The sequence below is a fragment of the Streptomyces sp. NBC_01334 genome (assembly GCF_035983595.1).
GTDB classification, from domain to species: Bacteria; Actinomycetota; Actinomycetes; order Streptomycetales; family Streptomycetaceae; genus Streptomyces; species Streptomyces coriariae.
The window spans coordinates 7,035,609-7,150,951 of record NZ_CP130718.1; the positions used below are offsets into that span (position 1 = coordinate 7,035,609).

The window sequence follows — 115,343 nt, forward strand, 5'->3', positions numbered from 1 at the left end:
GGCCCTCACCCTGCTGGGCCTGCCCGCCGGCCCGCTGCGCTCACCCATGGTCGAGTGCTCGCCCGAAGAGATCGAACAGCTCAAGATCGATCTTGCGGCGGGCGGGGTACAGCTCTGACAACAGACTTCACAACTGAATAGCAGGCCACCGGTGCCTGCAATCCACAACGACAACTGCTACTGCACGAACGTCATGCACGCCACGTGCCCACCGGTACGTGGCGTGTGTGGTTGAGGAGAGTCTTTTGAGTCATCCGCATCCCGAACTTGCCCCGCCCCCGCCGCTCCCGGCGGGCGGCCTCAGGGTCACCCCGCTCGGCGGCCTCGGCGAAATCGGCCGGAACATGACGGTCTTCGAATACGGCGGCCGTCTGCTGATCGTCGACTGCGGCGTGCTCTTCCCCGAGGAGGAGCAGCCCGGCATCGACCTGATCCTGCCGGACTTCACGTCCATCAGGGACCGCCTCGACGACATCGAGGGCATCGTCCTCACCCATGGTCACGAGGACCACATCGGTGCCGTCCCCTACCTCCTCCGGGAGAAGCCGGACATCCCGCTGATCGGCTCCAAGCTGACCCTCGCTTTCATCGAGGCCAAGCTCCAGGAGCACCGGATCCGTCCGTACACCCTCGAGGTGGCGGAGGGACACCGTGAGCGCATCGGCCCCTTCGACTGCGAGTTCATCGCCGTCAACCACTCGATCCCGGACGCCCTCGCCGTCGCCATCCGCACGCCGGCGGGCATGGTGGTCCACACGGGCGACTTCAAGATGGACCAGCTTCCGCTGGACGGCCGTCTCACGGATCTGCACGCGTTCGCACGTCTGAGCGAGGAAGGCATCGACCTCCTTCTCTCCGACTCCACGAACGCCGAGGTTCCCGGTTTCGTGGCGCCCGAGCGGGACATCTCCAACGTCCTGCGCACGGTCTTCGCGAACGCCCGCAAGCGGATCATCGTGGCCAGCTTCGCCAGCCACATCCACCGCATCCAGCAGATCCTGGACACCGCGCACGAGTACGGCCGCAGGGTCGCCTTCGTGGGTCGCTCGATGGTCCGCAACATGGGTATCGCCCGCGACCTGGGTTACCTGAAGGTCCCGCCGGGCCTCGTGGTGGACGTCAAGACGCTCGACGACCTGCCCGACCACGAGGTGGTCCTGGTCTGCACGGGCTCCCAGGGCGAGCCGATGGCGGCCCTGTCCCGCATGGCCAACCGCGACCACCAGATCCGCATCGTCCCCGGCGACACGGTGATCCTGGCGTCCTCGCTCATCCCCGGCAACGAGAACGCGGTCTACCGCGTGATCAACGGCCTGACCCGCTGGGGCGCGCACGTCGTCCACAAGGGAAACGCCAAGGTGCACGTCTCGGGCCACGCCTCCGCGGGCGAGCTCCTGTACTTCTACAACATCTGCCGCCCGAAGAACCTGATGCCGGTCCACGGTGAATGGCGCCATCTGCGCGCCAACGCCGAGCTGGGCGCCATGACCGGCGTCCCGCACGACCGCATCGTGATCGCCGAGGACGGCGTCGTCGTCGACCTCGTCGAGGGCAAGGCGAAGATCTCCGGCAAGGTCCAGGCGGGATACGTCTACGTCGACGGCCTCTCGGTCGGCGACGTGGGCGAGCCGGCCCTCAAGGACCGGAAGATCCTGGGCGACGAAGGCATCATCTCGGTGTTCGTCGTCGTGGACTCCTCCACCGGCAAGATCACCGGCGGCCCGCACATCCAGGCCCGCGGTTCCGGCATCGACGACTCGGCCTTCTCGGCCGTCACCCCGAAGATCGCCGAGGTCCTGGAACGCTCCGCGCAGGACGGCGTGGTCGAGCCCCACCAGCTCCAGCAGCTCATCCGCCGCACGCTGGGCAAGTGGGTCTCCGACACCTATCGCCGCAGGCCGATGATCCTCCCGGTCGTGGTCGAGGTCTGAGCGACGTACGGCTCCCCGTACGCGTGAACCTGGAGCGGGACTCCCCGATTTGCATCGAGGAGCCCCGCTCCAGTACGTTTACGGCTCCGCCTGAACGGGAACCCGGTACACCTCGTGCCCCGGATCCACTCCCGGGAGGGGCCGGGAAAACCGACTCAGAACTTCTGATAAAGTCGGAACCGCCGGAAAGGAAACCGCGAAACAAAAGCGGGAACCTGGAAAGCACCGAGGAAATCGGGTCGAGAAAAGATCTGATAGAGTCGGAAACGCAAGACCGAAGGGAAGCGCCCGGAGGAAAGCCTGAGAGAGTCTCTCGGGTGAGTACAAAGGAAGCGTCCGTTCCTTGAGAACTCAACAGCGTGCCAAAAATCAACGCCAGATATGTTGATACCCCGTCCCCGGCAGTGATAGCCGAGGATGAGGTTCCTTTGAAACAAAACACAGCGAGGACGCTGTGAACGGCCGGGCTTATTCCGCCTGGCTGTTCCGCTCTCGTGGTGTCGACCGGATTACCGGTAAACATTCACGGAGAGTTTGATCCTGGCTCAGGACGAACGCTGGCGGCGTGCTTAACACATGCAAGTCGAACGATGAACCACTTCGGTGGGGATTAGTGGCGAACGGGTGAGTAACACGTGGGCAATCTGCCCTTCACTCTGGGACAAGCCCTGGAAACGGGGTCTAATACCGGATAATACTTCCACTCGCATGGGTGGGGGTTAAAAGCTCCGGCGGTGAAGGATGAGCCCGCGGCCTATCAGCTTGTTGGTGAGGTAATGGCTCACCAAGGCGACGACGGGTAGCCGGCCTGAGAGGGCGACCGGCCACACTGGGACTGAGACACGGCCCAGACTCCTACGGGAGGCAGCAGTGGGGAATATTGCACAATGGGCGAAAGCCTGATGCAGCGACGCCGCGTGAGGGATGACGGCCTTCGGGTTGTAAACCTCTTTCAGCAGGGAAGAAGCGAAAGTGACGGTACCTGCAGAAGAAGCGCCGGCTAACTACGTGCCAGCAGCCGCGGTAATACGTAGGGCGCAAGCGTTGTCCGGAATTATTGGGCGTAAAGAGCTCGTAGGCGGTCTGTCGCGTCGGATGTGAAAGCCCGGGGCTTAACCCCGGGTCTGCATTCGATACGGGCAGACTAGAGTGTGGTAGGGGAGATCGGAATTCCTGGTGTAGCGGTGAAATGCGCAGATATCAGGAGGAACACCGGTGGCGAAGGCGGATCTCTGGGCCATTACTGACGCTGAGGAGCGAAAGCGTGGGGAGCGAACAGGATTAGATACCCTGGTAGTCCACGCCGTAAACGGTGGGAACTAGGTGTTGGCGACATTCCACGTCGTCGGTGCCGCAGCTAACGCATTAAGTTCCCCGCCTGGGGAGTACGGCCGCAAGGCTAAAACTCAAAGGAATTGACGGGGGCCCGCACAAGCAGCGGAGCATGTGGCTTAATTCGACGCAACGCGAAGAACCTTACCAAGGCTTGACATACACCGGAAACGTCTGGAGACAGGCGCCCCCTTGTGGTCGGTGTACAGGTGGTGCATGGCTGTCGTCAGCTCGTGTCGTGAGATGTTGGGTTAAGTCCCGCAACGAGCGCAACCCTTGTTCTGTGTTGCCAGCATGCCCTTCGGGGTGATGGGGACTCACAGGAGACTGCCGGGGTCAACTCGGAGGAAGGTGGGGACGACGTCAAGTCATCATGCCCCTTATGTCTTGGGCTGCACACGTGCTACAATGGCCGGTACAAAGAGCTGCGAAACCGTGAGGTGGAGCGAATCTCAAAAAGCCGGTCTCAGTTCGGATTGGGGTCTGCAACTCGACCCCATGAAGTCGGAGTTGCTAGTAATCGCAGATCAGCATTGCTGCGGTGAATACGTTCCCGGGCCTTGTACACACCGCCCGTCACGTCACGAAAGTCGGTAACACCCGAAGCCGGTGGCCCAACCCCTTGTGGGAGGGAGCTGTCGAAGGTGGGACTGGCGATTGGGACGAAGTCGTAACAAGGTAGCCGTACCGGAAGGTGCGGCTGGATCACCTCCTTTCTAAGGAGCACTTCTTACCGGGCTTGCTCGGTCAGAGGCCAGTACATCGGCGTACGTCCGATGCTGGTTGCTCATGGGTGGAACGTTGATTATTCGGCATTCTCAGTCATCTCGGGCTGCAAGTACTGTTCTTCGGAGCGTGGAAAGCTGATCATGAGTGGCGAGGGTGCCGGGCACGCTGTTGGGTGTCTGAGGGTATGGCCGTATGGCTGCCTTCAGTGCCGGCCCCAGTGCACTCGGATCCGTTAAGGGTTCGGGGTGATGGGTGGCTGGTCGTTGTTTGAGAACTGCACAGTGGACGCGAGCATCTGTGGCCAAGTTTTTAAGGGCGCACGGTGGATGCCTTGGCACCAGGAACCGATGAAGGACGTGGGAGGCCACGATAGTCCCCGGGGAGTCGTCAACCAGGCTTTGATCCGGGGGTTTCCGAATGGGGAAACCCGGCAGTCGTCATGGGCTGTCACCCGCTGCTGAACACATAGGCAGTGTGGAGGGAACGCGGGGAAGTGAAACATCTCAGTACCCGCAGGAAGAGAAAACAACCGTGATTCCGGGAGTAGTGGCGAGCGAAACCGGATGAGGCCAAACCGTATACGTGTGAGACCCGGCAGGGGTTGCGTGTACGGGGTTGTGGGATCTCTCTTTCACAGTCTGCCGGCTGTGAGACGAGTCAGAAACCGTTGATGTAGGCGAAGGACATGCGAAAGGTCCGGCGTAGAGGGTAAGACCCCCGTAGTCGAAACGTCAACGGCTCGTTTGAGAGACACCCAAGTAGCACGGGGCCCGAGAAATCCCGTGTGAATCTGGCGGGACCACCCGCTAAGCCTAAATATTCCCTGGTGACCGATAGCGGATAGTACCGTGAGGGAATGGTGAAAAGTACCGCGGGAGCGGAGTGAAATAGTACCTGAAACCGTGTGCCTACAAGCCGTGGGAGCGTCGCGCATCGAGTTTACTCGGTGCGTCGTGACTGCGTGCCTTTTGAAGAATGAGCCTGCGAGTTTGCGGTGTGTTGCGAGGTTAACCCGAGTGGGGAAGCCGTAGCGAAAGCGAGTCCGAATAGGGCGTTTCAGTAGCACGCTCAAGACCCGAAGCGGAGTGATCTAGCCATGGGCAGGTTGAAGCGGAGGTAAGACTTCGTGGAGGACCGAACCCACCAGGGTTGAAAACCTGGGGGATGACCTGTGGTTAGGGGTGAAAGGCCAATCAAACTCCGTGATAGCTGGTTCTCCCCGAAATGCATTTAGGTGCAGCGTCGTGTGTTTCTTGCCGGAGGTAGAGCACTGGATAGGCGATGGGCCCTACCGGGTTACTGACCTTAGCCAAACTCCGAATGCCGGTAAGTGAGAGCGCGGCAGTGAGACTGTGGGGGATAAGCTCCATGGTCGAGAGGGAAACAGCCCAGAGCATCGACTAAGGCCCCTAAGCGTACGCTAAGTGGGAAAGGATGTGGAGTCGCACAGACAACCAGGAGGTTGGCTTAGAAGCAGCCACCCTTGAAAGAGTGCGTAATAGCTCACTGGTCTAGTGATTCCGCGCCGACAATGTAGCGGGGCTCAAGCGTACCGCCGAAGTCGTGTCATTCATACAACAGGGCCAACGCCCGTATGGATGGGTAGGGGAGCGTCGTGTGCCGGGTGAAGCAGCACCGGAAGGTAGTTGTGGACGGTTCACGAGTGAGAATGCAGGCATGAGTAGCGATACACACGTGAGAAACGTGTGCGCCGATTGACTAAGGGTTCCTGGGTCAAGCTGATCTGCCCAGGGTAAGTCGGGACCTAAGGCGAGGCCGACAGGCGTAGTCGATGGATAACCGGTTGATATTCCGGTACCCGCTGTGAAGCGTCAAACATCGAACCAGGCGATGCTAAGTCCGTGAAGCCGTTCCGGACCCTTCGGGGAAAGGAAAGTGGTGGAGCCGACGAACCAGACTTGCAGTAGGTGAGTGATGGGGTGACGCAGGAAGGTAGTCCATCCCGGGCGGTGGTTGTCCCGGGGTAAGGGTGTAGGACGAACGGTAGGCAAATCCGCCGTTCACATAGTCTGAGACCTGATGCCGAGCCGATTGTGGCGAAGTGGATGATCCTATGCTGTCGAGAAAAGCCTCTAGCGAGTTTCATGGCGGCCCGTACCCTAAACCGACTCAGGTGGTCAGGTAGAGAATACCGAGGCGTTCGGGTGAACTATGGTTAAGGAACTCGGCAAAATGCCCCCGTAACTTCGGGAGAAGGGGGGCCACGTCTGGTGAGAGCACTTGCTGCTCGAGCTGGGGGTGGCCGCAGAGACCAGCGAGAAGCGACTGTTTACTAAAAACACAGGTCCGTGCGAAGCCGTAAGGCGATGTATACGGACTGACGCCTGCCCGGTGCTGGAACGTTAAGGGGACCGGTTAGTCAAGATTCGTCTTGGCGAAGCTGAGAACTTAAGCGCCAGTAAACGGCGGTGGTAACTATAACCATCCTAAGGTAGCGAAATTCCTTGTCGGGTAAGTTCCGACCTGCACGAATGGCGTAACGACTTCTCGACTGTCTCAACCATAGGCCCGGTGAAATTGCACTACGAGTAAAGATGCTCGTTTCGCGCAGCAGGACGGAAAGACCCCGGGACCTTTACTACAGTTTGATATTGGTGTTCGGTTCGGCTTGTGTAGGATAGGTGGGAGACTTTGAAGCAGCCACGCCAGTGGTTGTGGAGTCGCCGTTGAAATACCACTCTGGTCGTGCTGGATGTCTAACCTGGGTCCGTGATCCGGATCAGGGACAGTGTCTGATGGGTAGTTTAACTGGGGCGGTTGCCTCCTAAAGAGTAACGGAGGCGCCCAAAGGTTCCCTCAGCCTGGTTGGCAATCAGGTGTTGAGTGTAAGTGCACAAGGGAGCTTGACTGTGAGACCGACGGGTCGAGCAGGGACGAAAGTCGGGACTAGTGATCCGGCGGTGGCTTGTGGAAGCGCCGTCGCTCAACGGATAAAAGGTACCCCGGGGATAACAGGCTGATCTTCCCCAAGAGTCCATATCGACGGGATGGTTTGGCACCTCGATGTCGGCTCGTCGCATCCTGGGGCTGGAGTCGGTCCCAAGGGTTGGGCTGTTCGCCCATTAAAGCGGTACGCGAGCTGGGTTTAGAACGTCGTGAGACAGTTCGGTCCCTATCCGCTGCGCGCGCAGGAATATTGAGAAGGGCTGTCCCTAGTACGAGAGGACCGGGACGGACGAACCTCTGGTGTGCCAGTTGTTCTGCCAAGGGCATGGCTGGTTGGCTACGTTCGGGAGGGATAACCGCTGAAAGCATCTAAGCGGGAAGCCTGCTTCGAGATGAGTATTCCCACCCCCTTGAGGGGTTAAGGCTCCCAGTAGACGACTGGGTTGATAGGCCGGATGTGGAAGCCCAGTAATGGGTGAAGCTGACTGGTACTAATAGGCCGAGGGCTTGTCCTCAGTTGCTCGCGTCCACTGTGTTGGTTCTGAAACCACGAACGGCCCCATGTCATGGTCACGGCATGGTGCGGCTGCATGTGTTTCATAGTGTTTCGGTGGTCATAGCGTGAGGGAAACGCCCGGTTACATTCCGAACCCGGAAGCTAAGCCTTACAGCGCCGATGGTACTGCAGGGGGGACCCTGTGGGAGAGTAGGACACCGCCGAACAATCATTCAAAGGGTTGGTCCCTGAACTTTGGTTCAGGGACCAACCCTTTTTTGTTTTCGGCCACTTGAAGTTCATGTTCCGCCCTCAGCATCCACGGCATGGGTACTGCTGCAATGCTCAGGGCCGCAGGCGTCGGAGTCGGTGACGAGGTCATCGTGCCGGCCTTCGGGAATGTGGAGGTCGCCGGAGCGGTCGCCCTGGCAGGCGCGCTTCCGGTGTTCGCCGATGTCGATCCGGTGACGTACTGCCTGGACGCGGCCGCCGTCGAAGCGGTCGTGACTCCGCGCACCGCGGCGGTCGTTGTCGTGCACCGCTTCGGCCGGCCGGCGGATGTTGGGCGGTTGCACGGGGTGGGGCAGCGGCACGGGCTGCTGGTGTTGGAACAGGGGGATTCCGAGGCGCCGTACGACGAGATCGCGCAGCGTCGGGAGCGGGCGGCCTACCTCGACGGGCGGTTGCGCGGGGTGCGGATGCCGGACGGCGGGGACGGACACACTTATCAGCAGTACGTCGTGCGGGTGCCGGGGAACGGTCGGCCCGACCGGGATGCCTTCGCGCGGGCCTTGCGGGGAAAGGGAGTCGAGTGCCGGGTGCCGGTGAAGACTCCGTTGCACCGATTGCCCGAGTTCCGGCGGTGTGTGTCGCTGCCGGAGACCGAACGCGCGGCGGACGAGACCCTCGCGTTGCCGGTGGACGCTTCGTTGACGAAGCGGGACATGCAGCGGGTCGTGTCCGCCTGCAACGCGCTCGGCGGACTGCTTCAACCCGCCTTCTGAACGAGTTTGGGAACACCGGCCAGTTCGGGGTACGATCTGTTCTGTCGCCGCGAGGGAAACCTCGAAAAGCGACCGGCCCTCTTAGCTCAGTCGGTAGAGCGTCTCCATGGTAAGGAGAAGGTCAACGGTTCGATTCCGTTAGAGGGCTCCACAAAGAAGCCCCCGCCCTTTTGGGCGGGGGCTTCTTCATGCCCTGAGTACTCTTTTCTCACGCCACCCGCATCGCCAGGATCGCCATGTCGTCGGAAGGGGCGTCGGACGCGAAGCGTTCCACCGCGCGCATGATGCGGGCCGCGACCGCGCCGGCGGTGAGACCGGTACAGGTGGTGAGAACGTCGGCGAGGCCGTCGTCGCCCAGCATGCGGGTGCCCTCACGGCGCTCGGTGACGCCGTCCGTGACGCAGAGGAGGACGTCGCCCGGGTCGAGGGTGACCGTCTGCTCGTAGAGCTCCAGGTCCTCCATGACGCCCAGCAGCGGCTGCGGTTCGGCGGCCGCCTCGACGGTGCCGTCCTGGCGCAGGCGCAGGGGGAGCGGGTGGCCGGCGCAGACCACCTTCAGCTCGGCGCTGCCGTCCTCCTGCGGACGCATCTCGCCGTAGAGGAGGGTCAGGAAGCGGCTGCGGGCGCCCTCGTCGAGGATGGCCGAGTTGAGGCGCTCCAGGACGGCCGGGCCGCTGAGGCCCTCGCGTGCCAGCAGGCGCAGGGCGTGGCGGGCCAGGCCGGTCACGGCCGCCGCGTTCGGGCCCGTGCCGCAGACGTCGCCGATGGCGAAGCCGTACGCGCCGTCGCTGATGGGGAAGACGTCGTAGAAGTCACCGCCGACCTCGTTGCCCTCGCCGGCCGCGCGGTAGATGACCTCGACCTCGACGCCGTCGATCTCGGGGAGCTCCGGCGGCAGCAGGCTGCGCTGGAGGGCCTGGCTGATTGCCGTGCGCTCGGAGTAGAGGCGGGCGTTGTCGAGGGCGAGGGCCGCTCGGCGGCTCAAGTCCTCGGCCAGTTCCAGGATTTCCTGGCGGAAGTGTTCGTCGGTGGGCTTGCCGAGGGTCAGCATGCCGATGACGCGGTTGCGGGCGACCAGAGGGAGCACGACCGTCTCGCCGCCCACTGCCGAGGCTGTGGCGAGCGTGGGGCCGATGCCGGACGCCATCTGATGGTTCGGGCCGCCGGTCAGGCCCAGGCTGCGCATGGAGCTGCGCAGGGCCGCGTCGTGCGCAGCGGCGGCCGGGGCCGCCCAGACCCGGGCGCCGGGGGTGGGGACCGGGTCGGGCGGTGCGATCTTCGAGAGCAACGACTTGATGCCGTCGATGAATTCCTCGTCCTCGTGCAGGACGTACGACAGGTAGGGATCGGAGGCCTGGTCGGCGATCGTGTAGACCGCGCACCAGGTCGCCAGGGTCGGAACCGTCATCTGGGCCATCAGGGCCAGGGTCTGGTCGCGGTCCAGGGTGCCCGCGAGGAGGTCGGAGGCCTCGACGAGGAAGCTGAGGGAGCCTCGGCGCAGACGTTCCAGCTCGCCGAGGCGGGCCGACTCCACGGCCAGGGCGATGCGGTCGGCAGCGAACTGCAGGCGCAGCGCCTCCTCGTTGGAGTAGCGGCCGGAAGCCTCCGCCGCGACGCCGAGGGAGCCCGTGAGCCGGCCTTCGACCTTCAGCGGGACCGTGACGACCGAGCGCATGCCCGTGCCGTTCAGCAGGGGTACGGCGCCGGGGACGGCCAGGAGATCCTCGTGGACGGCCGGCATGCGGGCCGAGCCGTAGCGGCCGGGGCCCGCCTCGACGGGCACGCGCGCGAAGCGCTGGCGGGCGGAGGGCAGGCCCGTGGAGGCGCGGACCTCCAGCTCCGTCTCGTCGTCGGTCGCCAGCAGGAGGAAGGCGGAGTCGCCGTCGAGCATGTCGCGGGCGCGCTCCACCGTGCGCTGGAGGAGACCGTCGAGGTCGTCCGGGGCCGGGGAGCCGATGAACACCTCGAAGGGATCGGTGTTCTGGCCGTCCGAGGTGGTGGCCGGGTCGGAGGCCGGGCCGCGCGACGGCGTCTGGAGGACCGCGCGCTCGTGGTCGCGGACGAGCAGGCAGACCGTGGACGGCTCGCCGTCGGTGTCGCGGACGCGGAGGTGGGAGGCGTACACGGGCGTGACACGGCCGTTGGCGCCGCGGATGCCGTAGCTGCCCTCCCAGCGGGAGAGCTGGAGGGCCTCGACGATGCCGGTGCTGGTACCGGGCGTGTGCGGCCAGGCGGCGAGGTCGGTGAGGGGTTTGCCGGTGACCTGGTCGGCCGAGTAGCCGAAGAGCTCCTCGGCGTCTTCGTTCCAGGCCGAGATGGCGCCCGTGCGGTCGATCTGGACGACCGCCACCCGCACCCGGCTGTCGGCGAGCGGGAGGAGGTCGGCCGGAAGGGACGGGCCGGCCGTGCGGGTGCCGACCGGGCGGTCGGGGAGGTCGAGCTGGAACCAGACCTGCTTGTGGGTGGGGGTGTACTCGACGCCCCAGCGGCCGGCGATGGCCGCGCACAGCTGGAGGCCGCGGCCGCCTTCGCGGTCCGGGCTGCCCATGGTGGCGAGGGAGCCCTGGAGGGGAATCTCACGTTCGGGGTACCGGTCGGACACCTCGATGCGTACGCCGTCGGCGCTGCGCAGGCAGAGGACGTCGGCGTGGGTGCCCGCGTGGACGACCGCGTTGGTCACCAGTTCGCTGGTGAGGACGACGGCGTCGTCGATGATGTCGGCGAAGCCCCAGCCCTGAAGGGTGTCGCGGACGAAGGAGCGGGCGGTCGCCACGGATCTCCCGACGGGCTCGAAGCTGGCAGCCGCGCGCGCGGTGATCACTGAACTCCTCGGCCGGTCGTCGACGTGCAGGGCTCCCTGGCCGGTCAGGTCGCCTCGCTGGTGGGGCGGGCGCGTGCTGGAAGGCCGGGGGTCCGGGGTCTGTCCCCCCGGGATCAGTCCGGTGGTCATGTGTGCGGCCGCCCCTCCGATGCCCGCTCGTGCTCGTGCCACCGCCCAGGCCGGTCGGACCGGCGTGGCTGGACAGCCGCATGCAAGGTTACTTACCTTCCCGGCCCCTACGGATGCCGGTCGCCAGTGTTTCCGCCCGAGGGTGTGCGGACGATGTGCGAAGCTGCCGAACTGTTATGGCCTGGTTCGGCAAGGGTGAAACACTGGGCAAGCTTCTTGTGAAGGTCCGGGCAGACTGGGTGTCTTCTGAGTACAGGGGGCAGCAGCCCCCCGGGTCCGCCTGGTTTCATCGGGCGGAATACCGAGTGGCAACAGGTATGGCGAGCAGTAGCACCCAGGCACAGCGGTAACGGTCGATCCCTGTGGGAGGGACAAGTGGAGTCTGGCGCAGCGACGCGGGGCACTAAGACGCGCGCGAAAGGCGGACAGTCTCTGAGCAGGCCGCGTACACCACGCGGCGGGACGACCGTCGTGGACACGGCGGCCTTGCACCGGCTGCTGGGAGCCCTCGGCTCCATGCGGGACGGCAACTTCCGCAAGCGGCTCACGGTGTCCGGCGACGGCGTGATGTCGGAGATCGCGGCCGTGTTCAACGAGGTCGCGGACCGGAATCTGCATCTCACGGGTGAGCTGTCGCGGGTCCGGCGCATGGTGGGACGTGAGGGAAAGCTCACCGAGCGGCTGGAGACGGGCGCCTGTGAGGGGTCCTGGGCGACGGCCGTCGACAACTCGAACGCGCTGGTCGACGACCTCGTACGGCCTGTCTCCGAGGTCGGGCGGGTGCTGTCGGCGGTCGCCGAGGGTGATCTCTCGCCGCGGATGGAGCTCAGGACGCACACGCCGGAGGGGACCGGGCATCCGCTGCGCGGTGAGTTCCTGAAGGTCGGGCGGACGGTCAACAACCTCGTGGACCAGCTCTCCACGTTCACCGACGAGGTCACGCGTGTGGCCAGTGAGGTGGGGACCGAGGGCAAGCTGGGCGGGCAGGCCCAGGTGCGCGGTATGTCCGGTTCGTGGAAGGACCTCACAGAGTCCGTCAACACGATGGCGTACCGGCTGACGGCGCAGGTGCGGGACATCGCGCTGGTGACGACGGCCGTGGCCAAGGGTGATCTGTCCCGGAAGGTGACGGTTCACGTCGAGGGCGAGATGCTCGAGCTGAAGAACACCGTCAACACGATGGTGGATCAGCTCTCCGCGTTCTCGTCCGAGGTGACGCGGGTGGCCCGTGAGGTGGGCACCGAGGGCATCCTGGGCGGTCAGGCGCAGGTGTCCGGTGTGGACGGGGTGTGGAAAGAGCTCACCGACTCGGTGAACACCATGGCCGGGAACCTGACGGCCCAGGTGCGCGGCATCGCTGAGGTGACCACGGCGGTCGCCAACGGCGATCTGTCGCAGAAGGTGACGGTGTCGGCGCGCGGCGAGGTCGCGCAGCTGGCCGACACGATGAACCAGATGACCGAGACGCTGCGGACCTTCGCGGACGAGGTCACGCGCGTGGCCAACGAGGTGGGGGCCGCGGGGCAGCTGGGCGGCCAGGCGAACGTGCCGGGCGCGGCGGGTACCTGGAAGGACCTGACGGACTCCGTCAACACCGTCTTCAGGAACCTCACCACGCAGGTGCGGGACATCGCGGCCGTGACGACGGCCGTGGCCAGCGGAGATCTGTCGCAGAAGGTCACGGTGGACGTGGCCGGCGAGATGCTGGAGCTGAAGAACACCGTCAACGGGATGGTCGACCAGCTGTCGGCCTTCGGCGCCGAGGTGACGCGCGTGGCGCGGGAGATCGGGGTCGAGGGTGAGCTGGGCGGTCAGGCGCAGGTGTCGGGCGCGGCAGGTACGTGGAAGGACCTGACGGACTCCGTCAACACGGCGTTCCGAAATCTCACCGGACAGGTGAGGAACATCGCGCAGGTCACCACGGCCGTGGCCAACGGTGACCTGTCGCAGAAGGTCACGGTGGACGTCTCCGGCGAGATGGCCCAGCTGAAGAACACCGTGAACACGATGGTGGACCAGCTGTCGTCGTTCGCCGACCAGGTGACCCGGATGGCCCGGGACGTGGGTACCGAGGGCCGGCTGGGCGGGCAGGCCCGGGTGGACGGTGTGTCGGGCACCTGGAAGGAGTTGACGGACTCCGTCAACTCGATGGCCGGGAACCTGACCTCCCAGGTGCGCAACATCGCGCAGGTGACGACGGCCGTGGCCCGTGGTGACCTGTCGCAGAAGATCGACGTGGACGCGCGCGGGGAGATCCTCGAGCTGAAGAACACCATCAACACGATGGTCGACCAGCTCTCGGCCTTCGCCGACCAGGTGACCCGGGTGGCGCGGGACGTGGGTACCGAGGGCCGGCTCGGCGGGCAGGCGCAGGTGCCCGGCGTGGCCGGTGTGTGGCGGGACCTGACGGACTCGGTGAACGGCATGGCCGGCAACCTCACCGCCCAGGTGCGCAACATCGCCCAGGTCGCCACCGCCGTGGCCCGTGGTGACCTGTCGCAGAAGATCACCGTGGACGCGCGCGGGGAGATCCTCGAGCTGAAGAACACGCTGAACACGATGGTCGACCAGCTGTCGTCGTTCGCCCAGGAGGTCACGCGGGTCGCCCGTGAGGTGGGTACGGAGGGGCAGCTCGGCGGACAGGCCGAGGTGCAGGGTGTCTCCGGCACCTGGAAGGACCTCACCCAGTCGGTGAACTTCATGGCGAACAACCTGACGATCCAGGTGCGTCAGATCGCCGAGGTCACGACCGCGGTCGCCAAGGGCGACCTGTCGAAGAAGATCACGGTCGACGCCAAGGGCGAGATCCTGGAGCTCGTCACCACCGTCAACACGATGGTGGACCAGCTGTCGTCGTTCGCCGAGCAGGTGACCCGGGTGGCCCGCGAGGTGGGCACCGAGGGCATCCTGGGGGGCCAGGCGCACGTGCCCGGTGTCACGGGCATCTGGAAGGACCTCAGCGGCAACGTCAACCTGATGGCCAAGAACCTGACCATGCAGGTGCGCAACATCTCCCAGGTCGCGGCGGCCGTCGCCAACGGCGACCTGACGCGGCAGGTGACGATCGAGGCGCGCGGTGAGGTCCAGCAGCTCGCCGACACGTTCAACACCATGGTGAAGACGCTGAGCTCGTTCGCCGAGCAGGTCACCAAGGTGGCCCGTGAGGTGGGCACGGACGGCATCCTGGGCGGGCAGGCGCATGTGCCGGGCGTGGCGGGCACGTGGAAGGACCTCACCGACTCGGTGAACGGCATGGCGTCCAACCTGACCGGTCAGGTGCGCAACATCGCCATGGTCACGACGGCCATCGCCAAGGGTGACCTGACGAAGAAGATCGACATCGACGCGCGCGGGGAGATCCTCGAGCTGAAGACGACCATCAACACGATGGTCGACCAGCTGTCGTCGTTCGCCGAGGAGGTCACCCGGGTCGCCCGCGAGGTGGGCACCGAGGGGCAGCTGGGCGGTCAGGCACGCGTGCGTGACGTCGACGGCACCTGGCGCGACCTGACCGAGTCCGTGAACGAGATGGCCGGGAACCTGACCCGGCAGGTGCGTGCCATCGCGCGCGTGGCGACCGCGGTGACCCGCGGTGATCTGAACCTGAAGATCGACGTGGACGCGTCCGGGGAGATCCAGGAACTCCAGGACTACATCAACAAGATGATCGCCAACCTGCGCGACACCACGATCGCCAACAAGGAGCAGGACTGGCTCAAGGGCAACCTCGCCCGCGTGTCCGCCCTGATGCAGGGCCGACGAGACCTTCAGGACGTGGCCTCGCTGATCATGAGCGAGCTGCCGCCCCTGGTGGCCGCGCAGCACGGCGCGTTCTTCCTGGCGATGCCGCCGGCCGAAGGCGGCACGGACCTGTACGAGCTGCGGATGCTGGGCTCGTACGGCTACTCGATGGGCTCCATGCCGACGTCGTTCCGGCCCGGTGAGGCGCTGGTCGGGACGGCGGCGGAGGAGAAGCGGACGATTCTCGTCGCGAACGCCCCGACCGGCTATCTGAAGATCTCCTCGGGGCTCGGCGAGGCGCCGCCCGCGCAGGTGATCGTGTTGCCGGTGCTGTTCGAGGGCCAGGTGCTCGGGGTGATCGAGCTGGCGTCGTTCACGCCGTTCACGCAGATCCAGAAGGACTTCCTGAACCAGCTGGCCGAGATGATCGCGACCAGCGTCAACACGATCTCCGTCAACACCAAGACGGAGCAGCTGCTGAAGCAGTCGCAGGAGCTGACCGAGCAACTGCGGGAGCGGTCGGCCGAGTTGGAGCAGCGGCAGAAGGCCCTTCAGGCGTCCAACGCCGAACTGGAGGAGAAGGCCGAGCTGCTGGCCCAGCAGAACCGCGACATCGAGGTGAAGAACACCGAGATCGAGGAGGCGCGGCAGGTCCTGGAGGAGCGTGCCGAGCAGCTCGCGGTGTCGATGCGGTACAAGAGCGAGTTCCTCGCCAACATGTCGCACGAGCTGCGCACACCGCTCAACTCGCTGCTGATCCTGGCCAAGCTGCTCGCCGACAACGCGGACACCAACCTGACGCCGAAGCAGGTCGAGTTCGCGGAGACGATCCACGGCGCGGGGTCCGACCTGCTCCAGCTGATCAACGACATCCTCGACCTGTCGAAGGTCGAGGCGGGCAAGATGGACGTCTCGCCGACGCGTATCGCGCTGGTCCAGCTGGTCGACTACGTGGAGGCCACCTTCCGTCCGCTGACCGCGGAGAAGGGCCTCGACCTGTCCGTGCGGGTGTCGCCGGAGCTGCCGGCCACGCTGCACACCGACGAGCAGCGGCTGCTCCAGGTGCTGCGCAACCTGCTGTCCAACGCGGTGAAGTTCACCGACTCCGGGTCGGTCGAGCTGGTCATCCGGCCGGCCGGGGCCGAGGTGCCGGTGGCGATCCGGGAGCAGTTGCTCGAGGCCGGTTCGCTGACCGACGCGGACGCGCCGCTGATCGCGTTCTCGGTGACCGACACCGGCATCGGGATCGCCGCGAGCAAGATGCGGGTGATCTTCGAGGCGTTCAAGCAGGCCGACGGCACGACCAGCCGTAAGTACGGCGGCACCGGCCTCGGGTTGTCGATCTCGCGGGAGATCGCGCAGTTGCTGGGCGGTGAGATCCACGCGCAGAGCGAGACGGGCCGTGGCTCGACGTTCACGCTCTACCTGCCGCTGCACCCCAGCGAGCTGCCTCCGCAGGGCTACCAGCAGGTCGTGCCCGCTCTGGAGGCCGGTGACCTGGTGGCCTCGGAGAACGGGGCGCGCGAGCTGTCGGAGCTGTCCGACGCGGAGATCGAGATGCCGGCCGAGGTGCGGTCGTACCAGGACGCGCAGAACGGTCCGGCGGCTCTCTTCCGGCGCCGGCGCCGGCTGGTGAGCGGCGGCGAGCAGGTGGGACGGCCGGAGCAGTGGCCGGCCCGCGCGCAGGAGACGGCGCCCCACGCGCGCGTGGGGATCCGGTTCGGCGGTGAGAAGGTGCTGATCGTCGACGACGACATCCGCAACGTGTTCGCGCTGACCAGTGTCCTGGAGCAGCACGGCCTGTCGGTGCTGTACGCGGAGAACGGCCGTGAGGGCATCGAGGTCCTCGAGCAGCACGACGACGTGGCGGTCGTCCTGATGGACATCATGATGCCCGAGATGGACGGCTACGCGACGACCACGGCCATCCGCAGGATGCCGCAGTTCTCCGGGCTGCCGATCATCGCGCTGACCGCGAAGGCGATGAAGGGCGACCGGGAGAAGGCGATCGAGTCGGGTGCCTCCGACTACGTGACGAAGCCGGTCGACCCCGACCACCTGCTGTCGGTGATGCGGCAGTGGATGCGGGACGAGTGAGGGGGCCTGCGGAGTGACGGGAACCTTCGGGAGGCGCCCGGAGTTGCTGACTCAGGGTGTCCGCTGTCGTGTAGCGGGGCGGAATTCGGGGAACCTTCTGGTCTCCTGCTGCGTTCCTGCTACGTGCACAGTGACATCACGGTGACAGGGTGTGGCGACGGTCGGGGTGCGGCTACCATGACCGGCACAAGGAAGGGCGGCGCAAAGGAGTCGTCCCCAGGGGCGGCGCCCGGTGCACTGCCGGGGCGAGGAGGGCGGGCCATGGTGCAGAAGGCCAAGATCCTCCTGGTCGATGACCGGCCGGAGAATCTGCTGGCGCTGGAGGCGATCCTCTCTGCGCTCGATCAGACGCTGGTGCGGGCATCGTCCGGGGAAGAGGCGCTGAAAGCACTGCTGACGGACGACTTCGCGGTCATTCTGCTGGATGTTCAGATGCCGGGAATGGACGGCTTCGAGACGGCCGCGCACATCAAGCGGCGGGAGCGGACCAGGGACATCCCGATCATCTTCCTCACCGCGATCAACCACGGGCCGCACCACACCTTCCGCGGGTACGCGGCCGGTGCGGTGGACTACATCTCCAAGCCGTTCGACCCGTGGGTGCTGCGCGCGAAGGTCTCGGTGTTCGTCGAGCTGTACATGAAGAACTGCCAGCTGCGCGAACAGGCGGCGCTGCTGCGGTTGCAGTTGGAGGGCGGTGGCGGCAAGGCCGCCGCGGGCGGTGGCGTCAAGGAGTCCGCGGGGCTGCTCGCCGAGCTCTCCGCGCGGCTCGCGGCCGTCGAGGAGCAGGCCGAGGCCCTGTCCAAGCAGTTGGACGACGAGTCCGCGGACGCGGCGGCGGTGGCCACGGCGGCGCACCTGGAGCGCAAACTCACCGGTCTGCGCCGGGCGCTGGACGCCCTGGAGCCGGGCACCGGCAGCGGCACGGCCGCGTTGCCGTCACCGAACTGAACGGAACTGACGCGTGCGACGCATCGAGTTGTGCATGAGGGCGCGTCAGTTCCACCTCCACCGAAGGCGGACGTGTCAGTTCCGCGCCTTCGGGAGGGCGACACGAACGGGTGAAGCAGTGGGCACACGTGTCCGCAGTGGTCTCCACCGGTAACCTCACACCCATGGCCTCACGTCCGTCCGCAGCCAAGAAGCAGCCCGCCAAGAAGGCGGCCGCTCCCGCGAAGGCTCCGGCGAAGAGGGCCGCCGCCAAAAAGGCCCCGGTGAAGAAGGCGCCCGCCAGGAAAGCCGCGGCCAAGAAACCCGTGCCCGCGCCGGCGCCCAGTCCCACCGGGGGCGTCTACCGGCTGGTGCGCGCCATCTGGCTCGGACTGGCGCACGCCGTCGGCGCCGTGTTCCGCGGCATAGGGAACGGCGCGAAGAACCTCGACCCGGCGCACCGCAAGGACGGCGTCGCGCTGCTGCTGTTCGGCCTCGCGCTGATCGTCGCCGCGGGGACCTGGGCCGACCTGCGCGGCCCTGTCGGCGACCTCGTCGAGATCCTGGTGACCGGCTCCTTCGGGCGGCTCGACCTGCTGGTGCCGATCCTGCTGGCGGTCATCGCCGTGCGCTTCGTCCGGCACCCCGAGAAGCCCGAGGCCAACGGCCGTATCGTGATCGGCCTCTCCGCGCTCGTCATCGGCGTGCTCGGCCAGGTCCACATCGCCTGCGGCGCGCCCGCCCGCAGCCACGGCATGCAGGCGATAAGGGACGCGGGCGGACTCATCGGCTGGGGTGCGGCGACCCCGCTGACGTACACCATGGGCGAGGTCCTCGCCGTACCGCTGCTGGTGCTGCTCACCGTCTTCGGGCTGCTGGTCGTCACGGCGACCCCGGTCAACGCCATCCCGCAGCGGCTTCGGCAGCTCGGGGTGCGGCTGGGGGTGCTGCACGACCCGGCGGCGGACGAGTACGACGACCTCGACGACGACGAGCGCTACGACGAGCAGTGGCGCGAGGCGCTGCCCGGGCGCCCTCGGCGACGCTCGGGCGCCGCCGAGGCGTACGACTCCGAGGACGCCGAGCAGGAGGCGCTCTCCCGGCGGCGCGGCCGCCCCAGGCGCTCCGCGGTGCCGCAGCCTGCCATGGACCGGCGGCTGGACGCGGTGGACATCGCCGCGGCCGCCGCGGCCGACCTCGACGGCGCAGTCCTGCACGGCATGCCGCCCTCGCGGATCGTCGCCGACCTCACCCAGGGGGTGAGTGTCGGCGACGGGGAGCCGACCACGCCGACGCCCGTTCCGGCCCCGGCCTCCCGGCCCAAGCAGCAGAAGCTCAAGACGGGTGGGGGAGCGGTCCCCGACCTGACCAAGTCGGCCCCCCAGGAGGCGCGCGAGCTCCCGCCGCGCGCGGAGCAGCTCCAGCTGTCCGGCGACATCACCTACTCGCTGCCCTCGCTCGACCTCCTGGAGCGCGGCGGGCCCGGCAAGGCGCGCAGCGCGGCCAACGACGCCGTCGTCGCCTCGCTGACGAACGTCTTCACCGAGTTCAAGGTCGACGCGGCCGTCACGGGCTTCACGCGCGGGCCGACGGTCACCCGCTACGAGATCGAGCTCGGCCCGGCCGTGAAGGTCGAGCGGATCACCGCGCTGGCGAAGAACATCGCGTACGCCGTCGCCAGCCCCGACGTGCGGATCATCAGCCCGATCCCCGGCAAGTCCGCGGTCGGCATCGAGATCCCGAACACCGACCGGGAGATGGTCAACCTCGGCGACGTGCTGCGGCTCGCGGACGCGGCCGAGGACGACCACCCGATGCTGGTGGCGCTCGGCAAGGACGTCGAGGGCGGCTACGTGATGGCCAACATGGCGAAGATGCCGCACGTCCTGGTGGCCGGAGCCACCGGTTCCGGCAAGTCGTCCTGCATCAACTGCCTGATCACGTCGATCATGGTCCGCGCGACCCCGGAGGACGTGCGGCTGGTCCTGATCGACCCCAAGCGCGTCGAACTGACCGCCTACGAGGGCATCCCCCACCTGATCACGCCGATCATCACCAACCCGAAGCGGGCCGCCGAGGCGCTGCAGTGGGTCGTACGCGAGATGGACCTGCGCTACGACGACCTGGCGGCGTACGGCTTCCGGCACATCGACGACTTCAACGCGGCCATAAGGAACGGCAAGGTCAAGCCGCCCGAGGGCAGCGAGCGCGAGCTTCAGCCCTACCCCTACCTGCTGGTGATCGTCGACGAGCTCGCCGACCTGATGATGGTCGCGCCGCGTGACGTCGAGGACTCGATCGTGCGCATCACGCAGCTCGCGCGCGCGGCCGGCATCCACCTGGTGCTCGCCACCCAGCGCCCGTCCGTCGACGTCGTCACCGGCCTGATCAAGGCGAACGTGCCCTCGCGGCTCGCCTTCGCCACCTCCTCGCTCGCCGACTCGCGCGTCATCCTCGACCAGCCCGGCGCCGAGAAACTGATCGGCAAGGGCGACGGACTGTTCCTGCCGATGGGCGCGAACAAGCCGACCCGTATGCAGGGCGCCTTCGTGACCGAGGCCGAGGTCGCGGCCGTCGTACAGCACTGCAAGGACCAGATGGCGCCGGTCTTCCGGGACGACGTCACGGTGGGCACCAAGCAGAAGAAGGAGATCGACGAGGACATCGGCGACGACCTCGACCTGCTGTGCCAGGCGGCCGAGCTGGTCGTCTCCACCCAGTTCGGATCGACGTCCATGCTCCAGCGCAAGCTGCGCGTCGGCTTCGCCAAGGCCGGCCGGCTGATGGACCTCATGGAGTCGCGGAACATCGTCGGGCCCAGCGAGGGTTCCAAGGCGCGTGACGTTCTCGTGAAGCCGGACGAGTTGGACGGCGTGCTCGCCGTGATCCGGGGGGATTCTGGGGGGTAGACGTCCGTCAGGGAAGGGGTGGCCGGCCGTGACTCACCCGTTAGAGAGCAGTGGGCAACCGTTTCCCTTTGGCATACGTCCAGTTGAGCGAGAGGACAGGTGCGGCTCCCCGCCGGGGCCGTAACCGGCCCGTCATCGGTGTGACCGGCCATACCGATGGCGTACAAAGTCGTACCGCCCGGTTGCCCCTCCCTTTGGCACCCCCCCTAGACTGAACCTCCAGCACAGGTGGCTACACGCTCGAAAGGCGCCCCCGTGTCCATCGGCAACTCCCCTGAAGACGAGCGTCCGTTCGAAGACCCGTCCGAGGAAGCCCCCTTCTCCATCGGCCGCGCCCTGAAGCAGGCCCGCATCACGGCGGGGCTGACCGTCGATGACGTCAGTTCCGCCACCCGGGTCCGCATCGCCATCGTCCGCGCCATCGAGTCCGACGACTTCGCCGTCTGTGGCGGGGACGTCTATGCCCGCGGGCACATCCGGACCCTGGCCAGGGTCGTCCACCTCGACCCCGCCCCGCTGATCGAGCGGTACGACGACACCCACGGCGGCCGTCCGGCACCGACCCCGGCCGCGCCTCTCTTCGAGGCGGAACGAATCCGCCCCGAGCGGCGCGGGCCGAACTGGACCGCGGCCATGGTCGCCGCGATCGTCGCCGTGGTCGGCTTCGTCGGCTTCACCGCCTTCACGGGCGGCGACGACGACGGGTCGAAGGAACAGGTCGCCGAGGGCACCACCCCCGTGACCGGCAAGACCGCCTCACCCACGACGAAGACCGACAAGCCCGTCGGCGAGAAGCCGGAACCCTCCGACAGCGCCATCGCCGCGGCCCCGCAGGACAAGGTGACCGTCCAGGTCAGCGCCGCGGACGGCCGCAGCTGGGTCGCCGCCAAGGACCACAACGGCCGGCTGCTCTTCGACGGCCTGCTCAAGCAGGGCCAGTCCAAGACCTTCCAGGACAGCGAGAAGATCAACCTCGTCCTCGGTGACGCAGGCGCGATCGATCTCTACGTCAACGGCAAGAAGCTCGACGACGACTTCCGGCCCGGCGCCGTGGAGCGGCTGACGTACACGAAGGGCGACCCCAAGGTCGGATAGGCCAGGCGTGCCTTCGGGTGTACGGGGTTGGCGAAGATCGCCAACCCCGTCGACGTTCGGTGTCGGTGGGACAAAGTAGTCTTGAGCCCATGCCTGAACGCCGTACCGTCGCACTCGTCACCCTTGGCTGCGCCCGTAACGAGGTGGACTCGGAGGAGCTCGCAGGCCGTTTGGAGGCGGACGGCTGGCAGCTCGTGGAGGACGCCGAGGACGCGGACGTGGCCGTCGTCAACACCTGCGGCTTCGTCGACGCCGCCAAGAAGGACTCCGTCGACGCCCTGCTGGAGGCCAATGACCTCAAGGGGCATGGCAGAACCCAGGCCGTCGTGGCGGTGGGCTGCATGGCCGAGCGGTACGGCAAGGAACTCGCCGACGCCCTGCCCGAGGCCGACGGTGTGCTCGGCTTCGACGACTACTCCGACATCTCCGACCGCCTCCAGACCATCCTGAACGGCGGCATCCACGCCTCCCACACCCCGCGCGACCGGCGCAAGCTGCTGCCGATCAGCCCGGCGGAGCGGCAGGAGTCGGCCGCCTCGGTGGCCCTGCCCGGCCACGGGCCGAACGATCTTCCCGAGGGTGTCGCCCCGGCCTCCGGCCCCCGCGCGCCCCTGCGCCGCAGGCTCGACGGCGCCCCGGTCGCCTCGGTCAAGCTCGCCTCCGGCTGCGACCGGCGCTGCTCCTTCTGCGCCATCCCGTCCTTCCGCGGCTCCTTCATCTCGCGGCGGCCGAGCGACGTGCTGAACGAGACGCGGTGGCTGGCCGAGCAGGGGGTCAAGGAGATCATGCTGGTCTCCGAGAACAACACCTCCTACGGCAAGGACCTCGGCGACATCCGGCTGCTGGAGTCGCTGCTGCCCGAGCTGGCGGAGGTCGACGGCCTCGAGCGGGTTCGGGTCAGCTACCTCCAGCCGGCCGAGATGCGGCCCGGTCTGATCGACGTGCTGACCTCGACGCCGAAGATCGCGCCCTACTTCGACCTGTCCTTCCAGCACTCGGCGCCCGGCGTGCTGCGCGCGATGCGCCGCTTCGGCGACACCGACCGCTTCCTGGAACTGCTCGACACCATCCGGAGCAAGGCGCCCCAGGCGGGTGTGCGCTCCAACTTCATCGTGGGCTTCCCCGGTGAGTCCGAGGCCGACCTGGCCGAGCTGGAGCGCTTCCTGAACGGCGCCCGCCTCGACGCGATCGGTGTCTTCGGCTACTCCGACGAGGACGGCACCGAGGCCGCGACGTACGACGACAAGCTCGACGTGGACGTCGTGGCCGAGCGGCTCGCCCGGGTCTCCCGGCTCGCCGAGGAACTCGTCTCGCAGCGGGCCGAGGAGCGGGTCGGCGAGACCGTGCACGTACTGGTCGAGTCGGTGGACGAGGAGGGCGTGCACGGCCGTGGGGAGCACCAGGCTCCGGAGACGGACGGACAGGTGCTGCTCACATCGGGCGGAAACCTGAGCGTCGGTCGTATGGTCGAGGCGAAGGTGGTCGGTACGGAAGGTGTCGACCTGGTGGCCGAGCCCCTGCCGGGCTCGTTCGGGTGTAGCGAGGAGGCGGGCAGATGACGGGTGTTCCGGCATCGGCTGCGGGCGGCTCCTCGCAGGCTTCACCGGCTTCGCAGACCTCACCGGGTCCCCAGGCTTCGCAGGCCGCACAGGTGGCGGGTGCCGTGGTGGTTCCCTCCGAAGTGACTGCCGATGCGGCCGCGATCGCCGATCCGGAGGATGCCGGCAGGCCGCCGAGGGGCGCGAAGCTGGCGGCCGCCGCCGTCAACCAGGCGAGCGTCTGGAACATCGCCAATCTGCTGACGATGCTTCGGCTGATCCTGGTGCCCGGTTTCGTCGCGCTGATGCTGGCCGACGGCGGCTACGACCCGGCATGGCGTGCGTTCGCCTGGGCGGCCTTCGCGATCGCCATGATCACCGACCTGTTCGACGGGCACATCGCGCGGACGTACAACCTCGTCACCGACTTCGGGAAGATCGCCGACCCCATCGCCGACAAGGCGATCATGGGAGCGGCGCTGATCTGCCTCTCCTCGCTCGGCGACCTGCCGTGGTGGGTGACGATCGTGATCCTCGGCCGGGAACTCGGGATCACGCTCCTGCGTTTCCTGGTCATCCGGTACGGGGTCATCCCGGCGAGCCGGGGCGGCAAGCTGAAGACGCTCACGCAGGGCGTGGCGGTCGGGATGTACGTCCTGGCGCTGACGGGCTGGCTGGCCACCCTGCGGTGGTGGGTGATGGCCGCGGCGGTCGTCCTGACCGTGGTGACCGGGCTCGACTACGTAAGGCAGGCCGTTGTGCTGCGCAGGCAGGGAATCGCCGAGCGCAAGGCCGCGTCGGAGGAGACGCAAGCGTGAATTCTCCGGCCACCGACGTGGTGCGACTACTCACGGTGAACGAAGCGACCCTCGCCGTGGCCGAGTCGCTGACCGGTGGCCTGGTCGCGGCGGAGATCACCTCGGTCCCCGGCGCGTCCAGGGTCTTCCGTGGTTCCGTCACCGCCTACGCCACCGACCTCAAGCACGCACTGCTCGCGGTCGACGCGGACCTGCTGGCCGCGCGCGGGGCCGTGGACGCGCAGGTCGCGGCCCAGATGGCCGCCGGAGTGCGGAAGGCGCTGGGAGCCGACTGGGGCATCGCGACCACGGGTGTCGCCGGCCCCGACCCACAGGACGGACAGCCGGTCGGGACGGTTTTCGTGGCGGTGGACGGCCCGTTCCGGGCGGATTCCGGTTCCGCCGGCGGCGGAAAAGTGGAGGCCCTGCGGTTGAACGGCGACCGGGCGGAAATTCGTAGAGAGAGTGTACGGAGCGTACTCGCACTGCTCCTGACAGAGCTTGCGGGCGAGCACACCGGGAATGAGCGGGCACAGGATACGGAACAGAACGGGGGGTTTTGATGTTTGCAGCCCTGAGTGAACACGACATCGCTCCCCGCACGGCCGCAGCGCAAGGCGGTACGGTGGGGCGTGAAGGATGCGGCTACGCGGTCCGAGGAGGGAGCCACCGATGATTCTGCTCCGTCGCCTGCTGGGTGACGTGCTGCGTCGGCAGCGCCAGCGCCAGGGCCGTACTCTGCGCGAAGTCTCCTCGTCCGCCCGAGTCTCACTCGGCTATCTCTCCGAGGTGGAGCGGGGGCAGAAGGAGGCTTCCTCCGAGCTGCTCTCCGCCATCTGCGACGCGCTGGACGTACGGATGTCCGAGCTCATGCGGGAAGTGAGCGACGAGCTCGCTCTCGCCGAGCTGGCTCAGTCTGCTGCCGCCACCCCCCGCGAGCCTGTACCGGCGTCGGTTCGTCCGATGCTGGGTTCCGTGTCGGTGACCGGTGTGCCACCGGAGCGGGTGACCATCAAGGCCCCCGCCGAGGCGGTGGACGTGGTCGCCGCGTGACATTCACGCGCACGGGCGTGTGACGCGTGGGTGTGTGACGCGACACAGGCACGTAGGAAAGCATGTGTGAGGCCCCGGCCGGGGCTTCTCCGGGGAGACCCGGAGAAGGTGCGGTCGGGGTTCTTCGCGTCTGTCGTCCGTTTGCCGGTGCGGGGTGCCGAGGTCATCGTGGAGGGGCATCTCGGGGGCCAAACACCGGAGGTACCGATGAACGTCGTCAAGAGTCCCCTGTCCGACGCCGATCTGAAGACCGTCGCGGAGGCGTTGCAGGGCGCGCTCGTGGACCTGGTCGACCTGTCGCTCGTCGCCAAGCAGGTCCACTGGAACGTCGTCGGGCCCCGTTTCCGGTCCGTCCACCTCCAACTCGACGAGGTCGTGGACGTTGCCCGCGCCCACTCCGACACCGTGGCGGAGCGTGCGTCGGCCCTTGGCGTCTCACCGGACGGACGTGCGGCGACGGTGGCGGCCGGCAGCGGGATCAGTGCGGTGGCGGCGGGCTGGATCAAGGACGCCGACGCGGTGAGCACGCTCGTCGCCGCTCTGGGCGCGGTGATCACCCGGATGCGGGATCGGGTGGCGGCCACGGGTGACGCGGATCCGGTGAGCCAGGACATCTTCATCGGGATCACCGCCGATCTCGAGAAGCACCACTGGATGTTCCAGGCGGAGAGCGTGTGAGGCGGCAGGGGCGCGGGCGGCGACCTGGCTCGCCTGATGCGCCGATGTGCCGCCCGTGCGCCCTGCCGGGGGTCGGGACGGACCTCTAGCGTCGGCCTCTGCGGAGGCACCGGGGGGTTACTGGGTGTCGTGGTGAGGCTCGGGCTGGAGGTGACGGCCGTGGTGGGGCGAATAGCGGAGCGCGGCGCCGTGCTGGGGCTCGGCCTCGGGTTGGGCACGGTGTGGTGGTGGGCCGTGCTGAGGCTCGCCTTGGCGCCGGACGCCGGCGTGCTGGAGGGGGCGGTCGCCGCCGGAGGGTGGGGGCTGAGCCTGCTGCCCGTGCACTGCGTGGCCAAGGCCCGCGCGGTGGGGGCGGTCGGGGAGGGGCGATGGAGGGCTGCTTGGCGGGGGGTCGCGGGCGGCGGGGAAGCCGGGGGTGGCGGGAGAGTCGGGGGTGGCGCGGGGGGCGGGGGCGGCGCGGCGGGGGAGGCACGGGGGTAGATGCCTCGGGGTGGGGGTGGGATGCCTTCGGGCGGGTGGCTGGGCTGTTTGGGCTGTGCTGCCCTCGCGCGCTTGGCGCGGGGCTGTGGGAGGGGCTGAGGTGATGCTCGGCCCGGTGACTTTTCGCCTACGGCTGGAACGAGGCCGTGGGGCCGGGCGGGCTGATGGCGTCACCGACGGCGGGGAGCGTCGGCTGAGGGCTGAGGGCTGAGGGCTGAGCGCTGAGGAGAGGGCTGGGTGCCGGGGAGCTCGTTGTGGGAGGGACTGCAGAGGAGGCCGATGTTGCCCTCCGGAGGGTGCTGGCCGTGCGGGCGGCGATTCGGATCAGGGTGGGGCCCCTTGGTGGCGCGGTGCGGCCGGGATGCGGCTGCGAGGCCGGGGGTGGGCCGAGGCGGGGCGGAGTGCGGGCGTGGTGGGCCTGGGAGGCAGGTTCGGGGCGCGAGTGGGCGCGGGCGCGGTGGGGGTCGGCAGGGGGGTGGGAGCGGAGCCTGCCGGGGTGGTTCGTCGAGGGGCCGTGGTGTGGTGTTACCAGGGCATTGCTACGCCGCCGTTCGGGCGGAGGATCTGGCCCGTGGTGAATGCCGACGCGTCCGAGGCCAGGTGGAGAACGGCGTGGGCGATGTCCTCCGGTTCGCCGACCCGGCCCAGGGGCGACATGCGGGCCATGAGCGCCTCGGTGTGCGCCTGTGCGCCGGGGTCGTGGCGGTCGGTCATGGGGGTGCGGATCCAGCCCGGGGCGACGGCGTTGACGCGGATGCCGTGCCGGCCGACCTCCGTCGCCAGGGTCTTCGTCAGCTGGACCACGGCCGCCTTGGCGACGCCGTAGCAGAGCAGACCGGGGCCGCCGGTGTCCACCGCGCCCGAGGCCATGGTGACGATGCTGCCGCCGGTGTCGCGCGCCAGCATCAGGCGGGCCGCCTCCTGGCAGGCGTACAGCACGCCCTTGAAGTTGACGGCCAGGACCCGGTCGAGGTCCTCGTCCCGGGTGTCCAGGACCGGACTGCTGTGCATGATCCCGGCGACGGCGGCCATGACGTCGAGTCGCTCGCAGGACTCGACGGCCTGCCGGACCTGGACGCGGTCGGTGACGTCGAGATGGTGGATGCGGGCCGTGCCGCCCCGGTCCTTGATCAGCGTCGCCGTTTCGTGCAGGCCCTGTTCGTCGCGGTCCGCGCCGTGCACGGTGGCGCCCGCCTCGGCGAGAAGTACGGCGCAGGCGCGGCCGATTCCGCTCGCGGCGCCGGTGACGAATGCGGTGCGTCCGGTGAGGTCGTACGCCTTGACGGCCATGAAGGGACGGTACGAGGATTTCTGACGGTCCGTCAATTGTGGCGGGCTTGCTCGCTCGAGTGCTTGGCTCCGGCCCGTCCGGCCCGTCCGGCCCGTCCGGCTGGTCGACGAGGATCCGGGGCGCGGTCGTCGAGGGTCGTCACCGGTTGGTGCGTGGGCGGAGGCGGCGCGTCGGCGGGAAGCCGGGTGCCGGGGCGGGACCGGTCTGGCAGGCGGGGCACCAGTAGGTCGGGCGCTCGCGGGAGCCGTCGCCCTGGTCGGCGACCCGGACCTGTGTTCCACAGCGCAGGCAGGGGCGGGGTGCGCGGCCGTAGACGAAGAGGTTCTGGCCGCGGCGGCCCGTCGTGTTGCGGACCGGTTGGTCGCGGTTGGCCTCCAGGAGCTTCTTCGCGAGGGCGGGCAGCTTCGCGGCGCGGTCGGCGGGGAGCGCGCCGACGGGGAGCCATGGGGTGACGCCGAGGAGGAAGCTGAGCTCGCTCTTGTACACGTTGCCGATGCCGGCGAGGTTGCGCTGGTCGAGGAGGGCCTCGCCGAGGGAGCGGGCGGGGTCCGCGAGGAGGTTGGTGAGGGCCTGCTCGGGGTTCCAGTCGGGGCCCAGCAGGTCGGGGCCGAGGTGCCCGACGGCTCGTGGCTCGTCGGCGGTGCGCAACAGGTCCAGGACGGGGAGGCGGTAACCGACGGCGGTGCGGTCGTGGGTGCCGAGGATCGCCCGGATCTGGTGCGCCGGGCCGCCGGTCCAGCGCTGGCCGTTCGTGAAGACCTTCCACGAGCCGTCCATCCGCAGGTGCGAGTGGAGCGTCAGGTCGCCTTCGATGCGGGTGAGGAGGTGCTTGCCGCGCGGAGTGACGTCCAGGACGGTGCGGCCGGTGAGGTCGGCGGTGGCGTACTTGGGCACCCGGAGATCCGAGCGGGTCAGCACCTTGCCCGCGAGGGCGTCGTGCAGGCGCCTCGCGGCCTGCCAGACCGTGTCACCTTCGGGCATGGGTCAAGGGTGACATGCGAGTCGCTCCGGACGGGGTGCGGCGGTCATGCGCGCAGTCGCAGGCCGCGAGGGGTCGCGATGAAGCCCGCTCCTTCCAGGAGGGTGCCGATGGGGGAGGTGAGAGCCGAGGCGCCGTTGACGCGCTCGACCGTGACCGTGCCGAGGGAGCCCGCGCGCGCGGCCTCCGCGAGGGCCTCCGCGGCGGTGTGCAGGCGTGGGTCGTCGGTGGGGGTGTCCTCGGCGCCCGGGGTGGACGGCCAGGCCAGCAGGGTCTTGCCGCCGCGCTCCATGTAGAGCGTCAGCTCGCCGTCCACGAGCACCACCAGGGAGCCGGCCTTGCGGCCCGGCTTGTGCCCGGCGCCGCTGGGTGGCTCGGGCCACCCTAGGGCGGCGCCGTACGCGTTCGCCGGGTCGGCGGCGGCGAGGACGACGGCACGGGAGACGCCGGATGTGGTGCCGTGGCGATTGCGGTTCTGGGCGCGCCGGGGGTCTCGGTGGTCGGGGAAGCCCGAGCCGGTCGAGTAGTCCGAGCCGTTCTGCCTGCCTGCGCCGTACGGGCCGCCTGAGCCGTTCGGGAAGCCGCTGCCCCCGCGCGGGCCACCGGCGCCCGGGGAGGCGAGGTCGCGGGGGGAGACGTACTCGTCCGGCGAAGCGGGGGCTGCCGGGGCGTCGAAGGGGGAGCGCGGACGGCTGTCGAGGCCGGGGACGTCCCAGGTGTCTGCCGGGAAGGCGTCGGGGAAGGCGAAGTCGTCCGAGGGGCTCGTCGCCGGGTTCGGGGCGGGCAGCGGCTCGCCGCGGTCGCGGGCGTTGGCCACCGCGCGCAGTCGGTCCACGGCGCCGTCCATGGCGAACTGTGCCGCGCCGAGGCCTTCGACCACATACCCACGACGGGCCTGACCGCTCTCCTCGAAGACGGACAGGATGCGGTACGTCGCGGAGAAACCGCCTTCGACGCCCTCGGCCGCGACCGCGCCCCGCGTCACCACGCCGTGCCGGTCGAGGAGGGTACGGGCCAGGGCGTGGGCGCGGACCGTCGGGTCGGACTCGGGGGCCGGAAGGAGGGACCAGCGGCCGCCGACGGTCGGAGGGCCGCCGCGGGAGGCGGGGCGGGCCGCGGCCGTCAGCGAGCCGTAGCGACCGCGCGGGACGCTGCGCTTGGCGCGGTGGGCCGTGGAGCCGGCCGTGCGCCCCGAGCCCAGCAGGGCGCGCAGGGGGGTGAGCGTGTCGTTGGTGAGCCGACCGGACCAGGCCAGGTCCCAGACGGTGTCGGCGAGCTGCGGGTCGGTGGCCTCGGGGTGCGTGGTGGCGCGGACCTGGTCGGCGATCTGGCGGAAGAACAGGCCGTAGCCCCCGGAGAGGGTGTCCAGGACCGACTGGTGCAGTGCCGTCAGCTCCAGCGGGTGGGGCTGCGGCAGGAGCAGGGGCGCCGCGTCCGCCACGTACAGGGACATCCAGCCGTCCTTGCCGGGGAGGGCGCCCGCTCCGGCCCAGACCACCTCTCCGGCCGCGGTGAGTTCGTCGAGCATCGCGGGGGTGTAGTCCCGCACGCGGGACGGCAGGACGAGCCTCTCCAGGGCCGAGGCGGGCACCGAAGCGCCCTGGAGCTGCTCGACGGCGCGCACCAGTCCGTCGGTGCCGCGCAGGGAGTGGCCCTTGCCGATGTGCTGCCACTGGGGCAGGAACTGGGCGAGCGCGGGCGGCGGGACCGGCTCCAGCTCGTGCCGCAGGGCGGCCAGGGAGCGGCGGCGCAGCCTGCGCAGGACCGTCGCGTCGCACCACTCCTGGCCGATGCCCGCCGGGTGGAACTCGCCCTGGACGACGCGCCCGCCGGCCGAGAGCCGCTGGAGGGCGCCCTCGGTCACCGCCACGCCGAGGCCGAAGCGGCCGGCCGCGCCTGCCGAGGTGAACGGTCCGTGGGTGCGGGCGTACCGCGCGAGAAGGTCGCCGAGCGGGTCCTTGACCGGCTCCGTGAAGGCTTCCGGCACACCTACCGGGAGCGCCGTGCCGAGCGCGTCGCGAAGCCGCCCCGCGTCCTCGATCGCGGCCCAGTGGTCGGCGCCCGCGACACGGACCCGGATGGCGCGGCGGGCGGCGGCCAGCTCCTGTGCCCAGTGCGGTTCGGCGCCGCGCTCGGCCAGTTCGGCGTCGGTGAGCGGGCCGAGGAGGCGCAGGAGGTCCGCGATGCCTTCGGTGTCCTTCACCCGGCGGTCCTCGGTGAGCCACTGGAGCTCCCGCTCCAGTTCGGTGAGGACCTCGGCGTCGAGCAGCTCGCGCAGCTCCGCCTGGCCGAGCAGCTCGGCCAGCAGACGCGAGTCCAGGGAGAGGGCGGCCGCACGGCGCTCGGCGAGCGGGGAGTCCCCCTCGTAGAGGAACTGGGCGACGTAACCGAAGAGGAGGGAGCGGGCGAAGGGTGACGGCTCCGCAGTGGTGACCTCGACCAGGCGCACCTTGCGGGCCTCCAGGTCACCCATCAGCTCCACGAGTCCGGGAACGTCGAAGACGTCCTGGAGGCACTCGCGGACCGCTTCCAGGACGATCGGGAACGAGCCGAACTCGCTCGCCACCTGGAGCAGTTGGGCGGCGCGCTGGCGCTGCTGCCACAGCGGGGTGCGCTTGCCGGGGTTGCGGCGCGGCAACAGCAGCGCGCGGGCGGCGCACTCGCGGAAGCGGGCCGCGAACAGGGCCGAGCCGCCGACCTGATCGGTGACGATCTGATCGACCTCGCCCTTGTCGAAGACGACGTCGGCCGCGCCGACCGGTGCCTGCTCGGCGTCGTATTCCGTCCCCGCCTTCGACGGCTCCCGGTCGAGCAGGTCCAGGCTCATGAGGTCGGCGTCCGGCAGCCGCAGGACGATGCCGTCGTCGGCGTGCATGACCTGGGCGTCCATGCCGTAGCGCTCGGAGAGTTTGGCACCCAGCGCGAGAGCCCATGGGGCGTGCACCTGGGCCCCGAAGGGGGAGTGGACGACGACCCGCCAGTCACCCAGTTCGTCCCGGAAGCGCTCCACGACGATCGTGCGGTCGTCCGGGACGTGTCCGCAGGCCTGGCGCTGCTCGTCCAGGTAGGAGATCACGTTGTCGGCCGCCCAGGCGTCCAGGCCCGCGGTGAGCAGCCGGAGCCGGGCGTCCTCCTTGGGCAGCGAGCCGACCTCCCGCAGGAACGCGCCCACCGCGCGGCCGAGCTCCAGCGGGCGGCCCAGCTGGTCGCCCTTCCAGAACGGCAGACGGCCCGGGACGCCGGGGGCGGGGGAGACCAGAACGCGGTCGCGGGTGATGTCCTCGATGCGCCAGGAGCTGGTGCCGAGCGTGAAGACGTCGCCCACGCGCGACTCGTACACCATCTCCTCGTCGAGCTCGCCGACCCGGCCGCCGCCCTTCTTGGGGTCGGCGCCCGCCAGGAAGACGCCGAACAGGCCGCGGTCGGGGATCGTGCCCCCGGAGGTGACGGCGAGACGCTGGGCACCGGGACGGCCGGTGATCGTGCCGGCGACGCGGTCCCACACCACGCGCGGGCGCAGCTCGGCGAACGCGTCGGACGGGTAGCGCCCGGCCAGCATGTCCAGGACCGCGGTGAACGCGGACTCCGGGAGCGAGGCGAACGGGGCGGCACGGCGGACCGTGGTCAGCAGGTCGTCGACCTGCCAGGTGTCGAGCGCGGTCATGGCGACGAGCTGCTGCGCCAGGACGTCCAAAGGGTTGGCGGGGACCTTCAGGGACTCGATCGAGCCGGTGCGCATCCGCTCGGTGACCACCGCCGCCTGGACGAGGTCACCGCGGTACTTCGGGAAGACCACACCGGTGGACACCGCGCCCACCTGGTGCCCCGCGCGGCCGACGCGCTGGAGGCCCGAGGCCACCGAAGGCGGGGACTCGACCTGGACGACGAGATCCACCGCGCCCATGTCGATGCCGAGCTCGAGGCTTGAGGTCGCCACGACGGCGGGCAGCCGGCCCGCCTTGAGGTCCTCCTCCACGAGCGCGCGCTGTTCCTTCGAGACCGAGCCGTGGTGGGCGCGCGCGATGACGGGCGGGGCGCCCTGGGCCGCACCCGAGCCGCCCATGAGCTCTGCGGGCGAGTGGTGCTCGCCCAGCGGCTCGCCGGTGGCCCGCTCGTAGGCGATCTCGTTGAGCCGGTTGCACAGGCGTTCGGCGAGACGGCGGGAGTTGGCGAACACGATGGTGGAGCGGTGGGCCTGGACGAGGTCGGTGATCCGCTCCTCGACATGTGGCCAGATCGACGGGCGCTCCGCCCCTTCCGAGCCTTCGGCGACCGGGGAGCCGCCCAGCTCGCCCAGGTCCTCCACCGGGACGACGACCGAGAGGTCGAACTCCTTGCCGGACTTCGGCTGGACGATCTCCACCTTGCGCTGCGGGGAGAGGTACCGCGCCACCTCGTCGACCGGCCGGACCGTGGCCGAGAGGCCGATGCGGCGGGCCGGCTTCGGCAGCAGTTGGTCCAGCCGCTCCAGGGAGAGCGCCAGGTGCGCTCCGCGCTTGGTGCCCGCCACCGCGTGCACCTCGTCCAGGATCACCGTCTCGATGCCCGTCAGCGCGTCGCGCGTGGCCGACGTGAGCATCAGGAACAGCGACTCGGGGGTCGTGATCAGGATGTCCGGGGGGCGGGTGGACAGCGCGCGGCGCTCGGCGGGCGGGGTGTCGCCGGAGCGGATGCCGACCTTGACCTCCGGCTCGGGCAGGCCGAGCCGCACGGACTCCTGACGGATGCCGGTCAGGGGGCTGCGCAGATTGCGCTCCACGTCGACCGCGAGGGCTTTGAGAGGGGAGACGTAGAGGACCCGGCAGCGCTTCTTCGGGTCGGCGGGAGGGGGTGTCGAGGCGAGCTGGTCCAGGGCGGCGAGAAAGGCGGCCAGGGTTTTCCCGGAGCCGGTCGGGGCCACCACCAGCACGTCCGCGCCCTCGCCGATGGCCTGCCACGCGCCCGCCTGGGCCGCGGTGGGCGCGGAGAACGCCCCCGTGAACCAGCCGCGGGTCGCGGGGGAGAAGCCGTCGAGGGCTCGGTGTGCGGAGCTGACCATGCGTCCATCCTGCACCCGACCACTGACAATCGCTCTGACCTGCGCGGATACGGCGTCCCCGGGCCGAGGTCGTCGGCCCCCTCCGTGCCCGGGCTGTCGGCGTTCGCGGTGCGCCGGGGCCTGGTGGGGCGGTGGGGGTGCGGTGGCCAGGGGTGTCGTAAGTCGGTGGCGCTGCGATCCGGCGGCGCCGGTGTGCGGTGGGTCGGGGGTGTGGAGGGGCGGAGGGCCAAAGGGGCTGACGTCCCGGTGGGTCGGGGGCGCAGGGACGCGGGGATGCGTGGGCTGGTGGTGCGTGGTCCGGTGGCGTGTCGCGGAGAATGGTTGGGTGGTGCATTCGGGTTCTGGTTCGGATGAGAGGGCGCGGCACTGGCGGTATGCGGAGCTGCCCGGTGTCGATCTGCTGCGGGCCCGGTATGTCCACAAGACCTTCGTGCGGCACACCCACGAGCACTTCGTGATCGCCGCCATCGCCGAGGGCGTGGAGGTCTTTCACCACCGTGGGGGCGATCAGTACGCGGGGGCGGGGGCGCTCGCACTGGTCAACCCGGACACGCCGCACACCGGGCGCGCCGGGGTGCCGGAGGGCTGGCGGTACGGGGCCGTCTATCCGTCGCCCGACGTGGTGGCCGAGATCGCGGCCGAGACCACGACCCTTCGTGGCACCCCGGGATTCGTCAGCCCCGTGCTGGACGACGTGTACGCCGTCGGGCTGGTGCATCAGGTGCTCCGAGCCGCTGAGGAGGGCAACGCGCTGGCCGCCGACACGCTGCTGCGGGTGGCTGTGACGCGGCTGCTGCGGCTCAACGGCGGACCGCTGCCGCAGCGGGAGGTGAAGTCGGCCGGGGCACGGATCGCCGCACGCGCGCGTGGCGTGCTGGAGGAGCGGCTGGCCGATCCGCCGACGCTGGAGGAGCTGGCCGCGGACCTGGGGACCAGCTCGTTCGCGCTGCTGCGGGCCTTCCGGGACGCGTACGGCCTGCCGCCCCATGCCTGGCTGACCGATGCCCGTGTGCGGCGGGCGCGGCGGTTGCTGGACGCGGGCACCGCCCCCGCGGAGGCGGCCGTCGAGGTGGGGTTCACCGACCAGCCGCACCTCAACCGCCATTTCGCCCGGATCGTCGGAGTTCCTCCAGGGGCGTACCAGCGTGAGCGCAAGAACGTACAAGACCAGCCCGGAGGGCTGCTCCTACCCTCGTGGTCGTGGCAGAACAGACAGCTCTCACGGACATATGCTCCGGCGGCGGGGGACGGCCGGACGCCGCCGTCGTACGGGACGCCCTCGGGGTCGGGGTCGCCGTAGGACTCTCCGGGTTCGCCTTCGGGGTGACCTCGGCGGGCAGCGGACTCTCGGTGTGGCAGACCTGCGCGCTCAGTCTCCTCGTCTTCACGGGGGCGTCCCAGTTCGCGCTCGTCGGGGCGCTGGCGGCGGGTGGCAATCCCCTGACGGCGGCCGCGGGCGCCTTCTTCCTGGGCGTGCGCAACGCCTTTTACGGCTTGCGTCTGTCGCAGTCGCTGGCGCTCGCGCGCGTGGTGCGCCCGTTCGCCGCCCAATGGGTGATCGACGAGACGGCGGCGGTCTCGCTCGCCCAGACCGGGCGGCGTGCCGCGCGGATCGGCTTCGGCGTCACCGGGCTGACGCTGTACGTGCTGTGGAACCTCACCACGCTGCTGGGCGCCCTGGGCGCCGAGGCCATCGGGGACACGGACGCGTGGGGACTCGACGCGGCCGGTCCTGCCGTCTTCCTCGCGCTGCTCGCGCCCATGCTGCAGACCACCGCCGAGCGGGCCGTCGCCGGGCTCGCGGCGCTCCTGGGGCTGGGCCTGCTCCCCGTACTGCCCGCCGGAGTGCCGGTGCTGATGGCCGCGCTCGCCGCGCCGGTCGTCCTGTACCTCGAGGGCCGGTGCCGAGCCGGTCGGACGGCCCCCCGGGTAGACCCGGGGGAGGAGGAGCGTTGAACACCTGGATCGCGATCGGCGCGACCGCTCTCGGCTGCTATGCCGTCAAGCTGGCCGGACTGCTCGTCCCCGCGGGCCTTCTCGAACGGCCTCTCGTCAGGCGGTTCGCCGCCCTGCTCCCCGTCGCCCTGCTCGCCGCCCTCACCGCACAACAGACCTTCGCGGACGGGCACGCGCTCGTGCTGGACGCGAGGGCCGCGGGGCTCGCCGCGGCCGTCGTCGCCCTCATACTGCGGGCTCCTTTCCTGCTGGTCGTCGCGGCCGCCGTGGTGGTGACGGCGGGGGTGCGGGCCCTGGGCGGGTGAGGGACAGGGAGGGCCGGTCCGGGGGACGGGCGGGCGCCGCCGGGACGGGCGGGGGTCAGCCGGGACGGGCGGGGTCAGCCGATGGCGCGGCCGTAGGCCCTGAGGGTGCGCAGGGCCTCGATCGTCAACATGGGGCGGGCCTCCAGGGCGGTGCCGGGTGCCCAGCGGCGCCACCGGATGGGCCAGCCGCCGTCCTGCTGCTGATCGTCGGCGAGGTGGTCCAGCGAGCGTGCCATCTCCTCGTCGGTGAACCACGCCCGCGCGAGGGACTGCGGTGTCCGCGCGAAGTCGTACGGGAAGTGGTGCTCGCCGGGGGCGTAGCCGGGTGCGACCGGATACGCGTCCAGGTGGTCCGGATCCAGCGCGGCGAGCCGGTGCGCGCGCACCAGGCGGCCCAGCCGGTCGGCGGCCGCCTCCGCGCGCGGGCGGTCGGTGGCGGAGTCCAGGAAGGCCACGGCGGCCTGGATCTCGTAGGGATGGGACCGCTCCAGAGAGTCGATCGCCTGCCAGCAGAAGTCCGTGGCCCTGAACAGCCAGGCGTGCCACACGTCGTTGCGGTGCAACAGGCCCACCACCGGTCCGGTGGACAGAAGTTCGCTGGGCGGGTCGTCCACGATCGGAATGAAGGGTGCCGCCGGGTACCCGCGCTGGCTGGGATGGATCGCCGGCAGTGCGCCGTCGCCGGTGGAGACCGAGGTCAGATAGCGGCACACCCGTTCCACGCGCCGGCCACCGAGGCGACCGACGGAGTCCAGGACGCGCAGTGCCCGCACGGTGTGCAGGGGCTGGCTGACGGGGCCGCGCAGATCGGGCTCCAGCGCGTGGCCGTATCCGCCGTCCTCGTTGCGGTAGGCGTCGAGGGCGGTCTCGACGGGGTCGGCGGCGCCGTGCAGGAAGTCGTGCGCGAAGAGGCGCTGCTCCAGCACGCGCGCGGTGAGCCAGACGAAGTGCTCGGCGCGGAAGAGCGGGGAGCGCGCCGAGGGCGTCGGGGGGAGTGGGGATGCTCCGGATTCGGCCATGCGTCAGACCGTAGGGCGGAAAGCGGTCTCGGCAGGCGGTCCCGGCGAGGGGCACCCCCGCGCGCGGGATACTGGTGTCATGCGGTTGACGGTCTTCTGGCAGCGAATGGACGAGCACTTCGGTACGGGGTACGCGGAGACGTTCGCGCGCGATCACGTGATGGCGGAACTCGGCGGACGCACGGTGGACGAGGCGCTGGCCCACGGCTGGGAGGCCAAGGACGTGTGGCGCGTGGTGTGCACGGTGATGAACGTTCCACAGGAGATGCGCTGATCCCACAAGAAGATCGGAGGCGGTTCTCCGATTGTCGGTGCCGTAGGCGAGACTTGGTCCGTGGCACCCACTGACGAGACCGGGCAGGTCGCCCGGCACACATCCCCGCTCGGCGCGACGCCGCCCACCGGGCCGCCCCCGGCCGACGGCGGCGCCGAGCAGGGAGCGCGCATGCCGCGCTGGCTTCCGCGCGCCATGGTGCTCGCGCTCGCTCTCTTCGGTGCGTTCCAGCTGGGTCTCTGGGCCTTCCACCAGCTCATCGGTCTGCTGCTCAACATCCTGATCGCGTTCTTCCTGGCCCTCGCGATAGAGCCGGCGGTCAGCCGGATGGCGGCACGCGGGATGCGCAGGGGACTGGCCACCTTCCTGGTCTTCTTCGGCCTGCTGATCGTGGCCGCCGGCTTCTTCACGCTGCTCGGCTCGATGCTCGCGGGCCAGATCATCAAGATGATCGAGGGCTTCCCGGAGTACCTCGACTCGGTGATCAACTGGATCAACACCACGTTCCACACCGAGCTCAGGCGGGTGGACATCCAGGAGGGCCTGCTCCACTCCGACTGGCTGAGGAAGTACGCGCAGAACAGTGCCGCCGGGGTGCTGGACGTCTCCACGCAGGTCCTCGGTGGTCTCTTCCGGCTGCTGACCATCGCCCTGTTCTCGTTCTACTTCGCCGCCGACGGACCGCGCCTGCGTCGCGGACTGTGCTCCGTCCTGCCGCCCGCCCGGCAGGCCGAGGTGCTGCGTGCGTGGGAGATCGCCGTCGACAAGACCGGTGGCTATCTGTACTCGCGTGGACTGATGGCGTTGATCTCCGGCGTCGCACACTACGTACTGCTCGAGGCGCTCGGCATCCCGTACGCGCCCGTGCTCGCCGTCTGGGTGGGTGTGGTCTCGCAGTTCATCCCCACCATCGGCACCTATCTCGCGGGCGCCCTGCCCATGCTGATCGCGTTCACGGTCTCGCCGCTGTACGCGCTGTGGGTGCTCATCTTCGTCGTGGTCTACCAGCAGTTCGAGAACTACGTGCTTCAGCCCAAGCTGACCTCGAAGACCGTCGACATCCACCCCGCCGTCGCCTTCGGCTCCGTCATCGCGGGCACCGCCCTTCTCGGCGCCGTCGGCGCGCTGGTCGCCATCCCGGCCGTCGCGACGCTCCAGGCGTTCCTGGGCGCCTATGTGAAGCGCTACGACGTCACGGACGACCCCCGCGTCCACGGACACCGGGGACGCGGGGAGGGGGCGGGCCCGCTCACGCGCGCGCGGCGCCTGTGGGGTCGGGCGCGGTACCGGCAGGACGGGTCGCGGGACGCGTCCGGCTGAGGAAGAGCGGCGGTCAGTACCTGAGGACCGCCCACACTCCGGCCGCGGCGACCGCGGCCGTGTAGCAACCCACCGCCACGGCCACGATCCGCCGGCGTACGGCCTCGCTCCATGGCGTGCGGGACAGCAGCCGGGCCAGGGCGGGCAGCACCAGGACGGCGTGCAGGCTCACCCCGTGCAGGGGCTTGAGCGAGGCCGTCGAGTGGTACGCCGCCTCCTGGTGTCCGGTGCGGGTGAGCACGACACCGCGCGCGATCATCGCCGCCCCCGAGGCGAGCGCGACGAGCAGGATCGCGAAACCGGAGCGCACCGCGAGGGCCATCCCGGCCGGGCCCGTCGGCCGGTGCCGGAAGGACGCCACGGCGAACCCGGCGAGCAGCACCACGAGAACCCCGCCGCCGACCGCCAACATCATGGACACGGCCGTGTCGAAGGGCGTCTCCATGTCCAGGTGCGAGGGCACTCCGCGCCACGCCTGGAGGGTGATGCCCGCGACCTCCACGACGCAGTCGGCGGCGAACACCCCGAGCAGTGCGGCGCGCAGCCGTGGTCCGACCCGCACGTACGAGGTGACCCGGACGACCGCGAGGAGCGTCACCCCGAAGGAGAGCCCGAAGGTCACCGGCTTGCGCCAGGAGACGGGCCCGCTCCAGGGGCCGCCGTCGACGGCGAACACCACGAGGTGGACGAGCCCGGAGAGGATCAGCAGGAGCGCCGTCGCCTCGTAGAGGTGGTATCGGCGGTGTCGGGGGTACCGGACGTACGGGTGGTCCTGGCCGTCCGCGGGGCGCGGGCGCGGGGTCGAGTGCCCGGGTTCCGCTTCGCCGCGGGCGTGCCCGGTCTTCTGCTGGTCCATGCACCGAGGGTCCCGGTCATGTCGTACGCCGTCGTCGTCCTGCCGAAGACACCCGCCGTACGCCCGGGGAAGCAGCCGGGAGCGTGCGGGACGGAGGCCCACGTGAGAAGGACCGGGGGTGGTGTCGGCGTGTGAACGTAGCCTCGGAAGTGCCGCGTGGTGCGCTTGACACGGAAATCGAACATCTATTCTTATTAAGGCTCCGATGAGACTCTGGTCGGGTGTTCCGTCCAGGTTTGGACGGATAAGCACCCGAGTTATCCACAGGCCGGACCGGCGTCGGGGCGCATTGTCAGTGGCAGGCGTTAGCGTCTTTGACGTGAAGCGATCGACTCAAGCAAACCGGGTGGAACCCATGGCAGGAACCGACCGCGAGAAGGCACTGGATGCCGCACTCGCACAGATTGAACGGCAGTTCGGCAAGGGCGCCGTGATGCGTCTCGGCGAGCGACCGAACGAGCCCATCGAGGTCATCCCCACCGGGTCGACCGCACTCGACGTCGCCCTCGGGGTCGGCGGGCTGCCGCGAGGCCGCGTGGTGGAGGTGTACGGCCCGGAGTCCTCCGGTAAGACGACGCTGACGCTGCACGCCGTGGCGAACGCGCAGAAGGCCGGCGGACAGGTCGCCTTCGTGGACGCGGAGCACGCCCTCGACCCCGAGTACGCGAAGAAGCTCGGCGTCGACATCGACAACCTGATCCTCTCGCAGCCGGACAACGGCGAGCAGGCCCTCGAGATCGTGGACATGCTGGTCCGTTCCGGCGCCCTCGACCTCATCGTCATCGACTCCGTCGCCGCACTCGTCCCGCGCGCCGAGATCGAGGGCGAGATGGGTGACAGTCACGTCGGTCTCCAGGCCCGTCTGATGAGCCAGGCACTGCGGAAGATCACCAGCGCGCTCAACCAGTCCAAGACCACCGCGATCTTCATCAACCAGCTCCGCGAGAAGATCGGCGTGATGTTCGGCTCCCCGGAGACCACGACCGGTGGCCGGGCGCTGAAGTTCTACGCCTCGGTGCGCCTCGACATCCGACGCATCGAGACCCTGAAGGACGGTACGGACGCGGTCGGCAACCGCACCCGCGTCAAGGTCGTCAAGAACAAGGTCGCGCCCCCCTTCAAGCAGGCCGAGTTCGACATCCTCTACGGGCAGGGCATCAGCCGCGAGGGCGGTCTGATCGACATGGGCGTGGAGAACGGCTTCGTCCGCAAGGCCGGCGCCTGGTACACGTACGAGGGCGACCAGCTGGGACAGGGCAAGGAGAACGCCCGTAACTTCCTGAAGGACAACCCCGACCTCGCCAACGAGATCGAGAGGAAGATCAAGGAGAAGCTGGGCGTCGGCGTGCGTCCCGAGGAGCCCGTCGCAGAGCCGGCCGCAGTCGCCTCGGCTGCCGCGGGCACACCCGCGGACGACGCCGCCAAGGCCGTGCCGGCTGCCGCGGCCAAGACGGCCAAGACCAAGGCCGCGGCTGCCAAGAGCTGATCCGTGACGCGACGAACGGACTGGGCCGAGTACGTCCACCCCGACACCCCCCGGGGGGCGGGGGGCGGGGCCGACGACGGCCCCGCCCAGGCCGGCGACGACCGGCCGGAGGGCGGCTCGCACCGCGGTGAGGGGGCGGACGGCGACGGCCGGCCCCGTAGCGGTCGGGCGCGGCGCGGCGGCGACGGAGGTCCACGCGGTGGGCGCCGTCGGCGCGGCTTCGGAGAACCGTCCGCCGAGGACGAAGGCACCTCCTCCTCGTCGAGGGCCGAGCAGGAGGCGTCTTCAGGGGACCCGGCTGAGCGGGCACGGGCGATCTGCCTGCGCCTGCTCACCGGGACCCCGCGCACCCGGAAGCAACTCGCCGACGCCCTGCGCAAACGAGAGATCCCGGACGACGTGGCGGAGGAGGTGCTCTCGCGGTTCGAGGAGGTCGGGCTGATCAACGACGGCGCTTTCGCGGACGCCTGGGTGGAGTCCCGGCACCACGGCCGGGGGCTGGCCCGGCGGGCGCTCGCCCGGGAGTTGCGGACCAAGGGAGTCGACTCGGAGCTGATCGAGGAGGCCGTCGGCCGGCTCGACTCCGAGCAGGAAGAGGAGACGGCACGCGAGCTCGTCGCCCGCAAGCTGCGCTCGACCCGCGGCCTCGACCGCGACAAGAGGCTGCGCCGCCTCGCCGGCATGCTCGCGCGCAAGGGCTATCCCGAGGGCATGGCCCTGCGGGTGGTCCGACAGGCGCTGGAGGAGGAGGGCCGGGACACGGAGTTCCTGGACGGCGAGGGGTTCTGAACGCGGGTTCTGAACAAGGGGTCCCCGGCAGCAGGGTGGGGACAACCCCCCACTGAGGACGCCGGACCACCGCAGTGCACAGGCATCTGTGCACAGGCGAGTGTGTACGCATGCCCCAGGAACCCGGTGCCGACAAACCCCCGGAAGCGGAACACGCCTCGGCGGCCCCCGTAGAACTCGGCGACCTCGCCGCGCTCAGGGCGCTCGCCCAGCCACGCCGTCAGCGCATGCTCGAACACCTGACCCTGCACGGCCCGGCCACCTCGGCGACCCTCGCCCGCGCCCTCGGCCTGAACACCGGATCCACCAGCTACCACCTGCGTGAGCTGGCCAGGTACGGCTTCGTCGAGGAGACCGGCGCAGAGAAGCCCGCGCACCGGGGCGAGCACCCGGCCGAAGCGGGGCGCGCGGATCCGTCCACGCATCGAGAGCGCTGGTGGCGAGCGACCCCCGGGGACCGCCGGTTCCCGCCGCGCAGCCGTCGGAGTCCCGAGATGCGGCTCGTCATGGACGAGCTGAACCACCATGCCTACGCAGCCGATCTGGACCTCTTCGAGCGGCTCCAGAGGGACGCGGGGGACGACGACCCTTGGGCGGACGCGTTCCCCTGCTCACGCGGCGCCATCCGGCTCACACTGCCCGAACTCCGGGACTTCTTCGAGGAGTACATCGCTCTCCTCAACCGCTACAAGCGACCCGAATCGGCGACACCCCCCGGCGCGCGCACCCTGCTCACCCGCTTTCTCGCCTTCCCCGCCGGCCCCGCCTCCTCTCCCGGTCCCACCCCATCCGTGACCCTCTCCGTCGGTGAGGGAAGAGAGGCCGATCCCTCATGATGCTGCGCTATGCCCTGAAGACCGTTCGGGCCCGCAAAGCGGGCTTCCTGGGCGCCTTCCTCGCGCTGCTGTGCGCGGCCGCCCTGATCAGCGCGTGCGGCACCCTCCTGGAGACGGGACTGCGGGGCACCATCCGCACCGAGCGCTATGCCGCGGCGCCGGTCGTGGTCTCCGCCGACCAGAACGTCCACCGGACCACCGTCAAGCACAAGAAGGGCAAGACCAAGGTCAAGCACAAGGCGAAACCCGTCGCCGAACGCGCCTGGCTCCCGGCCGACCTCGAGCGCAGACTCGCCACCGCGCCCGGTGTCGCTCGCGTGATCCCCGAACTCACCTTCCTCGCGGAGCCGTTGCTCCCCGCCGGTGCATCGGGCGCCGACGGCAGGCCCGCCTACGGCCACGCCTGGGACTCCGCCGCGCTGACGCCTTACCGGCTCACCGCGGGCACCGCTCCAGCAGCCGCCACCGACGTGGTCGTCGACAGTGACCTCGCCGCACGAGCCCGCCTCGCCCCCGGCGACAGGCTCACCGTCCAGTCGACCCAGGCCCCGCGCACCTATCGCGTCTCCGGCATCGCCGCCCCCGCCCTGGCCGTACGCCATCAGAGCGCCCTCTTCTTCTCCACCGGCGAGGCCCGCCGTCTCGCCGCACACCCCGGGCAGGTCACCGCGTTCGGCGTGCTGCCGAGGCCGGGCACCGACCCGGGCCGGCTCCGCGAGGCCGTGGCGACGGCGCTGCACGGCACCGGAGCTCAGGTCAGCACCGGTGACGACCGAGGGCCGGTCGAGTTCCTGGACGCCGCCGCGGCCCGCATCAAGCTGGTCAGCATGGGCGGAGCGATGGGCGGCACCTCGCTGCTCGTGGCGGTCCTGGTGGTCGTCGGGACCTTCACGCTCTCCGTCCAGCAGCGCCACCGCGAACTCGCCCTGCTGCGGGCCATCGCCGCCACCTCCGGGCAGATCCGCCGCCTCCTCGGGCGCGAGGCCCTGATCGTCGCGCTCGCCGCGGGCACGGCCGGCGCGCTCCTGGGGCTTCCCCTCGGGGCCTGGCTGCACGGCAGGTTCGTCGCCCTGGGCGCGGTACCCGCCACGCTTCAGCACACCGTGAGCGCGCTCCCGCCGCTCGCCGCGGTCGCCGCCACCCTGTTCGGCGCCTGGGCCTCCGCGCGGATCGCCTCCCGTCGAGTGGCCCGGATCCGCCCGGCCGAGGCGCTGGCCGAGGCCCGGACCGAGCGCACCCGGCCCGGCTGGGGGCGCCTCCTCGCCGGCCTGCTGCTGCTCGCGGCCGGGGCGGTCCTCGTCACCCTGCTCGGCTTCCTGCGCACCGAGCCCGCCTCGACGCCCGTGACATTCCTCGCCGTCGTCGTACTGTCCAGCTCCGTCGCACTGCTCGGGCCGCTCCTGGTCAAGGCGGCCGTGTTTCTCCTCGCCGGTCCGCTGCGTCTGACCGGTCCCGGCGGCAGGCTCGCCACCGCCAACCTCCACGGAAACGCCGTCCGCATGGCCTCCGTCGTCACCCCGCTCACCCTGCTCATCGGCATGACCTGCACGGTGCTGTTCGTCCAGCCCACCCTCGGCGACGCGGCCCGCGCCCAGGTCCGCGAGGGCGTACGCGCCGACTGGGTCGTCACCGCCCAGGGGCCCGGTGTGCCCGGCGAAGCGGCTCGACTCTTGCGTACGCACCACGATGTCGTCACCGAAGTGGTCCGTACGACCGTCCGGGTCGGCCTCGACAAGTACGCGGCCCAGGGCGTCACTCCGGCCGCCGTCAGCCGCACCTGGGACCCGGACGTCACCGCCGGCTCCCTCGACAGGCTCACCGAGCACACCGTCGCCGTCAGTGAACTGGCCGCGGACCAGCTTGACCTGGCGCCGGGGAGCACCCTGAAGCTCACGCTCGGCGACGGCACCCCCGCCACACTCACCGTCGCCGCCGTCTATGCCAGGGGTCTCGGCTTCGGAGACCTCACCTTCGCGCACGACCTGGTCGCCCACCATGTCGACAACCCGCTCGCCTCCTCCCTGCTCGTCAGCACGGCCCGTACACAGACACAACTCGCGACCACGTTGCGTGAGTTCCCGGGACTCAAGGTGATGTCGCCGGCCGCGGCCGACTCGCTGCGGGCCGAGCGGGAGCAGGCGAACGCCGAGGTCAACTTCCTGGCCATGGGACTCGTGCTGGCGTTCACGGCGATCGCCGTGGTCAACACGCTCGCCATGTCGGTCGCCGAGCGGGTCAGGGAGTTCGCGCTGTTGCGCCTCGCGGGAGCGACCCGTCGCCAGGTGCTGCGCATGCTGCGTACCGAGGCCCTGTCGGTCCTGCTTCTCGCCGTCGCCCTCGGCAGTGCCATCGCCCTGGCGGTCCTGACCGCCTTCAGTATCGGTATGACCGGGCGGGCTGCGCCGGCCGTCGTACCGCTCGTGTACGCCACGGTGGTCGCCGGGGCCGGGCTTCTCGCGCTGGTCGCCACCGCTGTGCCGGGACGCGTGGCGTTGAGGGTGCGCGCGGTGACGGTGGCGACGGCGCAGGAGTGAGCGATCCCCCGGTCCCCCTGCCGGGAGGCGTGATCTCCGAGACCCCCGGGGAGCGCAGGATTACCTTGCGCTCCCGGAGGGGTGAGCTCGCCCGGCCTGCCGGTACCGTCTGCTGCCGCCTGTGAACCCCCGTCTCTCGTCCGGGGGTTGTCTCCCGCACCTCCCGAAAGGCGGCCCCGCCATGCCCTTGCCCACCCGCTCCCGAAGACCGCTCGTCGTGTCGGTCCTCGGCGCCGGTCTGCTGCTCACCGGCTGTGGAGTGTGGCCCTCACAGGCCACGGCACCCGCGGGCGCGGTCAAGGGGAGGATCACGCTGGGCTTCGTCAACGGCGGTACCACCGAGTTCCATACGTGCCTCCAGGAGTCCGTCGAGCGGACGGCCCGCAACAACGGCGTCCATCTCTTCACGGCCAACTCGCGCCAGGACGGCGACACGGAGGTCTCCAACATCGAGGCCATGATCGCCCGCAAGGTGGACGCGTTGATAGTGCAGACCGTCGACGTCGACGCCCTCGAGGGGGACATCGCCGAGGCGAAGGCAGCCGGCGTGCCGATCTTCCTCACCTCGGTCGCCCCCGACGACACGTCCGACCTGCTGGGGGCCGTCGTGGTCGATCTGAAGGAGGTGGGGGAGCTGGACGCCGAGTGGATCGAGCGGGACGCCGCCGGCCGCGCGGTGAGCGTCGCGGTGATCGCGGGAGCCCCCGGTGCCGCCTCCGACCTGCTCACCGAGGCCTTCACCCAGAGGCTGCCGGACAATGCCGAGGTGGTCGCCAGCCGGCCCGGCATGTACGACCCCGTCAAGGCGCGGACGGTCGCCGCGACCATGATCAAAGGCAATCCCGGCCTGGACTACGCCTTCGTCGCCAACGAGGAGATGGCGTTCGCCGCCCGCAAGGCCTTCGACGCGGCCGGGGCCGAGGACGTCAGGATCGTGACGGTGAACGGCACCGACGAGGCACTGGCCGCACTCAAGGCCGGCAGCCTCGCCGCCACCGTCTCCAACTCGGCCGCGGACACCGGCGAACGGGCGGTGCAGAACGTCGTCTCCCTGCTCCGCAAGGACCAGAGGGCCGACAGGATCGACAAGACGCCCGTCCGCCTGGTCACCCGGGACAACGCGGACACGGCCCCGCTGTACTGCCCGCCGCGGGACTGAGCCCGGCGCGCCGCAGCCCCGCTACGACGTCACGGGGAGCCCCGCCGCCCGCCACGCCTGGAAACCACCGACGAGGTCGGTGGCCCGGTGCAGCCCCAGTTGGTGCAGGGAAGCGGCGGCCAGGCTCGACGCGTAGCCCTCGTTGCAGATCACGACCGCCCGCACTTCATGGCTCGTGGCCTCGGGGAGGCGGTGACTGCCCTGGGGGTCGAGGCGCCACTCCAGTTCGTTGCGCTCGACGACCAGGGCACCGGGGATCAGACCGTCCCGCTCGCGCAGGGCCGCGTACCGGATGTCGATCAGCAGCGCCTCACCCGCGCGGGCGGCCTCGTAGGCCTCTCGCGCCTCCACGCGCGCGTACCCCGCGCGTACCCGCTCGAGCAGTTCGTCCACGCCCGTCGGCCGTTCGCCGTCCGGTCGCCGCTCCTGAGGTATGACCGGGCCGCTCACTGCCAGTCCTCCGGGCGCTCGACCTGCTCCAGCCGCAGCACGTGTCCCGTACGGCTGTAGCGGCGGATGCGCGGCAGCGGGGGGTAGTAGGCGTGGACGGAGACGGCGTGTTCCTCGGTGGACCGGTTGAGGACCTCGTGGACGTGGTGCCGTCCGAAGGAGCGGCCCCGGCCGGCCGGCAGTGTGCGCTCCCGGTCCACGTCGTCCGTCAGCTCCAGGGTCTTCCAGCCGTCGGTGGGCAGCCGCGCGGCGAGCGAGTACTCCTTCAGCTCGCCCTGCGCGGTCAGGAAGGCGCCGACCGAGTCTGCGTGGTCGTGCCACCCGGTGCCGGTGCCGGGCGGCCAGCCGATCAGCCAGGCCTCGCTGCCGCCGGGTCCCTCCAGGCGCACCCAGGTGCGGCCCTCCGGGTCGAGCGGGAGCGAGGCGATCAGCTCGGTGTCGGCGGCCGTGCGCCGGACGAAGTCGAGGAGGTCCGCCTGCGTGGGTGCGGCGACGGCGGTGCTGGGCACGGGGGAAGAGACAGACATGGAGACCGTCCTGAGAACGTTCGCGGGGAGCGCGCGGCCGCGCACGGGGTGAAGTGCGCATCGGCGGCACACGCCGGTGGGACAGGGGGTGCGAATTCAGCAGGACGGGCGACACACGCAGCCCGCATAGCGGACGAGGTCCATATGGACCCTCCGCCACAGGCGCACATCGGTGTCGGTCACGATCCGGAGTACACCACGCCGGTGCACCCCGGTCAACTCACTGTCACCATGTGGACCGCACAGTCACAGCCGGTGCGATCGTGCGTTCGTCGTACGGCTCCTTTCGGGTCTCGTCGGGTTCTCGTCTTCGGGTTCACGTCCGGTGGGCGGCCGGTCGTCTCCGGTTCTCGTACGGGCGGGCGCCGGGTGGGGCCACCCCGGCACTCGGCCGGGGCCGTACCCCGTCCGTCACTTGGCCGCGGAGCCCGCCGTGGCCCCCGCGTCGGACGTCTCCCGTGACCCCGTGGGCCCGCCCACCGTCGCCTCCGCCGCCGCGTACAGGTCGGCCGCGCGTACTCCGTCGAGCGCGGTGACCAGATGGCCGTCGGGCCGGATCAGCAGGACGGTGTGCGCGGCCGCGCCCGGATAGCTCTCGGCCACCAACAGCTCGGCCGGGCTCGGCAGGGCCGTCACCGCGGCGGCGAGCCGGGGCATGATCCCTGCGCCCACCCAGTGCCTGCGCTCCCACACGCCGGTGCCCGGCGCGATCAGCAGGACGAGCAGGGCGCCGCGCCCCAGCCGGTCCCGCAGTCGTACGAACGAGCCGTCCTCCGCGGTCACGCGCACGTCCTCGACCGGCGCGCCGGGAAGCGTGTCCACCGGCACCTCCGCCTCCAGATGCCGGGGCGCGAGCGGTGAGCCGTCGTAGGCGCCCGGCGCGCCCAGCGGACCGCGGCCCAGGTGACCGTCCGTGAGCAGCACGTCGTGACCGCGGGCCGTGCCGGGGACGTACGCCCTTATCCCCGCGCCGCCGCGCAGCACCGGCAGCGCCTGGTCGGCGGCGCGCAGCCGGGCGGCGACAGCCGCGCGCCGCTCCGCCTGGTAGCTGTCGAGCAGCGTCTCGTGCGACCCGTGGTGCCAGGCCAGGGCCAGCTTCCAGGCCAGGTTGTCGGCGTCCCGCAGGCCCTCGTCGAGGCCCTGGGTGCCGAACGCGCCGAGCAGATGCGCGGCGTCCCCGGCGACGAAGACCCGCCCCACGCGCCAGCGGCGGGCCAGCCGGTGGTGCACGGTGTGGACACCGGTGTCGAGCAGTTCGTAGGCGGGTGTGGAACCGCCGCTCCAGCCCGCCAGGGTCTCGCGGACGCGAGCCACCAGCAGCTCGGGCGTGACGAGGTCCTTGCCGGGCGGCAACAGCCAGTCCAGGCGCCAGACGCCGTCCGGCAGCGGGCGTCCGGTGACTTCCCCGGCTGAGGGGCCGGACACCCGCCACGGCGGTGTCCGATGGAGCAACGCCTCGTCGGGCCACGGAAGTTCCGTGCGCAACGCGGCCACGGCGTGTCGTTCCACCGCGGTACGGCCGGGAAAGCGGATGTCGAGGAGTTTGCGGACGGTGGAGCGCGGGCCGTCGCAGCCGACCAGGTGGCTGCCGCGCCACCAGGTGCCCCGGGGACCGCGCGTGTGGGCCGTGACACCGGAAGGTTCCTGCTCGATGCCGTCCAGGCGGCTGTCCACGGCGATCTTCACCAGCCGCTGGCTCACGAGGGCGGCGCGCAGGACGCCCGTCAGCACATGCTGGGCGATGTGCAGGGGAGCGGGATCCGTCGCGTCGTCGAACCTGACCTCGCGTGTCACCTGCTTGCGCCGCATCGACCGCCATCCGGCCCAGTGGACCCCGGCCCCGGCGAGGGACGTTCCGGTGAGCCGCTCGATCAGGGCGGCGGTGTCCTCGCGCAGGACGACGGTGCGCGCGAGCCGTGGTTCGTCCTTGCCCGGGCCCTCGTCGAGGACCACGGACGGCACCTGCTGGCGCGCCAGCGCCAGGGCGAGCGTGAGCCCCACCGGCCCCGCTCCGACGATGATCACCGGGTCCACGGCGTGCCGCCCCCTGCCCGCGACGGTGTCCTCAGGGACGTAAGGGAACAAGAGGTAGGAGCAGGGTGCACGATCACAGAACGTATGCAACCCATTGCCGCTGCTTGCGTCAAGTGACGGAGGCAGTGGCTTACTGGAGGCCCTTCGTGCTGTTCACCATTGCGCCGGCCGAGGCTTGTAGCCATCGACACGCCCTCTAGTGCAGCCCCGCCCCGTCCAGCGCTTCGGCATCGCGGTGACCCCTCTGGCTCCAGGGGCGCGGACAGTGATGTCCAGGTCGATGCCGAGGGCGGGGGCATGCTCGGTGAAGTGCCTGAGCCAATCGCCCTCGGCCCACACCTAACCGATGGCCGGACGGGTGAGGGCCACCTGGCCGAGCAGGCGGGCGCTGGGCGCGGGTTGCAGTGACCAGCACGGGGCATCAAGCCGAGCGTGTCCGCTTCATGCCCACGTGGAGGTCTTGCTCGGGCGCTGCCCGAAATCCGGGGCAAGGCCGCGGCGCTCGAGACGCCGGGCTGCCGGGACCGGCTCGATCAGCTTCCAGCGGACATGGGACAGATCACTCGGATACCGGCGTCACCCACCCGCGAGCCGGGTGTACTGCCCAGACGTGGATGCGCCCCGGATTGTGCCTTCGGCCTTGTAGTTGCTCAGCCACGGAACGGGGCGTTCTCGAATAAGTCATTGAGTCCCGACTGCCACCTTATTTGGCCATCGAGATTCGGCCGCATAACCGCTGCGGCCCGATGTGGCGCAAATCGGCAACGAATTTACGTCAATGGCTGAATGTCGCCACATGGGGACGGGAACCTCAAATGCTCCTCAAATTCCTCAAATCAATTGACATGCTTTTCAGGTGACTCATAGGTTGAGCATGTCAACCCGACACGGGGAACCGAATCCAAAAGAACGGGGATCTCAGTGCGTAAGACATCAAGAATCATCCTTGCGGGATCTGCAACGCTCGGCCTTATGCTCGCAGTGTCGGCCGAGGCGTCAGCAAGTGCTACGGCAAGGCCGACGGGATGCACCTCCCAGGTGAACGACAACAAATTGACTGTGGCGAAGTGCAGCAACGCGCACGGTGGCCACTATCGCGCCATCGCGGTGTGCAAGGACGCGGACACGGGCGAAATCAAGTTCTTCGATGGTGATTGGCGGAATAATGGGTCGTGGTCCAAGGCTTATTGTCAGGGCTCGACCAGGGTTCAAAGTGCCGGCATTGAAACCAAGGTGACCTGAGTACGAGGTATCGACCTCCCGCCACGGCATATCTCTCAAATGACCGCGCAGTGAAAGGGTCTACGGCAATGAAGAAATGGTCGATTCTCGTCACGGGTGGAGTGGTAGCCGCCTTGTCCCTCGGCGTCCAGGGGGCAGCCTCGGCAGCACCCGCGGCGGCAACCGCCTGGCCGACAGGCTGCACATATCAGACCAACTTCGACAACGGTGCGATGGCTCGCTGCTCCCACAGCAACGGGGGCCACTACAAGGCCAGCGTCCTGTGTACCCGCCTGGACGGCGGCGGAAAGATCGACATCGAGGCTGTCGCCTGGCGTACCAGCGGCTGGTCGAAGGTCTACTGCCCGGCGCTGACGACGTTCTACTCGGCCGGAATCGTAACCAAGGCCTCTTAATGGCCGCTGTCCAAAGGCGCGTGGGCCGTTCCTCTACGGAATTCTTTCCTGAGGCTTTTCAGGGGAAACGCGCAGGCTCGGGCGGGTGTCGGGTCATATCCGCAGCCTAGGTCCTGCCACGGCATATCGGGAGGTGAAGGGTAGGTTCGTACCGCGCGCCTGCCCGCCTCGCTGAGAAGTCATCCCGGTGCAGCAGCCGGACATGCCCCACGCCAGGAACCGCCTTTACGTAAAGGTGAAGGCGGTTCCTGGCCCGTGTCCTCGGTGCTGGGGTGGCGCCATCCTTTGCGCCACCTCCAACGATCGGTCAAACCTATTCTTTGATGCCGTCCCTTGGCTCGGGTGGGGCGTGGCCCACGGTCTCAAGGTCCTCGATCGCTTCCACTCCGACCACCGCGCCCGTGCTCTTCTTGCTGCGGCGCAGCCTCCGCTCCAGCCAACTCGCGAAGGTCGTGAGGGTGAAGTTGATCGCAACGAAGATGACGGCCACGACGGTGAAGCTGGCGATGGTGTTGGCGCCGTAGTACGAGCTCATCGGGCTCACGGCGGCGATCAGGTCGGGGAACGTGAGCACCGCGCCGCCGAGGGCGGTGTCCTTCACGATCACGACGAGCTGGCTGACGATAGCCGGCAGCATTGCCGTGACTGCTTGAGGGAGCAGGATCGACGTCATGGTCTGGGTCTTGCGGAGGCCGATTGCCTGCGCCGCCTCCGTCTGACCCTTGGGGAGGGAAAGGATGCCCGCGCGGACGATCTCCGCGAGCACTGAGGCGTTGTAGAGCACCAGGCCGGTGACAACCGCGTACAGCGGGCGGTCGTCGGAACTGACGTTCGTGTACTCGGAGTACAGGGCCACGCCGAAGATCATCAGGATCAGTACCGGGATGGCGCGGAAGAACTCGACGATCGCGCCGGCCGGAACCCGGATCCAGACATGGTCCGAGAGACGCGCGATGCCGAACACGGCGCCCAACGGCAGCGCGAGGAGCATGGACAGGGCCGCCGCGATCAGAGTGTTCTTCAGGCCGGGCAGGATGTACGTGGTCCACGCCTCAGAGCCGGAGAAAAAGGGCTCCCACTTTACCCACTCGAGCTGGCCCTTTTCGTCCAGACTTTTATACACCCACCACAGCACTGCGGCGAGTACGGCCAGGAACAGGATCGTGAGGAGCGCATTGCGCCGCTTGGCCCGGGGTCCCGGGGCGTCATACAGGAGGGAGCTCATCGCTTCACCGCTACCTTCTTGCCCACCCAGCCGAGAATCAAGCCGGTCGGCAGCGTCAGACACAAGAAGCCGAACGCGAATACCGCGGAGATTAGCAGGAGTTGTGCCTCGTTCTCAATCATTTCCTTCATGAGCAGAGCGGCCTCAGCGACACCGATTGCAGCGGCGACTGTGGTGTTCTTGGTCAAGGCGATCAGTACGTTGGTCAGCGGGCCGACCACCGAGCGGAAGGCCTGGGGCAGCACGATCAGTGTCAGGATCTGGGTGAAGTTCAGCCCCACCGCGCGGGCCGCCTCCGCTTGGCCGACTGGCACGGTGTTGATGCCCGAGCGGATTGCCTCGCAGACGAACGCCGAGGTGTAGGCGATCAGGCCGAGCACGGCGAGTCGGAAGTTGATGCTGTCGAAGTCGTGGGCGCCGAGGCTGATGCCCAGGGTCTGGTTGAGCCCCAGCGAGGTGAACAGAATGATCACCGTCAGCGGGATGTTCCGCACGATGTTCACGTAGGCGGAGCCGAAGCCGCGCATCAGGGGTACTGGGCCGACGCGCATGGCCGCCAGCAGGGTTCCCCAGAGCAGGGAGCCAGCGGCTGAGAGCAGCGTAAGCTGCACAGTTACCCAGAAGGCGCCCAACAGGTCGTAACCTTCAAGAAAGTCGAACACGATCTCCCGCGCTTCCGCGTGTGGGTTGGCCCGAGTGCGCCGCCCTCAGCGGGCGACGCACTGGTTGGGCGCTTCATCAGCTCTTGATGTCGCCGATCTTCGGCGCTGCCTCCGCCTTGTAGTTGGCCGGACCGAAGTTCTTCTCCACGGCCTTCTGCCAGGAACCGTCAGCGACCATCTCCTCAAGAGCCTTGTTGATCTTGGCCTTGAGGTCGCTGCCCTCCTTGACTCCGATGCCGTAGTTCTCGTTGGTCATCTTCAAACCGCCGAGCTTGAACTTGCCCTTGAACTGGTCCTGGGCCGCGTAGCCGGCGAGGATCGAGTCGTCCGTGGTCAGTGCGTCGATGGCCTTGTTCTGCAGACCGGTCAGGCAGGCCGAGTACGTCGGGTACTTCTGGAGGTCGGCGTCGGGGGCCAGCTTGTCCTTGATGTTCTGTGCCGAGGTCGAGCCGGTCACGGAACACAGCTTCTTTTTGTTCAGGTCCGCCGCCGACTTGATGCTGTCGTCGTCTGCGCGGACCAGAACGTCTTGGTGGGCGAGCAGGTACGGGCCCGCGAAGTCGACCTTCTTCTCGCGCTCCGGGTTGATCGAGTACGACGCAGCGATGAAGTCGACGTCACCCCGCTGAAGCATGGTCTCGCGGTCGGCGCTCTTCGACTCCTTCCACTCGATCTGGTCGGCGTTGTAGCCGAGCTTCTTCGCGACGTAGGTGGCGACGTCGACGTCGAAGCCGGAGTAGCCCTGCGGAGTCTTCTGGCCGATGCCGGGCTGGTCGAACTTGATACCAACAGCGATCTTCTTGTCACCGCCGGAGGAACCGCTGTCGTCCTTGCTGTCGTCGCCACCGCAGGCGGTGGCGGTCAGGGCGAGGACGAGGGCTGCGGCGGAGGCTGCGGTGACCTTGCGAAGCTTCATGAGGAACTTCCTTAGAAGAGTGGTGAAGTACTGCGTGCGGTGCGGGTTCCGTCAGATGCAGGTCAGTGGTGCAGGATCTTCGACAGGAAGTCCTTGGCACGGTCGCTGCGCGGATTGCTGAAGAACTGGTCGGGCGCAGCCTCTTCGACGATGCGTCCGTCCGCCATGAACACCACGCGGTTTGCAGCCGATCGTGCGAAACCCATCTCGTGGGTGACGACGATCATCGTCATGCCGTCCCGGGCCAGCTGCTGCATGACTTCGAGGACCTCGTTGATCATCTCGGGGTCCAGAGCCGACGTCGGCTCGTCGAAGAGCATGACCTTCGGGTCCATCGCCAGCGCCCGCGCGATGGCGACGCGCTGCTGCTGACCGCCGGAGAGCTGTGCGGGGTACTTGTCGGCCTGGGTGGCCACACCGACCCGGTCGAGGAGGGCGCGTGCCTTCTCCTCGGCCTTCTTCTTGTCGGCCTTGCGGACCTTGATCTGGCCGAGCATCACGTTCTCGAGCACGGTCTTGTGCGCGAACAGGTTGAACGACTGGAACACCATGCCGACGTCGGCGCGCAGCCGGGCCAGTGCCTTGCCCTCCTGGGGCAGCGGCTTCCCGTCGATGGTGATCGCGCCCTCGTCGATCGTCTCCAGGCGGTTGATGGTGCGGCACAGGGTCGACTTGCCGGACCCGGAGGGTCCGATGACCACGACGACCTCGCCGCGGTTGATCGTGAGGTCGATGTCCTGGAGAACGTGCAACGCGCCGAAGTGCTTGTTGACGCTCCTCAGGACGACCAGTTCACCGCTCGCGACCGCGTCTTCCTTGGTCACCGATACTTCGGTCATCGCTCTGGTGCTCCGTCCTCCTCGGTTTCGGAGGACAGTAGTGACCTGCCGCGACCAGCGTCATTACATCTGAGGGGAATCTGAGCATCACGATCCGATAGCAATCGGACACGTGTCGTAGCACTTGTGACCTGCGGGCGTATCGGGCGGATAACGGTGGCCCGGTGCAACCGGAACCCTCTTGACGGCGTCCTCGTCCATCAGCGTGACTGCCATGATGCACACACGCGTGTGCCCGCGTTTTCCCGACCGGAGAACCGAACGCCTGTTTTAGTGAGTCAGACCGTATGCCCGATGAACCGGAGGAGGCCGGCATGAGACTGCTGCTCGTCGAGGACGACAACCACGTCGCCGCCGCGCTGTCCGCGGTCCTGAAGCGGCACGGCTTCGACGTCACCCACGCGCGCAGTGGCGAGGAGGCCCTCCAGGCGCTCGTCCCGGAGGGTCCCGGCTTCGGGGTCGTGCTGCTCGACCTGGGCCTTCCCGATCAGGACGGGTACGAGGTCTGCGGCAAGATCCGCAAGCGCACCGCCACGCCGGTGATCATGGTGACCGCCCGCTCCGACGTGCGCTCGCGCATCCACGGCCTCAACCTGGGCGCCGACGACTACGTGGTGAAGCCGTACGACACCGGGGAACTGCTCGCCCGTATCCACGCCGTCAGCCGCCGCACCGTCCACGAGGACGCGGAGGCCGGCGGGGAGGACGCGCTGCTCCTGGGCCCCGTGCACATCGAACTGCCCACCCGGCGCGTCACGGTGGACGGCGCGGTCGTCCAGCTGACCCGCAAGGAGTTCGACCTTCTGGCGCTGCTCGCCCAGCGCCCCGGTGTGGTCTTCCGCCGGGAACAGATCATCAGTGAGGTGTGGCGCACCAGCTGGGAGGGGACCGGGCGCACCCTGGAGGTGCACGTGGCCTCGCTGCGCGCCAAGCTGCGCATGCCCGCGCTGATCGAGACCGTGCGCGGCGTCGGCTACCGGCTCGTCGCCCCGGGCGCGTAGCGGGGACCGCGGTTGCGTACACGTCTCCTGCCGCTGCTCATCGTGCTGATGGCGGCCGTACTGCTGGCCCTCGGGGTGCCGCTGGCCGTCAGCGTGGCGGGCGCCCAGCAGCAGAACGTCGTCGTCGACCGCATCGACGACACCGCGCGGTTCGCGGCGCTCGCCCAGTTCGTCACCGCATCGTCGGGCGTCAACGACTCGGCGTCGGCCACGAACGAGCGACGCGCGACGCTCAGCCGGGAGCTCGACAGCTACTACGACGTCTACGGCATTCGTGCCGGTGTCTTCTACGGCACCGACACCCCCATGGCTCATGCCCCGAGGGACTGGTACCTCCCCGAAACGGGGGAGGTGCGGGAAGCCTTCGAGGAGGCGCTGCTCAGCCGTCGCAGCCACGACCCCCGGCAGGTGTGGCCATGGCAGCGCAACCGGCTCGTCGTGGCATCGCCGGTCATCCGGGACGGTGACGTCGTCGCCGTCGTCGTCACCGACTCGCCCACCGGGCCGATGCGGTCGCGGATCCTGCACGGCTGGCTGGTGGTCGGCGCGGGCGAGATCGCCGCGATGCTGCTGGCCATCGGCGCCGCCCTGCGGCTGACCGGCTGGGTGCTGCGACCGGTGCGGGTCCTGGACGCCACCACCCACGAGATCGCGAGCGGCCGCCTGAAGTCCCGGGTCGCGGTGGCCGGCGGGCCCCCGGAACTCAGGCGGCTGGCCGGGGCGTTCAACGAGATGGCGGACAACGTCGAGGACGTGCTGGAGCAGCAGCGCGCCTTCGTCGCCGACGCCTCGCACCAGCTGCGCAACCCGCTCGCCGCACTGCTGCTGCGCATCGAACTGCTGGGGTACGAGCTCCCGGAGGGCAACGAGGAGATCGCCTCCGTCCAGAACGAGGGCAAGCGCCTGGCCCAGGTCCTGGACGACCTCCTCGACCTGGCCCTGGCAGAGCACGCGGAGGCCGACCTGCGGGTCACCGACATCGGCGCGCTGGCCGCCGAGCGCGTGGCCGCGTGGGCGCCCACCGCCGCGGCCAAGGGCGTCCGGCTGGTCGGCGACTGCCCTCCCACCACGGCATGGGCCGACCCGGTGACGCTGTCCAGCGCGCTGGACGCCGTGATCGACAACGCGGTGAAGTTCACCCCGGACGGAGAGAGCGTCACGGTCACCGTCACGGCCGACGGCGAGACCTCGACCGTCGTCGTCACCGACAACGGTCCCGGGCTGACCGACGAGGAACTCACCCGCGTGGGCGACCGTTTCTGGCGCAGCGGCCGTCACCAGAACATCAAGGGCTCGGGTCTGGGCCTGTCCATCTCCCGGGCCCTGCTCGCGGCGGGCGGCGGCTCGCTCTCGTACGACCATCACGAGCCCAGTGGACTGACGGCGACCGTGTCGGTGCCGAGGTCGCCGACGTCGTAGCCAGGAGACCTACGGCTTGACGGAGCGGTAGTAGCGCCGGGCGCCCTCGTGCAGCTTCAGCGGGTCGGTGTAGATGGCCGTACGCAGGTCGACCAGCTGCGCGGAGTGCACATGCGCGCCGATGCCGTCCCGGCTCTTGATCACGGTCCGGGTCAGCCACTCGGTGAGGCGGGGCGCCATGTCCGTCCGGGTCATCAGCAGGTTGGACACCGCGATCGTCGCCACGGTCGAGCCGTTCTGGATGGTGGGGTACGCCGACTCCGGCATGTTCGTGGCCCGGTAGAACCCGGTGGAGTCGTCCTGGTCGTGCATCTTGGCGACCAGGTCGGGGCCGATCGGCACGAACCGGAAGGTGAAGGTGTCGGCCAGCTTCTCCAGCCCGGCCGTCGGCACCCCGCCGGACCAGAAGAAGGCGTCGATCTTGCCCTTCTTCAGCTCCTCGGGGCCGGTGTCGATGCCCTGCGACGCGGCCGTGATGTCCTGCGCCGGGTCCAGGCCCGCCGCCTTGAGCACCCGCTCGGCGATCAGCCGCACGCCCGACCGGGGCAGCCCGGTCGCCACGGTCCTGCCCCGCAGGTCGGCGACGGACCGGATGTCGGAGTCACGCGGCACCACGAGCTGGACGTAGTCGTCGTACAGGCGGGCCACCCCACGCAGCCGGGCGGCCGAGCCGGGGTGCTGCCGTTCGTACGTCTCCACCGCGTCGGCCGCGGCGATCGTGAAGTCGGCCTCGCCGGTCGCCACGCGCGCGACGTTCTCCTGCGATCCGTTGCTGGTCGACAGCTTCACGTCCAGGTCGGGCATGTCACGGGCGAGCTCCGCGCGCAGGCGGCTGCCGTACTCGTAGTAGACGCCGCTCGTCGTGCCCGTGCTGAAGGTGATCGACCCGCTCGGCGGGTCCTCGCCCAGCGGCAGCAGCCACCACAGCAGCAGCCCGAGGGCGACGGCACCGGCTGCTGTGCCCTGGAGGGCACGGCGCCTGCCGATACGGGAGAACAACGGGGACATGGGCGCGATCCTGCCAGCCGGAACGCGATGCTGACCAGGGCGGGGCTCACAGGGCCGGTTCCGGACCGGAGTGTCAGTGGCCGTCGTTACAGTCGGTGCATGAGTTCCTCGCCCGCCGAACTGGTCCGTGAGTTCCACCGCGCCTTCGGGCTCGACGCCCGCAGCACGCCGACGGAGGTGTCGCCCCGCCTCGCCGCGCACCGTGGCGAGCTCCTCGCCGAGGAGGCGGCGGAGGTCGCCGAGGTGTCGGTGAGCGGCCCGCTGGACCGGCTCGCGCACGAGCTGGCCGACGTCGTCTACGTCGCCTACGGCACGGCCCTGGTGCACGGGATCGACCTCGACGCGGTGCTCGCCGAGATCCACCGGTCCAACATGACCAAGCTGGGACCCGACGGCCAGGTGGCCCGTCGTGCCGACGGCAAGGTCCTCAAGGGGGAGCACTACGAGATACCGGACGTGTCCGCGGTGCTGCGCCGCCAGGGGTGGACCCCCGGCGGCGCGGCCTGAAGCCGGTGGACCGGTCAGGAGGGTGACCCGCCGCCCGCCAGCTTCCACTCCCGGTGCAGCGCGCCCAGCGGGATGTCCCGCTGGAACACCGGCGTGCCGAAGATCGTCAGCTGGAGCCGCAGGGTGCCGCTCAGGTCGACACCGCCGTACACGGCCCAGGAACCGTCGGCGTCGAACACCGAGTCGGTGCCGGTGACCGTTCCGGTGCCCTCGCCGCGGACGTAGGGCGCCAGATCGGCGACGACGCCGACGCTGCCGTACAGGCCGACCGTGGCCTGGGCGCCGAGGGCCGCCTGGACGCTGCCGGCGGTGGTGACGGAGGTGCGCACCGGCGTGCTCTTCATGTCCGAGGAGCTGACGGGGGTCCAGCCCTGGCCGAGGCCGAAGGTGCCGCCCGCCTCGAAGTCGCCCTGGAGGCTCTGCTCGACGTCGACGGTGATCTTTCCGTCGCCGCTCACCTGGATGTAGCAGGTCAGGTCCAGGTTGACCACGACGGGCACGGGACCGACCTGGAGGACCGGATCGGCGTGCAGGGTGGCGAAGGGGATCCGCACCGGAGCGGCCGAGGCGCCCGCGCGGCCCTTGAGTGACCAGCCCGAGGTCCAGTCGCCGGACACTCCCAGGTACGCGGAGGCGGGCGCGGCGTCGGCGCCCTCGCCGCCGTAGCGGAAGTCGACCTGCGGGGCGACCTGCACGAAGCCGGCGACGGAGGCGGCCGCCGACGCGGACGTGTTCCCGACGGTCGGAAGGTCGGCCCGGACGTCGAGCCGCAGGCTGCCGAGCGGAACCGTCGCTCCCTGCGGGCCCACGTGCACGTCGGCCGTCTTCGACCAGGAGACGTCGACGTCGGGCAGCAGCTCGTCGATGTCGAACGCGGCCGGGGCGACCGGCACGCTGCCCTTGGCGGTGTCGTTCCCGAGCAGTGCGTTGAGCCGGGCCGGCGCGGTCTGCACCTCCGTGCCCTCGTCGGTCTCGCCGATCACCTTCGTGACTTCGGCGAGGAGCCCGTTCGGCGCGCCGGGCGCGGGGGCGCTGGCGATGACGTCGCCGACGGCGGTGCGGTGCGGTGCCGCCGACGCGCTCGGCGGGTTCGAGGGGGAAGAGGGGCCCGAGGACGAGGAGGAACTCGTGGCGGAGGGTGAGGGCGAGGGTGAGGACGCGGCGCCGGAGGAGATGACGGCACGTCGGGTCCTGCCGTCGTAGGAGCTGACGCTGAGTTTCGTCCGGTGGGCCCGTCCGTCGGAGTCACCGGGGCGCGCCGTGGCGGTCGCGGTGCTGCCCGTCGGCGCGGCGGCCACCGCCAGCGAGCGGTCGGCGGCGGAGGCGGCGGTCTCCGCGCCGGACTGACGGGAGGCCGCCGAGGAGGAGGGCCCGGCCTGTGAGGAGGGGGAGGAGCAGCCCGCGGCGAGGAGGAGGGCGGATGCGGCTAAGGCGGGCATGAGGGCACGGGAGTGCCTCGTGCGTCTGCGCAAGGTCGGTCCTGGAGGTGGGGGTGAGGGAAGGGGGACCGGCCGGGCAACTGCTTGCTACTGGCCGGTAACGAGCCATGAGCATGCCATGGCCGTCTCCTCGCCGCTCCGCGATCCGGACACGCTGTGGTGTGACGTGTGCCACGGGGGTGGGGTGGGCGCCAGGAGTGCGGTCCGGGCGCACCCCGTGCCCCCGTGGCGCACCTCAGTCGCGCACCTCAGTCGCACACCTCAGTCGCGCACCGCCGTCTGCGTCCTCGCCTCGGGAAGCCGCTCGGTGGGGCCGTGGTCGGGGGGCGTCCGGCGCCGCGCCCACCAAGCCGCCAGTGGCTCCGTGTAGCGGGCGGTCAGTGGGCCCAGCACGACCAGGATCAGGACGTACGCCGTGGCCAGCGGTCCGAGAGAAGGCTCGATCCCCGCGGTCACCGCCAGCCCCGCGATGACGATCGAGAACTCCCCGCGCGCCACCAGCGCGCCGCCCGCACGCCAGCGTCCCTTGACCGAGATCCCGGACCGCCGGGCGGCCCAGTAGCCGGTGGCGATCTTGGTCGCGGCGGTGACGACGGCCAGCGCGAGGGCGGGCAGCAGGACGGGAGGGATGCTCGCCGGGTCGGTGTGCAGCCCGAAGAAGACGAAGAAGACGGCGGCGAACAGGTCGCGCAGCGGGCTCAGCAGCGTGTGCGCGCCCTCGGCGACCTCTCCGGACAGGGCGATGCCCACCAGGAAGGCCCCCACGGCCGCCGACACCTGGAGCTGCTGCGCCACGCCGGCGACCAGGATGGTGAGCCCCAGTACGACGAGGAGCAGCTTCTCCGGGTCGTCGCTCGACACGAACCGGGAGATGACCCGGCCGTAACGCACCGCCGCGAACAGCACGAGCCCCGCGACGCCCAGCGCGATCGCCAGGGTGACGCTGCCGGCCGCCAGCCCGACCCCGGCCACCAGGGCGGTGACGATGGGCAGGTAGACCGCCATGGCCAGGTCCTCGAGGACCAGCACGCTGAGGATCACCGGGGTCTCCCGGTTGCCGACCCGGCCCAGGTCGCCCAGCACCTTGGCGATCACCCCGGACGAGGAGATCCAGGTGACGCCCGCCAGCACCACGGCCGCCACCGGCCCCCAGCCCAGCAGCAGCGCGGCGGCCGCGCCCGGCAGGGCGTTGAGGGCGCAGTCGACGAGACCGGCCGGATAGTGGGCCTTGAGGTTGGAGACCAGATCGCTGGCCGTGTACTCCAGGCCGAGCATCAGCAGCAACAGGATGACGCCGATCTCGGCACCGGTGGCGACGAACTCCTCGCTCGCACCGAGCGGCAGCAGCCCGCCCTCGCCGAAGGCCAGACCGGACAGCAGGTACAGCGGGATCGGCGAGAACCGGAAACGGGCGGCGAACCGGCCGAGCAGGCCGAGGCCGAGGATGATGGAACCGAACTCGATCAGCAGGACCGCGGAGTGCACTCGATCACTCCCGACCGAGTATGGCTGCGGCCGCGTCCACACCTTCGCGGGTGCCGATGACGATGAGGGTGTCGCCGCCCGCGAGACGGAAGTCCGGCGTCGGGGACGGGATCGCCTCGGCCCGCCGCAGCACCGCGACGATGGAGGTGCCGGTCTCCGTGCGCATCCGGGTGTCGCCCAGCAGCCGCCCGTTCCAGCGTGAGGTGGCCGTGACCTCGACGCGCTCGGCGACCAGCCCCAGGTCCGTCGTGTACAGCAGGCTCGCGCTGTGGTGGGACGGCATCAGCGCGTCGATCAGCGAGCCCGCCTCGGCACCGGTCAGCCGCAGGGAATGGGCGCAGGAGTCGGGGTCGTCCGCCTGGTAGAGACCGACCGTCCGCGTGCCGTCGCGGTGGGCCACCACGGACAGGTGGCGCTGCTCCCGCGTCACGAGGTCGTACTGGACTCCGATGCCTGGCAGCGGTGTCGTCCGGAGGCGTGGAGCAGACACGTTTCTTCCCCTTGCTGGTCGTTGCTGGTCGTTTCCTGTGACGTCTGGGACGAGTGCCCAAAACCGCCATGCTGCCATCCCCCCGTACGGTGACGACATGGGTGTCGTGACGGATGGACAGGGCCGACGGTGGGCGGAGAGGCTGGTCACGGCGGTGCCATGGAGAAGCAGAGGAGCCGCACGAGCCGAGGGAGACGGACGAGAGCAGTCGGACGCAAACGCAGGGCGAGACGGACGAGACCAGCCGGCGCAACACGACAAGCGGGACGCACACGACGAGCGAGTCGGACGAGACAGACGAGCAGAGCGAGCAGGGCGAGCAGGGCAAGGAGGAGCCGCGCACATGTCACTGTTCTGGCGGATCTTCGTACTCGACGCCGTCGGCCTGATCGTCGCGGCCGCGCTGCTGCTGGGCCCGGTCACCGTCTCCACGCCCATACTGCCGGGCGAGGTGCTCGTTGTGGTCGCGGGTCTGGCCGCGCTGCTGACCGTCAACGCGGTCGTGCTGCGCGTCGGACTGGCACCGCTGGGGCGGCTGGGACGCGCGATGGCCGACGCCGACCTGCTGCATCCCGGGGCCCGTGCCGTGGTCTCGGGACCGGTCGAGACGGCCGAGCTGATCACGACGTACAACGCCATGCTGGACCGGCTGGAGGCCGAGCGCGCCGCCAGCGCTGCCGGGGCGCTGTCCGCCCAGGAACGCGAGCGCCACCGCATCGCCCGTGAACTCCACGACGAGGTCGGCCAGACCCTGACCGCCGTGCTGCTCCAGCTCAAGCGTGTCGCCGACCGGGCCCCGCGGGACCTGCGCGAGGAACTGGGCCAGGCGCAGGAGGCCACCCGGGCCGGCCTCGACGAGATCCGCCGCATCGCCCGTCGGCTGCGCCCGGGCGTCCTCGACGAACTCGGACTGCTCAGCGCCCTGCGCTCGCTCTCGGGCGAGTTCACCACCCATGGACTGACGGTGCGCCACGACCTTCGCACCGGCCTGCCCCCGCTGACCGAGGAGACGGAACTCGTGCTCTACCGCGTGGCCCAGGAGGCCCTCACCAACACCGCCCGGCACTCCGGCGCCGACCGCGCCGAGCTGAGCCTGCGCCCGGTCACCGACGGCGTCGAGCTCCTCGTACAGGACAACGGGCGGGGGCTGGGCGCGGCGGCCGGGGAGGGCGCCGGGATCCGGGGGATGCGGGAGCGGGCGCTGTTGATCGGCGCGACGCTCACGGTGTCGTCGAGCGCCGAAGGCGGCGGGACGGACATACGGCTGCGGGCGGCCGCGAGGGCCGGCCGGGCGGACGCGGCGGCCCCGGCAGGAGGCCGCTGATGACGGACGGCACAGCACCGGCCGCACCCGGTTCGGCGCCCTCTCCGACCCGCGTCCTGCTCGCCGACGACCACACCCTCGTACGCCGGGGGGTACGGCTCATCCTGGACGGCGAGCCCGACCTGACGGTGGTCGCCGAGGCCGGGGACGGCGCCGAGGCGGTCGAGCGCGCCCGGGCCGGGGACATCGACCTGGCCGTCCTCGACGTGGCCATGCCCCGGATGACCGGGCTGCAGGCGGCCCGTGAACTCTCCCGCCGCCTTCCGGCCCTGCGCATCCTCATCCTGACCATGTACGACAACGAGCAGTACTTCTTCGAGGCGCTCAAGGCCGGAGCCGGCGGGTACGTCCTGAAGTCGGTCGCCGACCGGGACCTGGTCGAGGCGTGCCGGGCGGTGGTGCGGGACGAGCCGTTCATCTATCCGGGCGCCGAACGGGCCCTGGTCCGCTCGTACCTGGGCCGGCTGCACCGCGGCGACGGTGTCGACGGGCTGCCCGAGCGGCCCATCACCGAGCGCGAGGAGGAGATCCTCAAGCTCGTCGCGGAGGGCCACACCTCCAGGGAGATCGGCGCGCTGCTGTTCATCAGCGCCAAGACGGTGGAACGGCACCGCGCCAACCTTCTGCAAAAACTCGGCATGCGCGACCGCCTGGAACTCACCCGCTACGCGATCCGCGCGGGCCTCATCGACCCCTGACACCCTGACGCCCCGAGAGCCCGGCGGTGGAGGGCGCAGAGGAGGCCGGACGGGCGGGCGTTCTTCGGGGAGCGCCTACCCTTGAGCCATGACCAGCAGCAGCGACCGGAGCCTCGCAGTGGACGTTCACACACCCAAGAGCTACGAGATCCGCACCTATGGGTGCCAGATGAACGTCCATGACTCCGAGCGATTGTCCGGGCTGCTCGAAGAAGCCGGGTACGTGCGCGCCCCCGAGGGGTCCGACGGTGACGCGGACGTCGTCGTCTTCAACACCTGCGCGGTGCGCGAGAACGCCGACAACCGCCTCTACGGCAACCTCGGCCGGCTCGCGCCGAGGAAGGCGAGCCGGCCCGGGATGCAGATCGCGGTGGGCGGCTGTCTCGCCCAGAAGGACCGCGACACCATCGTGAAGAAGGCGCCCTGGGTGGACGTCGTCTTCGGCACGCACAACATCGGCAAGCTCCCGGTCCTGCTGGAACGCGCGCGCGTGCAGGAAGAGGCCCAGGTCGAGATCGCCGAGTCGCTCGAGGCCTTCCCGTCCACCCTGCCGACGCGGCGCGAGAGCGCGTACGCGGCATGGGTGTCGATCTCCGTCGGCTGCAACAACACCTGCACCTTCTGCATCGTCCCGGCCCTGCGGGGCAAGGAGAAGGACCGCCGCACCGGCGACATCCTCGCCGAGATCGAGGCGCTGGTCGGCGAGGGCGTCTCCGAGATCACCCTGCTCGGCCAGAACGTCAACGCCTACGGCTCCGACATCGGCGACCGCGAGGCCTTCAGCAAGCTGCTCCGCGCGTGCGGCGCGATCGAGGGCCTGGAGCGCGTCCGCTTCACCTCCCCGCACCCGCGCGACTTCACCGACGACGTCATCGCGGCCATGGCCGAGACGCCCAACGTGATGCCGCAGCTGCACATGCCCCTCCAGTCCGGTTCGGACACGGTCCTGAAGGCGATGCGCCGGTCGTACCGGCAGGAGCGCTACCTGGGGATCATCGAGAAGGTGCGGGCCGCCATCCCGCACGCGGCGATCACCACCGACATCATCGTGGGCTTCCCCGGCGAGACCGAGGAGGACTTCGAGCAGACCCTGCACGCGGTCCGCGAGGCCCGTTTCGCGCAGGCGTTCACCTTCCAGTACTCCAAGCGCCCCGGCACCCCGGCCGCGACCATGGAGAACCAGATCCCCAAGGAGGTCGTGCAGGCGCGCTACGAGCGTCTTGTCGCCCTTCAGGAGGAGATCTCCTGGGAGGAGAACAAGAAGCAGGTCGGCCGCACCCTGGAGCTGATGGTGGCCGAGGGCGAGGGCCGCAAGGACGGCGCCACCCACCGCCTCTCCGGCCGCGCCGCCGACAACCGCCTGGTCCACTTCACCAAGCCGGAGCAGGAGGTGCGCCCCGGTGACGTCGTGACCGTCGAGGTGACGTACGCCGCCCCGCACCACCTCCTGGCCGAGGGCCCCGTCCTCGAAGTGCGCCGCACGCGCGCGGGGGACGCCTGGGAGAAGCGCACCGCCGAGAAGGCGGCGAAGCCGGCCGGCGTTCTGCTCGGCCTGCCCAAGATCGGCGTGCCCGCGCCGCTGCCGGTGGCCACGGGCAGCGGCTGCGGCTGCGACTGACAGCCGACGCCACGCCTGGTCGGTGGCCCCGTGGGTCCGGTACGGGGCTACCCTGCCGATCATGCTTGTCGCCGCCGCAGTCTGTCCCTGTCCGCCCCTGTTGGTACCCGAGGTCGCCGCGGGTGCCGCTGCCGAGCTGGACACCGCGCGAGCCGCCTGCTCGGACGCGCTGGCCGTGTTGGCCGCAGCCCGGCCGGACCGGCTCGTGGTCGTCGGGCCGGCCGAGCAGTCCGGGCGTGGCCCGCACCCGGAGGGCGGCCGGGGTTCGTTCGCCGGCTTCGGGGTGGATCTCGTCGTACGGCTGGGCCGGGGCGGCGGGGACCCGCCGCCGGCACGCGAACTGCCGCCGTCCCTCGCCGTCGCCGCGTGGCTGCTCGACCGGGCGGGGTGGTCGGCCGCCCCCGTCGAGGGACTCGGCGTCGGAGAACCGCTCGCGGCCGACCGGTGCGTCGAAGTCGGCCGGGGCATCGGCGCGGCGGCGGATCGGGTCGCGCTGCTGGTCATGGGCGACGCCAGCGCGTGCCGGACGCTGAAGGCGCCGGGCTACCTCGACGAGCGTGCGGCACCGTTCGACGCCGAGGTCGCACGGGCGCTCGGCACGGCGGATCTCGCGGCCCTCAAGGCGCTGGACGCCGAGTTGGCGTACGAGCTGAAGGCCTCGGGCCGGGCGCCCTGGCAGGTGCTGGCGGGTGCGGCCGAGGACGCCGGGCTGGCGGGCGCGCTGCTCTACGAGGACGCGCCCTACGGGGTGGGATACGTGGTCGCGACCTGGTCGTAGGCGGCCTGACGGCGGGCGTCGTACGGCGCCCGCCGAGCGGCGCCGACCGGTGGAACGGCGGACGGCCGCGAGCGTTTCCGCCGTGCGGCCGTCCGCCGATCGATGGGCCGGCGTGAGGTGTTGCTCAGGGGGCCGGCGGGGGAGTGTTCGGCGGAGTGAAGGTGTCGCCGCCCCCGGCGGGTCCGTCCTTGTGCGCGAGCCGGTCCATGGCGCCCTTGGCCTTGCCGGTCCCCGACTGGATCCGGTCGCTGTACTTGCCCTTGGTCTTCTCGTCGACGACCTTCGCGGCCTTGTCGAGACCGTGCTGGACCTTGTCCCCGTGCTGTTGCGCGAGGCCGGAGACCTTGCCCTTGGCCGGGGAGAGTCTGGCCTTCAAATTGTCCAAAAGACCCATGGGGCACCTTCCTCGCGGGTTCCGCTACGCGCGGGCGCCTTCGCCCGCTTCGCTGTCGGCCGCCTTTTCGGCGGACTGCTGCCGGGGGATCTCGACCCCGTCGGTACCGGCGACGGCAACCGGTTCCGTCGTCTTTTCCGCCTCCGGCTCGGCGGCGGTACCGGCCTCCTCGGCCTCGGCCGAGGCCTGCGCCGACGTCGGCTCGCCCGTCTGCTGCTCCACCTCGACGCCGTCCACCGGAGTTCCGGTCGACGCGTCGGCGGCGCTCGCCGTCTCCGCCGGCGCCTCCTCCGTCGCCTTCGACCTCCGGAAAATTCGCGCCAATACGCCCATATCCACTCCATACGGTACTCGTGCGGGCGAAATCCCGCGTCGGCCGGTGCGTCCGTCTGCGTCACCGGGGTCACCGCCTCCGCGAAGGGCGACGGGAATCTCGCAACGGGCAACGACCTCGGAGCGACGTCGTCACGTAACTCGTTCGAGGGCGGTGGCCGGGGTTTGCGAGACTGGTGCCGTGAGCAGCGCACCCCCCGCCCCCCACGTCATCGCCGTCGTCGGACCGACCGCGGCCGGAAAGTCCGATCTGGGCGTTTTCCTGGCCCAGCGGCTCGGAGGCGAGGTCGTCAACGCCGACTCCATGCAGCTCTACCGAGGGATGGACATCGGTACCGCCAAGCTGACGCCCGAGGAGCGCGGCGGCGTCCCGCACCACCTCCTGGACGTCTGGGACGTGACGGAGACCGCCTCCGTCGCCGAGTACCAGCGGCTGGCCCGGGAAAGGATCGACTCCCTGCTCGCCGAGGGCCGTTGGCCGATCCTCGTCGGCGGCTCCGGGCTGTACGTCCGTGGCGCCGTCGACAACCTGGAGTTCCCCGGCACCGACCCCGAGGTCCGGGCCCGGCTGGAGGAGGAGCTCACCCTGCGCGGTTCAGGTGCGCTGCACGCCCGGCTGGCCGCCGCCGACCCCGAGGCCGCGCACGCCATCCTGCCCGGCAACGGCCGCCGTATCGTGCGGGCCCTCGAGGTGATCGAGATCACCGGCAAGCCCTTCACGGCCAACCTGCCCGGTCACGACTCGGTCTACGACACCGTCCAGATCGGGGTCGACGTGGCGCGCCCCGAACTCGACGAGCGCATCGCCCGCCGCGTCGACCGGATGTGGGACGCGGGGCTGGTGGACGAGGTCCGCGCGCTGGAGGCGCAGGGCCTGCGTGAGGGGCGCACGGCCTCGCGCGCGCTCGGCTACCAGCAGGTCCTCACGGCCCTGACCGGCGAGTGCACACAGGACGAGGCGCGCGCCGAGACGGTCCGTGCCACCAAGCGCTTCGCGCGCCGTCAGGATTCGTGGTTCAGGCGCGATCCGCGGGTGCACTGGTTGAGTGGGGCCGCGGCTGACCTCACAGAACTTCCGGAGCTCGCGCTGGCGTTGGTGGAACGACCGGTCACAGCCTGATCACGTCATGGCATCGGGACGCCCAGGCCGTCATCCGGGCGTCCGACGCCGTGCCATCATCGAGCTTCGATCGACCAAGTGGAGTCCGAGTTGGGAGGGCGCGTGGCGATGGAGGCCGGCCCTCGCGACACCGCAAAAGGCACCGAGCACCTCACCACCGAGCGTGGTGAACCGGAGCCCGAGGAAGGCGGTCTGAGCCCCGACGGGCCGGACGAGGACGACACCCGGGACGGCGTGAGCGACGACGGTCCCGAGCCCGAGGAGATGTTCGCGGGCGGACCCGAGGTCGAGGTCGAGCTGCGCCCGCAGCGCCGGCTCCGGATCTGGCAGCTCGCGCCCATCGTGGCGCTGGCCGCCGGCGGCTCCCTGATGTTCGCCTTCCCGCTGGCCTTCGACTTCGGTGACAGCGGCGCCATGATCGCCATGCTCGGGCTGCTGATCTGCTCCTGCGCGGCCGGCTGGGGCATGACGGCCGCGCGCCGCGTGGGTTACACGTGGCCCGGTCTGCCCCAGCGCGGCTCCGGGCGCCGTCCCGACTGGCGGGTCGTCCTCGCGTACGTCGTGATGGTCGCCGCGGTGGTGGCCCTGGCCGTCGGGCGGGTCGCCCGGCTGCGCTGAGCTCCACGCACGCGTGCTCACCGGCGCTGCCGCCCCGGGACGGGGTGTCCTGGCCACCCCGTACGATCGAGGAATGAGCACGCGGATCGCCTTCCTCAAGGGTCACGGGACCGAGAACGACTTCGTGATCGTCCCGGACGCCGAGAACGCCATCGACCTCCCCCCGGCCGCCGTCGCCGCCCTGTGCGACCGGCGCGCGGGCATCGGCGGTGACGGGCTGCTGCACGTCGTGCGGTCCGCCGCGCACCCCGAGGCGAAGGACATGGCGGCCGAGGCGGAGTGGTTCATGGACTACCGCAACGGCGACGGCTCCGTCGCGGAGATGTGCGGCAACGGCGTCCGGGTGTTCGCGCGCTACCTCCAGTACGCCGGGCTCGTCACCGAGGGCGACATCGCGGTCGCCACGCGCGGGGGCGTGAAGCGCGCGCACCTCGACAAGGAGGGTGACGTCACCGTCGGCATGGGCAGGGCCCGCCTTCCCGAAGGGGATGTCACGGTGAGCGTCGGCGAGCGCAGCTGGCCCGCGCGGAACGTGAACATGGGCAACCCGCACGCCGTCGCCTTCGTGGCGGACCTCGCGCACGCGGGCGAGCTGTCGGCCCCGCCGCCGTTCAGCCCCGCCTCGGCCTACCCGGACGGGGTCAACGTCGAGTTCGTCGTGGACCGCGGTCCGCAGCACGTCGCCCTGCGCGTGCACGAGCGCGGGGCGGGCGAGACCCGCTCGTGCGGCACGGGCGCGTGCGCCGTCGCCGTGGCGGCCGCGCGCCGGGACGGCGCCGACCCGACGGCCACCGGTGTGCCGGCGACGTACGTCGTGGACGTCCCCGGCGGACGTCTGGTGATCACCGAGCGGCCCGACGGCGAGATCGAGATGACCGGGCCCGCAGTGATCGTGGCCACAGGCGAGATCGATCCGGAGTGGCTGGAAACAGTCGCCCGCTGATTCCGCGAGAGCTTGGCATCGGAGGCGGGAGTGGCTTGACGGCCCGAAGGGCCGCTCCCGGAGGTCCGGTCGTGGGCTCGAATTCGCGATCGAGATCAGGCCGGGTGGCGCAAAACCGTAAACCCCCGAGCCGTCGCTCGAATGGGTGATCCGTTTCACGCTCGGCGAGAGGCGGTCAGTCGCGCGTGATGGGCTCGGTAGCATCAAGCACCGGCCCGGACGGGGGACCGTTCGCCAGTCCCCTGAGCCGTGTCCGCCCTGGGACACCCCGTCCGCCGGTCCACGCAGCCGGAGGTGCCCATGAGTGCGGAGGCCACGAATCCCGCGACCCCAGGCCCGGTAGTGCCTTCAGCGCCCCGCAGGCGCAGTCGCCCCCGGATCGACCTGCGTCGCCTAGGCAGGGCGGCGCTGCTCGGCCCGGCCTCCCGCGGCCGGCTGCCCGACGCGATCGGTCACGTGGTCGAGGCCCATCGCGCCCACCACCCCGACGCCGACCTGGAACCGCTGCACCGCGCCTATGTGCTCGCCGAGTCCTCGCACCGCGGCCAGATGCGCAAGAGCGGCGAGCCCTACATCACCCACCCGCTCGCCGTGACCCTGATCCTCGCCGAACTCGGCGCGGAGACCACGGCCCTGACGGCCTCGCTGCTCCACGACACCGTCGAGGACACGGATGTGACGCTCGATCAGGTCGGCGAGGAGTTCGGCGCCGAGGTGCGCTATCTCGTCGACGGCGTCACGAAGTTGGAGAAGGTCGACTACGGCGCGGCCGCCGAACCCGAGACCTTCCGCAAGATGCTCGTCGCCACCGGCAACGACGTCCGTGTGATGTCGATCAAACTCGCCGACCGGCTGCACAACATGCGCACCCTGGGCGTGATGCGCCCCGAGAAGCAGGAACGCATCGCCAAGGTCACCCGCGACGTCCTCATCCCGCTCGCGGAACGCCTCGGTGTCCAGGCACTCAAGACCGAGCTGGAAGACCTCGTCTTCGCGATCCTGCATCCCGAGGAGTACCGGCACACCCGCGAACTGATCGTCGACAACGCCTCCCGCGCGGACGACCCCCTCGCGGAGTTCGCCGAGGCGATGCGCACGGTTCTGCGCGACGCCGACATCCAGGCCGAAGTCCTCATCCGGCCACGGCACTTCGTCTCCGTGCACCGCGCGTCCCGCAAGCGCGGCCGGATGCGGGGCGCCGACTTCGGCCGGCTGCTGGTGCTGGTGAACGAGGACGCCGACTGTTACGCCGTCCTGGGTGAACTGCACACCTGTATGACGCCGGTCGTCTCGGAGTTCAAGGACTTCATCGCGGTTCCCAAGTTCAACCTGTACCAGTCGCTGCACACCGCCGTCGCCCGCGAGGACGGCCAGGTCGCCGAGGTCCTCATCCGCACCCACCAGATGCACAAGGTCGCCGAGGCCGGCGTCATCGCCCTCGGCAATCCCTACACGACTCCCGCGGAGGAGCAGGCCCGGGGGAGGGTCCCGGCCGACGAGGAACGCGTCGACCCGACCCGGCCCGGCTGGCTCTCCCGCCTCCTGGACTGGCAGGAGGCCGCGCCCGATCCCGACACCTTCTGGTCCACCCTGCGCGAGGACCTCGCCCAGGACCGCGAGATCACCGTCTTCCGCCCCGACGGCGGCAGGCTCGGCCTGCCCGACGGCGCCACCTGCGTCGACGCCGCGTACGCGCAGTACGGCGAGGACGCCCACGCCTGCATCGGCGCCCGGGTGAACGGCCGTCTGGCAACCCTCAGCACCGTTCTGCGGGACGGCGACACCGTCCAGCTCCTCATGGGCCAGGACCCCGCCTCGGAACCCTCCAGGGAGTGGCTGGAGCACGCCCACACCCCCGCCGCGCGCATCGCCATCCAACGGTGGCTGGCGACGCACCCCGCCCCGGCCGAGCACGAGGGCGCGGAGCCGGCGGAGGACGCCGGGGCTGCGAAGGCCGCCGAGGCGACCGCCCGGCCCGCGGCCGACACGGTCACGGCGGGTGCTCCCGCCTCGCGACCCGGCGCCGCGATCACCGTGGTCGACCGGCCCGGCGCGAGCGTCCGGCTCGCCGGGTGCTGCACGCCCGTGCCCTTCGACGAGGTCACCGGCTTCGCGGTGCGCGGGGGCGTGGTGACCGTGCACCGCGCCGAGTGTTCCGCCGTGGCGCGCATGGCGAACGCAGGGCGCGAAGAGGTCGACGTGCGCTGGGGCGACACCAGCGGCTGCCGGGTCACCCTGGTCGCCGAATCGTTCGGCCGCCCCCACCTGCTCGCCGATCTCACCGAGGCCATGGCACTGGAGGGCGCCGAGATCGTCTCCGCGACCGTCGAGCCCCCGAGCCAGCAGCGAGTGCGCCACACCTACACCGTGCAACTCCCGGACGCCGGCCACCTGCCCACCCTCCTGCGCGCCATGCGGAACGTGCCCGGCGTCTACGACGTGGGCCGTGCGCAGCATCACGCTCCCGCCTCCCCGGAACCGGCGTAGGCCCTGCCCGCGCGCGTGAGGTGGAAGGCCGCGCCGGTGTCCACGCGCGCGTGGAGGGTCGGCGCGGCGCGCGGTCGTCCTCCCGAGCGTCAAGCACGTGCGCGTGCGCAACCCGTTCGAGTGGGCCGGGCGCGCGTCGCCGACGCCATGGACGCGCGCGCTGGTAGCGGTGGTGCATGCTGCTCACCCCTCGCGCCCGGCTGAAATCCGCACTCCTCGCCTCGGCCGTTTCCGTCTGCCTCGTCGCCGCGAGCGCCCCGGAGGTCCCGCTCGGCGTCGGCGACCGTCTCTTCCCGTACCTGGGCAACCCCGGGTACGACGTCGCCTCGTACGACCTGGCCTTCACCTACCCCGGCACCAACACCAAGCCCCTCCAGGCGGTCACCACCATCGACGCGTGGACCACCACCGCCCTGGACCGGATCAACCTCGACTTCGCCCAGGGCAAGGTCGAATCGGTCGAGGTCGACGGCGCACCCGCCACGTTCAGCAGCGCCGGCGACGACCTGGTGGTCACCCCGGAGGACTCGCTGCCGGCCGGCAGCTGGATGCGGATCACCGTGCGGCACACCAGCGATCCCGTGAGCACCGGCGGCCGGGACGGCGGCTGGGTACGGACCGCGGACGGCCTCGCCATGGCCAACCAGGCGGACGCCGCGCACCTGGTCTTCCCGTGCAACGACCACCCCTCCGACAAGGCGATGTTCACCGTCCGGATCACCGCTCCGAACGGCTACACGGCCGTCGCGGGCGGGCTGCCGACCGGGGTCGAGCGGACCGGCGAGGCCACCACCTGGACCTATCGCACCCAGCACCCCATGGCCACCGAGCTCGCCCAGGTGTCCATCGGCCGCTCCACGGTCGTGCACCGCGAGGGGCCGCACGCGCTGCCCGTACGGGACGTCGTGCCCACGAAGGACCGCGAACTCCTCGAACCGTGGCTGAAGAAGACCCCCGACCAGATCGCCTGGATGGAGGGCAAGGTCGGCCCCTACCCCTTCGAGACCTACGGTCTGCTCATGGCGGAGGCCTCCACCGGGTTCGAGCTCGAGACACAGACCCTCTCCCTCTTCGAGAGAGACCTCTTCACAGAGCCCGGCTACCCCAAGTGGTACATCGAGTCGATCATGGTGCACGAGCTGTCCCACCAGTGGTTCGGCGACAGCGTCAGCCCGCGCACCTGGTCCGACCTGTGGCTGAACGAGGGACACGCCACCTGGTACGAGGCGCTGTACGCCGAGGAGAAGGCGGGGCGCACCCTGGAGGCGCGGATGAAGGCGGCGTACGGCGTCTCCGACCGCTGGCGCACCACGGGCGGCCCGCCGGCGCAGCCCAAGGCCCCCAACCCCGGCCAGAAGATCAGTATCTTCCGGCCCAACGTCTACGACGGCGCGGCCCTCGTCCTCTACGCCCTGCGCCAGGAGATCGGCCGCACCGCCTTCGAGCACCTGGAGCGGGCGTGGGTCCACAACCACCGGGACTCCACGGCGACCACGGCCGACTTCGTGCGCCTCGCCCAGGAGATCTCCGGACGCGATCTGGCCGGGTTCTTCAAGGACTGGCTGTACGGCGAGAAGACCCCGCCGATGCCCGGCCACCCGGACTGGAAGCCGGCGGCATCGCTCGCCAAGAGTGATCCGAAGGCCGTACCGAAGGTCGCCCCGCCGGCGACGCGGACCGCGAAATAAGGCCGTGACGAGACGGGCCGTACCGTGCGACCATCGTGAGGTCGGTGCAGCGCGGGACACGGGAATCTCCCGGTGCCCTCGCGCGTTGTCCACCATGAAGGCAGCCGTACCGGCATCCAACGACGTAAGGACCCAATGACCTCCTCTTCTTCCCCTTCCCAGGACACCCAGCGCGTGCCGAACGCCTACCCCGAAGGTCTCCGGGCCGATGCCCTGATGGAAGAGGACGTCGCCTGGAGCCACGAGATCGACGGAGACCGGGACGGCGATCAGTTCGACCGCTCCGAGCGCGCGGCCCTGCGCCGCGTGGCAGGTCTCTCCACCGAACTCGAGGACGTCACCGAGGTCGAGTACCGCCAGCTCCGCCTGGAGCGGGTCGTGCTCGTCGGTGTGTGGACCACGGGAACCGCGCAGGACGCGGACAACTCCCTCGCGGAGCTGGCCGCCCTCGCGGAGACGGCGGGCGCGCTGGTGCTCGACGGCGTCATCCAGCGCCGTGACAAGCCCGACGCGGCCACCTACATCGGCTCCGGCAAGGCCCAGGAGCTGCGCGACATCGTGCTCGAGACGGGCGCGGACACCGTGATCTGCGACGGTGAGCTCAGCCCGGGCCAGCTGATCCACCTCGAGGACGTCGTCAAGGTCAAGGTCATCGACCGTACGGCCCTGATCCTGGACATCTTCGCCCAGCACGCCAAGTCCCGAGAGGGCAAGGCGCAGGTCGCGCTCGCGCAGATGCAGTACATGCTGCCGAGGCTGCGCGGCTGGGGTCAGTCGCTGTCCCGTCAGATGGGCGGCGGCAAGGGCGGCGGCCTCGCCACCCGTGGCCCCGGTGAGACCAAGATCGAGACGGACCGGCGCCGGATCCGCGAGAAGATGGCGAAGATGCGCCGTGAGATCGCGGACATGAAGACCGGCCGCGAGATCAAGCGACAGGAGCGCAAGCGCCACAAGGTGCCGTCCGTCGCCATCGCGGGCTACACCAACGCCGGCAAGTCGTCGCTGCTCAACCGCCTCACGGGCGCGGGCGTCCTGGTCGAGAACGCCCTGTTCGCGACCCTGGACCCGACCGTGCGCCGGGCGGAGACGCCGAGCGGCCGCCTGTACACGCTGGCGGACACGGTCGGCTTCGTCCGGCACCTGCCGCACCACCTGGTCGAGGCGTTCCGCTCCACCATGGAAGAGGTCGGCGAGTCCGACCTGATCCTGCACGTGGTGGATGGCTCGCATCCGAACCCGGAGGAGCAGCTGGCCGCCGTACGCGAGGTGGTCCGGGACGTCGGCGCCACCGGCGTGCCCGAGATCGTCGTGATCAACAAGGCGGACGCGGCCGACCCGCTGACGCTCCAGCGGCTCATGCGGATCGAGAAGCGCTCCATCGCGGTCTCGGCCCGCACCGGCCAGGGCATCGACGAGCTGCTCGCACTGATCGACAACGAGCTGCCGCGGCCTTCGGTCGAGGTGGAGGCGCTCGTGCCGTACACCCACGGGGGCCTGGTCGCCCGCGCCCACACCGAGGGCGAGGTGATCTCCGCGGAGCACACGGCGGAGGGCACCCTGCTGAAGGTGCGGGTGCACGAGGAGCTGGCGGCGGACCTCGCGCCGTACGTACCGGCTCCGCTCGGCTGAGCCGTCGCGGCCCGCACCACGCCCGAAGGCCCGCCCCCTGCGTCGAGCAGGGAGCGGGCCTTCGGTGTGCCCGGCTCACCGACCGCCGTACGTCCTGCTCATGTTCTGGTAGAGCGCCTCGGCCTCCTGGCCGAGCTGAGGCCCGGCCAGCCAGCTGTTGTCGGCCGGGCCGATCGAGGTGTTGGAGACCAGCTCGGTCCTGCCGCCCACCACCCGGAACCAGCCGCCGCCGGACGACCCGCCGGTCATCGTGCAGCCGATGCGGTACATCGTCGGCAGCGACGGGTCGAGTGAGAACCGCCCCGGCCGGTCGAGGCACTTGAACATCTTCAGCCCGTTGTAGGGCGGTGCCGCCGGATAGCCCCAGGCGCCCATCGCGGTGACCTCGGTCGCGGACGGCGCGGAGAAGTCCACGTCCAGCGCTCCGCCGACCGTCTCCTCCAGCGACTTGGAGCCCTGCTCCGGCGTCACGTGCAGCACGGCGTAGTCGTACGCGGCTCCCGCGCCGCCCGTGTCCGAGCCGCCGGCGATCCACTCGTTCGACGTCGACGCCCAGTCGGCCCACCAGTTGCCGTAGGGGGCGATCTCCGACGCGGTGGCGTCGCCGAGCTGGGCCTCCGTCCGGCCGAGGTCGTTGTAGGCCGGGACGAAGACGAGGTTGCGGTACCAGCCGCCGTCGCCCCCGGCGTGCACACAGTGCCCGGCCGTCCACACGAGGTTGGACCTGCCCGGGTGGTTCACGTCCTTGACGACCGTGCCGGAGCAGACCATCGTGCCCTCCGGCGAGTCGAAGAAGACCTTGCCGACCGGGGCCGCGTTCTCGTGGTACGGCGTCTTCTCGGCCTCCGCCTTGACGGCCGTCGGGTCCGGGTCGCTGACGCCCTGGTCGGCGGCGGCGTCCTTGGTGGTGACGGTCTTGTCCGCCTCCTTCGCGGACTGCATCCGCTCGGGCTTCCACAGTCCCTCGATCACCGGATTGACGAAGTCCTTGGCCGCGCTGAGCCACTTGTCCTTGTCCCAGTCCTGCCAGCCGCCGTCGGCCCACTTGTCGACGTCGACGCCGTGCTTCTCGAGCTTGTCGGCGATGTCGGCCGGGACCTGGGCCTTGCCGTCACCGGAGCCGGTGGCCGTCCCGGAGGCGGTGGCGTCGGCCCTGGTGTCGTCGGAGCCGCTGCACGCGGTCGCCGACAGAGCCAGGGCGGTGACGAGTCCGGCCGCGAGCAGGGTGCGCCGTCGCCCGTGTGGGCGCGCGACGGGCGTACGTGCGAAACGCATGGTGCGATGTCCCCCGTTGAAGCGTATGAACGTGAAGCGTGTGAAGGTGAAGCGGGCGGATCGTTGAACGTCCGAGCCGACCTGGAGTGTCATGAGCCTGACAGGCATGGTGTCGGGTCGACGCCGCGCTCGCTCACAGGCAACACCCCATCATGCCCGTGGAATTCGGGACGAACGGCGGTGGGACGGTGAAGGTTCCCGTCAGGCGTCCCACCGCCGATCAAGCTACTGACCGGCGAACTTGTCGCTCACCGAGTCGTACACACCCTTGGCCACGTCACCCAGCCGCGGTCCCGCGAGCCACCCCGCGTTCACCGGGCCGATCGAGGTGTTGGACACCAGCGCGGGCTTCCCGTCCGCCCCCGCCGCGACCCAGCCGCCGCCCGACGACCCGCCGGTCATGGTGCAGCCGATGCGGTACATCGTCGGGTCCGAGGAACTCAGCGAGAACCGTCCCGGCTTGTCCTGGCACTGGTAGAGCTTCTGCCCGTCGTACGGTGCCGCGGCCGGGTAGCCGGTCGCGGTGATGCTGCTCACCTTCGGCACCGCCGGGGCGTTGAAGTTCACCGGGAGGGCCGAACCGACCGTCTCCTCGAGGGACTTGCCCGTACCGCCCTCCTCCGGCGTCACATGGATGACGGCGTAGTCGTACGAGGCACCGTCACCGCCGGTCTCCCCGCCCTGCGCGATCCACTGGTCGGACGTCTTCGTCCAGTCGCCCCACCAGACCCCGTAGGGGGCCACCTGCTCCTTGGTGGCCGTCTCCAACTGCCCGGCCGACATGCCCGAGTCGTTGTACGACGGCACGAACGCGATGTTGCGGTACCAGCCGCCGCCCTTGCCGGCGTGCACACAGTGGCCGGCCGTCCAGACCAGGTTGGACTTTCCGGGGTGAGCGGGGTCCTTCACGACCGTCGCCGAGCAGACCATCGTGCCCTCGGGGGAGTCGAAGAGCACCTTGCCCGCCTCGGCGGCGTTCTCGTGGTACGAGGGCGAAACGGCCTTCGCGTCCACCTCCTGCGGCGTCGGGTCGGTCACGCCCTGGTCGCCGGAGAGGTCGTTCTCGTCGACGCTCCGGTCCGGGTCCTCGGCCTCCCGCATCCGGTCCGGGTCCCACAGCCCCTCGATGATCGGGTTGACGTAGTCCTGCGCCTCACGCAGCCAGTCGTCCTTGTCCCAGTTCTTCCAGGCGCCGTTCTTCCACTTGTCGAGGTCGATCCCGTGCTCTTTGAGCCTGTCCTTGATGTCGTCCGGGATCGTGATCTTGCCGTCGCTGCCGGTCGACGCCGTCGCGCCGGCCTGGTTGTCCGCGTCGGTGTCGCCCGAATCACAGGCGGTCGCGGTGAGCGCGAGCACCGAGGCGAGGGCCACGGCGCCCAGTACGGGGGAGGTTCTGCGGCGCGCGTTCCTCCCCCGCCGAGCGGTGAACGACGGCCGTATGGATCGCATGATCTGACTCCCCCTGCTGTCAACGAACTTGAAGTACCGGCCGCCCCGCCGAGCGGAACTCATGGTGATCTCACACCGAGTTCAAGCGGGTCTCACGGCCATGTGTGATGCCACCACACGATATGCGGTCGCCGCGAGGGACTCCCGACCGAATGGCAACTGTTCCGCCACAGACCGCAGACGGAACCGGCCAGGAGCGGGACCGCGGTGGGCGACGCGGGGCGAGCCCCGGCGCCGACGTGGGCACGGTCATTCTCGTAACGACCCGTAACCAGCACGGCCGTCCGGTGTTGGTAGCGATGAGGGCTGCTGTGTGTGCTCGCCCTTCGACGGGCGGGAGGACAGGGGAGGCGTGGCCGTGACCGAGCCAGTACCCGAGGAGGTCCCCCCGGGGCATGCCACCGGAACTCGCCCCGACGCAGCCTCGGACGCCGGATCGCCCGTCGCCGGATCCTCCGTCGCGGGAGCCCTCGTCGCCGGAACGGCCGCCACGGTGAGCCGGACGGATGGCCGGCCCGCGCACGAGGGGATCCTGCGGCGTCAGTCGGCTCGCGAGTCCGCGGCGCGCACCTATGCGCGGGCCCTGCCGATCGTGCCGGTACGGGCGCGCGGGCTGACCATCGAGGGCGCGGACGGCCGACGGTACCTCGACTGTCTCTCGGGTGCCGGAACCCTCGCGCTCGGCCACAACCATCCCGTCGTGCTGGAAGCCGTCCGCAAGGTCCTCGATTCTGGGGCACCCCTGCACGTCCTCGATCTCGCCACCCCGGTCAAGGACGCCTTCGTCACCGAACTGTTCCGGACACTGCCGCCCGGTCTCGCCGACCACGCGCGCGTGCAGTTCTGCGGACCGGCCGGTACGGACGCCGTCGAGGCCGCCCTCAAGCTGGTCCGGGCCGCCACCGGCCGCTCCGGTGTCCTGGCCTTCACCGGTGCCTACCACGGGATGACCGCCGGATCCCTCGAAGCCTCCGGGGGTGCCTTCGACGTGCGGGTGGCGCGGCTGCCCTATCCGCAGGACTACCGCTGTCCCTTCGGCGTCGGCGGCGAGCGCGGCGCCGAACTCGCCGCCCGCTGGACCGAGTCCGTCCTCGACGATCCCAAGTCGGGGGTGCGGCAGCCCGCCGGGATGATCCTCGAACCGGTCCAGGGCGAGGGCGGTGTGATTCCCGCGCCGGACGGGTGGATGCGGCGTATGCGGCAGATCACGGCCGAGCGCTCGATCCCCCTGATCGCCGACGAGGTCCAGACGGGCGTGGGCCGGACCGGTGCCTTCTGGGCGGTGGAGCACAGCGGGGTCGTCCCCGACGTGATGGTCCTGTCGAAGGCCATCGGAGGCAGCCTGCCACTCGCTGTCGTCGTCTACCGTGACGCCCTCGACGTCTGGCAACCCGGTGCCCACGCGGGCACGTTCCGCGGCAACCAGCTCGCCATGGCCGCCGGTACGGCCACCCTCGCCTACGTCCGCGAGAACCGTCTCGCCGAACGCGCGGCCACCCTGGGAGGCCGCATGCTGGGCCAACTCCGCCTCCTCGCACAGGAGTTCCCGTGCATGGGGGATGTGCGGGGTCGCGGGCTGATGATCGGGGTCGAGATGGTGGACCCCGAAGGCGGAAGCGGGTCCGGCGCCCCGCAGGCGGGCGTGCGGACCGGTGACGAGCCCGGCGCGTCGGCCGACGGTGTCCGGGCCCATGGCGTCACGCCCCGCCCGACGCCGCCTTCGGCTCCCGGGCGCGCCCCCTGCCCCGCCGCCCCCGCGCTGGCCGCCGCTGTCCGACGGGAGTGCCTGCGGCGGGGCCTGATCGTCGAACTCGGCGGGCGTCACGCCAGCGTCGTCCGGCTGCTTCCGCCCTTGACGATCACCGACGAGCAGGCCGCCGCGGTGCTCGACCGGTTGTCGGACGCGATGGCGGCGGTGTCCCGCAGCCACCTGCGCGGTGCGGGCCCGAGGGTGCCAGATCAGCCGAACCGTCAGCCCGAGCGCCGGCACCGGCCGGAGCGCCGATCCCAGCACCCACCCCAGCCACTGGACCGGCCAGGCCGGCCGCCGGGGCCGGACCGGGGCCAGGACGGTCATGCCGGGTGGACGGGGTAGCCCCGGGAAACCGCCGGCGTACCCCCGGGCCCGCGGACGCCGGCGGCACCGCTGCCGACCCCTCCATCGGTGTGCGCCGCCCACGCGACCCGCGCGGGCTCCGCACCACGGCCTGCTCGCGGCCGACCCCACCACTTCACGAGGAACGACCTTGACCACCTCCTCCCACCAGTCCACCTCCCGCACGTCCCCCGTCCCCCACCAGCAGGGCGACGCCGTCCAGTCGGCATCGCCGAGCCCCGCCGCCGATCTCCTGGACCACCCCGATCCGAACACCGCGGCCGACGCGGCTGCCGTGGAGAACCTGCTGCGCTGCTGGGTGCGCGAGACGGGCCTGCCCGCACCCCACGACGGCGTCCTGCGCGTGCCGCTGCCCGCCAGCGGCCTCACCTTGCTCGCCCCCGTCCACTACTGGTCGCCGACCGGCTGGCACCGCTTCGGCCTCCCGCGCCTGGCCGGCGCACCCGAGCACTCCCCGCCCGCGGACGCCGTCACGGTCGCGGCCCTGCTGGTCCGCGAGGCGCTCCGGGACGGTGGCCCGTCCGACGGAACCACCGAAGCCGCCGTAGTGGCCCACGTGGGCGCCCTCCCGGTGGAGCGCGCCACCGCTGCCGCGCCGAAGCCCTGTCCCGCGCACACGAACAGGAGCAGTGGCGAAGGCGTCGACCTCGTCGCCCGCGTCGCCGACTCCGTCCGCCGCACCGCGGCGTTCATCGGTGAGCGCCGCAAACGCTCCGACGACCGACCCGACCTGTTCCTGACCGCCGAACAGGCACTGCTGCTCGGGCATCCGCTGCACCCGACGCCGAAGAGCAGGGAAGGCCTCTCGGAGGGCGAAGCGCGTCTCTGCTCACCGGAGTCGCGTGGCTCCTTCCCCCTTCGCTGGCTCGCTGTCTCTCCTTGCGTGGTCGCCACCGACTCCGCCTGGACCGAAGGTGGCCGTCCCGTCCCCGCCGCCCGGTTGACGGCCCGACTCGGCGGCGCCGGGCTGCCGTTGCCTACCGGCTTCGCCGCGCTGCCGGTGCACCCCTGGCAACTGCGCGAGGTCCGGCACCGCCCCGAGGTCGAGGCCCTGTTCGACGCCGGACTCCTCCAGGACCTGGGCGCCCATGGCCCTTCGTGGCATCCGACCTCCTCCGTACGCACAGTGCATCGGACCGGAGCCCCTGCGATGCTCAAACTGTCGCTCGGTCTGCGCATCACCAACTCCCGTCGTGAGAACCTCCGCAAAGAACTCCACCGTGGTGTCGAGGTGCACCGGCTTCTGCGTGCCGGCCTGGCCCAGCAGTGGCAGGCTGCCCACCCGGACTTCGACATCGTCCGAGATCCGGCCTGGCTCGCGGTCGACGGTGCGGACGGCCTCCCGCTGACGGGCCTCGACGTGATGATCCGCCACAATCCGTTCGCCCCGGAGGACGACGTGTCCTGCATCGCCGGTCTCGTCGCACCCCGGCCGGACACGGCTTTCGCCCACCGCTCCCGGCTGACCGCGATCGTCGGGCACCTCGCCGCACGGACGGGCCGGCCGCTGTCGGCTGTCGCCGCCGAGTGGTTCCTGCGCTACCTGGAGCAGGTCGTCCGCCCCGTCCTGTGGCTCGACGGTGAGGCAGGGATCGCCCTGGAGGCGCATCAGCAGAACACGCTCCTCCTCCTGGACCCCGACGGCTGGCCCACCGGCGGCCGTTACCGCGACAACCAGGGCTACTACTTCCGCGAGTCCAGCCGCGCGGAACTCGAGGCCCGGCTGCCCGGCATCGGCGAACACAGCGACACCTTCGTGTCCGACGACGTCACCGACGAGCGCTTCGCCTACTACCTGGGCATCAACAACGTGCTCGGACTCATCGGCGCGTTCGGTTCCCAGCGCATCGCCGACGAGCAGCTGCTGCTCGCCGCCTTCCGGCGCTTTCTCGCCGACGCCGCCTCCGGCCCCCGCCGACTGCGCGGCTCGCTGCCCGCCCGACTGCTCGACTCGCCCCGCCTGCGCTGCAAGGCCAATCTGCTCACCCGGTTGCACGGGCTCGACGAACTCGTCGGTCCCGTGGACACCCAGTCCGTCTACGTCACCATCGCCAACCCCCTGTGCTCCTGAGCCGTCGCTTCACCGGCACCGAACCCTGCCCTCCTCCGAGGAACACATCCCGCCCGACCTGCCGAGAGGAGCTGCCGTGGCTCCCGTCGAGACAGCCTCCGACAGCCGCCGTACTCTGCCCGCCGCCTCCGACCTGCTCGACAGCGTCGGCGGCTGGGGGCCCGCCGCCACCTCGGCGGGTGCGTTCCACCTGGTCCCCGTACGGGTCGAGAGGGACCTCCCGCTCGTCTGCCGGTGGATGAACGACCCCGTCGTCGCGGCGTTCTGGGAACTGGCGGGACCCGAATCCAGGACGGCGCGACACCTGCGCCGTCAACTCGACGGCGACGGCCGCAGCATCCCCTGCCTCGGGGTGCTGGAGGGCCGGCCGATGAGCTACTGGGAGATCTACCGGGCGGATCTCGACCCGCTGGCGTGCCGCTACCCGGCCCGACCGCACGACACAGGCGTCCACCTGCTCATCGGCGGTGGCGCCGACCGCGGGCGAGGCCTTGGCAGCCGTCTGCTCGGAGCCGTCGCCGACCTGATCCTCGACAGGAGGCCCGCTTGTGCCCGCGTCGTCGCCGAACCCGACGTTCGCAACATTCCGTCCATCGCCACCTTCCTGAGCGCGGGATTCCGGTTCCTCGCGGAGGTCGACCTGCCCACCAAGCGGGCCGCCCTCATGGTGCGGGACCGGGTCCCGGGTGATCCGTCATGACGCTGAGTGATCGAGCCGTCACATCTGGAACGCCCGTCGCGGCCCATCGGTTCCCGACCCCGCCGAAGCCCGGCTTCCCCACCTCCACCGAGAGACCCACCGTCTTGATCCCTTCCCTCCCGTCCGCCTTGACCACACGTTTGTCAGTGCCGCGCCGTAGGGTGGTCGCGCTATGACGAAGCCCTCACTCCCCGAACTCCTGCACGCTGCCGTCACCGCTGTCGGCGGCACGGAGCGCCCCGGCCAGGTGACCATGGCCGAAGCCGTCGCCGAGGCGATCGACGACGGATCCCATCTGCTGGTCCAGGCCGGCACCGGCACCGGTAAGTCGCTCGGCTACCTCGTGCCCGCACTCGCGCACGGGGAGCGCGTCGTGGTCGCGACCGCCACGCTGGCCCTCCAGCGCCAGCTCGTGGAGCGGGACCTGCCGCGTACGGTCGACGCGCTGCATCCGCTGCTGCGTCGCCGCCCCGAGTTCGCGATGCTCAAGGGCAGGTCGAACTACCTGTGCCTGCACCGACTCCATGAAGGTGTCCCGCAGGACGAGGAGGAGGGCCTCTTCGACCAGTTCGAGGCGGCCGCACCCACGAGCAAGCTGGGCCAGGATCTGCTCCGGCTGCGGGACTGGTCGGACGAGACCGAGTCCGGCGACCGGGACGACCTCACGCCGGGTGTCTCCGACCGGGCCTGGGCGCAGGTGTCGGTGTCCTCCCGGGAGTGCCTGGGAGCCACGAAGTGCGCCTACGGCGCGGAGTGCTTCGCGGAGATGGCCCGTGAGCGCGCCAAGCTCGCCGAGGTCGTCGTCACCAACCACGCGCTGCTCGCCATCGACGCCATCGAGGGTGCGCCGGTCCTTCCGCAGCACGAGGTGCTGATCGTCGACGAGGCGCACGAGCTGGTCTCGCGGGTCACCGGTGTGGCCACCGGCGAGCTCACTCCCGGCCAGGTCAACCGGGCCGTGCGCCGGGCGGCGAAGCTCGTCAACGAAAAGGCCGCCGACCAGCTGCAGACCGCTGCCGAGGGCTTCGAGCGGCTCATGGAGCTGGCGCTGCCCGGCCGGCTGGAGGAGGTCCCGGAGGATCTCGGGTATGCCCTCATGGCGCTGCGCGACGCCGCGCGGACCGTCATCTCGGGGATCGGCGCGACCCGCGACAAGTCCGTCCAGGACGAGGACGCGGTCCGCAAGCAGGCTCTGGCATCCGTGGAGAGCGTGCACGACGTGGCGGAGCGGATCGTCGACGGCTCCGAGTACGACGTCGTCTGGTACGAGCGGCACGACCGTTTCGGCGCCTCCGTGCGTGTCGCGCCCATGTCCGTGTCGGGCCTGCTGCGGGAGAAGCTCTTCGCCGACCGCTCCGTGACCCTGGCCTCGGCGACCCTGAAACTGGGCGGGGACTTCAACGGTGTGGGCGCCTCGATGGGGCTGGCGCCGGAGGGCACCGAGGGCGAGGACGTCCCGCAGTGGAAGGGCATCGACGTGGGGTCGCCCTTCGACTACCCCAAGCAGGGCATCCTCTATGTGGCCAAACACCTGTCGCGTCCCGCGCGGGACGGCGACCGCGGCGACATGCTGGACGAACTGACCGAGCTGATCCAGGCGGCCGGCGGACGCACGCTCGGCCTGTTCTCCTCCATGCGGGCCGCGCAGCTCGCCGCCGAGGAACTGCGCACGCGTGTCCCCGAGTTCCCGATCCTCCTCCAGGGCGAGGAGACACTCGGTGAGCTGATCAAGAACTTCGCGGCGGATCCGCAGACGTGCCTCTTCGGCACGCTGTCGCTCTGGCAGGGCGTCGACGTCCCCGGTCCCAGCTGCCAGCTGGTCGTCATGGACAAGATCCCGTTCCCGCGCCCGGACGATCCCCTGATGAGCGCCCGCCAGAAAGCGGTGGAGGATTCCGGTGGAAACGGCTTCATGGCCGTCGCGGCCACCCATGCGGCGCTGTTGATGGCCCAGGGGGCGGGACGACTCGTACGGGCGTCGGGGGACCGCGGTGTGGTCGCCGTACTGGACCAGCGGCTGGCGACGGCCCGCTACGGGAGCTACCTGAAGGCGTCCCTGCCGGACTTCTGGTACACGACGGACCGCAATCAGGTCCGCAGGTCGCTCGCGGCGATCGACGCGGTGGCCAAGCAGGCGGAGGCACAGTGAAGGAGGGGGCCGTCCCGCTTCCGGGACGGCCCCCTCCTTTCCTTCACGACTGATCGGGTGCACGGCTGATCGGGCACAGCACAGGGCCCCGGAACCGGCGCAGGGATCCCGGGGCCCAGTCTCAGGGGGCGGACGAAGGCGTCCCGTCCACCGCCGTACTCAGACGCGGCGGAGTACGGCCACCACCTTGCCGAGGATGGTCGCGTCGTCGCCCGGGATCGGCTCGTAGGCCGCGTTGTGCGGGAGGAGCCAGACATGGCCGTCCTCGCGCTTGAAACGCTTGACGGTGGCCTCGCCGTCCAGCATCGCCGCCACGATGTCGCCGTTCTCGGCGACGGGCTGACGGCGGACGGTGACCCAGTCGCCGTCGCAGATCGCGGCCTCGATCATCGAGTCACCGACGACCTTCAGGACGAACAGCTCGCCGTCACCCACCAACTGCCTCGGGAGGGGGAAGACGTCCTCGACCGACTCCTCGGCGAGGATCGGGCCACCGGCGGCGATGCGTCCGACCAGCGGGACGTACGACGCGGCGGGCTTGCCGGCGGTGTCCGTGGGCTGCACGGAGCTGGCCTGGTCGGAACCTCGCACCTCGTAGGCGCGCGGCCGGTGCGGGTCGCGGCGCAGGAAGCCCTTCCGCTCCAGTGCCATCAGCTGGTGGGCGACCGAGGACGTGCTGGACAGGCCGACCGCCTGACCGATCTCCCGCATGGACGGCGGGTAGCCGCGCCGCTGTACGGAGTCCCTGATGACCTCGATCACTCGGCGCTGCCGGTCGGTGAGTCCCGAGCTGTCGGCGCGGATGCCTGGAGGTCGCCCAGGCAGAGAGCGCTTGTGTCCCTCGGGATTCATGGCTTCGTTCATCGCATGCACCGGCTCGAGTCGGCCCTGGGAGCGGTCCTGGGCAGTGATGGTGGCACTGTCTGCGGTGGTGGTCACGTCGGCCCCTCTCGATTGTCTCCCTGCTGGACAACGGTAGTTGCTTTCGAAAGGTTGCGCCAAACACACGTTCGAGTGAAAAAGCGTGGATAGCCTGACTTGATCATGTGTCTGGGTGTATGGCTAACATGCCGCCCGGCGGACAAAAGGGCTCATTGTTGTACTCTTCACCGCCGAGACGGATGACCTTGTGAGGTGTGGCCTCAGTCTGCCATCCGGCGCCCCGCAGACCGGGAATTGGCCCCGCTCTGCGCGAGAGTCCCACCTCTCCTCCCTGCGGCGCCCACGGTATCGCCGTATCCGGCGCGCCGATACGGGTGCACGCGCGCGTGCGCGGGTGGTTTTCGGGTGCTGGGTGTGACGGCGGGATCGCGAGGGGTGAAGGCGTCGGACGCGACACGCGTCGCAGCCTGGATGTATGGGCCAAGCCCCCATATGTAGTGGTTGGATTGCACCAGCGGCCCAGAAGTTGTGGTCCCCGGTGTCTTCGGATGCTCATGGATCGCCTATGCTTGGGGCTGCTTCGAGGGGCCCGTGAGGTCCGGCGAGGCCATTGAGTCTGCTGTGAGGAGGGTTGGAGTTCATGCACTGCCCCTTCTGTAGGCACCCCGACAGCCGTGTCGTCGACAGCCGTACGACGGATGACGGCACGTCGATCCGCAGGCGCCGCCAGTGCCCTGACTGCTCCCGTCGTTTCACGACCGTGGAGACGTGCTCGCTCATGGTGGTGAAGCGGTCCGGGGTCACCGAGCCCTTCAGCCGTATCAAGGTCATCAACGGCGTGCGCAAGGCATGTCAGGGGCGGCCTGTCACCGAGGACGCGCTGGCTCAGCTCGGCCAGCGGGTCGAGGAGGCGGTCCGGGCCACCGGAAGCGCCGAGTTGACCACCCATGACGTGGGGCTGGCCATACTCGGCCCGTTGCAGGAGCTCGACCTCGTCGCGTATCTGCGATTCGCCTCCGTCTACCGGGCGTTCGACTCGCTCGAGGACTTCGAGGCCGCCATCGCGGAACTCAGGGACCAGACGGCACGCCCCGCCGCGGACGACGACGACCGTGCGGGCGATGCAGGGACTGTAGTGGGGAGTCGGGAAGACGAAAGCGGGCCCGGAGGGACCGTGCAGGTCCCCGAGCCCGCCCACGCCGCCGACTGACCGCGGACCGGAACCGGGGTTTCGAGTCCGGGGACGGCCGGGCGGCGGCGGACCAAGACCTGCTGTGGGTGATAGCGCGTGGGGCCCACAGCACAAGACAGAACACCGTGTCACGGGAACAAACGTGGCATTTTTGGGCGTTTTCGCCCGTAGAGGGAGGCGGCATGACAGAGACGGCGAGCGGTCCGGCACGAGGTTCCCGAGCCAAGGGCACCAAGACCACCAAGGGCCTGCGCATCGAGCGCATCCACACGACCCCCGGCGTGCACCCTTACGACGAGGTGGCCTGGGAGCGTCGTGACGTCGTCATGACCAACTGGCGCGACGGCTCGGTCAATTTCGAGCAGCGTGGCGTCGAGTTCCCCGACTTCTGGTCGGTGAACGCGGTCAACATCGTCACCAGCAAGTACTTCCGCGGTGCCGTCGGCACCCCGCAGCGCGAGACCGGCCTCAGGCAGCTGATCGACCGCATCGTGAAGACGTACCGGAAGGCCGGTGAGGACCACAAGTACTTCGCCTCGCCCGCCGACGCCGAGATCTTCGAGCACGAGCTGGCGTACGCCCTCCTGCACCAGATCTTCAGCTTCAACAGCCCCGTCTGGTTCAACGTCGGTACGCCGCAGCCCCAGCAGGTCTCCGCCTGCTTCATCCTGGCCGTCGACGACTCCATGGAGTCGATCCTCGACTGGTACAAGGAAGAGGGCATGATCTTCAAGGGCGGCTCCGGCGCCGGCCTGAACCTCTCCCGCATCCGCTCCTCCAAGGAGCTCCTCTCCTCCGGCGGCAACGCCTCGGGACCGGTCTCCTTCATGCGTGGTGCCGACGCCTCCGCCGGCACCATCAAGTCCGGTGGCGCCACCCGTCGTGCGGCCAAGATGGTCGTCCTCGACGTGGACCACCCGGACGTCGAGGACTTCATCGCCACCAAGGTGAAGGAGGAGGAGAAGATCCGCGCCCTGCGCGACGCGGGCTTCGACATGGACCTGGGCGGCGACGACATCACGTCCGTCCAGTACCAGAACGCCAACAACAGCGTCCGCGTGAACGACGAGTTCATGACGGCCGTCGAGAACGGCACCGAGTTCGGCCTGCGCGCCCGTATGACCGGCGAGATCATCGAGAAGGTCGACGCCAAGGCGCTGTTCCGCAAGCTCGCCGAGGCCGCGTGGGCCTGTGCCGACCCGGGCATCCAGTACGACGGTGTGATCAACAACTGGCACACCTGCCCCGAGTCCGGCCGGATCACCGCGTCGAACCCGTGCAGCGAGTACATGCACCTGGACAACACGTCCTGCAACCTCGCCTCGCTGAACCTGATGAAGTTCCTCAAGGACGACAGCAAGGGCAACCAGTCCTTCGAGGCCGACCGCTTCCAGAAGGTCGTCGAGCTCGTCATCACCGCGATGGACATCTCCATCTGCTTCGCGGACTTCCCGACCCAGAAGATCGGCGAGAACACGCGCGCGTTCCGCCAGCTCGGCATCGGCTACGCCAACCTCGGCGCCCTGCTGATGGCCACCGGCCACGCCTACGACTCCGACGGCGGCCGCTCGCTGGCCGGCGCCATCACCTCCCTGATGACGGGCACGGCCTACCGCCGCTCCGCCGAACTGGCCTCCGTCGTCGGCACGTACGACGGCTACGCCCGCAACGCCGACGCCCACAACCGCGTCATGAAGCAGCACTCCGACGCCAACGGGACGGCCGTCCGCATGGACGACCTGGACTCCCCGGTCTGGGCCGCCGCCACGGAGGCCTGGCAGGACGTGCTGCGGCTCGGTGAGAAGAACGGTTTCCGTAACTCCCAGGCGTCCGTGCTCGCCCCGACCGGCACCATCGGTCTGGCGATGTCCTGCGACACCACCGGCGTCGAGCCCGACCTCGCCCTGGTCAAGTTCAAGAAGCTGGTCGGCGGCGGCTCGATGCAGATCGTCAACGGCACCGTTCCGCAGGCCCTGCGCCGCCTGGGTTACCAGGAGGAGCAGATCGAGGCGATCGTCGCCCACATCGCCGACAACGGCAACGTGATCGACGCCCCCAGCCTCAAGCCGGAGCACTACGAGGTGTTCGACTGCGCCATGGGCGAGCGCGCCATCTCCCCGATGGGCCACGTTCGCATGATGGCCGCGATCCAGCCCTGGATCTCCGGAGCCATCTCCAAGACGGTCAACATGCCGGAGACGGCGACCGTCGAGGAGGTCGAGGAGATCTACTTCGAGGCCTGGAAGCTCGGCGTCAAGGCGCTCGCGATCTACCGCGACAACTGCAAGGTCGGTCAGCCCCTCTCCGCGAAGACCAAGGAGAAGGAGAAGACCGAGATCACCGAGAAGGCCGAGGAGACGATCCGCACCGCGGTCGAGAAGGTCATCGAGTACCGCCCGGTCCGCAAGCGTCTGCCCAAGGGCCGGCCCGGCATCACGACCTCCTTCACGGTCGGTGGCGCCGAGGGCTACATGACCGCCAACTCCTACCCGGACGACGGTCTCGGCGAGGTCTTCCTGAAGATGTCCAAGCAGGGTTCGACCCTCGCCGGGATGATGGACGCCTTCTCCATCGCGGTCTCCGTCGGTCTCCAGTACGGCGTGCCGCTGGAGACGTACGTCTCGAAGTTCACCAACATGCGCTTCGAGCCGGCCGGCATGACCGACGACCCGGACGTGCGGATGGCGCAGTCGATCGTCGACTACATCTTCCGCCGCCTGGCGCTCGACTTCCTGCCCTTCGAGACGCGTTCCGCGCTCGGCATCCACTCCGCCGAGGAGCGTCAGCGTCACCTGGAGACCGGTTCGTACGAGCCGACCTTCGAGGAGGAGAACGTGGACGTCGAGGGGCTCGCGCAGTCCGCTCCGCGTCAGACGGACCTGAAGGCCGTGGCCGCTCCCAAGGCCGACGTCGAGGTGATCGAGCCCGCCCCGAAGCAGGCTCACACCAGCGCCGAGCTGGTGGAGATGCAGCTGGGCATCCAGGCCGACGCCCCGCTGTGCTTCTCCTGCGGTACGAAGATGCAGCGGGCCGGTTCCTGCTACATCTGCGAGGGCTGCGGTTCGACCAGCGGTTGCAGCTGATCCCTGCCGTGCCGGTCAGGTCGCGATGACCTGACAAAGGGCGGTGGAGCCGGTTCCCGGCTCCACCGCCCTCGGTGTTTTCCGGAGGTTCCACCGTCCGCGAGGCGTCGGTGGCGTCCTCCGCGCCTTCAGGAGTGGCGCACCTGGCCCATGGTCCTCGTGAACGTCGCCGGGTCGTCCTCGAAGCCCTGGACGCCGGAGTGGAACGACCATCCGTCGGACGACTCGCGCAGGAACTCCCCGACGGTCGCCGCGGTCGCGCCGAGGACGCCGGCGAAGTCGTCCTCGTCCAGGACGGTGTAGCCCTCCCTTATCCGGAAGGCGGGATTGAGCACACCGACGAACGTCCGGTGCTCCGGGTTCTGCTGGATGACGACGCCGACGACCACGCGCGCGTACCGCGCGTCCAGGCGGTCGAGCTCCAGCGTCATCACCTCGTCCCAGCCGAAGCCCTTGCCGTCCTTGCTGTCCCGGTTCAGGTAGATCGTTCCGTCGGGGGAGCGACTGTCGAAGTGCACCACATAGGCAGGGGCGCCATGCGGATCGCTCTCCAGGTAGGTCGCGGCCACGATGTCCAGGTCGGTGGGTGGCTGCCCCGTCGGACTCGGGTCCCACTTCAGCGCCATCTCGACCTTGCGGATTCCCTTGTTGAGGCCGCTCACCGGATTTCCCTCCCCGTTTCCCCGTCTGATATCGCCCCGAACCCGCCGACTTTCAGGGCCGGTTGTCCATCCTGCCACGCGCGTGTGCGCCATCGCAGCGTCGCTCTGTGAACGAGGGTGACCAACGCCACGCCCACTGGCCGTACGATGGCGCGGTGCTGGTCAAGTGGATTCGCTGCACCGTGGTGGACCGCCGCGGTTTCGAACGGGGACAGCGAAAGTGGGCGGGGCTTCTGGGGGAGCCGGGGTTCCGGGGGCAGGGCGGGGGCTGGAGCAGGGGGCGGCCCTCCGTCGCGCATGTCTTCGCGTTCTGGGAGAGCCGTGCCTTCTACGACTCCTTCATGGCACGTTCCCATGACCGGCTTGCGGCGACTCAGTCAGGCACGTTCAAGGACGCCCAGGTGCGGCTGTTCGACTACCGCTTCGACGTGAAGACGGGCTTCGAGCCGCGCTTCACCGACTCCGACCTGCTGCGGGTGGCCCTCTGCCGGGTCCACGAGGAACGCGCCGAGCACTTCACCCTCATGCAGGAGAAGGTGTGGAACCCCGCCATGGCCGGCTCGCCCGGCATGATCCGGGGGCTGTTCGCCGAGGCGCCCGGGCACGAGTTCATGGTGCTCTCGATGTGGCGCTCGGCGGCCGAACACGGAAAGTACCGAACTGAACGCGTGGAGCGGCTCGCGCTGCGCGCCCAGACGGAGGCGGACATATCCGCCCTCACCGGTGACATCGTCGAACTCGAGTCGACCTGGACGGTCTGAAAACCGGACTCACGGAGGGACTCGTCGGAGGCCTCGGACTCGTCGATCGTGTGCTGTATGCGCTTTCTGTTGCGGGTTTCGTGTGACCTACGCTGTATGCAGGCCGTACGAGTGCTCAGTCGGCCGTCACCCGATCTAGGGTTTTGGCATGGCACGACCACGGCGCATCGTCCTTGTCCGGCACGGGGAGTCAACGGGCAATGTTGATGACACCGTCTACGAGCGTGAACCCGATCATGCACTGGCCCTGACCGAGCGAGGCTGGCAGCAGGCCGAGGAGACGGGAAAGACCCTGCGGGAGGTGTTCGGCCACGAGCGGGTCAGCGTGTACGTCTCCCCCTACAGGCGTACGCATGAGACGCTCCGGGCCTTCCACCTGGACCCCGAGCTCATACGGGTACGCGAAGAGCCCCGGCTGCGCGAGCAGGACTGGGGAAACTGGCAGGACCGCGACGACGTTCGGCTGCAGAAGACCTACCGGGACGCCTACGGGCACTTCTTCTACCGTTTCGCCCAGGGCGAGAGCGGCGCCGACGTCTACGACCGGGTCGGCGGCTTCCTGGAGAGCCTCTTCCGCAGCTTCGAGGCCCCCGATCACCCGCCGAACGTGCTCATCGTGACCCACGGCCTCGCGATGCGGCTGTTCTGCATGCGCTGGTTCCACTGGACGGTCGCGGAATTCGAGTCCCTCGCGAATCCGGGCAACGCCGAGATGCGGATGCTCGTTCTCGGGGACGACGACAGGTACACGCTCGACCGGCCCTTCAACCGCTGGCGAGATCCGGAACCGTACGGGATCACCGGATAGAGTGGCAGAGCGATGACCGCTGACTCCTCTCCCGACCGGCGCCTGGAGCGCGCGCTGGCCAGCCTGCGGGGCCTCGCCCTGGGCGACGCGCTGGGCTCACAGTTCTTCGTGCCGGTGAACTATCCGCTGCTCCAGCGGCGCGCGCTGCCGCCCGGCCCCTGGCAGTGGACCGACGACACCGAGATGGCCTGCTCCGTCGTGGCCGTCCTGGCCGCCCACGGCCGCATCGACCAGGACGCACTGGCGCAGTCCTTCGCGCAGCACCACGACTTCGACCGCGGGTACGGTCCCGCGGTCAACCGGCTGCTGAGGCTGGTCAGGGAAGGCGCCGACTGGCGTGAGCTGTCGGCCGCCCTGTTCAACGGGCAGGGGTCCTGGGGCAACGGCGCCGCCATGCGCGTCGCCCCGCTGGGAGCCTGGTACGCGGACGATCCCGAGCAGGCGACCCACCAGGCCGAGATCTCCGCCTACCCCACTCATCAGCACCGGGAGGCCGTGGTCGGGGCCATGGCCGTCGCCGCGGCCGCCGCGCTGGTCGGCGCCCCGGGAGGGCCGCCCAGCGCCGAGGCGCTTCTGGACGGTGTCGTCGCCCTCGTTCCGAAGAGCGCCGTCGGTGCCGGTCTGCGGCGGGCCAGGGACATGCTCGACTACGCCGACGCGGCCACCGTCGCGGCGGTGCTGGGCTGCGGGAGGCGGACGTCGGCCCATGACACCGTCCCCTTCGCGGTCTGGTCGGCGGCGCGCGCCCTCGGTGACTACGAGACGGCGTTCTGGACCACCGCGCAGGTCGGCGGCGATGTCGACACGACCTGCGCCATCGTGGGCGGAATACTCGCGTCCGGTGAGGCGGGGACTCCTCCGGAGGCGTGGACGCGGCAGGTGGAAGCGCTGCCGGGGTGGATGCCCGTGCGCCACGTCGTGCCAGAAGCCTGAAAGATGACGGCTGAAGAGGACTCCTGACGCCTGACGTTTGTCGGCGGGTGGCTCACCGTGCGCCCACGTCGTCACGCTGGGGAAGGCGGCGCGGCAGCCGTTGAGAACTCTCGGTGTCCGATGGGAACTCTGCGTGACCGTCCAGGCGTTGTTCGGACATCCGCTGTGCGACCTGTGCGTGCAGGTGGGCGGGTGGTCGTGGGACGACATAGGGGGTGCGCGTGCGGTTCGACCTGTTGGTGATCATGTTGTCGGTATCGAGAGGCCGCGCGGGCCGACCCGGAAGCGGTGGACGCGCCTTCGTCGGGACGGACGATGGCACTCCCGGGTCGGCGGGCAGTGCTGGTCCGTCAGCCGGCCATGGGGCCCGCCGTGCCGGACAGCGCTTCCAGATCGCTCCTCTGGACACGGATGACGAACCAGGCCGTCACCAGAGCGAGTACGGCCATCGCGGCGGCCGGGACGAAGGCCGTCGAGATCCCGTGAGCGAGTACGTCATGTCCCCAGGGAGCGGGCAACTGGTGTGTCTTGGCGAACTCGGCCTTCTGCTCCGGGTTTCCGTCCGCGAGGAACTTCGGCAGCTGTTTCTCCGCCTCGTCCTTGCTGGCCGTACCGAAGACGGTGGTCAGGATGGACAGGCCGAGCGAACCTCCCACCTGCTGCGTGGCGTTGAGCAGACCGGACGCGGCGCCGGCTTCGTGCGGGGCGACACCCGAGACGGCGGTGACCGTCACCGTCACGAAGTTCAGTCCCATGCCGAAGCCGAAGACCACCATCGGCCCGAGCACTCCGCCGAGGTAGGAGCTGTCGGGGCTGATGAAGGCCTGCCAGGTGAGGCCGACCGCCACCAGCGCGGAACCGACGAGCATGAACGGCTTGGGGCCGACAGTGGGCAGGAAGCGCTGCGACAGACCCGCGCCCGCGGCGATGGCGACCGTGACGGGGAGGAAGGCGAGACCCGCCTTGATCGGGCTGTAGCCCAGCACGTTCTGCACGAAGAGCACGATGTAGAAGAACATGCCGAACATGGCCGCGGCGAGGCTCAACATGATCACGTACGTACCGGAGCGGTTGCGGTCGGCGAACATCTTCAGGGGAGTGATCGGCTCCTTGGCCCGCGACTCCGTGAACACGAAGGCGACCAGCAGGACCAGTGCGACCGCGAAGGCGCCGACGGTCACACCGTCCCGCCAGCCTTCCTCCGCCGCGCGGATGAACGCGTAGACCAGGGAGGCCATGCCGAGCGTCGAGGTCAGCGCGCCGGCTATGTCGAAGCGTCCGGGGTGGCGTTCGGACTCGCTGATGTAGAGCGGCGTGACGAAAGCGATGAGCACGCCGATGGGCACGTTGACGAACAGCACCCAGCGCCAGTCGAGCCACTCGGTGAGCATGCCGCCCGCGAGCAGGCCGATGGCGCCACCGCCCGCGGAGACCGCGGCGAAGACGCCGAAGGCCCGGTTCCGCTCCGGCCCCTCGGGGAACGTGGTGGTGATGAGCGCCAGCGAGGTGGGCGACGCGATGGCGCCTCCCACGCCCTGGAGGGCGCGTGCCGCGAGCAACTGCCAGGGTTCCTGCGCCAGTCCGCCCAGGAGCGAGGCGAAGGTGAAGAGAAGGATGCCGGCCATGAACACTCGTCGCCGGCCGAGGATGTCACCCGCCCTGGCGCCGAGCAGCAGCAGGCCGCCGAAGGTGAGCGTGTAGGCGCTGACCACCCAGGTGAGATCGGTGGTGCTGAACTTGAGCGAGTCTTGAATGTGCGGAAGCGCGATGTTCACAATCGTCGCGTCGAGTACCACCATGAGCTGGCAGGCCGCGATCACGGTGAGTGCGATGCCGGGATGTCCCTCCCGACGGGCCGCTCCGGGTTTCTGGTTCTGAGTCAGCTGAGAGGTTGTCACTATGAGTCCCCCACAAGAGCATTAGTGAACGATGGCGTTCACTGGCCCGTCAACGGTAGTGAGTCCTTCGTAGTGAACGCAAGCGTTCACTCGCGGCGTCGCCTCTCGGCGTGTCCCCCGTCGCGGTCGCCCAGAGCCTCGCTCCACCCCCTGGTCCCCGTTCCCCCTGATCCCCGCTTCCTCTGCTCGCTGGAGACACCTGGATGGATACTTCGCGCTGGACGGCCGCCCCCGCTCGGGCGTCCTCTCCCCGCCGGCGCGGCGCCGTGCTCGAACGTGCGATTCTCGATGCCACGCTGGAGCAGTTGGGCACCGTCGGCTGGAACGGCCTCACGATGGAAGGGGTGGCGGCCGGTGCCCAGACCGGCAAGGCCGCCGTCTATCGCCGCTGGCCCTCCAAGGAGGCCCTCGTCGCGGACGCCCTGCGGGCCGGATTGCCCCGGCTGGACGCCGTACCCGATCTGGGCAGCGTGCGTGCGGATCTGATGGCGCTGTGTCGTGACGCGCGTGACGCGATGTTCTCCCGCCCCGGCTTCGCGTTGCGTTCGATCATTCACGAATGCGATCCAATTCAGGCCGAACGCTTCCATGCCTTGATCGTCGATGGAGTGGTGGAGCCGACCGTGAAACTGCTGCACGAGGTCGTCAACCGTGGAATCGAGAGGGGTGAAGTGCGACCCGACGCGGCGAACGGCTATGTCTTCGATGTGATTCCGGCCATGATGATGTATCGGTCGAAGATGTGCGGATGCGAATGGGGTGATCGAGAACTCGATGAGATGATCGACCTGCTCATGCTGCCGCTGCTGCGGCCGGACCTGCCCTGAGCACGGATTCGGCGCCCTTGCGACCGGTCGGCGGGGGCCCGGTGCCGACCGGGGTGTCGCGACGGGATCCCGGCGGCGTAATCTAAGGGCGCCATGCCGTACGAACCACCCACTCACACCGTCGAGCGCTCCCTCCGCGCCACGACCGGAGCGAAGGTCATTGCCGGTGTCGACGAGGTGGGCCGCGGTGCCTGGGCCGGACCCGTCACCGTCTGCGCTGCCGTCACCGGACTCCGCCGGCCCCCCGTAGGCCTCACCGATTCCAAGCTGCTCACCGTCAAGCGGCGTAACGAGCTCTCCCGGGAGCTGCTGACGTGGGTGACCTCGCATGCCTTGGGTCACGCCTCCCCGGAGGAGATCGACGACCTGGGGATGACCGCCGCGCTCCGGCTCGCCGCCGGGCGGGCTCTGGAAGCCCTCCCGGTCCGCCCGGACGCGGTGATCCTCGACGGGAAGCACGACTACCTCGGCGCCCCGTGGCGGGTCCGTACGGTGATCAAGGGCGACCAGTCCTGTGTGGCGGTCGCGGCGGCCTCGGTGATCGCCAAGGTCCAGCGCGACAAAATGATGGCCGAACTGGGTATCGACCATGCAGACTTCGGTTTTGCGGACAATGCCGGGTATCCGTCTCCCGTGCACAAGGCCGCACTGGAGGAGCGGGGACCCACTCCGTTCCACCGGTTGTCGTGGGCGTATCTTGATGCGCTGCCCCAGTGGCGGCACCTCAAGAAGGCCCGTACCTGGGCGAACGGGAGCGTTCCGGGAGTCGAAGGTCAACTCGGCTTCGACTTCTGACGATTCCGTTCGCACTGATGTGCCACCCGCTGGCGCTCGCCGCACCAACGTTTGATAAATAACAGCTCATGCCTCTCATTCCCCAGGAGCCTCAGATTCACGAGAGTGCCCAGGGTCCCCGCGCCACTCCGGCCAGCGGCCGCACAGCGCCGACCCCTCGACCTGTACCCGGACCCCGTCCCGCGGCTCCGTCGCGTCCCGGTCGTCCCGGACCCGTCCGGCCCACGCCACCGGCGCAACGCGCGCCGCGTGACGCGGCCGCCAAGCCCGGGCCCTCGGCCCCGGCCGCCCCTGCCGTCGCCGCGCCCGCTTCGGCGACGCCCCAGGTCCAGTTGATCCCGGCCTCGGCCGAGGGGGCGCTGGACGCCGCCGAGGAGGCTGTGGACCTCCTCCTGGACTCGGGCCGCACTCCGGGGGACGTGCTGGTGGTCACCACCGGCGAGCAGCACCCCTGGGCCACCCATGAACTGTCCTTCGGCGAGGCGCCCTACTGGGCGCAGCATGACGCGGGAGACGACGTCTTCTACGCCGATGCCGCAGTGCTGGACCGGGCGGGCGTGCGTCCCGTCGTCGTGGTCGCCGTCAACGGCGGACCCGACACCGTGGCCGCCACCGCTCTGCCGCTGGCCCGCGCTCGGGCCGCCGGCCTGCTGATCGTCTGCGGGGACCCGCAGCAGATCAACGCGGCGCTGGGCGCGGGCGTCTGAACCGGCTCCGGTAGACCGGTAGGCGCCGGGGTCACGGAGGCGTCGCTCGTGCGGCGCCTCTGTGGTGCGTGCGGCGTCGGCGCGGCCTTGCGTGTGCCGGACGGTCCAGGCCTCGGCGCGCGCGATGCAGGTCGGCCCCCGGGAGGTTTGCGCCTCCCGGGGGCCGACGTTCTTGCGGGCTCTTCGGCCGCCCGGCCGCCTCTCAGCGGGCTGCCGCGCGACGGAGTACCTCCGAGGCGGCGCCGCCGGTTCGGGGCAGCGGCGGTGGGGCTTCGGACAGGGCGAAGGGTTCCGGAGTCGAATCGGCGTGGGGTCGACGGCCTCCGCGACCCTCGCCGAGGACCTGCCAGCCGTCCCGGGTGAGAGTGATGTACGCCCCACAGCGCAACCCGTGCAAGGTGCAGGCATCGCGCAGACCCCACATCCACGCCCCGTCCTCTTCCGTCCAGCGCGCGTCGCCGTCCCGGCAGTAGAGCAGCACGGCGGTGCGCACGGGCGTGCGCAGCCGCAGGTCGTGCGGGATGACCCGGCGCAGCTGGGCGAGCAGGGCGTTGCGGAACATCCAGCCGTCGGTCGATGCCTGGCGCCGGGTGAACGAGGCGCTGGCCCGCACCCGTTCGTCCGGGTCGAGCACGGCCACGATCGCGGTGGCCGGCCGTGGTCGGTGCCGCGAGTGCAGTCCGCTGACGACTTCCCGCGGGTTGCGCAGCAGCGGGATGCCGGCCGCTGCCCATTCGGCGGGCTCGAGCAAGCGGGTGGCGGAGGTGGCGGACGTGGACGTCGACAACGATGCCGCCGAGGACGGAGCGAATCCGAAGGTCACGATCCTCCCTTCGGCTACGGCCCACACTGCGGGCGGGTCGGATTCGGGGGAGCGCACGCCGCAGCAGAGCCCTACCGGACTACGGGCAAGCCGTGCGGGGAGCGGAGCTCAATTCTTCCTGTCGAACTTGGATGCGGCAACGAGCAATTGGGGCCACCGACCGTTATGTGACGATGAGTGACTTATATCCTTACCCAGTGATTCTCGGAAGGACACGTGAGCCGGCAGCTCACGCCTTGTGAGTGCCTCCGAGGCGGCGGATTCGACGGGCAGTCACACCGGCACACCGGCGCCGAGGCGACACCGGAGGGCGGCCGGGGGCGCTGGGGCGGGCTTCGTCGGTCGCAACCTGTGGTCAGCCTTGCACGGCCAGTACCAGAGGCAACACCCCCTGCGCGCCCGCGCGACGGAGCATCCGGGCCGCGACCGCGAGGGTCCAGCCCGTCTCGGTGTAGTCGTCCACGAGCAGAACGGGCCCCGGGGCCTCGGCGAGCGCGGCGGCGAGCGCGGGCGGCACCTCCAGCATGCCGTGGAGCGCCTTGAGGCGTTGGGCGCTGTTGCTCCGCGAGATCGACGAGGCGTCAGCGGTGTACTCCACCGAGCCCAGGAGCGGCAGTCGGCCGACTTCGGCGATGCGCGCGCCCAGGGAGTGGATCAACCGCGGTCGGGTGCGGGAGGCGATGGTGACCACGCCGACCGGGCGCGGCGAGGGGTCGGCCACCGCGGAGGCCCAACCGCCGGGACCCTTCGCCCAGTCGGCCAGCACCCCCACCACGGCCCTCGCCACATCGTCCGGAACCAGCTGGTCGGAAGCCTGGGCAGTGAACATCGGACGCAGCCGGTTGCCCCAGCCGATGTCGGAGAGGCGCCCCAACGCACGCCCGGTCGAAGCCTGTTCACCGGCCGGAATGCGCCCCTTGAGCTCCACGCCGATCGCCGGGAGCCCCGTCGGCCACATCCGGCGGGGCTCCACCTCGACGCCCGCGCGACCCAGGTCCACTCGCGCGGCGTCCAGTGCGGCCGTGGACGTCTCGGCGGTGTAGCGCGCCCCCGCGCAGTTGTCGCAGCGGCCGCAGGGCTTGGCGCCCTCGTCGTCGAGCTGACGCTGCAGGAACTCCATCCGGCAGTCCGTCGTCGACGCGTACTGCCGCATCGCCTCCTGCTCGGCCTTGCGCTGCCGGGCGACCCACTCGTACCGCTCGGTCTCGTACCTCCACGGCTGTCCGGTCGCGAGCCAGCCGCCCTTGACCCGCTTGACCGCCCCGTCCACGTCGAGGACCTTGAGCATGGTCTCCAGGCGGGAGCGGCGCAGCTCCACCAAGGGCTCCAGGGCGGGCAGCGACACGGGGCGCTCCGCGTGCGCGAGGACATCCAGGGTGCGGCGCACCAGTTCCTCCGACGGGAAGGCGAGCGACGCGAAGTACTCCCAGATCGCCTCGTCCTCCTTTCCCGGCAGCAGGAGCACCTCCGCGTGCTCCACACCGCGACCGGCGCGGCCCACCTGCTGGTAGTACGCGATGGGGGAGGAGGGTGAGCCCAGGTGCACGACGAATCCGAGGTCGGGCTTGTCGAAGCCCATGCCCAGCGCGGAGGTGGCGACCAGTGCCTTGACCTTGTTGGCCAGCAGGTCCTCCTCGGCCTGCTGCCGGTCGGCGTTCTCCGTGCGTCCGGTGTACGAGGCGACGATGTGGCCGCGCTGGCGGAGGAAGGCGGTGACCTCCTCCGCGGCGGCGACGGTGAGCGTGTAGACGATTCCGGAGCCGGGCAGGTCGTCGAAGTGATCGGCGAGCCATGCCATCCGGTGCGCGGCGTCGGGCAGCCGCAGCACGTTCAGGCTGAGGCTCTCGCGGTCCAGCGGGCCGCGCAGCACCAGGGCGTCCGAGGTGCCGCCGGTGCCGAGCTGTTCGGCGACGTCAGAAGTCACGCGCGCATTGGCGGTCGCGGTCGTCGCGAGCACCGGCACGCCCGGCGGGAGATCGGTGAGCATGGTCCGCAGCCGACGGTAGTCCGGGCGGAAGTCGTGGCCCCAGTCGGAGATGCAGTGGGCCTCGTCGACCACGAGCAGTCCGGTCGCGGCGGCCAGCGCGGGCAGTACCTCGTCACGGAAATCAGGGTTGTTGAGCCGCTCCGGGCTGACCAGCAGGACGTCGACCTCGCCGGCGGCGATCTCGGCCTGCACGGTGGCCCACTCATCGGTGTTCGAGGAGTTGATGGTCCGTGCGTGGATACCGGCCCGGGCCGCGGCCTCGACCTGGTTGCGCATCAGGGCGAGCAACGGAGAGACGATCACCGTGGGGCCGGAACCGCGGGCTCGGAGCAGAGAGGTCGCCACGAAATAGACGGCGGACTTGCCCCACCCCGTCCGCTGCACCACCAGGGCCCGGCGACGGTCCGCGACCAGCGCCTCGATCGCCCGCCACTGGTCCTCGCGCAGCCGGGCCACGCCCGTGGCGTCGCCGACGAGGCGGGCGAGGACGGCGTCGGCGTCGGCCCGGAGATCCGCGTTGTTCGTGTGCTCCATGCCCCCATACAACAGGACGGCGCTGACAATCCGGTCAGTGGCTGGTGGGGCAGGGCGTTGCCCGGCGGCGCCGCGGCCCTTCCGTTCCGGATGTCTGACGTGCTCCTGATCGGACTTATCCACAGGCCAAGCGGAACCTGATGATCCGCGAGATCGTCGGCGCATGACGAATCACAGCGAAACCACTGGATCCTCCGAAAACGGCGACATCACCGGACGGGGCGGACGTGAGCACCCGGCCTGTGAGAGCCACACGGTGTTCGAGGGAGACGTCGGGTACGGCGCAAGCCCCGCCGACCACCAGGTCACCCTGCGGACTCCGGCGGAGCTGGCCGACGCCCTGCCCTACCTGCTCGGGTATCGACCGGAGGACAGCATCGTCCTGGTCGCCCTGCACGACCGCGGCGGACGAGGCCGGTTCGGCGGCCGGGCCCGGCTCGGCATTCCAGCGAACCCGGACGACTGGGGAGCCGTCGCCCAGCAGTTGACGCAAGGGCTCGTGAAGGGCAGCGAACGCCGGGGCACCCGTCCCGCGAGCATGGTCGCCTACCTCTGCCAGGAACCGGGGAAGGGGGAGACGGGTCGTCAGGTCATGGAGCGGCTCCAACCGCTGGCTCACCGACTGCGTCTCGAGTGCGGCCGCCTCGACGTCCCCGTGATCGAGGCGCTCTGTATCGCCGACGGCCGTTTCTGGTCGTACTGCTGCGGCGGCAAGGGCTGCTGCCCGGTCGAAGGGGTGGCGATGGGCCTGCCCGGCACTTCTGTGCTGGCCGCGGCCGCGACCTATGCGGGGATCCAGGTCCGGGGCACCCTGCGCGAGTTGCGTGCCCGACTGCTGCCCCTGGAGACCGGTGCCGCACTGGAGCAGGAGATCGCCCTGGACACCGCAGGCATGGCGCTCGTCCCGAGGATCCTCGACGAGGCGAGCCGCGCGGCGGTGGCCGACGAGACGCTGGACCTGGCCGGGCGGGTTGTGCGCCGCCTCGCCGAGGCACCCGTCGTTCCGGGTGCTCTGCCGGCGGACCGCCGAGACGACGAACTGCTCGGATTCGACGAGGCCGCAGCTCTGATTCTCGGCCTCCAGGACCGGGTGACGCGTGACCGGGCGGCGGGGTGGATGGAGGGCGACGAGGCGGCCCCCGCCCTGCGTCTGTGGCGGGCCCTGGCACGGCGCTGCGTCGGCCCCTACGGCGAACACGCGGCGGCGCCCCTCACCCTCGCCGGCTGGGTCGCCTGGTCCACCGGAGATGAACTCGAAGCGCGGGAGGCCCTCGCCATGGCCCTGGGCGCGGACCCGGACTATCTGTTCGCCCGCCTTCTGCACCAGGCCTGCAACGAGGGCCTCGATCCCGAGTCGGTACGACGCTGCCTGCGCGCCGAGCGCGAGGGACGCGGGCTGCCCACGACAGCGGAGACGCCCGGCAAGACGGCTGTGGCCGAGGGCTCCGGGGGCTCCGAAGGCCCACAGGGCACGGGCGGGACGGAGTTCCCCGCAGGCCTGGGCGGAACAGAGAGGGGAGAGGCGTCCACCGACCTCCGGTGTCCGGACGCGGACAATCATCCCGGCGAGGGAAGCTGCCCCGAGCAGCGGAGCCGCTCCGGCGAAGAAGACCGCTCCAGCGAGCCGGACGACCCAGACGGCTCCGGCGGAGCCGAGCACGAGGACCGACCCGGCGCAGTGAAGGGCCGCACCTCCGGCCCACTCCCGCACACTTCAGCCACCTGCGCATCAGAACCTGTGCCGGTACCCACCCCCACAGCGGCTCGCAGGCGTCGCCGTGTCCGCCCCACCGGTGCCGGCGCGGTCCACGCACAGGCTGCGGCCGGAGCGGAAGAAGGCCAGGAACCAGAACACCGCGCGCGGGGAGCGAACGAGCTTCGCGCTCGCACACCGAGGCCGCACGTCACGCGCGCTGCCGCGCCGAGCCTAGGAGGATCCCGAACCCGTCCTGTGGGAAAGGCCTCCCCTCGGCGCCGCGAAAACCGCCCGGAAGGCCTGCGAGCCGATGGCGACGACACGAAGGGGCAGGGGTGACGCCCGTTCTGCCGCTGTGGTGGAAGACGGTGCTGAGGCGTGGGCGGGCCGGCGATGACCGAGGCCGGGTCAACGGGGACTGCCCTGCCCGGTGAACGCCTGTGGCCGGACACCCCGCTCAAGCAGCCTGGCGTGGCCTCGAAGTCGGCTCGGCAGGCTCCGAAGCCGGCCCTGCCTGTCCGGATCCGGCGGCCATTCGGTGGGGCCTGCGGCCCAGGGGCGTGACCTGGGGGAGTCCCGCCCCGTTCACCTGAGTGGCGGAACGCCTGCACGGGGCGTGCCGCCGCAGCGCACCCGCCCTGCCGGAGCCGTCCACCCGGCCTCGACCATGCCCGAGGCGCACAGAGAGCAGAAGAAGTCACCGCATGCATCAGCCGACTCCGCCCTCAGCCGCCGACGAACGCTCCAGCCGCGACACCTCGACGCCGGTCCCCGGCGCGGGCACCGACCCACCGCTCGCGGACGGGCCGGGTCCGCAACGGGCCGGAGTTCCCGACGAGGGTCGGCGCACCTCACCACCCGCTCCACCCATCGGGCCGGCGGGAGGCCCTCGCCCGTCCACCGGCCCGGGCATCCGTGGCACGTCCGCTTTCCCGTCGGCCGGCGCAGCGCGTCGTCCGCGGCCGCCCTCGTCCAGAGGCGCCGGACCTCCGGCCGGCACGCCGGCCCAGCCTCGCTCGGTCGGCCTGCCCCCCGCTCACACGGCGATGATCTGCGTCGCCCTGCCGGGCCTCGCCATCTCGACGGATCAGGGGCAGCTGACGGGCCATGGGCTGGAGGGGTTCTACCGGGCGGGCCGGCGCATCCTGTCCCGTTGTCAGGTGCGAGTGGCGGGACGTGAACCGCTGGCGGTCCAGGCTCGGATGACCTCGGCCGACCGGGCCCGGTTCGTCGGCACGCTCCGTGTCACGCCGCACGGCGGCCCGGACCCGGACGTCATCGTCGAGCGGACCCGCTCCGCGGACGGCACGGAACTGATCACGCTGCACAGTGCCGCCGCCCGGCCGCTGCGCCTTCCGGTCGAGGTGGCGCTCGGCACCGATCTGGCCGACCTGGGGGCGATCGCGTCCGGCACCGTGGGGCCCGAACTCGCCGCCACCGTCCATGATTCCGGCCTGCGGTGGTCCTGTGCCGCCGGAGCCTCGAGCGTCATGGCCGACCCGCCCCCGGCCGACGCGATCGCCTCCGCGGGACTGCTGCGCTGGGACTTCGACGTCCCTCCCGGCGGAACCGTCCGTGTGGAGTTGAGGGTCCGCCTGGACGGTGCGGGACCGATCCGAGCCGTGGGGCGGGCGGCCACGAGCCCGTTGGCCACGGCACAGGCGACGGGCGACGATCCACGCGTCCGGGCGCTCCTGGCCACGAGCGTCGCGGATCTTCAGGCCCTGTTGGTGCGAGACCCCGCGCATCCCGCGGACACCCACCTCGCGGCAGGGGTGCCGTGGCGCTGCGGCCTGGCACCGGCGGACGCGCTTGCCGCGGCCCGTATGACGCTGCCTCTCGGGACTCGCCTCGCCGCCGGCACGCTGCGCACCCTGACCCGTACACAGATCACGGCTCCGGGGCCACGGTGCGGCATGATCCCCGGCCCCCGTCGCGACGCGGGCGCGCACCTTCCGCCGGGCTGTACGGGCACCGAGGCCACGCTGCTCTTTCCGGTGCTCCTCGCGGAGGCCCGCCGATGGGGCCTGCCCGATCACGAGACGGAGGAGCTGCTCCCGGCGGCCGAGCGTTGCCTGACCTGGCTGCGTGCCACGGTCGGCGAGGGGCCCTACCTGAGCGATCCCCAGCCCGGTGGGCCCGTCCGCTGCGAGACACAGGCCCACGCCCACCGGGCCGCACTGCTCGGCGCCGACCTGCTCGACGCCTGCGGCAGACCGGGCGGGGACGGGCTCCGGGAGTGGGTCCGGAAGCTGCGCGCCACCTTCCGGCGGGACTTCTGGATCGACGATCCCGGAGGCGGCCGGCCCGCGGCCGCCCGTACCCCGGACGGGCGGCCGCTGCCCCACCTCTGTGCGACGGCCGTCCACCTGCTCGACACCGGGTTGCTGGGCGGCGGCGCTCACGCTCCCGGGCTGCTGGACCGGGTGCAGACCGAACAACTGGCCCGGCTGCTCGGCAGCCCCGTCATGGACTCGGGCTGGGGGCTCCGCAGCCTCGATGCGAAGGAGATCGGCTACAACCCCTTCGGCCACCGCAGCGGTGCCGTCCGGGTCCACGAAACGGCGATCGCCGTCGCCGGCCTGGCCGCCGCGGGCTACGAGAAGGAGGGCGCCGCGCTGCTGCGAGGCGTACTGACGGCGGCCGAGGCCTTCGGGCACCGCCTCCCGGAGATGTACGCGGGGGAGCAACGCGGTGACGGGACAGCCCCGCTTCCCCATCCGGCCGCCTGTCGTCCCGCAGCCACCGCGGCGGCGGCCGGTGTTCTGTTGCTGACCACCCTGGCCGGCGTCCGGCCCGACGCCCCGGCCGGAACCGTCACGCTGCGACCCCTGCGCGGCGCGCCCCTGGGGGAGATCGGCCTGACCGGGTTGCGGGTCGCCGGCGCCCCCTTCTCCGTACGGGTCAGTCGGCTCGGTCTCGCCATGGTGGAGGAGGCGGCCGACGGGCTCCAATTGGGAGTGTGACCTCGTACGACGCGGCTCCGGACGCCAACCCGGGCGGACGACGACGGCCGTGCGGTACCGAAGTGGATCAGCCATCGAAGCGGCCGACGAAGGGAGTGTTTATCGTCAGGAAGACGACTATGATCGCCGCATGCCCTACGACCCGTCAGCCTTTCCGCCCTTCGCCGTCACCGTGGACCTGGTCGTGCTGACCGTGCGCCGCCATGCCCTGTGCGCGCTTGCGGTGCGCAGGGGTGAGGCGCCGTTCCAGGGGCGGTGGGCGCTCCCGGGCGGCTTCGTACGGGCTGACGAGGACCTCACCCAGGCCGCGGCACGTGAGCTGGCCGAGGAGACGGGACTCCGTGCCCACGACCCCTCGGCCCCGGCCTACGACAACGGCGCCCATCTGGAGCAGCTCGCCACGTACGGCGACCCGAAGCGCGACCCCAGGATGCGCGTCGTCAGCGTCGCGCACCTGGCGCTCGCACCGGACCTGCCGGCGCCGCGAGCGGGCGGAGACGCCAGCAACGCGCGTTGGGCGCCGGTCGAGGAACTGCTTCAGCACGGCGGCTACGGGCGGGACGGGGAACCGGTCGCACCACTCGCCTTCGACCACGCCCAGATCCTCGCGGACGGTGTGGAGCGGGCCCGTTCCAAGATCGAGTACTCGTCCCTTGCGACCGCGTTCTGCCCCACCGAGTTCACGGTCGGCGAGCTCCGCCGGGTCTACGAGGCGGTGTGGGGCGTGGCGCTCGACCCGCGGAACTTCCACCGCAAGGTGACCGGCACACCCGGCTTCCTGGTGCCCACCGGCGGCACCACCACTCGGCAGGGCGGCCGCCCGGCCCAGCTGTTCCGAGCGGGCGGCGCCACCTTGCTCAATCCGCCGATGCTGCGGCCCGAGGTGTGACGCGGGCCGACCGCGTCGGCCCGCAGGCGCGGGAGGGGCTTGAGCCGGTCGGTCGCGGCTGCGCAACGTCCGCATGGTGCCACCGTGCGGTGAACGGGAAAAAGGGATATACCGCGCTATCTTGCTACGGGTGATCCAGGCCTTCGGACTGACCAGCAACTCCCGCAAGGTGCTTCCGCCCGCCGTCGACGATGTCTCCTTCGAGGCGCGCGCGGGCCGCGTCACCGTGCTGCTCGGAGCGCCGGGCGCGGGCAAGACCACGACGCTGAGACTGATGCTCGAACTCCAACAGGGCCGCGGGCTCGCCTACTTCCGGGGCCGTCCGCTGCACCGCATCGCCCACCCCTCGCGCGAGGTCGGCGTCCTCCTAGGCGATGTCCCGGGGCATCCGGCCCGCACGGTCCGGGGCCACCTGCGCATGTTGTGCGCGGCCGCCGGGGTTCCGGTGCGGCGGGCCGACGAAGTGCTCGAAGTGGTCGGCCTGGTCAGTCTGCGCGACGAACGCCTCGGCACCCTGTCCCGAGGCATGGACCGGCGGCTGGGCCTGGCCTGCGCTCTTCTCGCGGATCCGCACACCCTCGTCCTGGACGATCCGGCCGACGGGCTCTCCGGGCGCGAGAACCGCTGGCTGTACGGCATGCTGCGCGCCCACGCGGACCAGGGCGGCACCGTCCTGACGACCACGACCGATCCCAAGGAGGCCGCCCGCACCGCCGACCGGGTCATCACCCTGGAGCGGGGCACGCTGGCCGCCGACCAGGAGGCCACCGACTTCGCCCGCACCCGGCTGCGTCCCCGGGTGGCCGTCCGCAGCCCGCACGCAGCCCGCCTGGCCGCCCTGCTCGCCAGGGAGGCGCGAGCCGCGCAACGCTCCGTAGAGGTCGTGCAGGAGGACGGCAATCGGCTCTCCGTGTACGGCAGTAGTTGTGCCCAGGTCGGCGAGACGGCGTTCCGGCACGACATCCTTGTCCACCAACTCGCCGACGAGACAGGCGACATGGGGCCGGGAGCGGGGGCGGAGGATCAGCGGCGGGTACACCCGGAGGCAAGGCCGGGCTCCTCGGCGGAAGCAGGCCGGGACCCTTCGGACGGAGAACCGACCACCTTCGCCGCCGCCTCCGAGCCGGGCACGGAACACGCGGAGGTCGCGGAAAACGCACGGGTGGCGAGCGAGTCCCGGCGCACGGGCGCCGCGGACGCGCCGTGCGGCCCCGACGATGAACCGCCGCCCTCCCCGGCGCCGTACCGGCCGGTCGACGCGGTGCCTCGCGACGGCATCCCGGCTTCCGACGGCGACTCCCCGTCCGGTCTCGCGGCGTCCGCCGCCGGCGGCCGGGCTGCGGAGGCCCCGGACATGTCGGCGTCCCCGGCTGCCCCCGACAGGCACCCCGCGAGTGGACCGGCCGTCTCCGCAGGCGCGATCGTCGACGAACTCCGGCGGCCCGGAGAAGCCGACACCGCAGACGACACCGCCTCAGGTACCCGCCCCGCCGTCTCCCGTTCCTCGGCCGCGTCTGTCGTGTCCTCGGCTCAGCGCCCCGTCCGCCCCTTCGCGTCTCGCGACGTCCACACCCTGCCCGCCCTGCCTCCTCCCATCTCCGTCCGCTCGGCCCCCAGCCCTCTGCGTCCGCTCCGCTACGAACTCCGTCGAGCCACCGGGATCGGCACCGGATTCACCACCGGTGCCGCCGTACTGATCCTCTCCGCCCTCACCGCCCTGCTCCTGGCCCGCGCGGGTCACACCTCCCAGGCACGGCTGCTGGCCGCATGGCCCACGGAGCTTCCGCTGCCGCCCGCGGCGCTCGGCGCGGGGCTGCTCGGCGCGCTGGCTTTCGGAGACGAGTTCCGCCACCCCGCCCTGGCCGCGGACCGCGGTACCGTGCCCCGAAGGCTGGGGGTACTCACCGCCAAGCTCCTCGTCGCCGCCCTCACCGCACTGATGCTGGCCTTTCTCACGGTGGGCTGCGACGCCGAAGCGCTCTATCTCGTCTACGGACGGGAGGTCGCACAGGTTCCCGGGGACTGGCTTTCGCTGAGCGCGAGTTGGATCGGCCTCGTGGTCGGGTGCGCCTGGACCGGTGTGCTGGCCGCGGGCGTCTTCCGCTCCACCTCGGCGGGGATGGCGGCGGTGGTCGCCATGCCCGTCGTCGTCCTGCCCGTCGTACAGAGGGCCGTGGAGAGCGCGTCCGTGCGGACGGCGGCCGGGTTCTCGATGCGGTTGCGCGAGCTGCTCCTGGTGCAGTGGCCCTTCGGCGGAGAGCGCTATCTGGCCGCCGCGGCACGGGTGATCGCCCAACCGGTCGGCGGCGCAATGACGTTGTCGCTGACTGCTCTGCTGTGCGCCTACCTGCTCACGACCCTGCGAAACAGAGCCCGATGACCATCGTCCGGGCCGATCCGATCCCTGCGTGTGCGCAACTCCCCGAAGAAAGCCCATTTCTTTCCGATAAGGCGTCAATTGCGACGGGGTGAGCGATCACCCTTTCGTGTGCTTTTCACCAAAGACCTCAAGGGAGTTGGGAGCAGCGCCGACAAAGGATCCGTGAGTACCCTTGCGCACACCATGATGACCGCCGCCCGCTCCACCGACTCCGGTCTGGCCGGCCCGGGCGAACTCGACCGCTATCCCTTCGGTGAGGCCCCCGTGGCCGAACGCGTCGGAGCCCCCGTATGGGAGTCCGCGGAACCTGAGCTGGGCCGCGTGGGCCGCCGCGCCGCGGGCAGCCGCGGACGCGGACTGCACGGCCAACTCGTCCAGCAGCTCGGTCAGATGATCGTCTCGGGCGACCTGGGTGCCGACCGACCGCTGGTGCCCGAGGAGATCGGTCAGCGGTTCGAGGTGTCCCGCACCGTCGTCCGCGAGTCGCTGCGTGTCCTCGAGGCCAAAGGCCTGGTCAGTGCCCGGCCGAACGTCGGCACGCGCGTGCGTCCCGTGAGCGACTGGAACCTTCTCGACCCGGACATCATCGAGTGGCGGGCGTTCGGCCCCCAGCGCGATGATCAGCGGCGGGAGCTGAATGAGCTGCGCTGGACGATCGAGCCCCTTGCCGCGCGCCTTGCCGCGGGGCACGGGCGCGCCGACATCCAGCAGCGGATGTCCGACATGGTCGAGATCATGGCGCACGCCATGGGGCAGGGCGACGCGCTCACCTACTCCCGGGCCGACGCCGAGTTCCACTCGCTGCTGATCCAGGTCGCGAGCAACCGGATGCTGGAACACCTTTCCGGGATCGTGTCGTCCGCCCTCCAGGTCTCCGGCGGCCCGGTCACGGGCTGTGACCGGCCGAACGACGCGTCGCTGGGGCACCACGGCCGGATCGTCGACGCCCTCGCGGCGGGCGACGGCGCCGCCGCCGAGACGGCCATGCGAGCGCTGCTCACCGTTCATCCCGAGGTGGAGCGCGTCGTGCCGGCGCCGCGCGAACACTGACCGCACCGCGCGGGGGACGGTCGGGGGTGCCTCCCCCTCTCGCGTCGTCCTCGGCCACTGCCTCCGTACTCCCGTCGGACCCCGCAGAACCCGTCACGGGGCCTGCGGGGTCCGACGGTCGATGTGGCGGAACAGGCCCTGGCGGTACCGGTAGGCTCGACGGGTGACCTCATCTGCCCGCGTCTGGCCGTTTTTGAACGCTTACGGGGTGTGACTCGGGCCACGAAGATTGGGCGTAACGCTTGTGGAAACAACGCGATGACCTAAGAGGTGACCGCCGCGGAGGGAATACGGACGCCGTTCAAGGCGCTGTGAATCCTCCCGGCCCCCGCCCGCGCCGTCGGCCCACCCCCAGGCCGGTGGTCGGCTCCTGTCCGTCACGGACGGGGCCGGAAGCCGTTTTCCAACGTTCCGAGAGGTTGTTCGTGTCGGCCAGCACATCCCGTACGCTCCCGCCTGAGATCGCCGAGTCCGTCTCTGTCATGGCGCTCATTGAGCGGGGAAAGGCTGAGGGGCAGATCGCCGGCGACGATGTGCGTCGGGCCTTCGAAGCTGACCAGATTCCGGCCACTCAGTGGAAGAACGTACTGCGCAGCCTCAACCAGATCCTCGAGGAAGAGGGTGTGACGCTGATGGTCAGTGCCGCGGAGCCCAAGCGCACCCGAAAGAGCGTCGCAGCGAAGAGTCCGGCCAAGCGCACCGCCACCAAGACGGTCGCGGCGAAGGCGGTGACCACGAGGAAGGCCACCGCCACGGCCGCCCCGGCCACCCCGGCCGCTCCCGCTGTGGACGATTCCGCAGACGAAGCCGCCCCTGCCAAGAAGGCGGCTGCCAAGAAGACGACCGCCAAGAAGGCGGTCGCGAAGAAGACCGTCGCCAAGAAGACGGCGGCCAAGAAGACCGCAGGCAAGGACGACGCCGAGGTTGCCGAGGACGAGGTCCTCGAGGACGCCAAGCCCGGCGAAGAGGAAGAGGAGGGGACCGAGAACAAGGGTTTCGTCCTCTCCGACGACGACGAGGACGACGCGCCCGCCCAGCAGGTCGCCGTGGCCGGTGCCACCGCCGACCCGGTGAAGGACTACCTCAAGCAGATCGGCAAGGTCCCGCTGCTCAACGCCGAGCAGGAGGTCGAGCTCGCCAAGCGCATCGAGGCCGGCCTGTTCGCCGAGGACAAGCTGGCGAACGCCGACAAGCTCGCTCCGAAGCTCAAGCGCGAGCTGGAGATCATCGCCGAGGACGGCCGACGCGCCAAGAACCACCTCCTGGAGGCCAACCTCCGTCTGGTGGTCTCCCTGGCCAAGCGTTACACCGGTCGCGGCATGCTCTTCCTGGACCTCATCCAGGAGGGCAACCTCGGTCTGATCCGCGCGGTCGAGAAGTTCGACTACACCAAGGGCTACAAGTTCTCCACGTACGCCACCTGGTGGATCCGTCAGGCGATCACCCGCGCCATGGCCGACCAGGCCCGCACCATCCGTATCCCGGTGCACATGGTCGAGGTCATCAACAAGCTCGCGCGCGTGCAGCGCCAGATGCTCCAGGACCTGGGCCGTGAGCCCACCCCGGAGGAGCTGGCCAAGGAACTCGACATGACCCCGGAGAAGGTCATCGAGGTCCAGAAGTACGGCCGTGAGCCCATCTCGCTGCACACCCCGCTGGGTGAGGACGGTGACAGCGAGTTCGGTGACCTCATCGAGGACTCCGAGGCCGTGGTCCCGGCCGACGCGGTCAGCTTCACGCTCCTCCAGGAGCAGCTGCACTCCGTCCTCGACACCCTGTCCGAGCGCGAGGCGGGCGTCGTCTCGATGCGGTTCGGTCTCACCGACGGTCAGCCGAAGACCCTCGACGAGATCGGCAAGGTGTACGGCGTGACGCGCGAGCGCATCCGCCAGATCGAGTCCAAGACCATGTCCAAGCTGCGCCACCCGTCCCGTTCGCAGGTGCTGCGCGACTACCTCGACTAGGTCGTAGCCGTACGAAGCCGAAGGCCCGGTCCCCCCAGGGGGACCGGGCCTTCGGCTTCGGCGCGGGGGTGCGGGCTGCCGCGTGCTGGATGACTCTGGGTGTCCATCAGTCACTCCAGAGTGAGGAGCGCGCATGCGTCGTCCCCTTGTCCGGGCCTTGTCCCGGCCGTTGATCCTGGCGGCCGCGGCGGTGGCCATACCCTTGGGCTCCGCCGCCCCGGCGGCCTCCGACGGTGTTGTCGTGGGCGGCTTCCCGGTCGATGTCTCCCAGAGCCCGTGGACGGTCGCGCTGTCCAGTCGTGACCGGTTCGGAGGTATGCGCTCCGGGCAGTTCTGCGGAGGCGTGGCGGTCGGCCCCTCCACCGTGCTCACTGCGGCCCACTGCATGGGCCAGGACGTCCTGGGAGCACCGCCGGGGCAGCTGGCCGACCTGAAGGTCGTCGCGGGGCGTACAGACCTGTACAGGGACACCGGGCAGGAGGTCTCCGTGCGCAGCGTCTGGGTGAATCCGGGCTACGACGGTGTCAGCAACGCCGGCGACTTCGCCGTACTCACCCTTGCCCAGCCGCTTCCGGCGGCCGCGGTCATCCCCATGGCCGCCGAGGGTGATCCGGCGTACGAGGCCGGCACGGAGGCCGTGGTCTACGGCTGGGGCGACAGCACCGGATTCGGCGCGTACGCCCACAGTCTGCGAGCGGCTCGGGTGCATGTGCTGTCAGACGCGTCCTGTGAGCGGGCCTACCCGGGTACCTCGGACGGCACCTACGACGCGCGGAGCATGGTGTGCGCCGGGGAGGAGCGGGGCGGCCGGGACGCCTGCCAGGGGGACAGCGGCGGGCCGCTGGTCGCACAGGGCCGACTCATCGGGCTCGTGTCGTGGGGCAGCGGGTGCGGGCGGCCGGGGAATCCCGGTGTCTACACGCGGGTGTCCGACGCCGTGAAGACGCTCGGCTGGTCGCGGGCGCTCGGGGGCCCCACGAGGCTCCCTGAGGGCGTCTGAGTGAGCCTCGCCCCCTCGTTGGCCGATCTTCGGGTCACGAGAGCGGGCGGCCGCCCCTGGAGCAGGGGCGGCCGCCCGTATACCGGCCTGTGCCGGTCATGGCTCGTCGTGGACGCGCAGATCAGCGCTCTTCTTCCGGGGTAGAGGCCGGAACGGTCGTCAGCCGCTCTGTCTCGTCCTGTATCTCAGCGGCGATCTTCTTGAGTTCCGGCTCGAACTTGCGGCCGTGGTGGGCGCAGAAGAGCAGTTCTCCGCCGCTGAGCAGCACGACGCGTACGTACGCCTGGGCGCCGCAGCGGTCGCAGCGGTCCGCGGCCGTCAGCGGGCTCGCGGGGGTCAGAACAGTAGTCACGTCGCCTCTTCTCTAGCTCGACGAGCTGTCGTACCAGGGTCAACATCCAACCAGCCCCAAAACGTTCCCGCTCGTGGCTTGTCCTCGAAAAAATCTTTCCGAGGTGGCCGTCTGCTGCCGGTTTGGCGGCGAATGTGCCGTATTGCGTGGTCTGTAGTGCTTACGGTTTCGCGCTGTCGGTCATGGTTCGATCCTCCCGGCTGGGTTGCCGGTTTGTTCATGAGGACGTGCCCGGAGCCTAAATGGTTCATGCCCCGAAGGGAACGTGATATGTACTTCACTCAATCGAGGGATCGAACAAGTATGCGACGCTGGACTAGTCTGAGTTTCAGACGAGGGTGGCGTTACAACGGCTCTACCAGGCCTCGGTACCCTCTTGGCGGCAACCCAAGCCGCGCCCTTACCCAGAAGGGCCCCAAGTGAAATTCAGCGAGGAGCGAACCGCGTGACCGCCGAAACGTCCGTGCCGTCCACAGCGCTGCTGGCAGGAGCAGACCGGGACGGTTCCAACTACACCGCGCGGCACCTGCTCGTCCTCGAGGGGCTCGAGGCCGTGCGGAAGCGCCCGGGTATGTACATCGGCTCGACCGACAGCCGTGGTCTGATGCACTGCCTGTGGGAAATCATCGACAACTCCGTCGACGAGGCCCTGGGCGGCTATTGCGACCACATCGAGGTGATCCTCCACGACGACGCCTCGGTCGAGGTCCGTGACAACGGTCGTGGCATCCCGGTCGACGTCGAGCCCAAGACGGGTCTGTCCGGCGTCGAGGTCGTCATGACCAAGCTGCACGCCGGCGGCAAGTTCGGCGGCGGCTCCTACGCCGCCTCCGGCGGTCTGCACGGCGTCGGCGCCTCCGTGGTCAACGCCCTGTCCGCCCGCCTCGACGTCGAGGTGGACCGGGGCGGCCACACGCACGCGATCAGCTTCCGGCGTGGTGTTCCGGGCGCCTTCGCCGCGGACGGCCCCGACTCCAAGTTCGAGACGGGCGGCCTGCGGAAGATCAAGAGGGTCGCCAAGAACCGGACCGGCACGCGGGTGCGCTACTGGGCCGACCGCCAGATCTTCCTCAAGGACGCCAAGCTCTCCCTCGACAACCTCCATCAGCGCGCCCGCCAGACCGCCTTCCTGGTGCCCGGCCTGACCATCGTCGTCCGCGACGAGTACGGCCTCGGCGAGGGCGGCAGCAAGGGCGAGGAGTCCTTCCGCTTCGACGGTGGAATCAGCGAGTTCTGCGAGTACCTGGCGACCGACAAGCCCGTCTGCGACGTCCTCCGCTTCACCGGACAGGGCACCTTCAAGGAGACCGTCCCGGTCCTGGACGAGCACGGGCAGATGACTCCGACGGAGGTCACCCGTGAGCTCGGCGTCGACGTGGCGCTGCGCTGGGGCACCGGCTACGACGTGAACCTCAAGTCGTTCGTCAACATCATCGCCACGCCCAAGGGCGGCACTCACGTCGCGGGCTTCGAGCAGGCGGTCGCCAAGACGATGAACGAGGTGCTGCGCGCCAAGAAGCTGCTGCGCGTGGCCGAGGACGACATCGTGAAGGACGACGCTCTGGAGGGCTTGACCGCCGTCGTCACGGTGCGTCTCGCCGAGCCCCAGTTCGAGG

86 protein-coding genes, 1 tRNA gene and 3 rRNA genes (2 of these 90 cut by a window edge) are annotated in these 115,343 nt (G+C 70.1%); 62 read left to right on the forward strand and 28 right to left on the reverse strand.

Going from position 1 to position 115,343, the window contains the following annotated elements; all coding sequences use genetic code 11:
* The 7 genes from dapA to OG736_RS31755 form a co-directional block, all read left to right on the forward strand.
* Positions 1 to 118: the end of a 4-hydroxy-tetrahydrodipicolinate synthase gene (gene dapA, locus OG736_RS31725; protein ID WP_020128567.1), read on the forward strand. Its footprint begins 782 nt before the window's first position; only the last 118 of its 900 coding nucleotides appear in the window; its start codon lies beyond the left edge, outside the window; the stop codon is at positions 116 to 118.
* A gap of 127 nt (positions 119 to 245) precedes the next feature.
* Positions 246 to 1,931: a ribonuclease J gene (locus tag OG736_RS31730; protein WP_327185403.1), complete on the forward strand. Its 1,686-nt coding sequence runs from the start codon at positions 246 to 248 to the stop codon at positions 1,929 to 1,931.
* 522 nt (positions 1,932 to 2,453) lie between these two features.
* Positions 2,454 to 3,979, forward strand: a 16S ribosomal RNA gene (locus OG736_RS31735).
* Between the two features lie 312 nt (positions 3,980 to 4,291).
* Positions 4,292 to 7,414: ribosomal RNA gene (locus OG736_RS31740) — 23S ribosomal RNA — on the forward strand.
* A 91-nt stretch (positions 7,415 to 7,505) separates the two neighbouring features.
* Positions 7,506 to 7,622: ribosomal RNA gene (rrf, locus tag OG736_RS31745) — 5S ribosomal RNA — on the forward strand.
* Together the 16S, 23S and 5S rRNA genes form the textbook arrangement of a ribosomal RNA operon.
* A 114-nt stretch (positions 7,623 to 7,736) precedes the next feature.
* Positions 7,737 to 8,399 carry a DegT/DnrJ/EryC1/StrS family aminotransferase gene (locus OG736_RS31750; protein WP_327187758.1) on the forward strand — a complete coding sequence of 221 codons (663 nt, stop codon included), beginning with the start codon at positions 7,737 to 7,739 and terminating at the stop codon, positions 8,397 to 8,399.
* 75 nt (positions 8,400 to 8,474) lie between these two features.
* Positions 8,475 to 8,550: transfer RNA gene (locus tag OG736_RS31755), tRNA-Thr, on the forward strand.
* A gap of 57 nt (positions 8,551 to 8,607) precedes the next feature.
* Here the strand turns inward: OG736_RS31755 and OG736_RS31760 are convergent.
* Positions 8,608 to 11,349: a SpoIIE family protein phosphatase gene (locus tag OG736_RS31760; RefSeq protein ID WP_327185404.1), complete on the reverse strand. Its 2,742-nt coding sequence runs from the start codon at positions 11,347 to 11,349 to the stop codon at positions 8,608 to 8,610.
* A gap of 375 nt (positions 11,350 to 11,724) precedes the next feature.
* Between OG736_RS31760 and OG736_RS31765 the strand changes: the two genes are divergently transcribed.
* From OG736_RS31765 to OG736_RS31810, 10 genes are all read left to right on the forward strand, one after another.
* Positions 11,725 to 17,187 carry a HAMP domain-containing protein gene (locus OG736_RS31765; protein WP_327185405.1) on the forward strand — a complete coding sequence of 1,821 codons (5,463 nt, stop codon included), beginning with the start codon at positions 11,725 to 11,727 and terminating at the stop codon, positions 17,185 to 17,187.
* A 261-nt stretch (positions 17,188 to 17,448) separates the two neighbouring features.
* Positions 17,449 to 18,138: a response regulator gene (locus OG736_RS31770; protein ID WP_314224539.1), complete on the forward strand. Its 690-nt coding sequence runs from the start codon at positions 17,449 to 17,451 to the stop codon at positions 18,136 to 18,138.
* A gap of 164 nt (positions 18,139 to 18,302) precedes the next feature.
* Positions 18,303 to 21,026: a DNA translocase FtsK gene (locus OG736_RS31775; protein ID WP_327185406.1), complete on the forward strand. Its 2,724-nt coding sequence runs from the start codon at positions 18,303 to 18,305 to the stop codon at positions 21,024 to 21,026.
* A gap of 255 nt (positions 21,027 to 21,281) precedes the next feature.
* Entirely contained in the window at positions 21,282 to 22,121 is an 840-nt protein-coding gene (locus tag OG736_RS31780; protein WP_327185407.1) for a helix-turn-helix domain-containing protein, read from the forward strand.
* 89 nt (positions 22,122 to 22,210) lie between these two features.
* Entirely contained in the window at positions 22,211 to 23,680 is a 1,470-nt protein-coding gene (gene rimO / locus OG736_RS31785) for a 30S ribosomal protein S12 methylthiotransferase RimO (protein ID WP_327185408.1), read from the forward strand.
* Positions 23,677 to 24,477 (forward strand): CDP-diacylglycerol--glycerol-3-phosphate 3-phosphatidyltransferase, encoded by an 801-nt coding sequence (gene pgsA, locus OG736_RS31790; protein ID WP_327185409.1) that lies wholly within the window; start codon positions 23,677 to 23,679, stop codon positions 24,475 to 24,477. Before rimO ends, pgsA begins: the two co-directional genes overlap by 4 nt.
* On the forward strand, positions 24,474 to 25,019 hold the full coding sequence (locus OG736_RS31795; RefSeq protein ID WP_327185410.1) for a CinA family protein: 546 nt from the start codon (positions 24,474 to 24,476) through the stop codon (positions 25,017 to 25,019). The genes pgsA and OG736_RS31795 overlap by 4 nt, the downstream gene beginning before the upstream one ends.
* A gap of 109 nt (positions 25,020 to 25,128) precedes the next feature.
* Complete coding sequence (locus OG736_RS31800; protein ID WP_020125026.1) at positions 25,129 to 25,509, forward strand: helix-turn-helix domain-containing protein; 381 nt, start codon at positions 25,129 to 25,131, stop codon at positions 25,507 to 25,509.
* 207 nt (positions 25,510 to 25,716) lie between these two features.
* Positions 25,717 to 26,187: a Dps family protein gene (locus OG736_RS31805; protein WP_327185411.1), complete on the forward strand. Its 471-nt coding sequence runs from the start codon at positions 25,717 to 25,719 to the stop codon at positions 26,185 to 26,187.
* A gap of 171 nt (positions 26,188 to 26,358) precedes the next feature.
* On the forward strand, positions 26,359 to 26,667 hold the full coding sequence (locus OG736_RS31810; RefSeq protein WP_442817199.1) for a hypothetical protein: 309 nt from the start codon (positions 26,359 to 26,361) through the stop codon (positions 26,665 to 26,667).
* Positions 26,668 to 27,192: 525 nt separating this feature from the next.
* Here OG736_RS31810 and OG736_RS31815 read toward each other — a convergent pair.
* The 3 genes from OG736_RS31815 to OG736_RS31825 all read right to left on the reverse strand — a co-directional run bounded on the left by OG736_RS31815 (position 27,193) and on the right by OG736_RS31825 (position 33,975).
* The gene (locus OG736_RS31815) at positions 27,193 to 27,957 is read right to left on the reverse strand and encodes an SDR family NAD(P)-dependent oxidoreductase (protein ID WP_327185412.1); all 765 of its coding nucleotides are present in this window, start codon (positions 27,955 to 27,957) and stop codon (positions 27,193 to 27,195) included.
* Between the two features lie 139 nt (positions 27,958 to 28,096).
* The gene (locus tag OG736_RS31820) at positions 28,097 to 28,939 is read right to left on the reverse strand and encodes an Fpg/Nei family DNA glycosylase (RefSeq protein ID WP_327185413.1); all 843 of its coding nucleotides are present in this window, start codon (positions 28,937 to 28,939) and stop codon (positions 28,097 to 28,099) included.
* 44 nt (positions 28,940 to 28,983) lie between these two features.
* Positions 28,984 to 33,975 carry an ATP-dependent helicase gene (locus OG736_RS31825; RefSeq protein WP_327185414.1) on the reverse strand — a complete coding sequence of 1,664 codons (4,992 nt, stop codon included), beginning with the start codon at positions 33,973 to 33,975 and terminating at the stop codon, positions 28,984 to 28,986.
* Positions 33,976 to 34,303: 328 nt separating this feature from the next.
* On the opposite strand from OG736_RS31825, the gene OG736_RS31830 reads away from it, so the two are divergent.
* The 3 genes from OG736_RS31830 to OG736_RS31840 are packed head-to-tail and all read left to right on the forward strand — an operon-like array spanning position 34,304 to position 36,236.
* Positions 34,304 to 35,275, forward strand: a complete 972-nt coding sequence (locus OG736_RS31830; RefSeq protein ID WP_327185415.1) for an AraC family transcriptional regulator — start codon at positions 34,304 to 34,306, stop codon at positions 35,273 to 35,275.
* Positions 35,176 to 35,931, forward strand: a complete 756-nt coding sequence (locus tag OG736_RS31835) for an AzlC family ABC transporter permease (RefSeq protein WP_327185416.1) — start codon at positions 35,176 to 35,178, stop codon at positions 35,929 to 35,931. Before OG736_RS31830 ends, OG736_RS31835 begins: the two co-directional genes overlap by 100 nt.
* Positions 35,928 to 36,236 carry an AzlD domain-containing protein gene (locus tag OG736_RS31840; RefSeq protein WP_327185417.1) on the forward strand — a complete coding sequence of 103 codons (309 nt, stop codon included), beginning with the start codon at positions 35,928 to 35,930 and terminating at the stop codon, positions 36,234 to 36,236. Before OG736_RS31835 ends, OG736_RS31840 begins: the two co-directional genes overlap by 4 nt.
* A 74-nt stretch (positions 36,237 to 36,310) precedes the next feature.
* On the opposite strand, the gene OG736_RS31845 is transcribed toward OG736_RS31840, so the two are convergent.
* A complete protein-coding gene (locus OG736_RS31845) occupies positions 36,311 to 37,255 on the reverse strand; it encodes a hypothetical protein (RefSeq protein ID WP_327185418.1) in 945 nt (314 codons plus the stop codon).
* 79 nt (positions 37,256 to 37,334) lie between these two features.
* Here OG736_RS31845 and OG736_RS31850 point away from each other — a divergent pair, with 79 nt between their 5' ends.
* Positions 37,335 to 37,529 (forward strand): DUF3046 domain-containing protein, encoded by a 195-nt coding sequence (locus tag OG736_RS31850; protein ID WP_020125036.1) that lies wholly within the window; start codon positions 37,335 to 37,337, stop codon positions 37,527 to 37,529.
* A gap of 60 nt (positions 37,530 to 37,589) precedes the next feature.
* Positions 37,590 to 38,849, forward strand: coding sequence for an AI-2E family transporter (locus tag OG736_RS31855; protein ID WP_327185419.1), 1,260 nt, complete (start codon positions 37,590 to 37,592; stop codon positions 38,847 to 38,849).
* 13 nt (positions 38,850 to 38,862) lie between these two features.
* Here OG736_RS31855 and OG736_RS31860 read toward each other — a convergent pair whose 3' ends face one another.
* Positions 38,863 to 39,705 carry a hypothetical protein gene (locus tag OG736_RS31860; RefSeq protein ID WP_327185420.1) on the reverse strand — a complete coding sequence of 281 codons (843 nt, stop codon included), beginning with the start codon at positions 39,703 to 39,705 and terminating at the stop codon, positions 38,863 to 38,865.
* A gap of 355 nt (positions 39,706 to 40,060) precedes the next feature.
* Between OG736_RS31860 and recA the strand changes: the two genes are divergently transcribed.
* The 5 genes from recA (at position 40,061) to OG736_RS31885 (ending at position 46,509) form a co-directional block, all read left to right on the forward strand.
* Positions 40,061 to 41,191: a recombinase RecA gene (gene recA, locus OG736_RS31865; RefSeq protein WP_327185421.1), complete on the forward strand. Its 1,131-nt coding sequence runs from the start codon at positions 40,061 to 40,063 to the stop codon at positions 41,189 to 41,191.
* 3 nt (positions 41,192 to 41,194) lie between these two features.
* Positions 41,195 to 41,980, forward strand: a complete 786-nt coding sequence (recX, locus tag OG736_RS31870) for a recombination regulator RecX (protein ID WP_327185422.1) — start codon at positions 41,195 to 41,197, stop codon at positions 41,978 to 41,980.
* 110 nt (positions 41,981 to 42,090) lie between these two features.
* Positions 42,091 to 42,816, forward strand: a complete 726-nt coding sequence (locus OG736_RS31875; protein ID WP_327185423.1) for an ArsR/SmtB family transcription factor — start codon at positions 42,091 to 42,093, stop codon at positions 42,814 to 42,816.
* A complete protein-coding gene (locus OG736_RS31880) occupies positions 42,813 to 45,350 on the forward strand; it encodes an FtsX-like permease family protein (RefSeq protein WP_327185424.1) in 2,538 nt (845 codons plus the stop codon). The genes OG736_RS31875 and OG736_RS31880 overlap by 4 nt, the downstream gene beginning before the upstream one ends.
* A 181-nt stretch (positions 45,351 to 45,531) precedes the next feature.
* Positions 45,532 to 46,509, forward strand: coding sequence for a sugar ABC transporter substrate-binding protein (locus OG736_RS31885; RefSeq protein WP_327185425.1), 978 nt, complete (start codon positions 45,532 to 45,534; stop codon positions 46,507 to 46,509).
* A gap of 21 nt (positions 46,510 to 46,530) precedes the next feature.
* On the opposite strand, the gene OG736_RS31890 is transcribed toward OG736_RS31885, so the two are convergent.
* The 4 genes from OG736_RS31890 to OG736_RS31900 all read right to left on the reverse strand — a co-directional run bounded on the left by OG736_RS31890 (position 46,531) and on the right by OG736_RS31900 (position 49,520).
* Positions 46,531 to 46,959 (reverse strand): rhodanese-like domain-containing protein, encoded by a 429-nt coding sequence (locus tag OG736_RS31890; protein ID WP_327185426.1) that lies wholly within the window; start codon positions 46,957 to 46,959, stop codon positions 46,531 to 46,533.
* Positions 46,956 to 47,486 carry a cupin domain-containing protein gene (locus tag OG736_RS31895; RefSeq protein WP_327185427.1) on the reverse strand — a complete coding sequence of 177 codons (531 nt, stop codon included), beginning with the start codon at positions 47,484 to 47,486 and terminating at the stop codon, positions 46,956 to 46,958. Before OG736_RS31895 ends, OG736_RS31890 begins: the two co-directional genes overlap by 4 nt.
* 96 nt (positions 47,487 to 47,582) lie before the next feature.
* The gene (locus tag OG736_RS47335; protein WP_348983243.1) at positions 47,583 to 47,696 is read right to left on the reverse strand and encodes a putative leader peptide; all 114 of its coding nucleotides are present in this window, start codon (positions 47,694 to 47,696) and stop codon (positions 47,583 to 47,585) included.
* 201 nt (positions 47,697 to 47,897) lie between these two features.
* Positions 47,898 to 49,520, reverse strand: a complete 1,623-nt coding sequence (locus tag OG736_RS31900; protein ID WP_327185429.1) for an FAD-dependent monooxygenase — start codon at positions 49,518 to 49,520, stop codon at positions 47,898 to 47,900.
* A gap of 1,038 nt (positions 49,521 to 50,558) precedes the next feature.
* On the opposite strand from OG736_RS31900, the gene OG736_RS31905 reads away from it, so the two are divergent.
* A complete protein-coding gene (locus OG736_RS31905) occupies positions 50,559 to 50,762 on the forward strand; it encodes a hypothetical protein (RefSeq protein WP_327185430.1) in 204 nt (67 codons plus the stop codon).
* Between the two features lie 212 nt (positions 50,763 to 50,974).
* Positions 50,975 to 51,157, forward strand: a complete 183-nt coding sequence (locus OG736_RS31910; RefSeq protein WP_327185431.1) for a hypothetical protein — start codon at positions 50,975 to 50,977, stop codon at positions 51,155 to 51,157.
* Positions 51,158 to 51,470: 313 nt separating this feature from the next.
* On the opposite strand, the gene OG736_RS31915 is transcribed toward OG736_RS31910, so the two are convergent.
* The 4 genes from OG736_RS31915 to OG736_RS31930 form a co-directional block, all read right to left on the reverse strand.
* Positions 51,471 to 52,382 (reverse strand): amino acid ABC transporter permease, encoded by a 912-nt coding sequence (locus OG736_RS31915; RefSeq protein ID WP_327185432.1) that lies wholly within the window; start codon positions 52,380 to 52,382, stop codon positions 51,471 to 51,473.
* Positions 52,379 to 53,044: an amino acid ABC transporter permease gene (locus OG736_RS31920; protein WP_327185433.1), complete on the reverse strand. Its 666-nt coding sequence runs from the start codon at positions 53,042 to 53,044 to the stop codon at positions 52,379 to 52,381. The genes OG736_RS31915 and OG736_RS31920 overlap by 4 nt, the downstream gene beginning before the upstream one ends.
* Before the next feature lie 76 nt (positions 53,045 to 53,120).
* Positions 53,121 to 53,960, reverse strand: coding sequence for a glutamate ABC transporter substrate-binding protein (locus tag OG736_RS31925; RefSeq protein ID WP_327185434.1), 840 nt, complete (start codon positions 53,958 to 53,960; stop codon positions 53,121 to 53,123).
* A gap of 62 nt (positions 53,961 to 54,022) precedes the next feature.
* The gene (locus OG736_RS31930) at positions 54,023 to 54,799 is read right to left on the reverse strand and encodes an amino acid ABC transporter ATP-binding protein (protein ID WP_327185435.1); all 777 of its coding nucleotides are present in this window, start codon (positions 54,797 to 54,799) and stop codon (positions 54,023 to 54,025) included.
* A 314-nt stretch (positions 54,800 to 55,113) separates the two neighbouring features.
* On the opposite strand from OG736_RS31930, the gene OG736_RS31935 reads away from it, so the two are divergent.
* A complete protein-coding gene (locus tag OG736_RS31935) occupies positions 55,114 to 55,800 on the forward strand; it encodes a response regulator transcription factor (protein WP_142266493.1) in 687 nt (228 codons plus the stop codon).
* A 12-nt stretch (positions 55,801 to 55,812) separates the two neighbouring features.
* On the forward strand, positions 55,813 to 57,219 hold the full coding sequence (locus tag OG736_RS31940) for a sensor histidine kinase (protein WP_327185436.1): 1,407 nt from the start codon (positions 55,813 to 55,815) through the stop codon (positions 57,217 to 57,219).
* A gap of 9 nt (positions 57,220 to 57,228) precedes the next feature.
* On the opposite strand, the gene OG736_RS31945 is transcribed toward OG736_RS31940, so the two are convergent.
* Positions 57,229 to 58,227, reverse strand: coding sequence for a TAXI family TRAP transporter solute-binding subunit (locus OG736_RS31945; protein ID WP_327185437.1), 999 nt, complete (start codon positions 58,225 to 58,227; stop codon positions 57,229 to 57,231).
* A 99-nt stretch (positions 58,228 to 58,326) separates the two neighbouring features.
* Here OG736_RS31945 and OG736_RS31950 point away from each other — a divergent pair, with 99 nt between their 5' ends.
* On the forward strand, positions 58,327 to 58,734 hold the full coding sequence (locus tag OG736_RS31950) for a pyrophosphohydrolase domain-containing protein (protein WP_327185438.1): 408 nt from the start codon (positions 58,327 to 58,329) through the stop codon (positions 58,732 to 58,734).
* A gap of 14 nt (positions 58,735 to 58,748) precedes the next feature.
* On the opposite strand, the gene OG736_RS31955 is transcribed toward OG736_RS31950, so the two are convergent.
* The 3 genes from OG736_RS31955 to OG736_RS31965 all read right to left on the reverse strand — a co-directional run bounded on the left by OG736_RS31955 (position 58,749) and on the right by OG736_RS31965 (position 62,148).
* The gene (locus OG736_RS31955; RefSeq protein WP_327185439.1) at positions 58,749 to 60,173 is read right to left on the reverse strand and encodes a hypothetical protein; all 1,425 of its coding nucleotides are present in this window, start codon (positions 60,171 to 60,173) and stop codon (positions 58,749 to 58,751) included.
* A 261-nt stretch (positions 60,174 to 60,434) separates the two neighbouring features.
* The gene (locus OG736_RS31960; RefSeq protein ID WP_327185440.1) at positions 60,435 to 61,658 is read right to left on the reverse strand and encodes a cation:proton antiporter; all 1,224 of its coding nucleotides are present in this window, start codon (positions 61,656 to 61,658) and stop codon (positions 60,435 to 60,437) included.
* Between the two features lie 4 nt (positions 61,659 to 61,662).
* Complete coding sequence (locus tag OG736_RS31965) at positions 61,663 to 62,148, reverse strand: cation:proton antiporter regulatory subunit (protein WP_327185441.1); 486 nt, start codon at positions 62,146 to 62,148, stop codon at positions 61,663 to 61,665.
* A 343-nt stretch (positions 62,149 to 62,491) separates the two neighbouring features.
* On the opposite strand from OG736_RS31965, the gene OG736_RS31970 reads away from it, so the two are divergent.
* From OG736_RS31970 to OG736_RS31985, 4 genes are all read left to right on the forward strand, one after another.
* A complete protein-coding gene (locus OG736_RS31970; protein ID WP_327185442.1) occupies positions 62,492 to 63,472 on the forward strand; it encodes a sensor histidine kinase in 981 nt (326 codons plus the stop codon).
* Positions 63,472 to 64,170 (forward strand): response regulator, encoded by a 699-nt coding sequence (locus tag OG736_RS31975; RefSeq protein ID WP_327185443.1) that lies wholly within the window; start codon positions 63,472 to 63,474, stop codon positions 64,168 to 64,170. The genes OG736_RS31970 and OG736_RS31975 overlap by 1 nt, the downstream gene beginning before the upstream one ends.
* 88 nt (positions 64,171 to 64,258) lie before the next feature.
* On the forward strand, positions 64,259 to 65,788 hold the full coding sequence (gene miaB, locus OG736_RS31980; RefSeq protein WP_327185444.1) for a tRNA (N6-isopentenyl adenosine(37)-C2)-methylthiotransferase MiaB: 1,530 nt from the start codon (positions 64,259 to 64,261) through the stop codon (positions 65,786 to 65,788).
* A gap of 61 nt (positions 65,789 to 65,849) precedes the next feature.
* Positions 65,850 to 66,566 (forward strand): class III extradiol dioxygenase subunit B-like domain-containing protein, encoded by a 717-nt coding sequence (locus tag OG736_RS31985; RefSeq protein WP_327185445.1) that lies wholly within the window; start codon positions 65,850 to 65,852, stop codon positions 66,564 to 66,566.
* A gap of 124 nt (positions 66,567 to 66,690) precedes the next feature.
* On the opposite strand, the gene OG736_RS31990 is transcribed toward OG736_RS31985, so the two are convergent.
* Positions 66,691 to 66,960: an antitoxin gene (locus OG736_RS31990; protein ID WP_327185446.1), complete on the reverse strand. Its 270-nt coding sequence runs from the start codon at positions 66,958 to 66,960 to the stop codon at positions 66,691 to 66,693.
* 24 nt (positions 66,961 to 66,984) lie between these two features.
* Positions 66,985 to 67,293 carry a hypothetical protein gene (locus OG736_RS31995; protein ID WP_327185447.1) on the reverse strand — a complete coding sequence of 103 codons (309 nt, stop codon included), beginning with the start codon at positions 67,291 to 67,293 and terminating at the stop codon, positions 66,985 to 66,987.
* 181 nt (positions 67,294 to 67,474) lie between these two features.
* On the opposite strand from OG736_RS31995, the gene miaA reads away from it, so the two are divergent.
* From miaA to hflX, 6 genes are all read left to right on the forward strand, one after another.
* Complete coding sequence (gene miaA, locus OG736_RS32000) at positions 67,475 to 68,413, forward strand: tRNA (adenosine(37)-N6)-dimethylallyltransferase MiaA (RefSeq protein ID WP_327185448.1); 939 nt, start codon at positions 67,475 to 67,477, stop codon at positions 68,411 to 68,413.
* A 108-nt stretch (positions 68,414 to 68,521) separates the two neighbouring features.
* A complete protein-coding gene (locus OG736_RS32005; protein WP_327187760.1) occupies positions 68,522 to 69,031 on the forward strand; it encodes a hypothetical protein in 510 nt (169 codons plus the stop codon).
* Positions 69,032 to 69,104: 73 nt separating this feature from the next.
* Positions 69,105 to 69,974: a diaminopimelate epimerase gene (dapF, locus tag OG736_RS32010; protein ID WP_327185449.1), complete on the forward strand. Its 870-nt coding sequence runs from the start codon at positions 69,105 to 69,107 to the stop codon at positions 69,972 to 69,974.
* Positions 69,975 to 70,274: 300 nt separating this feature from the next.
* Positions 70,275 to 72,461: a RelA/SpoT family protein gene (locus tag OG736_RS32015; RefSeq protein ID WP_327185450.1), complete on the forward strand. Its 2,187-nt coding sequence runs from the start codon at positions 70,275 to 70,277 to the stop codon at positions 72,459 to 72,461.
* A gap of 176 nt (positions 72,462 to 72,637) precedes the next feature.
* On the forward strand, positions 72,638 to 74,149 hold the full coding sequence (locus OG736_RS32020; RefSeq protein ID WP_327185451.1) for a M1 family metallopeptidase: 1,512 nt from the start codon (positions 72,638 to 72,640) through the stop codon (positions 74,147 to 74,149).
* 135 nt (positions 74,150 to 74,284) lie between these two features.
* Positions 74,285 to 75,778 carry a GTPase HflX gene (hflX, locus tag OG736_RS32025; RefSeq protein WP_327185452.1) on the forward strand — a complete coding sequence of 498 codons (1,494 nt, stop codon included), beginning with the start codon at positions 74,285 to 74,287 and terminating at the stop codon, positions 75,776 to 75,778.
* 75 nt (positions 75,779 to 75,853) lie between these two features.
* Here hflX and OG736_RS32030 read toward each other — a convergent pair whose 3' ends face one another.
* Together OG736_RS32030 and OG736_RS32035 are read right to left on the reverse strand one after the other, a co-directional pair.
* Positions 75,854 to 77,053 (reverse strand): trypsin-like serine peptidase, encoded by a 1,200-nt coding sequence (locus OG736_RS32030; protein ID WP_327185453.1) that lies wholly within the window; start codon positions 77,051 to 77,053, stop codon positions 75,854 to 75,856.
* A 225-nt stretch (positions 77,054 to 77,278) separates the two neighbouring features.
* Entirely contained in the window at positions 77,279 to 78,502 is a 1,224-nt protein-coding gene (locus tag OG736_RS32035; RefSeq protein WP_327185454.1) for a trypsin-like serine peptidase, read from the reverse strand.
* A 493-nt stretch (positions 78,503 to 78,995) separates the two neighbouring features.
* Between OG736_RS32035 and OG736_RS32040 the strand changes: the two genes are divergently transcribed.
* The 4 genes from OG736_RS32040 (at position 78,996) to OG736_RS32055 (ending at position 85,538) form a co-directional block, all read left to right on the forward strand.
* Complete coding sequence (locus tag OG736_RS32040) at positions 78,996 to 80,597, forward strand: diaminobutyrate--2-oxoglutarate transaminase family protein (protein ID WP_327187761.1); 1,602 nt, start codon at positions 78,996 to 78,998, stop codon at positions 80,595 to 80,597.
* Positions 80,598 to 80,748: 151 nt separating this feature from the next.
* Positions 80,749 to 82,689: an IucA/IucC family protein gene (locus tag OG736_RS32045; RefSeq protein ID WP_442817099.1), complete on the forward strand. Its 1,941-nt coding sequence runs from the start codon at positions 80,749 to 80,751 to the stop codon at positions 82,687 to 82,689.
* A complete protein-coding gene (locus OG736_RS32050; protein WP_442817200.1) occupies positions 82,595 to 83,389 on the forward strand; it encodes a GNAT family N-acetyltransferase in 795 nt (264 codons plus the stop codon). The genes OG736_RS32045 and OG736_RS32050 overlap by 95 nt, the downstream gene beginning before the upstream one ends.
* 172 nt (positions 83,390 to 83,561) lie before the next feature.
* Positions 83,562 to 85,538, forward strand: coding sequence for an ATP-dependent DNA helicase (locus OG736_RS32055; protein WP_327185455.1), 1,977 nt, complete (start codon positions 83,562 to 83,564; stop codon positions 85,536 to 85,538).
* A 159-nt stretch (positions 85,539 to 85,697) separates the two neighbouring features.
* Here the strand turns inward: OG736_RS32055 and lexA are convergent, their stop codons facing one another.
* Entirely contained in the window at positions 85,698 to 86,477 is a 780-nt protein-coding gene (gene lexA, locus OG736_RS32060; RefSeq protein ID WP_028806029.1) for a transcriptional repressor LexA, read from the reverse strand.
* 583 nt (positions 86,478 to 87,060) lie between these two features.
* Here lexA and nrdR point away from each other — a divergent pair.
* Both nrdR and OG736_RS32070 read left to right on the forward strand, forming a co-directional pair.
* Positions 87,061 to 87,630 carry a transcriptional regulator NrdR gene (nrdR, locus tag OG736_RS32065; protein ID WP_327185456.1) on the forward strand — a complete coding sequence of 190 codons (570 nt, stop codon included), beginning with the start codon at positions 87,061 to 87,063 and terminating at the stop codon, positions 87,628 to 87,630.
* Between the two features lie 164 nt (positions 87,631 to 87,794).
* Entirely contained in the window at positions 87,795 to 90,695 is a 2,901-nt protein-coding gene (locus OG736_RS32070; RefSeq protein ID WP_327185457.1) for a vitamin B12-dependent ribonucleotide reductase, read from the forward strand.
* A gap of 128 nt (positions 90,696 to 90,823) precedes the next feature.
* Here the strand turns inward: OG736_RS32070 and OG736_RS32075 are convergent, their stop codons facing one another.
* Positions 90,824 to 91,357 (reverse strand): TerD family protein, encoded by a 534-nt coding sequence (locus tag OG736_RS32075; RefSeq protein WP_054243672.1) that lies wholly within the window; start codon positions 91,355 to 91,357, stop codon positions 90,824 to 90,826.
* A 155-nt stretch (positions 91,358 to 91,512) separates the two neighbouring features.
* Here OG736_RS32075 and OG736_RS32080 point away from each other — a divergent pair, with 155 nt between their 5' ends.
* The 3 genes from OG736_RS32080 to OG736_RS32090 all read left to right on the forward strand — a co-directional run bounded on the left by OG736_RS32080 (position 91,513) and on the right by OG736_RS32090 (position 93,859).
* On the forward strand, positions 91,513 to 92,118 hold the full coding sequence (locus tag OG736_RS32080; RefSeq protein ID WP_327185458.1) for a YdbC family protein: 606 nt from the start codon (positions 91,513 to 91,515) through the stop codon (positions 92,116 to 92,118).
* 148 nt (positions 92,119 to 92,266) lie between these two features.
* A complete protein-coding gene (locus OG736_RS32085; protein WP_054243670.1) occupies positions 92,267 to 92,926 on the forward strand; it encodes a histidine phosphatase family protein in 660 nt (219 codons plus the stop codon).
* Positions 92,927 to 92,938: 12 nt separating this feature from the next.
* Positions 92,939 to 93,859 carry an ADP-ribosylglycohydrolase family protein gene (locus OG736_RS32090; RefSeq protein ID WP_327185459.1) on the forward strand — a complete coding sequence of 307 codons (921 nt, stop codon included), beginning with the start codon at positions 92,939 to 92,941 and terminating at the stop codon, positions 93,857 to 93,859.
* Positions 93,860 to 94,209: 350 nt separating this feature from the next.
* On the opposite strand, the gene OG736_RS32095 is transcribed toward OG736_RS32090, so the two are convergent.
* Positions 94,210 to 95,757, reverse strand: a complete 1,548-nt coding sequence (locus OG736_RS32095; RefSeq protein ID WP_327185460.1) for an MFS transporter — start codon at positions 95,755 to 95,757, stop codon at positions 94,210 to 94,212.
* 203 nt (positions 95,758 to 95,960) lie between these two features.
* On the opposite strand from OG736_RS32095, the gene OG736_RS32100 reads away from it, so the two are divergent.
* The 3 genes from OG736_RS32100 to OG736_RS32110 all read left to right on the forward strand — a co-directional run bounded on the left by OG736_RS32100 (position 95,961) and on the right by OG736_RS32110 (position 98,086).
* A complete protein-coding gene (locus OG736_RS32100) occupies positions 95,961 to 96,584 on the forward strand; it encodes a TetR/AcrR family transcriptional regulator (protein WP_327185461.1) in 624 nt (207 codons plus the stop codon).
* A gap of 93 nt (positions 96,585 to 96,677) precedes the next feature.
* Positions 96,678 to 97,379, forward strand: a complete 702-nt coding sequence (locus OG736_RS32105) for a ribonuclease HII (RefSeq protein ID WP_327185462.1) — start codon at positions 96,678 to 96,680, stop codon at positions 97,377 to 97,379.
* Positions 97,380 to 97,447: 68 nt separating this feature from the next.
* The gene (locus OG736_RS32110; protein WP_327185463.1) at positions 97,448 to 98,086 is read left to right on the forward strand and encodes a hypothetical protein; all 639 of its coding nucleotides are present in this window, start codon (positions 97,448 to 97,450) and stop codon (positions 98,084 to 98,086) included.
* Positions 98,087 to 98,288: 202 nt separating this feature from the next.
* Here OG736_RS32110 and OG736_RS32115 read toward each other — a convergent pair whose 3' ends face one another.
* Both OG736_RS32115 and OG736_RS32120 read right to left on the reverse strand, forming a co-directional pair.
* On the reverse strand, positions 98,289 to 98,909 hold the full coding sequence (locus OG736_RS32115; RefSeq protein ID WP_062651016.1) for a hypothetical protein: 621 nt from the start codon (positions 98,907 to 98,909) through the stop codon (positions 98,289 to 98,291).
* A 355-nt stretch (positions 98,910 to 99,264) separates the two neighbouring features.
* Entirely contained in the window at positions 99,265 to 101,430 is a 2,166-nt protein-coding gene (locus OG736_RS32120; RefSeq protein WP_327185464.1) for a RecQ family ATP-dependent DNA helicase, read from the reverse strand.
* Positions 101,431 to 101,593: 163 nt separating this feature from the next.
* Between OG736_RS32120 and OG736_RS32125 the strand changes: the two genes are divergently transcribed.
* The 7 genes from OG736_RS32125 (at position 101,594) to OG736_RS32155 (ending at position 113,375) form a co-directional block, all read left to right on the forward strand.
* Positions 101,594 to 103,465 carry a DUF4192 domain-containing protein gene (locus tag OG736_RS32125; RefSeq protein ID WP_327185465.1) on the forward strand — a complete coding sequence of 624 codons (1,872 nt, stop codon included), beginning with the start codon at positions 101,594 to 101,596 and terminating at the stop codon, positions 103,463 to 103,465.
* 707 nt (positions 103,466 to 104,172) lie between these two features.
* Positions 104,173 to 106,092, forward strand: a complete 1,920-nt coding sequence (locus tag OG736_RS32130; RefSeq protein ID WP_327185466.1) for a glycogen debranching N-terminal domain-containing protein — start codon at positions 104,173 to 104,175, stop codon at positions 106,090 to 106,092.
* 130 nt (positions 106,093 to 106,222) lie between these two features.
* The gene (locus OG736_RS32135) at positions 106,223 to 106,981 is read left to right on the forward strand and encodes an NUDIX hydrolase (protein WP_020125089.1); all 759 of its coding nucleotides are present in this window, start codon (positions 106,223 to 106,225) and stop codon (positions 106,979 to 106,981) included.
* A gap of 130 nt (positions 106,982 to 107,111) precedes the next feature.
* Positions 107,112 to 109,361 carry an ABC transporter ATP-binding protein gene (locus OG736_RS32140; RefSeq protein WP_327185467.1) on the forward strand — a complete coding sequence of 750 codons (2,250 nt, stop codon included), beginning with the start codon at positions 107,112 to 107,114 and terminating at the stop codon, positions 109,359 to 109,361.
* Positions 109,362 to 109,523: 162 nt separating this feature from the next.
* On the forward strand, positions 109,524 to 110,411 hold the full coding sequence (locus OG736_RS32145; protein ID WP_142266525.1) for a FadR/GntR family transcriptional regulator: 888 nt from the start codon (positions 109,524 to 109,526) through the stop codon (positions 110,409 to 110,411).
* Between the two features lie 425 nt (positions 110,412 to 110,836).
* Positions 110,837 to 112,375, forward strand: coding sequence for an RNA polymerase sigma factor (locus tag OG736_RS32150; RefSeq protein WP_028806035.1), 1,539 nt, complete (start codon positions 110,837 to 110,839; stop codon positions 112,373 to 112,375).
* Positions 112,376 to 112,508: 133 nt separating this feature from the next.
* Positions 112,509 to 113,375, forward strand: a complete 867-nt coding sequence (locus OG736_RS32155; RefSeq protein ID WP_327185468.1) for a serine protease — start codon at positions 112,509 to 112,511, stop codon at positions 113,373 to 113,375.
* Between the two features lie 121 nt (positions 113,376 to 113,496).
* On the opposite strand, the gene OG736_RS32160 is transcribed toward OG736_RS32155, so the two are convergent.
* A complete protein-coding gene (locus OG736_RS32160) occupies positions 113,497 to 113,727 on the reverse strand; it encodes a DUF7455 domain-containing protein (RefSeq protein WP_020125094.1) in 231 nt (76 codons plus the stop codon).
* A gap of 445 nt (positions 113,728 to 114,172) precedes the next feature.
* Here OG736_RS32160 and OG736_RS32165 point away from each other — a divergent pair, with 445 nt between their 5' ends.
* Positions 114,173 to 115,343, forward strand: partial view of a DNA gyrase/topoisomerase IV subunit B gene (locus tag OG736_RS32165; protein WP_327185469.1) — the 5' portion only. 950 nt of this gene lie beyond the right edge of the window; the window shows 1,171 of its 2,121 coding nt (coding positions 1–1,171); its start codon is at positions 114,173 to 114,175; the stop codon falls past the right edge of the window.

Bases quoted from the DNA above. Each gene is read 5' to 3' on its own strand.
- OG736_RS31950 (WP_327185438.1), top strand. From the start codon at position 58,327: ATGAGTTCCTCGCCCGCCGAACTGGTCCGTGAGTTCCACCGCGCCTTC.
- OG736_RS31970 (WP_327185442.1), top strand. From the start codon at position 62,492: ATGTCACTGTTCTGGCGGATCTTCGTACTCGACGCCGTCGGCCTGATC.
- OG736_RS32020 (WP_327185451.1), top strand. From the start codon at position 72,638: ATGCTGCTCACCCCTCGCGCCCGGCTGAAATCCGCACTCCTCGCCTCG.
- OG736_RS32055 (WP_327185455.1), top strand. From the start codon at position 83,562: ATGACGAAGCCCTCACTCCCCGAACTCCTGCACGCTGCCGTCACCGCT.
- OG736_RS31910 (WP_327185431.1), top strand. From the start codon at position 50,975: ATGGCTCGCTGCTCCCACAGCAACGGGGGCCACTACAAGGCCAGCGTC.
- OG736_RS31760 (WP_327185404.1), bottom strand. From the start codon at position 11,349: ATGACCACCGGACTGATCCCGGGGGGACAGACCCCGGACCCCCGGCCT.
- dapF (WP_327185449.1), top strand. From the start codon at position 69,105: ATGAGCACGCGGATCGCCTTCCTCAAGGGTCACGGGACCGAGAACGAC.
- OG736_RS32155 (WP_327185468.1), top strand. From the start codon at position 112,509: ATGCGTCGTCCCCTTGTCCGGGCCTTGTCCCGGCCGTTGATCCTGGCG.
- OG736_RS31880 (WP_327185424.1), top strand. From the start codon at position 42,813: ATGATGCTGCGCTATGCCCTGAAGACCGTTCGGGCCCGCAAAGCGGGC.
- OG736_RS32135 (WP_020125089.1), top strand. From the start codon at position 106,223: ATGCCCTACGACCCGTCAGCCTTTCCGCCCTTCGCCGTCACCGTGGAC.
- OG736_RS31820 (WP_327185413.1), bottom strand. From the start codon at position 28,939: ATGCCCGAAGGTGACACGGTCTGGCAGGCCGCGAGGCGCCTGCACGAC.
- OG736_RS31955 (WP_327185439.1), bottom strand. From the start codon at position 60,173: ATGCCCGCCTTAGCCGCATCCGCCCTCCTCCTCGCCGCGGGCTGCTCC.
- OG736_RS31935 (WP_142266493.1), top strand. From the start codon at position 55,114: ATGAGACTGCTGCTCGTCGAGGACGACAACCACGTCGCCGCCGCGCTG.
- pgsA (WP_327185409.1), top strand. From the start codon at position 23,677: ATGACGGGTGTTCCGGCATCGGCTGCGGGCGGCTCCTCGCAGGCTTCA.
- OG736_RS31815 (WP_327185412.1), bottom strand. From the start codon at position 27,957: ATGGCCGTCAAGGCGTACGACCTCACCGGACGCACCGCATTCGTCACC.
- OG736_RS32130 (WP_327185466.1), top strand. From the start codon at position 104,173: ATGATCTGCGTCGCCCTGCCGGGCCTCGCCATCTCGACGGATCAGGGG.
- miaB (WP_327185444.1), top strand. From the start codon at position 64,259: ATGACCAGCAGCAGCGACCGGAGCCTCGCAGTGGACGTTCACACACCC.
- recA (WP_327185421.1), top strand. From the start codon at position 40,061: ATGGCAGGAACCGACCGCGAGAAGGCACTGGATGCCGCACTCGCACAG.
- OG736_RS32015 (WP_327185450.1), top strand. From the start codon at position 70,275: ATGAGTGCGGAGGCCACGAATCCCGCGACCCCAGGCCCGGTAGTGCCT.
- OG736_RS31945 (WP_327185437.1), bottom strand. From the start codon at position 58,227: ATGTCCCCGTTGTTCTCCCGTATCGGCAGGCGCCGTGCCCTCCAGGGC.
- OG736_RS31825 (WP_327185414.1), bottom strand. From the start codon at position 33,975: ATGGTCAGCTCCGCACACCGAGCCCTCGACGGCTTCTCCCCCGCGACC.
- OG736_RS31805 (WP_327185411.1), top strand. From the start codon at position 25,717: ATGAACGTCGTCAAGAGTCCCCTGTCCGACGCCGATCTGAAGACCGTC.
- OG736_RS32105 (WP_327185462.1), top strand. From the start codon at position 96,678: ATGCCGTACGAACCACCCACTCACACCGTCGAGCGCTCCCTCCGCGCC.
- OG736_RS31995 (WP_327185447.1), bottom strand. From the start codon at position 67,293: ATGGGCGTATTGGCGCGAATTTTCCGGAGGTCGAAGGCGACGGAGGAG.
- OG736_RS31860 (WP_327185420.1), bottom strand. From the start codon at position 39,705: ATGGACCAGCAGAAGACCGGGCACGCCCGCGGCGAAGCGGAACCCGGG.
- OG736_RS32125 (WP_327185465.1), top strand. From the start codon at position 101,594: ATGACGAATCACAGCGAAACCACTGGATCCTCCGAAAACGGCGACATC.
- OG736_RS31985 (WP_327185445.1), top strand. From the start codon at position 65,850: ATGCTTGTCGCCGCCGCAGTCTGTCCCTGTCCGCCCCTGTTGGTACCC.
- OG736_RS32100 (WP_327185461.1), top strand. From the start codon at position 95,961: ATGGATACTTCGCGCTGGACGGCCGCCCCCGCTCGGGCGTCCTCTCCC.
- OG736_RS32005 (WP_327187760.1), top strand. From the start codon at position 68,522: ATGGAGGCCGGCCCTCGCGACACCGCAAAAGGCACCGAGCACCTCACC.
- OG736_RS31800 (WP_020125026.1), top strand. From the start codon at position 25,129: ATGATTCTGCTCCGTCGCCTGCTGGGTGACGTGCTGCGTCGGCAGCGC.
- OG736_RS31930 (WP_327185435.1), bottom strand. From the start codon at position 54,799: ATGACCGAAGTATCGGTGACCAAGGAAGACGCGGTCGCGAGCGGTGAA.
- OG736_RS32090 (WP_327185459.1), top strand. From the start codon at position 92,939: ATGACCGCTGACTCCTCTCCCGACCGGCGCCTGGAGCGCGCGCTGGCC.
- OG736_RS32030 (WP_327185453.1), bottom strand. From the start codon at position 77,053: ATGCGTTTCGCACGTACGCCCGTCGCGCGCCCACACGGGCGACGGCGC.
- OG736_RS31975 (WP_327185443.1), top strand. From the start codon at position 63,472: ATGACGGACGGCACAGCACCGGCCGCACCCGGTTCGGCGCCCTCTCCG.
- OG736_RS31770 (WP_314224539.1), top strand. From the start codon at position 17,449: ATGGTGCAGAAGGCCAAGATCCTCCTGGTCGATGACCGGCCGGAGAAT.
- OG736_RS31915 (WP_327185432.1), bottom strand. From the start codon at position 52,382: ATGAGCTCCCTCCTGTATGACGCCCCGGGACCCCGGGCCAAGCGGCGC.
- OG736_RS32085 (WP_054243670.1), top strand. From the start codon at position 92,267: ATGGCACGACCACGGCGCATCGTCCTTGTCCGGCACGGGGAGTCAACG.
- OG736_RS32120 (WP_327185464.1), bottom strand. From the start codon at position 101,430: ATGGAGCACACGAACAACGCGGATCTCCGGGCCGACGCCGACGCCGTC.
- OG736_RS31845 (WP_327185418.1), bottom strand. From the start codon at position 37,255: ATGGCCGAATCCGGAGCATCCCCACTCCCCCCGACGCCCTCGGCGCGC.
- rimO (WP_327185408.1), top strand. From the start codon at position 22,211: ATGCCTGAACGCCGTACCGTCGCACTCGTCACCCTTGGCTGCGCCCGT.
- OG736_RS31925 (WP_327185434.1), bottom strand. From the start codon at position 53,960: ATGAAGCTTCGCAAGGTCACCGCAGCCTCCGCCGCAGCCCTCGTCCTC.
- OG736_RS32070 (WP_327185457.1), top strand. From the start codon at position 87,795: ATGACAGAGACGGCGAGCGGTCCGGCACGAGGTTCCCGAGCCAAGGGC.
- OG736_RS31750 (WP_327187758.1), top strand. From the start codon at position 7,737: ATGCTCAGGGCCGCAGGCGTCGGAGTCGGTGACGAGGTCATCGTGCCG.
- OG736_RS31775 (WP_327185406.1), top strand. From the start codon at position 18,303: ATGGCCTCACGTCCGTCCGCAGCCAAGAAGCAGCCCGCCAAGAAGGCG.
- OG736_RS31875 (WP_327185423.1), top strand. From the start codon at position 42,091: ATGCCCCAGGAACCCGGTGCCGACAAACCCCCGGAAGCGGAACACGCC.
- OG736_RS31895 (WP_327185427.1), bottom strand. From the start codon at position 47,486: ATGTCTGTCTCTTCCCCCGTGCCCAGCACCGCCGTCGCCGCACCCACG.
- OG736_RS31850 (WP_020125036.1), top strand. From the start codon at position 37,335: ATGCGGTTGACGGTCTTCTGGCAGCGAATGGACGAGCACTTCGGTACG.
- OG736_RS32110 (WP_327185463.1), top strand. From the start codon at position 97,448: ATGCCTCTCATTCCCCAGGAGCCTCAGATTCACGAGAGTGCCCAGGGT.
- nrdR (WP_327185456.1), top strand. From the start codon at position 87,061: ATGCACTGCCCCTTCTGTAGGCACCCCGACAGCCGTGTCGTCGACAGC.
- OG736_RS32035 (WP_327185454.1), bottom strand. From the start codon at position 78,502: ATGCGATCCATACGGCCGTCGTTCACCGCTCGGCGGGGGAGGAACGCG.
- OG736_RS31885 (WP_327185425.1), top strand. From the start codon at position 45,532: ATGCCCTTGCCCACCCGCTCCCGAAGACCGCTCGTCGTGTCGGTCCTC.
- OG736_RS31990 (WP_327185446.1), bottom strand. From the start codon at position 66,960: ATGGGTCTTTTGGACAATTTGAAGGCCAGACTCTCCCCGGCCAAGGGC.
- hflX (WP_327185452.1), top strand. From the start codon at position 74,285: ATGACCTCCTCTTCTTCCCCTTCCCAGGACACCCAGCGCGTGCCGAAC.